This window comes from Cobetia sp. LC6, assembly GCF_030264805.1.
In the GTDB taxonomy this organism is placed as follows: Bacteria; Pseudomonadota; Gammaproteobacteria; order Pseudomonadales; family Halomonadaceae; genus Cobetia.
Genome location: NZ_JASSPL010000009.1, coordinates 57,672 through 173,014 on the forward strand (window position 1 = coordinate 57,672; position 115,343 = coordinate 173,014).

Genomic DNA, 115,343 nt, shown 5'->3' on the forward strand with positions numbered 1-115,343 from the left:
GCGCCTGATTGCCATCACGCAGGTCGACACTCGCCCATAGCGGCGCCTGAGTCACGGTACGCGACGGCCACTGGCGGTCGGTCAGTGCAACAGGGGGCACGGGGCGATATTTGGTGTGGTCGAAGGCAGCACTTGGCGTGGATGCAGCAGTCATGGTCGGTTCCTTGGCGGTCTGGGTACGAAAAACCGGCAATCGAGGCCCGATACGGGAGATCGATGGCACCTTTCGCACTCAACAGTGTCCCAATCGGGGCGCCTGAGTAAATGTGAGATGACGAAGGCGTGAAGGCCTTGCATCCGAAAGCTTGCCGTCAGCAGGGCAAGCAAGCAAGTCGGGGGCAGAGTAACGTCACTGCCCGCCGCAAGCCCTGGGACCGGATCACGGTCTCCAGCGCGGGAAGAAGGACGATGGGATCACCACCAGAGCCCTTTCGGCAGCCTCGCTTCGATCAGAAGCCGACTGCGTACCGCGTTCACCGGTTGCAAGAGGCATGTCGCCAGCGCCGGTGGCTCATCCTGCTCAGGTCTGTCGTTCGCGTCGTGCGTCGTGTCATGCGACAGCCACGACCCGAGCGGACGTCTTCATCGCTGAGCAGTGATTACAGTATATGCCGCATTTCAGGGCGGACGATTGCGAAAATTACATGACATCGCCATCTTAAAAGCAGATTATTTCACCATTCATATCTTCATCGCCAATGGATTGCGAAAATGAGCCAGAATATTTCTCTTCCGACACTGGACCGCTTCGACCGTCGCATTCTTGACGAGCTTCAGCACTCGGGTCGCATCAGCAATCAGGAACTCGCGGAGCGCATCGGCCTGTCCCCGTCGCCTTGCCTGCGCCGTGTTCGTGCGCTGGAAGAAAGCGGCATGATCACCGGCTACCGCGCCCAGATAGATGCCCGCAAGCTGGGACTCAGTCTGATGGCGCTGCTGCATATCTCGATGGACCGTCACACCCCGGAGCGCTTCACCAACTTCGAGGACACCATCGCCTCGCTGCCCCAGGTGATGGAATGCCTGCTGATCACCGGCCAGGAAGCCGACTACCAGCTCAAGGTGGTGGTCAAGGACATGGATGACTATCACGACCTGCTGCTCAAGCAGATCACGCGGATCGAGGGTGTGACCGGCGTGCATTCAAGTTTCGTGCTGCGCCAGGTGATCGATCACCAGCGCGTCCCGACGACCTCCTGAGCCTGACTGTCTGAATCAGGCCCTCATCAACATGAAAGCCCCGTCGGCTATCACCGGCGGGGCTTTCATGTTGATGAAGACACCAGCGTGATCACGCGGTGTTCAGGGCGTGCCGATCGGGAAAGTCACTCGCCACCGATGATGCCGCGGCGAATCTGGTCTTCCTCGATGGATTCGAACAGCGCCTTGAAGTTGCCCTCGCCGAAACCATCGTTGCCCTTGCGCTGGATGATCTCGAAGAAGATCGGTCCAATCACCGTCTCGGTGAAGATCTGCAACAGAATCCCCTCCCCCGGCGCGCCATCGACCAGCAGATTCAATGCCTTGAGGTCCTCGACATTCTCCTCGTGGTTGGGCACCCGCGCATCGACCTTCTCATAATAGGTGGCCGGCGTGGTCAGGAAGGTGACGCCATTGGCCTTGAGCGCCTTGACGGTGGCATGGATATCATCCGTCGCCATCGCCAGGTGCTGAATGCCCTCCCCATTGTATTCGCGGATGAATTCCGCGATCTGGGAGTCATCATCCGCTGACTCGTTGATGGGGATGTGCATCTTGCCGCAGGGTGCCGTCATCGCGCGCGAGAAGAGCCCGGTCATCTTGCCTTCGATATCGAAATATCGGATCTCGCGGAAGTTGGCGATACGCGAATAGAAGTCTGCCCATACATCCATCTGACCGCGCCCGACATTGTGGGTCAGGTGATCCAGCGTATGCAGGCCGACACTGTTGGCATTCTCGATTGCGCCATCAATGGCGACGAAGTCGGTATCGTAGATCGAGCGCTCGCGGTGATGGTCCACGAAGTACAACACCGAACCGCCGATGCCTTGCACCGCGGGGATGCCCACCTCGCCCGGCCCGACCGGATGCTCGACGCTGCGCGCACCGTGCGCCAGTGCGTAACGATGCGCCTGCTCGGCATCCGCCACACGCCAGGCCATCGCACAGGCACTCGGGCCGTGGATCGCCGCGAATTCCGCCGCCGGGCTATTCGGCTCGGCGTTGAGCACCACATTGATACCGTGCTGCTGGAACAGGAACACCTGCTTGGATCGATGGCGGCGGGTCTCGGTAAACCCGAGCTGGTTGAACAACTTGCGCAGGGCATCAATGCCGGCCGCATCCGGGGCCGTGAATTCGACGAACTCGAAACCGTCCGTGCCAATGGGATTGTGCTGTTCGATACGCGCCGGTGCGTTCATGAGAGGCTCCTGAGTCAGGCTGCCGACAGGGCAGGCAAGGTAGAGAAAAGGCGGGCAACATCCTTCACGACAGGTGAATGCGTCACACTGACCACCTGTCGTATCCCGATTCCGTTATCGGAAATCTATGCCTTGCCTGCCGCCCTGCCCATGCGCCTTGCGCCTGCATTGGTGCCGTGCCCTGCCTCCCCTCACGCCAGACATGTAACGAATCTCTGCCATAGCGCAGACGGCCATCTCGACACTGCCCTCTCGGGGCGCTCCCGCTGCGGCGAGCGCCTGACACTGCGTCATGCTTTCTTTACACCCATCGGCGCATCACGCTTGCTGCTGCCTCTTGCCCGTCTTGCGTTGGCTGCTAGAGCCAGGCGCCGCTGCCCAATTGCCAGGCCACCCATAGCAGAATCGTGGCGATGAATGCCTCGATGACCTGCCAGGCGCGCGGGCTGGTCAGGCGTGGCGCCAGCCAACCGGCACATGCCACCAGGCCGAAGAACCAGCCGAAGGAGGCCAGGCTCGCCCCGACGATGAAGCTCTCCGGTGACGGCTGTTGCGCGCCGATCGCGCCCAGCATCACCAGCGTATCCAGATAGACCTGAGGGTTGAGCAGCGTGACGGCCAGAGTCGCCGCCAGCACCTTGCCAAGATTGGCCTTGAGGGCGTTGCTGGCCGTCAGCTGGCCGCCAGTGCGCATGCGCCCCAACGCCTTGAGTGCCTGCCAGAGCAGAAATGCCACGCCGCCCCAGCGGGCAATGCTCATCAACAGCGGTGATTGCTGCATCAGCGCGCCAAGCCCGAGCACGCCGGCGATGATCAGCACGCCATCGCACAGTGCGCAGAGCCCCGCCACCCACCATTGATGCTCGCGCTTGAGCCCCTGCCCCAGGACGAAGGCGTTCTGCGCCCCGATGGCGATGATCAAGCCTGCGCCTACCCCGGCCCCATTGAAGAATGACCACCACATATCGCCTGTCCTTTCGTCGTGTCGTTGCCGTGACTGACAACGCATGCCACGGCTGCCAGTGCTGAGGCAGGCAGAGTACGCTAGGATGAATACATCAAGGAAATTGATTCAGGGAATGGATCATAAGGAATATTGATGCTGGACTATAAATTGCTGGAGGCGCTGGCGGCCGTCATCGATCAGGCGGGCTTTGAACGCGGGGCGAGAGCATTGGGGCTGACGCAGTCAGCGGTCTCGCAGCGCATCAAGTTGCTGGAAGCACGGCTGGGGCAGCCGGTACTGGTACGTACACCGCGACTGGGGCCGACACCGCTCGGGCGGCGCCTGCTCAATCATGTCCAGCAGGTACGCCTGCTGGACATGACCTGCTCGACCAGATTCCCGCCCTCGGCGAGAGCGAGCAGCGACTGCGCATCGCCATCAATGCCGATTCGCTGGCCACCTGGTGGCCGACCGTCACCGGCAGTTTCTGTCGCGAGCGTGACCTGTTGCTGGACATGCTGGTGGAGGATCAGGAAGTGGCGCTCAGGCGCATGCGCGACGGTGAAGTCGCGGGCTGCATCTGTGCCACGCCACGCCCGGTGCAGGGTGCGCGCTCCCATCCGCTGGGCAGCATGCGTTATCGGGCGCTGGCCAGCCCGGACTTCGTGCAGCGCCATATCGCGAAGAAAGGCCACGCCATCCCGCCCATTCTGCCGGCCGAGACCCTGCGCAACATGCCCGCCATCGTCTATGGCCGTGATGACCGCCTGCAACACCGGCTGTTGTCGACCATGGGCTTCGATGAGCCCTTCCCACACCATCTCTGCCCGTCATCGGAAGGTTTCGTGCGTCTGGCCCTGAGCGGCATGGGCTACGGCATGATTCCCGAGCAGCAGGCGGCACATCTGCTGGCCAGTGATGCGCTGGTGGATATCGCGCCAAACCATGCCCTCGATGTACCGCTTTACTGGCATCACTGGCGCCACGGAGGCAGCACGCTGGACAAGCTCACCGACCACCTGTTGCGGGAATGTGCCACGGCATTGCGCCCGATGCCGGAGCAGGAGACACCCCGCCCCGGCACGCTGTGAGAGCACGCTTCAGTCGTGCATCAGGCCCATCAGAAGGGACTCAACACAAGAGCCTCAGCCACCCTGTTGCTCACGCACCAGCTGGGACAGGAAGCGATCACAGGCCGTCAGCTGGCTGAGTTCGATGTACTCATTGGCCTGATGCGCGACCCCGATGGAGCCTGGCCCGCAGACCACCGTCGGCCAGCCTTCACTCTGGAACTGGCCCGCCTCCGTGGTGTACGCCACGGCCTCGCTGGCCCGCTCGTCGCCCAGCAGGCGCTGGCAGAGACGAATGGCCGGGTCTCGATCGCCATGCCCCAGTGAAGGCACCGTTTCCACCGTGCGTTCGCTACGAATCGCCACTTCCGGCGCCCGCTCACGATAGGGAGCGACCAGACGCTCGGCGTGGGCATCGATCTCCGCCAGCATCGCCTCGACATCCTCGCCCGGCAGGTGGCGCAGCTCCCAGTCGAAGATGCACTCCCCGGCGGTGATGTTGACCGCCGTGCCGCCCTCGATGCGCCCGACGTGCAGACTGGCGTGGGGCACATCGAAGCGCTCGTCCAGATGGCCGCAGTCGATGCGCGCCTGCATGCGGTCTTCGATGAAGGTCACCATGCGCGCCGCCAGATGGATGGCACTCACCCCCTGATAGACCAGGCTGGAATGCGACGGCTTGCCGGTCACCGTGGTGCGCAGATCGGTAATGCCCTTGTGGGCATCGACGATCGCCATCATGGTCGGCTCGCCCACCAGCACCGCGGCCGGACGCGGCAGGCGGTCACGCAGGCGCGCGATCATGCGCGGCGCGCCCAGACAGCCGATCTCCTCGTCATAGGAGAAGGCAAGGATCACCGGCTTCTTGAGCGTGCCCGCACGCTGGGCATTCACCAGTGCCGGCACCGCCGCCATGCAACAGGCGATGAAGCCCTTCATGTCGGAGGAACCACGCCCATAAAGGCGACCCTCGGCCTCACGCAGCGTGAAGGGATCACTGTCCCAGGCCTGGCCCTCCACCGGCACCACATCGGTGTGCCCGGAGAGCACCACACCGCCCTCGACCTGTGGCCCGATCACCGCCAGCAGATTGGCCTTGTCGCCGCCATCGTTGTGGATGACCTCGGCACTGACACCAGCCACTTCCAGGGCGTCGCGCAGGCAATGGATCAACGCCAGATTCGACTCGCGCGACACGGTATTGAAGCTGATCAGGTGCGCCAGCCAGTCGCGGCTGTCGGGCCAGTCGGAGAAATCGGCGCGCTGTGGCATCAGGCTGGCGGTATTGGCGATGGGGGACGCTGAAGCGGACATGGGCATTCCTGTGCAGATACATCAGAACGGAGAGCACCACGCGCAGCGCGCTGGCCTCATATGCTCACCGGTATAGCGCAGCGCCTCTTCGACAACAAGGGCCTGACTGCCACAAGCGCCTGGCTACGACAAGCGTCCGGGGGCCCGGGGCTGCGTTCAGCCACAGGTGGCCGGCGCCTTGCGACGCACGGGATACAGTACCAGCGCAATTCCCAGCAGGAAGATGCTGCACGAGACCCACTGCGCCAGCGACAACTGCTCATCGAAGATGACGTAACCACTGAGCAGCGCGAAGACCGAGACCAGCAGCGTCAGCGGCGCCAACTGACTCATCGGATACTTGAGCAGCATCCGGTTCCAGACCCAATAACCGAACAGCGTCGTCGGATAGGCCTGAAACAATACCGAGATCCAAGCATCTTCCCCCCACTGCTGATAGGTGGTGCTCAGCACGCCCCAGCCGTTCATCGCGACGCTCAATGCGATCAAGGGCAGTGGCGCGAACAACATGCCCCAGATGTTGAAGGCGAAAGGCATGCGCGTGCCGGAGCTGCGCAGTATCACGCCCGCCAATGGCCAGCAGGTCGCCGCCAGCAGGATGAAGGCCACGCCAGCCAGTGTCACGTTGCCGTTGGTGGTGAAGATCGCAACCACCAGACCGATGAGCGAGACCAGAATGCCCGCGGCCATGCGTGGCGAGATGATCTCCCTATAGAGCAGCACACCGACCAGCACCGTCGTCAGCACATCGACCTGCAGCAACACTGCAGCCATGCCTGACGACAGCCCGAAGGTGATCGAGCACGACGCCATGCCCCAGATCCCGGTACCGAATACCAGTCCGTAGGCCATCAGATGGCGCCATGGCACTTCCGGCTTGCGAATGAAGAGGATGATCGGGAAGATCGCGCACACGAAGCGCGCTGCAGCGATCAGCAAGGGGTCCATGTCACTGACGCCAAGTTTGATCATCGAGAAGTTGAAGCCCCAGATTGCCATCACGCTGATGATGAGCAGTAGATCCCGTCCCTGCATGGCCGTCCTCCTTATCCCTTGCGATGAACGTGCGCCAAGCGTGCGATCAGGCTTGATCGACGCCGAGAAAGGCTCAGTCTCACTTGTCACATCAGAAGCGTACAGATACAGTTTTCTGATATTCCACCAGTACAATTTCCCATGGCGCTCTATCGACAGCTGGCAGAGAAGTGCATTGAGGATATCCAGAGCGGTAGACTCAGCACTGGTGATCGCATGCTGTCGCTGCGCCAGTTTTCCCGCCAGCACGGCATCAGCGTGTCGACAGCGGTCAGCTGCTACGCGGAGCTGGAATCACAGGGTTGGCTGGTGGCTCGTCCACAGGCCGGCTTCTTCATTGCTGACCAATCCCATGTCGTGCCCACTCCCCGCTGGCAAGCCTTCCAGAGCCGAGTCGCCACTCCGCAACGCAGGTGCATGAGCGGGCACGGCATGGAGGGACACCGCCCGACTGCACACCACACAGACAAGTGTCGTCAGGACAGACTGTGGGGGCCGCTGGGCACGGCGCATCTGGCGCTGGACAAGGTGACTCGGCAGGCACTGGAGCGCAGCCTGCGCCGTGCCATGAAGCGTGCCTCGCATAACCTCACCCGCTATCCGGCTGCCCAGGGAGACCCTGCACTGTTGAGTGCACTGGCGACTCACTTCACCCGGACAGGCTTTGCCCTGAAGGATGAAGAACTGGTGATCACCCACGGCTGCATGGACGCCGTGAAGATCGCGCTCGAGGTCTGCACGCGCCCCGGCGACACCGTGGCGGTCAGCTCGCCGTGCTACAACGGCCTGCTGGATCTGCTCTCGCAGCTATCACTCAACGTCATCGAGATTCCCTCCTGCACTGAGGGCATCGATCTCGATCAGTTCGAGCAGCACCTCGACAACGGCCAGCTGCAGGCCGGTCTGTTCTGCACTACGCACATGAACCCGCAGGGCATCACCCTGACCCCCGCGCAGAAACAGCGCCTGGCATACCTGGCCAATCACTATCGCGTGCCGGTGATCGAGGATGATGTCTATCTCGAACTGACCCATCGCGTAGCGCCGCCACTGCCGGCGGCCTATCACGATACAGAGGGCTTCATTCTGTGGTGTGGCTCGGTTTCCAAGACCCTGACACCGAGCTACCGCCTGGGCTGGTGCCGCCCGGGCCGCTTCCTGGCGGCATATCTCGAGCGCGCACTTGGCGTGCCGACACTGATACAGTGCGCCATCGCGGACTTCATCGATTCCGGTGCCTATGCCAGTCACCTCAAACGCGTTCGTCACCAGCTCACCCAGCTCAGGGCCTTCTATCTCAATTACCTGAGCAAGCACCTCCCCGCTGGCAGCTGGGTGACTCAACCACAGGGCGGCCTGGTACTGTGGGTCGAAGTGCCGGGGCTTGATGCCAGGGCCCTTGGCAAGGCTGCCGTGCAGCAACAGCTCGATATCCGCATCGGCCCCTGGTTCACGGAATCCCCGCGCTACCGCGACTGTCTGAGGCTCAATATCGGGCTTGTCCCGGATGAGGTGATCGAGAAGGAACTCGCCCGCCTGATGAAGCTGATCGAATTGCACTGTTCAGTCTGAGGGTGGCTTCCAACAACCAGAAACGACGATGCCACGCCCCATTCACAGGGCGTGGCATCGTCATCTGTGGTGAAAGACTTCTGCGACAGGAGCGCCTGGCAGAAATCAGCCCTGCTCAGCATCCATCCGATCTGGAATCAGGCGGCACGGCCGTTGCGCACCATGGCGTGGGGGTCGATGACGAATTTCTTGGCAGCGCCGCCATCGAAGTCTGCATAGCCCTGCGGCGCTTCTTCCAGACTGATGACCTGCACATTGACCGCATCGGCGATATTGACGCGCCCGAACAGGATCGCCTGCATCAGCGGGCGGTGATACTTCATCACCGGGCACTGGCCCGTGTGCAGCGAGTGGGACTTGGCCCAGCCCAGCCCGAAGCGCATCGACAGCGCCCCGACCTTGGCGGCTTCATCCTCGGCGCCCGGGTCTTCGGTGACATAGAGACCGGGAATGCCGATCTGGCCGCCGGCACGCGTCAGCGCCATTGCCGAGTTGAGCACCGTGGCCGGCTGCTCACGGCCGTGGTCACACCCGCAGCCATGCGCCTCGAAGCCGACGCAATCGACGAAGCAATCCACTTCGCGCTCGCCAAGAATCAGCTCGACCTTGTCTTCCATCGAGCCTTCCTGACGCAGATCGATGGTCTCGCAGCCGAAGCTCTCGGCCTGCTGCAAGCGCTCGGGGATCATGTCACCGACGATGACACAGGCCGCCCCCAGCAGCTGGGCGGAGACGGCCGCCGCCAGCCCTACCGGCCCGGCGCCCGCGATATACACCGTGGAGCCCGGCCCGACCCCCGCGGTCACACAGCCGTGGAAGCCGGTGGGGAAGATATCGGACAACAGCGTCAGATCACGGATCTTCTCCATCGCCTGGTCGGCATCCGGGAACTTGAGCAGGTTGAAGTCGGCATAGGGCACCATGACGTAATCTGTCTGACCGCCAGTCCAGCCGCCCATGTCGACATAGCCGTAGGCCGCACCGGGACGCGCCGGATTGACGTTCAGACAGATCCCCGTCTTGCCTTCCTTGCAGTTGCGGCAGCGGCCGCAGGCAATGTTGAAGGGTACCGAGACGATGTCACCGACCTTGATGAATTCCACATCGCGCCCGGCCTCGACGACCAGACCGGTGATCTCGTGGCCAAGTACCAGGCCCTGCGGGGCCGTGGTGCGACCACGCACCATGTGCTGATCACTGCCGCAGATATTGGTCGAGACGACCTTGAGAATGACCCCGTGTTCACACTTGCGATTTCCCAGCGCCAGGGTCGGATAGTCCAGTGATTCGACACTCACCTTCCCCGCTCCCTGGTATACGACTCCACGATTGGCATTGGCTGACATGACGTGCTCCTGGCTGGCATGGGATTTGGCACGTGGCCGGCCACAGGCAAACAAGCAGGCTTGCGCCACCCGTCACTTTTCCTGCACCGGCCACCGGCCCCCGGTCGGTGGCGTCCAACCGGTAGGGCTCATGCAGACTAGGTCAGTTGCCACAGGCTGGCTGTCCAGATGAGGCATCGACATGCCTAAATGAGACAGCTCACGACCAAAGTGTCACTTTGGTTACCCGCAGCCCGTTTGCCAGTGCCCCGCGCCTCTGTCGTTGGCGGCAGGCGACAGCCAGCGTCGATGCTTCTCGACACTTGAAGCACGCGCTCATACCCCCCAGTACTGATGTCAGCGTCATCTTGACGACAGGTATCGCGACCCGAGCCCGTTTTGCGGCGGCTCTGGAAGACAGTTCTGAAAGACAGCTCTGAAAGACACTTCAAGGAGAGATCATGACCCTGACATCCAACGCCCTGCGCAATTCCTGCATGACCCTGGCCATCGTCGGTTCCGCCTTCATCGCCGGTTGCGGCAACACCAGCGTGATCGAGAAGCAGGACACGCGCTACGAAGTCAGCGCCGTCGATGAAGACCGCGATGATGCCATCGCACAGGTCAAGGAACGCGCACTCGAGGTGTGTGAAGAGCAGGACCGCGACAAGTACGATGTGCTCGACTCGCGCGTCTTCGGCCCGCACGACGCCACCGCCAAGGCCGCCGACGGCAATGACCAGCTGGAAGGCGGCACCGTCAATGAAGACACCGAAATGGCTGCCGCCACCCATGAGGGCGAAGGCTACAAGGTCGTCTGGACAGTGCGCTGCCGCTGAAGCGCTCCCCCGTCAGGTAGCGTGACCTGACAGCGCGATCGAAAGCACAGCATCCATCGGAAAGCCGCCCTCAGGGGCGGCTTTCTTGTGTTCCGACATCCGAAGCCCCCCGGAAAGCCGACACTGCCAAGCCTGTGTTCCAAGTCCGCAACCATAGGTTGCCCCGGAAATCAGCCTATTGCGTCACCGCATTAGACGACTCTTGACTATGCTGAGACGACAGCTGCCCCAACGCCGCTTCTGATCGCCGCGTATACCTGGTGAAGAACGTTGTTACCAGACACCCGGCTGGCATACCTGCGGCGACTCGGATGCTGAACATGCATGAACCTTGTTGCATGAAGCGTGTGCACTGCCGTGCGAGACATTCGGCAACCCTATCGCCCGGGGACTGTCGATCACTGCCATACACCATGACGAACCCATCAGGACTCTCTGCGCCCGCGCGCCGTCAAGGAGGCTTTTCCATGAGTATCGAACAACGTCTGGCCCCCGTTGCACTCCCCGACACCCGTCATCGACGCACCGTCGAACACCTGCTGGCAGGTTCCGGCGTCAGGCTCAATGGGCCTGATCCCTGGGACATTCGCGTGCGCCATCCGGACCTCTTCCGGCGGGTGCTGCAACAAGGCAGCCTGGGACTGGGCGAGGCTTACATGGAAGGCTGGTGGGACTGTGAGCAGATCGACGAGATGATCTGTCGCCTGTTGCGACATGGCCTGGGCAGCCGCGCCCACACCACCAGCGAGCGAATCGCCTATCGACTGCAGGCCGGAGTGATCAACCTGCAGAGCCGCCGCCGCGCCGGCGTGGTCGGCAAGGTACATTATGACTTCGGCAATGACCTCTTCACGCGCATGCTGGATGACACCCTGTGCTACAGCTGCGGCTACTGGAAAGATCTGGCGGTGAGCGCGGAGAACCTGGGCAAGGCGCAACAGGCCAAGCTGGATCTGGTGTGTCGCAAGCTGGGGCTCACGCCCGGCATGCGCCTGCTGGATATCGGCTGTGGCTGGGGGAGTCTTGCCGCCTACGCCGCGCGCCATTACGGCGTGGAGGTCGTCGGTATCACCATCTCCGCCGAGCAGGCCGCGCTGGCGCGCGAGCATTGCGCAGGGCTACCGGTGGAAATCCTGCTCAAGGACTATCGCGATCCTGACTTCCGGCGCACGGTCGGAAGCTTTGATGCCATCGCCTCGATTGGCATGTTCGAACACGTCGGCCACAAGAACTACGCCACCTACTTTGCGCATGCCGCGCATCTGCTGCGCCCCGGCGGACGCTTCGTGCTGCATACCATCGGCTCCAACCAGAGTGATATCTCGGCCGACCCCTGGGTCAATCGCTATATCTTCCCCAATGGCGTGCTGCCCAGCGCCAGTCAGCTGGTACGCGCCAGCGAAGCGCATCTGGTGATGGAGGACTGGCACAACTTCGGCGCCGACTATGACCCGACATTGATGGCGTGGCGTGCCAATCTCGACCAGCACTGGCATGAGCTGGCCGATACCTACTCACCGCGCGACAAGCGCATGTTCGAGTACTATCTCGGCGCCTGCGCAGGTGCCTTCCGCGCCCGCCAGCTCCAGCTGTGGCAGGTGGTGTTCACCCATGGCACCGCAGGGCGCTACGACGCGCCACGCTGATCGGATGCTACCCCTGGCGACTGCGCTGATATTCAGCCTGGGAGCGCGCGATGCTGGCACTGGCATTGTCTTCGAACTGGAGAAGAGCTCGGGCGAAGGCATTGAGCTCTTCGTCATCGAAGCCGACGTACAGCTCGGCACGCACTCGCTCGATGCGCTCCGTCAACTGGGCCAGGCACTGGCGGCCTTGCTCGGTGAACCACAGACAACGCGCCCGCTTGTCGGTCTCATGCGCCACGCGCGCGATCAGCTGCCGAGCCTCGAGCTGGTTGAGGGTGCGCGTCAGAGACGGCATCTCGATGCCCAGCTCACTGGCCAGCATCTGTTGGGTACACCCCTCGCCGAGCTTTTCCAGATGGACCATGACCGTCCAGCGCGATTCCGTCATGTCCAGGCTACGCACCGCGCTGGTGATGGCGGTGCGCCACAGACGATGGACCCGGCCGACCTGGCCACCCAGCGAGGGCTTGATCTGCTCGTGAAGCGGGATTTCCTGTGTCGAATCCGACCCCGGAGAAGGTGCGCTCATGTTTCATCTCTCGACATGAAGGCTCCCATGACACTTCCCCTCATCGGTACTGAGCGGAAGCCCCACGAGAGCCTGGATTGGTGAGGCGTCAGGGTAACTGTTGCCGCCGACACCAGACGCCACCTACATTAGCTTGCTAACAATATGAGAATCATACCCTTTATTAGCGAGCAAAACAATTCGCCAATCCCGATATCCAGACACGCATTCAAGCCCCTCTCCGCTCCTGCCTTCTTGCCTGCCTTCTCCCCCTTCTTCTCCTTCTCCTTCTCCTTTTCCTGCTCGTCCGCTTTTCTCGCGCCCTGTTGTGCTGACTCTCCCGCCATCAACTGCACCGTGGGTCACTCCTGTGCGATGCCGTGACGCTTGAGCTTGTTGGCGATGGTGGTATGCGAGACCCCCAGACGCTTGGCCAGCAATCGGCTGGACGGATACTCGGGATAGAGATGCGCCAGGATGCGCCGTTCGACTTCGTCATGGATATCGCCCAGGCTGCCGGTCAGGTCGATATTGTCCAGCCCCTCATCACGCGCCTCCCCGGTCAGGCGCAGATGCTGCGCCTCGATCACCTCGCCATCGCACAGCGACACGGCCTGAAACAGCACATTCTCCAGCTGACGCACGTTGCCCGGCCAGTGATAGCCCTGCAGGCGCGCCATGGCCTCGGGCGAGATATCTCGCACACGAGCGCCGATCTGGCGCACTGCCCGCTCGAGAAAATGCCTCGCCAGCTCCTCGAGCCCATCCAGACATTCCCTGAGCGGCGGGATCTGCACACACAGCACATTGAGGCGATGGAAGAGATCGTGACGGAAGCGCCCTTCACTGCACAATGCCGGCAGGTCCTGTTGGGTGGCGCAGATCACGCGCACATCGAGGAAGGTTTCCTCATCGCTGCCGACACGCCGGAAACCGCCGTCCTGCAAAAATCGCAGCAGCTTGACCTGCATGCGCGGGCTCATCTCGCCGACCTCATCCAGGAAGATGGTGCCGCCACTGGTCAGCTCCAGCAGGCCCAGCTTGCCCTCCGGGCGCGCGCCCTCGAAGGCGCCCGGGGCGTAACCGAAAAGCTCCGTTTCAGCCATCGACTCCGGCAGCCCCGCGCAATTGAGCGCCATGAAGGGTGCCTGGCCGCGGGGGCTGGCCAGGTGGCAGGCCCGCGCCAGCAGCTCCTTGCCGGTGCCGGTTTCGCCCTCGATCAAGAGCGGCGCATCCAGCGGAGCCATGCGGCGAGCTTCCTTGACCACCGCCGACAGCTGACGGCTCGCCTGGAATATCGCTTCGAAGCCGCGCACCTCGGTGCGCTGGATCTGATAGATACGCGAGCCCAGGCGGTCTGCACGGTGCAGGGTGACCACGGCACCCGCCAGCGAGGCAACATCCTCGTTCTCGGTGTGCAATGGCGCGATATCGGCGAGAAAGGTCTCCTCCCCCACCCGCAGGCGCAGACCATTGACGCGGGCATTGTTGCGTCGGATCAGCTCCGGCAGATCGACATCCTGGACATGACGCGTCAGCGCCAACCCCGGCACCTCATCGATGCGTACCCCGAGCAACTTGCCCGCCGCGCGATTGGCCGCCACCACGCGTCCATCCATGTCGATGGACATCACCGGGTCTGACAGCGATGACAGCAGCGCATTGAGCTCCAGATGGCGTCGCTCGGTGGGCATCAGGCTGACACGACTGACCTTGAAGACCCCGGGAATCTCCTCGAGAGTCGGCTTCAGGGTGGAGAGCTGCATACGCAGCATGTTGGGCACATGCAGATAGATGGAGTTGTTGGCCTCTCCGCCCACCTCACCGCGCAGCACATTGAGGCCGTAATCGGCAAAGGGAGCCAGGATGTCGCGCAGGATCCCGATTCGATTCTGACAGGTCAGTTTGAGGCGCATGGCGTTCTCGGCATTGTTGTTGGAATTCTTGTCGAAATGATGTCACCGGCTTGACGTCGCCGACCGAGTGACGGCTGAGTGACGTTAACGTAAGCGTTATCAAAAACCTCGTAAAGCATTCCTTACAAAAGACGGCGACACAGAAGTGCATGAGCGCCCGAATGGCACAGGATACGCCCAGTCACCGCTCCAGTGTCAGAATTATGTGACAAGACACGTGCCAACGCGGACTCATCTGCCGCGCAAAGCCACGCCTGACCACTGGTCAACGCCACCCGACAAGGCCTAGCGTTGTCATCGACATGCAAGGATTGGCATGTACGCCATAATGACAACACGGCAGCCTGCTTGGCAGCGCCGCCAACTCGTTGGGGAGGTTGCATGAACGCACCGCAGGGTCGTCATTGGCCACAGACATCCCAGGAAGCTCAGCACGGCTCGCAAACCAGGGCCAAGGGCACCCGCTACATGGCCCATGAGCCTGATGCCCGGGGCCATATCCAATACAGCGATCAGGAAAACGCCACCTGGCAGACACTGATGACGCGCCAGATGGCACTGGTCGAGGGGCGTGTCTGTCGCGAGTATCTGCAAGGGCTCGAGCGCCTTGCCCTGCCAGTGGACCGCATCCCCCAACTTGGCGAGATCGATCGTGTCCTCGAGGCCGCCACCGGCTGGCGAACCGCTCGCGTGCCGGCCTTGATCCCCTTCACGCGCTTCTTCGAGCTGCTCGCCGAGCGGCGCTTCCCGGTCGCCACCTTCATCCGCTCCCCGGAAGAACTCGACTACCTGCAGGAGCCGGACATCTTCCACGAGATTTTCGGCCACTGCCCGATGCTCACGCATCCCGCCTTTGCCGAATTCACCGCCACCTACGGACGACTCGGTCTTGCCGCCAGCAAGGAAGAACGCGTCTATCTGGCCCGCCTCTACTGGATGACGGTGGAATTCGGCATGCTGCGCGAGACTCAACCCGATGGCAGTCGTGCGCTGCGCCTCTACGGCGGCGGCATCATCTCCTCGCCACGCGAGACCCGCTATGCCCTGGGCGAGCTTGCGGACAACCTCGAGCGGCCCGAGCATCTGCCCTTCGATGCCATCGAGGCACTGCGCACTCCGTATCGCATCGACATCCTGCAGCCGCTCTACTATGTCCTTGAGTCACTGGAGGACCTGCATGAACTCGCCAGCCGCGACATCATGGCGCTGGTGCACGAGGCCATGGCACTCGGTCTCAAGACACCGCGCTTCGCACCACGTTGATCGCACCATGCTGATCGCACCAGCACCCTTGCCCCATGGGGTACGCCTTTCCATCAACCCCACCCTTTCCTCAAGCCGGAGATAGCGCCATGACCGAACTCGCCAGACAGTCCTGTGAAGCCTGCAGCTTCGATGCCCCCAAGGTCAGCGATAGCGACATCGAGACGCTCAAGACCGCCATTCCCGAGTGGCAGTTGCTCAATCGCGATGGCATCATGCAACTGGAACGGTGCTTCACGTTCCGCAACTTCAAGCAGGCACTGGCATTCACCAATCGCGTAGGCGAGATTGCCGAGGAAGTCGGGCACCACCCGGCACTTCTCACCGAGTGGGGCAAGGTCACCGTGACCTGGTGGTCCCACGAGATGAAGGGTCTGCACAAGAACGATTTCATCATGGCCGCCAGAACCGACGAGGTAGCGAAATAAGATGTTCGAGCAGATTGCGCGTGTACCCGGGGATGCCATCCTCGGCCTGATCGAAGCCTTCAACAAGGACACCAACCCGCAGAAGGTCGACCTCGGCGTGGGCGTCTATCGCGATGCCAACGGCAATACGCCGGTCATGCGTGCGGTCAAGCAGGCCGAGAGCCGCCTGGTCGAGAATGAAGTCACCAAGACCTACATCGGCTCTCACGGTGACCCGCGCTTCGGCAAGGTCGTGCTGCCGATGGTGCTGGGCGCCGAGTCGCCGGTGCTGGCCGCCAATCGCGCCAGCGCCACCCAGGCGCCCGGTGGTACCGGTGCCCTGCGTCTGGCCGCGGACTTCATCGCCAGCAACCTCAAGGGCCGTGATATCTGGCTGTCGACCCCGACCTGGCCGAACCACCTGGGCATCTTCGACGCCGCTGGCGTCACGCGCCACAACTACCCCTACGTCGACGAGAACAACCGCCTCGACTTCGATGGCATGCTGGCGACGCTCAAGACCATCCCGGAAGGTGACGTGGTGCTGCTGCACGCCTGCTGCCACAACCCGACCGGTTTCGACCTGAGCCGCGAGCAGTGGGACCAGGTGCTGGAAGTCGTCCAGGCACGCAAGCTGCTGCCGCTGATCGACTTCGCCTACCAGGGCTTCGGTGACGGCCTGGAAGAAGACGCCTACGGCGTGCGCCTGCTGGCCGAGAATGTCGATGAAGCCATCATCACCAGCTCATGCTCCAAGAACTTCGGCATCTATTGCGAGCGCACCGGCTGCCTGATCCTGATCGCCAAGGACGAGGAGAGCATGCTCGACGTGCGCTCCCAGGCCGCGATCACCGCGCGCGAGAACTACTCCAATCCGCCGGCCCATGGCGGCGCGGTGGTCATCGATATCCTCGAGGACGACACCCTGCGCGGCGAGTGGCAAAGCGAGCTGACCGAAATGCGTGAGCGCATCAACGGCCTGCGTCGTGACTTCGTCGAGGCGCTCAAGCCGTATGGTCTGGATGAGCAGTTCGCCTTCATCGCCGAGCAGCGTGGCATGTTCTCCTACACCGGCCTTTCGCCGGAACAGGTCGATCGCCTGCGTGACGAGTTCGGCATCTACATGGTGCGCTCCGGGCGTGCCAACGTGGCCGGTTTCTCCACCGAGAACCTGCCCTATGTGGCCAAGGCCATCGCGACCGTCGTCAAGAGCTGAGCCCAGGCCAACGCTTCGTGAAAGATATGAAAAAACCCGCCGATTGGCGGGTTTTTTCATTGCCTGTACAAGGCATCGTCAGGCGTTATCGGCCGCCAGCATTCTGATCATCACTCCTCGCCCTCCTGCGCAAACCCGGCCAGGCTCGCCGCCACCTCCTCTTCGAGCAGACTGATCAACAGGGTCTGCACCGCGTTCAGTGCCTCTCCTTTCCCGGCCATCGGGCACTGCCATGTGAGCTCCAGATAGCGCTCGCTGCGCATCGAGAGCGGCACACCGATCAGGTCTCCACCGGCATCTTCAAGAACTTGATGCGCCGACAGCGCATCAATGATGGTGGCGGCACTGCCCGCGCGCGCCAGGCGCCCAGCGCTTGCCGGCGTGGCGACTTCCAGCAGACTCGCCGGGGTCACACGCTCACGCTTGAGCAGCCCACGAATCAAGCGCCCCTGACTGCTGGTTTCCGGCAGATCGACAAACGGGCGTTCATTGAGGCGAGCAAGGGTCAGCGGCTTGTCCAGCAGCGGCCAGCGCGAGGGCCACAACAGTATCAAGGGCAGCCTCAGCACGGGCGGAGCCTCGGCTTGCGCCTCGTCACTGGCCTCTTCGCTTGCCACGCTCCGGGGAGCGGCCCCCTCGGCATTGTGCGCATCATCCTCGACGTCAAACGGCAGCTCCGGTGTATCCCCCAGTTCTGGCATGGCCGCCTTGGCGGTAGGCTCTGCCTCGTCATCATTGCCCTCGATGAGAGTCGTCTCCTCGCGCGCTCGCTGACGCAGGCTGGCCTTCAGCTCGCGGGCGCGTGCCGCTGCGGTCTTGGCACGCTTGCCACCCTGGGGCTCCGGCGGTGCTTCCAGGCTCACCGCCATCGCGACCCGGCCCTCGTGGATGGCGAGGTCATGCTGTGATACCTCCAGCACTTCCAGGCTTGGCAGCCACTCACTCAAGGCTTCACTGGCCGCGATACGCGTCAGCCAACCGGCACTGAATGCCTCCAGACCGGGCGTCACCGCCAGCACGAGACGCGGACGCTTGCCGCTGCCCGGCCCGAAGGCCAGTCGCCTGAGCTCGGATTGAGCGCTGAACATCCGGGCGAGTGATGGCGTCAGGCGCTCGGCTTCCGGGGTCGGCACCAGCTTGCCGCCCTCACGCAGAAACAACGAATAGCCCAGCGTCTGCTCGAGCTGCGCCAAACCCCGCGAGACCACCGGCACACTGATCCCCAGTTGAGCCGCACCGCCTTTCATCGAGCCACACTCGATCACCGCCCACAGCATTTCCAGCTGACGCAGCCGTATGCCGGGTTCACGGGTGCCTGTGTCTGACTGCGCCATGGTGTTGCTCCTTGAAGGGTTCGTCCGCGATGCTCCGAGAGTCAGCACAGGGCGCTGGCTCATTTAGCCTTACGCTAATCATGCTGGCGCCAAATGTCACGCTTCACTTGCCTACATGGCGTCACGACCCCTGAAACGACACTCCCCCCGCTGAGAAATCAGCGGGGGGAGTGAGAGACAAGGCATCGATTCGCGCCAATCGTTCGTTGAGACCGGCCACTGGTTCAGAGTGGCCGCTCGTTCAGACCGACAATCGACGAGTGATCAGGAGAGTGCCAGTACACCCTCTGCTTCAAACAACACGCCCTTGGGCAGCTCCTTGACGCCGACGGCCGCACGCGCCGGATACGGCTGGCTGAAGTACTGCTCCATCAGCGTATTGACCACGGCGAAGTTGCTGAGATCGGTCAGGAACAGATTGACCTTGACCAGCTGATCCAGGCTGCCACCGGAAGCTTCACACACCGCCTTGAGATTGCGGAACACCTGCTCTGCCTGGGCTTCAAAACCGCCTTCCACCACTTCCATGGTCGCCGGGTCCAACGGGATCTGGCCGGACAGGAACACCAGATTACCCGTGCGCACCGCCTGGGAATACGGGCCGATGGCAGCCGGTGCGGACTCGGTAGAGATAATCTGCTTGGTCATGCGCAATTCCTTGTTCAATCAGTTGACGGAAAGACACTCAAAAAAGACGACGACACGGTAGTATGCACTGCCCGACAGCCCCTGGCGCAGCCACTGACACTGTCACAGATACAGACACTGTCACAGATACAGACACTGCGCCGAGCATCAGGCAGCGTAACGACCAAGACTGAGACCGTTGGGATCGATGGTGGGCTTGCGACCATCCACCAGGTCCGCCAACAGACTCGCACTGCCGCAGCTCATGGTCCAGCCCAGGGTGCCGTGGCCAGTGTTCAACCACAGATTGGCGTACTTGGTGCCACCGATGATCGGCGTGGAATCCGGCGTCATCGGACGCAGGCCGGCCCAGAATTCCGCCCGCGCATAGTCACCGGCTTCCGGGAACACGTCACGCACCACCATGTTGATGGTCGCACGGCGCTTCTCGAGCAGCGACAGATCGAACGAAGCCAGCTCGGCGGTGCCACCCACGCGAATACGGTCATCGAAGCGTGTCAGCGCGACCTTGAAGGTCTCGTCCATCACGGTGGACTGCGGCGCAGCATCGGCATTGATGATCGGCACGGTCAGGCTGTAGCCCTTGACCGGATAGATCGGCAGATCCAGATCCAGATCACGCGCCAGGAACGGCGAGTAGCTGCCCAGACACATCACGTAGCTATCTGCGGTCATCTCGCCACGGTCGGTGATGACCTTCTCGATGCGGCTGCCGCTGCGCTGGATGCGCTGAATGGTGGTATTGAAGACGAAATTGACGCCCAGGGTGTCGCGGCAGTAATCCGCCAGCCGGTTGGTGAACAGGTGACAATCGCCGGTCTGGTCATCCGGCAGGTGCAGGCCGGCGATGAACTTGCCCGGCACGCGGGTCAGTGCAGGCTCCACCGTGGCGCAGGCGTCGGCGTCCAGCAGCTGATGGCGCACGCCACAGCCCGCCAGCACCTTCATGTCGCTCTGCACGGCATCGACCTGGGCCTGGGTACGAAACAGCTGCAACAGCCCCTTCTGGCGGTCTTCGTAGCGCAGCCCGGTCTCTTCGCGCAGGGCGTTGATGCAGGCGCGGCTGTACTCGGAGACACGCACCATGCGCTCCTTGTTGACGGCATAACGGTCGGCGTTGCAATTGGCGAACATCTTGACCATGAACTTGGCCATCTGCGGGTCCATGCGCGGCTGGATCTTGAGCGGCGCATGCTCCTGGAACATCCACTTGACGGCTTTCTGCGGAATGCCCGGCGCTGCCCACGGCGAGGAGAAGCCGAAGGAAACCTGACCGGCGTTGCCGTAGCTGGTTTCCATCGCCGGGCTGGCCTGACGGTCGACGACCGTGACCTCATGCCCCTGACGCGCCAGATAATAGGCACTGGTGACACCGACGACGCCGCTACCGAGTACAAGAATCTTCATGTTGGCCTACCCCATGACTGCAAGCCGCGCCCCACGGCAAATGACAGGCGTATCCGCGCACTCGGCAGCGAATAAAGACGATGAAGGCCAACACCGGTCGACTGGACGACGCGTAGTGGCTTGGCCTGAATGCATCCAGTATAGAGGCGCAAACCACGGTTAATATTCTGTTATGAGCCTCTAAATCAGAAAATAAGCAGGTAAATTTTGTGCCATGGCAGTGATAAAAAACAAAAAAGCGGCCATTTTTGGAATGGCCGCTTTCGGTCTGCTCAACGGGACTGCTGACGGGGCTTCTGACAAGGTCTACTGGCAGGGTCTCCAGCAGGACCTTCTGGCGAGAATCTCATGAAAAGCGCCTGACATCTTGAAGGGGCGCTCGGGCAGGACGTCACGAGGGCCCGGGCGATCAGGTCGTCGCGACATAGGCATGGCGACGCACTGACTTGCCGCGGTCGCCCAGTGCCTGACGATAGACACGCCATGCCACCACACCCGCCAGCAGGTTGCCGATCGCCGAGCCGATGGCGACCCCGCGCAGACCATCCAGATGTGCCCCCAACCATACCGCCGGCAAGAAGCAGACGAAGAGACGTACGAAGGACAGCGCCGTGGCACGCAGCGGCCACCCCAGCGCGTTGGCAGCCGACACGACCAGCATGCAGATGCCGAGGAAGGAGTAGCTGGGCAACATCCACGGCAGCAGGACCGCCAGCGCCGCCGAGACCTCATCACTGCCCACCAGCACATAGGCCAGCGGAGTCGCCAGCACTGCCGCGATGATGCCCAGCACCAGCTGCCAGAGCATCACCACGCGAGCGGCCAGGTTCATCAGGCGGCGAATTTCCTGCCAACGACCGGCACCATAACAGCGCCCCAGCCACGGCGGCAGCGACATGGTCAGGGCCAGCACCACGATCAGCGAGAAGGTTTCCAGGCGTGAGGCGATCCCCCAGGCGGCCACCTCTGTCTGGCCAAGCCCCGCGACGATGGCGGTGACCAGCATCGCGGAGAGCGCCGGCATCATCTGGCACAGAATCGCGGGTATCGCGATTCCCGCCAGCTGACGGCGCGAGGCCTGCCATTCGGCCCACAGGCCGCGATATTCCATCCAGTCGCGGCGCGAGAGCTTGAACGCCGTGATGGCAAGCCCGGCCCCGAAGGAGAGTACGGTCGCCCAGGCAGCCCCCGCCAGACCGAAGCCGGGCAGCGGTCCCACGCCGAAGATCAGCAGCGGGTCCAGCACCAGATTGAAGACACTGGTCAGCAGCATCATCTCACCCGGCAGACGCGTATCGCCGTGGGCGCGGAACAAACTGTAGAGCACATAGGCCATGGCCCCCAGCCAGCTGGCGATCAGTGATGGGCCCCAGTAGACCTCGATCAGCTTCATCTCGGCGGCATTGGCACCCAGCAACTCGAAGGCCGGCCCCCTGATAACCCACAAGAGCAGCATCAGCAGTGCCATCAACACACCGGACCCCAGCAGCACCACACCGCCCAGGCGCCGTGCACGCGCCTCATCCTCGGCACCCAGGGTTCGCGAGACGATCGCGGCGATCGCGATGCCCATGCCGACCTGCACCCCGATGATCAGAAAGGTCAGCGGGAAGGTGAAGGATTGCGCGGCCAGTGGTGCGGTGCCCAGATGCGAGACGAAGGCGGCATCGACCAGGTTGAAGCCCAGCAGTCCCATGATACCGAGTGTCATCGGCAAGGTGCTGCGCCACAGGCGTGACATCAGCTCACGCGTCGTCGGAGTTCCCGACGTTGGCGGGGTCGGTGCAGAGGCGTCGTTGGACATAGAAGAAGACATGAACTCACTCCCAGCATGTCGAGCATGACTGGTTGGATGAAAGTAAAGGCGTCGGAACACTTGCGTGACGCTGGAAGGATGATTCTAGGGATTTCACCGGACCCCAGATAGGCTCAGTGGGACATGTCTTTGATGCATTGTCGGCAACAGGAAGAGCGAGAAACGCGTTGATGCGTGGTATTAGAGGAAACAGTGACCGTGATAAACTCGTCCTGTCAGAGATTTCCGTCACCTGGATTCGTGAAGATGATCCATGCAATGTCACCGGTTATCGACTGCTACCGAAGATGGACCGTCGCTTTATATGCACTGACTGCCTCATGGATGGCTGGCAGAGTGTTCCCCTCCCCATGGCATCACGAGAGGTCAGACCGTGGATAAAGCATCCCGTTTGTTGCTGTTTCTCGATGTGGTAGAAGCACAGAGTTTTTCCAAGGCGGCTGACCATCGTCAGGTCAACCGCTCGGTGGTCTCCAAGCAGATCAGCCGTCTGGAAGAAGAACTGCAGATTCGCCTGTTCAATCGCTCGACTCGCTCGCTGGCCCTGACGGATGCGGGGCGCGAGATCCATCAGCACGCACTGCGTCTGCGTGAAGTGCTGGAAGATACCGATGATGTGGCCGGCGCCTATCAGGATGGCCCGCGCGGTATCCTGAAGATCACCAGCCCGAGCCACTTCGGCCGCACCTACGTCGCCCAGGCCGTGCGTCTGTACATGGAGCGCTACCCGGATACCCAGGTGGAAGTGCGCCTGGAAGATCACCTCACCGACCTGATAGGCGGCGGTTATGACCTGGCCATTCGCATGTCGGAGCTGGAAGACTCCAACCTGATCGCGCGTCCGCTGGCGGCACACCGTCACCTGATCTGTGCCTCGCCGGCCTTCATCGAGCGTCATGGCATGCCCCAGACCCCCGCCGACCTGTCTGGCCTCCCGGCAGCGGTGTATTCCCGCGATGGCTTCATTCTCGATCGCCTGCGCGTCTGCACCGAGAGCGGTGTCGAGGAAAAGGTGGCGCTCGATTCGCGCCTCAAGGTCAATGATGCCGACGTGCTGATCGGTGCCATCAAGTCGGGTGCCTGCTATGGCATGGTGTCCGCGATCAACATCAAGGACGAGATCCTGGATGGAGAACTGGTGCCGCTGTTGACCAACGTGCCGATGAAGCCCTTGCCTTCGATCCACCTGGTCTACCCGCACCGCCAGTACCTGCCGCAGAAGACACGTCGCTTCAGCGATTGCCTGCAGGAGGTCGTCGGCACCCCCCCCGTCTGGGAGCAGCGCATTCCGGGCTTCGAGAACATGTACGGCTACGGTAGCGGTTGCAGCGAATGAGACATCGCCACGACTCCCGAGTCTGAATGCAAGCCGTCCCCTCCCACGGCCACTGCCAGACCCGAACGTCCAGCATGAAAACGCCCGCCATGCAGAATCACTGCGTGGCGGGCGTTTTCATTCAAGGCTCCCTTCTCTTATCCCCTCAGGACAAGGCACTCAGGGGCAGGGATGGATTGACGGCTTGCGCTTGAGCCACTCGACCAGCTCCGGCAGGCGCTTGGGCCGTGCATAACGGAAGCCCTGTACCAGATGACAGCCCATCTCGACCAGCAGGCGCTCCTGCTCTGCGGTCTCGACGCCTTCCGCCAATACTTCCATGCCCAGGCTGTCGGCCAGCGAGATCGCATGAGAGACGATGGCGCGGTCGCGGGCATCATGATCAAGACTACCGACGAAGCGCTGATCGACCTTGAGGCGGCAAGCACGCAGGTCGCGCACGTAGAGCAGTGACGCGAAGCCGGTGCCGAAGTCATCGATCGCCAGGCGCACACCGCGTTCGATCAGGCCGGTGAGACGCTCCACGACGCGATCGAGATCCGGTACGCGTGAAGATTCGGTGATTTCAAGCTCCAGGCGTTCCGGCGCGAAGTCATGACGTGCCAGGGCCTCCGAGACGCGCTCGGGGAAGCCGGGGTCACGAAACTCCTGAGCCGAGACATTGATCGCCACCGACAGCGGCTTGCCGTTCGGCGTCACCAGGTCACGCGTCGCCGAGAGGGCCGTGTCCATCACCCGCGCGCCGACGGTGCCGATCAAGCCGTACTGCTCCGCCAGCGGGATGAAGCGCCCCGGGCCGATGGTGCCAAGCTCGGGATGGTCCCAGCGCACCAGTACCTCGACACCGACGGCCTCGCCACTGGCGAGGTCGAACTGGGGCTGGAAGGCGAGATCCAGCTCTTCGAGATGCTCGCGCAGGTCACTGGTCAGGCGATAGTCGTTGAGGTGCTGCATGTGCGCGCCGGGCGAGAATACATGCAGGGGGCCGCAGACATCGATGTCATCGTATTCCCCATGCAACATGGCGAGTTCGGCCAGATGCATGAGGCGATGGGCGCGCCGCGCGTGCTGCGGTGCCAGACTGATGCCGACCCGCGCCGTGACCGGCAGGGCCTTGCCATCCAGTCGCATCAGCATCACCAGCCGTTCGCACAGCTCGTTGGCACGCGCGATCAGGCTGGCCTCATCCCCGATGAAGAACAGCGCGAAGGCGTTGCCTAGGGGGCGGCAGACCAGAGCGTCGCGATACTGCAGGGACATGGCTTCTGCCACCCGCTCCAGCAACGGATCGATGCGTTCGGCTCCGTGCGCCGAGTTGATGATTTCCAGGTGGGTCAGCGACAGGTAGATGATGCCGCCATCGATGCTACCGTCGACGCTTTCTTCCAGCAGCAGTTCATCGATCTGGGCATTGAAACGATCGCGCGACAGCAGGTTGATGGGCTGCAGCCGGCGCAGGGCGATCAAGACCTTGTCATCCACCCCGGCCGCCCGAGCCTCCGCCAGCCCCGAGAACGGCGCCTTAAGGCGGACTCGCCGCTCGCTGACCGGTTCGAGACGCGGCCGCTCTGTACCGAACAGCTCCTTCCAGCCACAGGTGTTGGCCACCAGACACTCGGCATCGAAGATCGCCATGCGCCACGGCAGATTGGCCTTCTGCACCAGCAGCCATTCTCCCAGCTCTCCGGTAATGCCCATCAACCAGAAGCCGGGCTGGCCGCTGATGCCACAAGGCTCCGGCTGCTTGGGCAGCGGAGATGGCAGCTCCGGCACCCTGTCTTCCTGGCGAGCGCGCGGCGACGTCCAGGCGAGTTGGCCGAAGCGGTCATGAATCCACAACGGCTCTTCGATGGACGACAGCAATTTGATCAAGATATCGAGAGGCACGCTCACTCCACCTGCAGTCATAAGGAAAATGGCTTGATGCCCCGCAATGGCCGCCTGTCGCCAGTGGTGCTGGCCGTAGGCTGCGCAACGCGGGCAACACCACCGGGACATGACACGTCATTCACGCTACCGGCTGTTCTCGCGCTTATCTGCTTACACCTGCTTTCTTTGTCGCCGCTGGCTGCAGCAAGGCCCGGCCAGCATGGCTAGTGCGGCAATGTCCGAGCGTCCATGCGACTCTTCCCATGGCCATGGACAGGCGCCAGAGTGCTGCACCTTGTCTTTTCTGATCGCCCTTTTGAACGCACCATCGAACGCCAGACGCCTCCCCGCTACGCATGTCACTTAGAAGCTGCTCCAGACGGCATTCGATAGCCATTCAACCGGCTCCTCGATCAGTCATCCCGAAGTCCGTGCCGTCAGGGAAGGCACTACATGTACCAGCATGCAGCACGCAGTCGACACTCTCTACGCTTCGCTAATACTCCGAGTCTATGCCAGCCTGTGGTGCGGGTACCAAGGCTATTTTCTCGCCGACTCAACGCTTGGTTGCCATGGCCGCTGCAAAACCTGACGACAGGCGACGTATCCGCGGCCCGCGCCAGTGCACGAGTGGCATCAAGGCGTGTGGAAGAGTAGGATAGGCGCCCGTTTCGCCCGGACCGGATCCCGGGCGCCGAATCCATCGGTCAAAGAAATTCTCCGTCATGACTCTCAACGTCCAGAATTCCGCTGTACCCGCTTCTGCCTCCTCTGCAGAGCGCCCCCGCGCCGTCGTCATCTACTCCGGTGGCATGGACTCCTACACTGTCCTGCACCAGGCGCTGAAGGAAGGCTTCGAGGTACATGCCCTCTCCTTCCATTATGGCCAACGTCACTCGCGTGAGCTCGACGTCGCACGCCAGGTCTGCGAGTCGCTGGGCGTCGCCCACGAAGTCGTCGACATTCGCGCCATCCATGGCCTGATCGACAACTCCGCGCTGACCAACAGTGACCAGGCGATGCCCAGGGCCGACTACGACGAGGCCTCCATGACCTCGACCGTGGTGCCCAACCGCAACATGATCCTGCTGTCACTGGCCATCGCCAAGGCCGTCAACATCGAGGCCGAGGTCTGCTTCTATGGTGCCCACGGTGGCGATCACGTGCTCTACCCGGATTGCCGTCCGGAGTTCGTCGACAAGATGAACGCCGTCGCCGCGATCGCCAACTTCTCGCCGGTGGAGATTCGCGCACCCTTCCTGCACGCGAGCAAGGACGAGATTCTGGCCGCGGGCATCGCCATGCAGCTCGATTACGCCCAGACCTGGACCTGCTACGAAGGCCGTGAACTGGCCTGCGGGGAATGCGGCAGCTGCCGTGAGCGTCTCGAGGCCTTCGCCGCCCATGGGCTGAGCGATCCGCTCGGTTACGAAACGACCGACTCGGCCAAGGGCGCAGGCACTCGCTGATGTATACGGTAAAGGAAGCGTTCTACACCCTGCAGGGCGAAGGTGCTCGCGCAGGGCGCGCCAGCGTGTTCTGCCGCTTTGCCGGCTGCAATCTGTGGAGTGGCCGCGAGCAGGACCGCGACACCTCGGTCTGCCGCTTCTGCGACACCGATTTCGTCGGCACCAACGGCCAGAATGGCGGCAAGTTCCGCACCGCAAACGCGCTGGCGGACTTCCTGGCCAGCCTGTGGCCGGAGCACACCGGCATCGCCACGCCCTATGTGGTCTTCACCGGCGGTGAGCCGCTGTTGCAGCTCGACAGTGAGCTGGTGGACGCGATGCACGCCCGCGGCTTCGAGATCGCGGTGGAGACCAACGGCACCGTCGAGCCGCCTGCCGGCATCGACTGGCTATGTGTCAGTCCCAAGGGCGCCAGCGAGCTGGTCCTCACCGGCGGCGATGAGCTCAAGCTCGTCTACCCGCAGCCGGAGGCCCTGCCGGAGCGCTTCGTCAGCCTGGACTTCGCGCACTTCTATCTGCAGCCACTGGATACCGCCGCCCTCGACGCCCTGCCCGCGCCTGCCGCGGCCCGCGAGCATTACCGCGAGGTGCTGGCGTGTGACACGCCGATGAGCCAGTGCGTCAGCTACTGCATGCGCAATCCCCAGTGGCAGCTCTCGCTGCAGACCCACAAGATCAGTGGTATCGATTGATGACCGCAATGACTCCCAAGACCCTGTTCGTCAGGGCCCTCACCGCGGTGGATGCATCGGTGTGGAGCAATACCCGCGGCCTGTACGGCATCAGCCAGCATCTGGATCTGGAGCTGGACGGTGCCGTCGGCCATGACGGCATGCTGTTCGACTTCGGCGACGTCAAGCCGTGGGCCAAGCGCATGATCGACCAGGATGCCGACCACACCCTGATCGTGCCCAGCCAGGCCGAAGGCGTGAGCGTCACGGACTGTCCAGAGGGACTGTGCCTGCGCTTCACCCAGCCCTATGCCATGGAAGTGCGCGGCCCGCGTCAGGCCTTCTGCCTGCTGCCGGTAGCCGAAGTCACCACCGAGGTGCTGGCCAGCCACTTCGAGAAGCTGCTGACTCGCCGCCTGCCGCCGCGCGTCGAGGCGCTGCGCGTACGTCTGCGCGACGAGACCATCGAGGGTGCCGCCTACACCTACAGTCATGGCCTGCGCCATCACAGCGGCAACTGCCAGCGTATCGCGCATGGGCATCGCTCTCCGCTGATCATCGAACGCAATGGCGTGCGGGACACGGCACTGGAAGCCGAGTGGGCCGAGAAGCTCAACGACCGCTATCTGGCCGAGGAAGGCGATCTGATCGATAGCCCGGGACGTGAGCTGGTATTCAGCTATGAGGCGCCTCAGGGCAGGTTCCGCATCCGCCTGCCGCGCAAGCAGGTCTGGCTGTTGCCGACACCGACCACCATCGAGTGGATCGCCGACTGGCTGGCGCGTCAGATCGCCCTCGACAGCGGTGACAGCATTCGCGTCGAGGCCTACGAGGGCATCAACAAGGGCGCCATCGCGCGGCATACCCCGCAGACGGCGCGCGAGCCTCTCGTCCTCCCCGAGCACGAAGACGCGTCCGCTACCTCATGACGCAGACCCTCTCCCCTTCTGCGGATGCTGCCGCTCCCGGCTGTCGTGCCGGTTGTGGCGGCTGCTGCATCGCCCCTTCGATCTCGAGCCCGATTCCCGGCATGCCCGATGGCAAGCCGGCGGGGGTGCGTTGCGTGCAGCTGGATGACGACAACCTGTGCAAGCTGTTCGGCACGCCGCATCGCCCGGCGGTGTGCGGTGACTTCGATTTCGATCACGAGCTGTGTGGCGATTCCCGCGAAGAAGCTCTGCACCTGATCGGCGAATGGGAGCGCCTGACGTGAAAGGCGCGCCCTGAGGGGCCCGCCTCAGCTCACTCGCCGAAGAAGTTGAAGGGCCTGGCGGCACCGTCGCTGCGACAGGCCAGCAAGGCCGCATTCAGCTGACGGGAATCCTCAAGCGGCAACGCAGCCACCATCCCCTCCTGCTCCTGCCCGTCCAGCGGTGCAATCAGCTCAAGCCGCGAATCCTCGCGCCAACTGGACGGCGCAAGCTCGGCACGCCCATTGGCGCGGTTATAGCTGCGCCAACCATCCTGGGTGTGAAAGACGCCCTTGATACGCCACTCGCGCGGCAGGCCATCCAGCCACTGGGTCAGCTGATCGAGATCGAACACCTCGCTTGCGGCGATTCGCCAGCCCAGACTGGCATGCTCAAGCCCCTCGGCCTGTTCGATCACCGGCGCGCCGGGCAGTGGCATCATGCCTGAGGCGGACGGTTCTTCACTGGCCTGCGCCAAACGCGCCCTATCCCGTGCAGCGCGATGGGCGGCCGGCATGCTGATCTCGGGCTGGTGCGCATCGCTGGCATGCCCGCCGCCCTGGCGCTGAGGCGCGCGTTCTGCTGACAGCAGCCAATCGATCAGTGCGACCTCCTGACCGGCCATGCGGGCCTGCGGCGGCTGGCTTTCGCCGTCGGCTCTGCCCATTTCACCGACCCAGCGCTTGCGCGGCCACATCCCCGCCAGAAACTCATGCGCGGCCGCCAGCTGCTGCTCACTCGCCAGATCACGCTTGCTGAGCACCACGCCGCCCGCCAGCGTCAACTGGTCCTGGAAGGTGCCGTGTTCGCGCGTGCGGGGGTCGTCCAGTGCGCGCGGGTCCAGCAGGGTGATGGCTTCCTCAAGCGCAAGCGCCGAGGCCAACCCTTCACTGCGCAGCACATCGATTAGCCCCGCCGGGTGCCCCAGCCCCGAAGGTTCGATGATCAGACGATCAGGACGCGTCTGATGGATCAGGCTGACCAGCCCCGCCTGCAGCACGAAGGCCAGCTGACAGCACAGACACCCGCCGGGCAGTCCCTTGACGCTGACATCCTCGCGCCCGGCAAACAGTGCCTGATCGATCCCCACCTGCCCGAACTCATTGACCAGGATCGCCCAGTGCTCATCCGCCGGCTTGGCCGCGACCAATGCCTGGATGAAACTGCTCTTGCCCGTTCCCAGAAAGCCGGTGATCAGATGCACCGGAATCGGAGCTGGTTCCGTCGGGGCGTCGCCACTTCTGGCGCCGCGTGAAGCCACAGACATGCTGAAATCTCCGCAAGATGAAGGGCGTGCAAAAGGTTATAGAGTAACAAAAACCGGCCGGCGACGAAGTCTCGTCAAGCGAATCCGGCTTTCTGGCGTGACGCGATCTGGCGGACGGCAAGCTGCAACAAGGGGGGAGACAAGGAGGGAGATACGCAAAACCCCTCGCCACCAGAGGTGACGAGGGGTTTGAGGCTGACACTCGAGCCTAACTATCGTGCGATCAGGCAGCGCGGGTCAGGATACGACGCGCCACGTCCGGCGTGATATCGCCGTGCTCACCGATGGCGGTGAATCCGTGACGGGTCAGATTGTCGACCAGCTGATCGATGCTGTCGGCACTGATACCGGCTTCGCTCAACGACACCGGCGCGCCCAGACGAGTGAAGAACTCACGGGTCTTGTCGATGGCGGCGCGCGCGACGCTCTCTTCATCGCCCTCCAGCGCCCAGACGCGGCGACCGTATTGCGCCAGCTTGGCACGCTTGGCCTCGAACAGTTCCTCCCACAGCGCCGGCATCACGATGGTCAGGGTGCGACCATGATCGACACCGTGCAGTGCGGTGATCTCGTGACCGATCATGTGAGTGGCCCAGTCCTGCGGCACGCCACGCCCGATCAGGCCGTTGAGGCCCAGGTTGGCGGCCCACATGATGTTGGCGCGCACGGCCAGATCATCCGGCTGGCTCAGCACCTTGGGGCCTTCCTCGATCAGCATCATCAGCAGCCCCTCGGAGAAGCGGTCCTGCACCGGCGCATTGACCGGATAGGTCAGGTACTGCTCGCTGACGTGGATGAAGGCATCGACGACGCCATTCACGCTCTGACGCTCCGGCAGGGTCAGGGTGGTGGCCGGGTCCAGCACCGCGAAGCGCGGGTAGGCCAGCTCACTGAACATCGGCAGCTTGTCGTGGGTCTCGTAGTTGGTGACCACGGCGTTGCCATTGGACTCGGAGCCCGTGGCCGGCAGTGTCAGCACCACGCCCAGCGGCAGCGCCGTCTCGGGGTGCTTGCCCTCGGCGAGAATCTCCCACGGATCACCGGCGTGACAGGCGGCGAGCGCGAGGAACTTGCTGCCATCGGCGACGCTGCCACCTCCTACCGCCAGCAGATAATCGATCTTCTCGCGCTTGATGACTTCCAGGGCTTCGAGCAGGGTGTGATAGCTCGGGTTAGGCTCGATGCCGCCGAAGCTCCACCACTGACGGCCTTCCAGCGCGGCTTCGATCTGATCCATCACGCCGTTGCGCTTGATCGACCCGCCACCGTAGGTGACCAGCACGCGGGCATCCGCCGGAATCTCGTCACGCACCTTGGCGATCTGGCCGGCACCGAAGTGCACGCGGGTCGGGTTCTGATAGGTAAAGTCCTGCATGATGCTCTCCTCGCGGAGTCAGGGGCGACACGGCAACATGAGATGACAGAGCCGTGGTCAGGCGCCACCTGACACAGAGTGACATGTGGGCAAATGACAGATAAACGCGACGATGACGCCACCTGCCCACGAACGATGGCCTGCATTCTAGAGCAGTGACCAAGACCAAAGTAGAGCGCAGGCCGCACGTCTTTGGTTCGTGAGAGTCACCAATCCTCACGACCGGTGATATTTGAGGACCAGTAATGCCTGGTGACCAGTAACGTGTGATGAACAGGAATGCGTGATGACCTACGCCGGGCCACCCACGCAAAAGGCCCGCCGCAGCGAGCCTTTCGTAAGTGCCTGAGCAGCGCGCATACGCGCGACGTCAGGTATTCGGGTCTTCAGTAATGCTGTGTCAGTTCTCAGATCAAAGACGCACCAGCATCTTGCCCTTGTTGCCACCCGAGAACAGCTGGAGGAAGGCGTCCGGCGTCTGCTCGAGCCCTTCTTCCACCGTCTCTTCATAGTCGATATCGCCCTTGGCGACCTGCGGCCCTACCTCTTCGAGGAAGCGGCTGTAGTTCTGCCAGTGATCAAAGACGATGAAGCCTTGCATGCGCGCACGACGGATCAGGATCATCGAGATGTTCGAGGGGCCAGGCGCCGCCTCGGTATCGTTGTAGCTGGAGATCATGCCGCAGACGGCGATGCGTGCGCCGACATTCAGGTTGTTCAGCGCCGCCACCAGGCAATCACCGCCGACATTCTCGTAGTAGACATCGAAGCCGTCCGGGCAGGCTTCCTTGAGCGCCTTCGTCAGCTGCTCGGCATCCTTGCCCTTGTAGCTGACCGCCTTGACGCCCCGCGCTTCCAGCCAATCGAGCTTTTCCTGGCTGCCGGCGATGCCGACGACAGTGCCGCCCTTGGCCTTGGCCAGCTGGACGGCGAGCGAGCCGACCGCACCGGAGGCCGCGCTGACCAGCACGTTATCGCCCTCTTTCATCTCGGCGATGATGTTGAGGCCGGTCCAGGCGGTCATGCCCGGCATGCCCAGTACGCCCAGGTAGGCCTGCTCCGGCACCTCGATGCTCGGCAGCGCCTCGACCTGGCCACCCGACAGCTGTGCGATGTCGCGCCAGCCGCCCATGTGACGTACCTTGTCGCCGCGCTTGAAGCGAGAGTCACGTGACTCGATCACTTCACCGACGGCTGCGCCCTGCAGCGGCTCATTGAGCTCGAAGGGGTCGATATAGGTCTTCACGCCGCTCATGCGGCCACGCATGTAGGGATCGACGGACAGCCAGCTGTTGCGAATGCGCACCTCGCCTTCGCCGAGCTCGCTCAGCTCTTCCTCACGCAACTGGAACAGGTCGCGTTCCGGGGTGCCTTTCGGATAGTCGGTGATCGTGTAATAGCGTGTCTGCATGCGATGCTCCTTGCGAATGATCTGGTCAAACGACTTGTGATCAGAATCGTCATCAGGCCGCTGGCCCGAGGCCTCAACCCTGTGACGACTGGCCGCCGCAAGCGTTGCTCGGCGACGAAGTGCCCCCAGATTACGCGCGCTCCCGATATCACACCAATGACAGAAACTGAATCCCGGTATGCATGAGACTGATATCATGTGCGGTTGAAACTGCACACTTTCATCCCAGTGACTGGGTCGCCTCGCTACCGGGAACCGCTTGCCATGCACCTGGCTGAACTTGCCCGCCATGATCTCAATACGCTGGTTGCGCTGCATGCGCTGCTGGAAACCCGCAGCGTGTCGCGGGCCGCTGAGCGCCTCAACCTGAGCCAGCCTGCGGTGTCTCGCACCCTGGGCCGTCTACGCGAGGCCTTCGATGACCCCCTGTTCGTGCGGGCGCAACGCGGTCTGCGTCCCACCGCACGCGCAGAGGCCCTCAGGCAGCCCCTCGCCCGTCTGCTGCAGGAGCTGGGTGCCCTGCTGGCGCCACCCGAGTTCTCGCCTGGAGATAGCCAACGGCGCTTTCAGCTGGCCACCACCGATTACGGCATGCACGCCTTCGTGGCACCCCAGATCGCCCCGCTGCACGAGCAGGCACCCGGCATCCGTCTGGATATCCAGGCCTATGGCGGCAATGTCGAACAGCAGCTGGAAGAAGGCGGGCCGGAGCTTGCGATGTGCGTGCCCACCGCCAGGGTGCCGGCTGGCGTGCATGGTCGCGAAATCGGGGATGACCAGTTCGTCTGCGTGATGCGCCAGGACCATCCGCTGGCAGCGAAGGAGACCTTGAGCCTGGAGGGCTTCCTCGCCGCCAGTCACCAACTGATCAGCATGGGCGGTGATGAGCGAGGCGCGGTGGACCTCAAGCTGGCGGAACTGGGGCTGAGTCGTCAGGTCGTCATGCGCCAGCCCCATTTTCTGGCCGCCTTCAGTGTCAGCTGCCACAGCGATCTGTTGCTGTGCGTGCCGGGCTGTCTGGCCATCAGCATGCTCGATCAGCTGCCGCTAGCCCTGCGTCCGTTGCCCATCCCTCTCAACCGCTTCTCCTACTGGCTGGTGTGGCATGAACGCCTGCACCATGACGCTGGCCACCGCTGGCTACGCCAAACGCTCTCCACGGGCATTCAGGCCCGTCACCGCGAACTCTCCCGGCAGCTGCGTCAGCGGCTGGGCTCGTGACTTGATACATGACTCGTGATCTGACACCAAGCTCGTGACCTGACGCCACCCCCGCACGTAGCCTCGCGGCCTGAGCTTCGATACTTGAGTCTGCGAGGCTTGAACCCAATGGCTTGAACCAAAAAAGACCGCCACCCCCAAGGGGTGACGGTCTCATTGGCAGGCAACGCTGCCCACGCCAGTTGCCTGGCTCATTTGCGCTCGATCAGTTGCGCTCGATCTCGGCACGCTCGCGCAGAGATTCCTGCAGGCCCGTGACAGCGGCCTGAGCACGCAGACGCGTCGCCAGACGCGAGAGGAACCGATCCATCTCGCCCGGCTCAGCCTCGCCGATCTCGGTCAGAGCGATCAGCGCGATGCCACCACTCAGCGACGCCTTGCCGTAGACCGGCTGGCCATCCTGCGGGTGCGCCAGCGTGAAGGCCTGCTTGACCAGACTCTGCGGCAGCTGGGTGCTGGCCTGACGGCTGACGTCATCAGCCTGCTGCCAGTCGATCCCCTCGAGTGATCCACCCTGGCGCAGCGTCTCCAGACGCTTCTCGGCCAGTGCCTCGAGTGCCTTGGCAGTCTTGTCGGCCTTGGCTTCGCGCTGAACCTGCTGCTTGACCTCATCCAATGCCAGCGTTGTGGCCTCACGCTGCTCGAGAACGCGCAGCACCAGACGACGGCTGTCATCCAGTTCGATGACATCACTGTTGTAGCCCTCTTTCAGCACTTCGTCACCGAAGGCTGCCGCCATCACACCCGGCTCGGACAGCAGTTCATCATCGTTTTCCTGCGCGACCCAGTCGGTCTTCTCAAGCGGCAGGTCCAGATCCTCGGCGACGCTGGCCAGATCATCCGCCGCGAAACTCTCATCCTTCAGCTGCTGCGCCTTCTCGTTGAAGGTATCACGGGAAGCGGCCCGACGGGCTTGCGTCAGCAGCTCGTCGCGCATGTCCTCGAAGGGCGCGATGTCCAGACCGGTCACCTTGATCAGGTGCAGGGTGTCGCCGGTATCGACGATATCCGACACCTGGCCTTCATCCAGCGCGAAGGCCGCATCATCGAAGTCTTCGCCGAAGATACCGCGGGTGATCACGCCAAGCTCACCGCCGTCCTCGGCCGTGGAGCTGTCTTCGGAGACCTCGGCCGCCACCTTGGCGAAGTCTTCGCCGTTGGCGAGTGCGTCACGTGCGCCCTCGAGCTTGGCACGTGCTGCCGCATCATCGTCACCCTTCTCGACCATGATGTGCGCGATCTCCCGCGGCGCGTCGGCACGCTTGGCCTCATATTCAGCCTTCAGCGTGTCTTCGCTGATATCGCCACCGCTGGCCAGCTCGTTCTGGTCCAGCAACACGTAGGCCAACTTGACCTGTGCCGGACGACGGTAGTTGTCCTGGTGGCTGTCATACCAGGCCTTGAGCTCGTCTTCGCTGACCGTCACCGGCGCATCGAGGTCCGCGCTGCTCAGCGTGGCATAGCGGAAGGTGCGCGTCTGGCGCTGCAGCTGGCTGAGCTTCTCTTCTTCGCCCGGCAGCACGAAGGCACTGGCGGCAAAGCCGTCGGTCAACTGCTGGCGCAGGGTGTCGCTGCTCAGCTGCTGGCGGAAGGAGGTGGGAGAGTAGCCGGCGCTGGCCAGACGATTGCGGAACAGGTCGGCGTCGAAGCGCCCCTTGTCATCCTGGAAGTCCGGAATGCTCACGATCAGTTGATCGAGCTGCGCATCGGACATGTGCAGGCCGCCTTCCTCGGCGTATTGATCCAGCAGGCGGGAATCGATCATCTGGTTGATGATCTGATTGCGCGCTTCGCGCTCCTGTTCCGGCGCTACCTGGCCAGAACGGATGGCACGCTGGACTTCGGTTTCCACCGCCTGACGGCTGATGGTGTCGCCATTGACCGTGGCCACGTCGTCACTGCTGGCAGTGAAGGCGCCAATGATCGACTCAACACCAAAGAAGGCAAAGGTGACGACAATGAAACCAACGATCGTCTTGGCCACCCAGCCATGCGACCGGTCTCGAATTCGTTGCAGCATGCAGGCCTCGAACTACAGGGATTGGAATGGCCACAAGGGCCGCGACTCAGTGACTGATGATTATACGCATGCCGCAGACAGATGCAGGTGACTTTGCACGACTGACTGACTCGCCAGGGTCATCAAACGCTTGCGCCCTTCCGACATGGCCGGTTTCAGCCACAAAAAAAGCGCATCGCTAGGCGATGCGCTTCGATGTTCTGGTGCCGGTTCGGCAGTCATCAGACCACTCCCGAACCGGTACCGCGCCACCGGGTGCCTGCGAAGCAGGCAGACCTCAGTTGACGGCGTCTTTCAGTGCCTTGCCAGCCTTGAAGCTCGGCACCTTGGCAGCACTGATCTCGATCGGAGCGCCAGTCTGCGGGTTACGGCCAGTACGTGCAGCACGCTCCTTGACAATAAAGGTGCCGAACCCGACCAATGCCACGGTCTCACCCTTCTTCAGGCTATCAGTGACGGTGTCGACCATCGCATCGAGTGCACGGCTAGCTGCTGCTTTCGGAATATCGGCAGATGCAGCAATGGCTTCGATCAGCTCGGATTTATTCACTCTTCACCCCTTGAATTTGCAAAAATTACCAGAAATCAGCGCGAAAATTACGGGTGCTAAACGCGATCGCGACGAAGCGGAGTTTATAGCAACGCCCTCAAACGACTGTCAAGCAACCTCACGCGCAAAACCGCACCACGCCGCCGTTTCGACAGCGGCATGGCCAAAAAAATCCCGTCAATGTGTACTGATCATTGTCTGACGACCACCGGCATCGTCTGAACGAGAATCGTCCTTCTCAGCAGTAGACTTTTCTGCTAGAGCCACCTCAAGCACTTCGTCGATCCAGCGCACCGGCCGAATATCGAGTGCATCCTTGATGGTGTCCGGAACCTCCTTGAGGTCACGGCGATTTTCCTCGGGAATCAGCACAAGCTTTATACCACCGCGTCGCGCCGCCAGCAATTTCTCCTTGAGGCCACCGATCGGCATGACTTCGCCACGCAGGTTGACCTCACCGGTCATTGCCACGTCACAGCGCACGGGGCGTCCACAGTAAGCGGATACCATCGCGGTGACCATGGCAGCGCCCGCACTGGGGCCGTCCTTGGGCGTGGCGCCTTCCGGCACGTGGATGTGCAGGTCTTCCTTCTCGAAGCGCTCAGCCTCGATACCGAAGGCCTCGGCACGCGCACGCACCACGGTGTGGGCCGCACTCACCGACTCCTTCATGACGTCGCCCAGTGACCCGGTCTTGCTAACACGCCCCTTGCCCGGCGTGACGACAGACTCGATGGTGAGCAGCTCACCGCCGACGGAGGTCCAGGCCAGGCCAGTGACACGGCCGATCTGGTCCTCGGCATCGGCGAGGCCGAAGCTGTACTTGCGGACACCAGCGTAGTGCTCGACCTGCTCGACCTCAAGGTGCATGGAAGACAGTGCGCCCTCCTTTGCCTCGGCGACCACACGCTCGCGCACGATCTTGCGGCAGACCTTGGCGAGCTGGCGCTCAAGCTCACGCACACCGGCTTCACGCGTGTAGTAACGGATCAGCTCGAGCACGGAGGCTTCGCTGAAGGTCAGCTCGCCCGGCTTCAGGCCATTGGCCTTAAGCTGCTTGGGCGCCAGGTAGCGCATCGCGATGGCCAGCTTCTCGTCTTCGGTGTAACCCGGCAGACGGATGATTTCCATGCGATCGCGCAGCGGGCCGGGAATGTTCATCGAGTTGGACGTACAGATGAACAGGGTCTCGGACAGATCGTAATCAAGCTCGAGATAGTGATCGGCGAACTTGTCATTCTGCTCCGGATCCAGCACCTCAAGCAACGCCGAGGCAGGATCACCGCGGTGGTCCATGCCCAGCTTGTCGATCTCGTCGAGCAGCACCAGCGGATTCTTCACGCCCGTCTTGGCCATGCGCTGGATGATCTTGCCCGGCAGTGCCCCGATATAGGTGCGGCGGTGACCACGGATCTCGGACTCATCGCGCACGCCGCCCAGCGCCATACGGGTATAGTGGCGGTTGGTGGCACGTGCGATGGACTTGCCCAGCGAAGTCTTGCCGACACCCGGCGGGCCGACCAGACACAGCACCGGCCCCTTGAGCTTCTTGACGCGCTTCTGCACGGCGAGATACTCGAGGATGCGTTCCTTGACCTCATCCAGACCGTAGTGGTCCTCGTCCAGCACCTTGGCGGCGTGGTCGATGTCATGACGCACACGCGTGCGCTTCTTCCACGGCACGTCGCACAGCCAGTCCAGGTAGGTGCGCACCACGGTCGCCTCGGCGGAAGTCGGTCCCATCATCTTGAGCTTGTTGAGCTCTTGGGTCGCCTTCTCCTCTGCCTCCTTCGGCATGCCGGCGTCCTTGATGCGACGCTCGTACTGCTCGACCTCGTTGGGCACGTCATCCAGCTCACCCATTTCCTTCTGGATGGCCTTCATCTGCTCGTTGAGGTAGTACTCGCGCTGCGACTTCTCCATCTGCTCCTTGACGCGGGTACGAATACGCTTCTCGACCTGCAACAGGTCGATCTCCGCTTCGATCAGCGTCATCAGGTGCTCGATGCGGTCACGCACCTTGTCCATCTCGAGCAGCGCCTGCTTGTCATTGATGCCCAGCGACAGATGCGCGCTGATGGTATCCACCAGACGGCTCGGGTCTTCAATGCCCTGCAGGCTGCCCAGCACTTCGTTGGGCACCTTCTTGGAAAGCTTCACATACTGCTCGAACTGGTTGAGCAGCACGCGCACCAGGGTTTCCTGCTCTCGCTCGGACAGCGGCTGGCTGTCACGCAGCGCGACGTCGGCGATGCTGTGGCCGTCGTCGTGCAGGCGAATCGCCTGGATATCGGCGCGCGAGCTGCCCTCGATCAGCACCTTGACAGTGCCATCGGGGAGTTTGAGCAGCTGCATGATGTCGGCAACGGTGCCGATGGCGAACAGGTCTTCCGCCGTCGGGTCGTCCTGGCTGGCTTCACGCTGCGCCGCAAGCAGGATCTTCTTGTCGCCTTCCATGGCCACTTCGAGGGCCTGGATCGACTTTTCCCGGCCGACGAACAGCGGAATCACCATCTGGGGATAGACCACCACATCCCGCAGCGGCAGCAGCGGAAGTGTCAGGGTCTGATCTTCGTTCTGCTCCATGGCAGACGTTCCTCGGTATTCTGTGGGTGGGCCGCCTCACACGGCACTTTGATACTGAGACCATGGGGGCAAGGCCATGATTTTGCAATGATCCCGACACGCCTGGCGGTAACTCAACGCTGAATGAAGCCGTGCGTGACCCGCGAATGCATCACAGTAAGAATGGCTTGCGAGCGCAAACGCAACGGGGGGCCTTGCGGCCCCCCGTTGGTGCGACTCAGGCCCGGACGTTTCAGCCGTCCTTGCCGGCCACCTTGCCCTGACTCTCTTCGTTCTTGGAGTAGATCAGCAGCGGCTTGCTGTCGCCGGCAATCACCGACTCATCCACCACCACCTTGCTGACACTCTCCTCGGACGGGATGTCATACATGGTGTCGAGCAGCACGGACTCGAGGATCGAGCGCAGACCACGTGCGCCGGTACGACGCTCGATGGCCTTGCGAGCCACGGCACGCAGCGCATCCTCACGCAGGTCCAGCTCGACATCTTCCATCTCGAACAGGCGCGAGTACTGCTTGACCAGCGAGTTCTTCGGCTCGGTCAGAATCTGCACCAGGGCATCTTCGTCCAGCTCGGTCAGTGTCGCGATGACCGGCAGGCGGCCAACGAACTCGGGGATGAGACCGAACTTGACCAGATCACCCGGCTCGACGTCTGCCAGCACGCGGCCCACGGTCTTCTCGTCCTGCTTGCTCTTGACCTCGGCATTGAAGCCGATGCCACCCTTCTCGGCGCGTTCGCGGATCACCTTGTCCAGGCCAGCGAAAGCACCGCCGACGATGAACAGGATGTTGCCGGTATTCACCTGCAGGAATTCCTGCTGAGGGTGCTTGCGACCGCCCTGCGGCGGCACCGAGGCAGTGGTGCCCTCGATCAGCTTGAGCAGCGCCTGCTGCACGCCTTCACCCGAGACATCACGCGTGATGGAGGGGTTGTCGGACTTGCGCGAGATCTTGTCGATCTCATCGATGTAGACAATGCCGCGCTCGGCCTTCTCGACATCGTAATCGCATTTCTGCAGCAGCTTCTGGATGATGTTCTCTACGTCCTCACCGACATAACCCGCTTCGGTCAAGGTGGTCGCATCCGCGATGGTGAACGGGACGTTCAACAGGCGCGCCAGCGTCTCGGCCAGCAACGTCTTGCCGCTACCGGTCGGGCCGATGAGCAGAATGTTGGACTTGCCCAGCTCCACTTCATCCGCGGCCTTCTGACCGGCGCGCAGACGCTTGTAGTGGTTGTACACCGCCACGGACAGCACACGCTTGGCGCGGTCCTGGCCGATCACGTAATCGTCGAGAGTGGAACGAATCTCACGCGGCGCCGGCAGGCGATCATCATCACCTTCGGCGTCGGCTTCGAGGACCTCTTCGCGAATGATGTCATTGCACAGATCGACACATTCGTCGCAGATGTAGACGGAAGGTCCCGCGATCAGCTTGCGCACTTCATTCTGGTTCTTGCCACAGAAGGAGCAGTACAGCAGTTTGCCGTTCTCGTCCTTGCCTTTGCCGTCAGCCATTCGCGTACCTCTCAATGGCGGCGACTCCCCGGGGAGCCGCCGGAAATGCATGTTTGCCGACGTCAGGTCAGCCGTTTACGCGGGATCATTCCACGTCGGGACGGCGTTCCAGCACGGCATCGATCAGGCCGTACTCCACTGCCTGATTGGCCGCCATGAAGTTATCACGGTCGGTATCATTGGCAATGGTGTCGAAGTCCTGGCCAGTGTGATGCGCGAGAATGCGATTGAGCTTCTCACGGATGGTCAGGATTTCCTTGGTGTGAATCTCGATATCCGTGGCCTGACCCTGATAGCCGCCCAGCGGCTGGTGGATCATGACGCGGGAGTTCGGCAGCGCGTAGCGCTTGCCGGCGGCACCGCCTGCCAGCAGCAAGGCACCCATGCTGGCTGCCTGGCCGATGCACACGGTGGACACGTCGGGCTTGATGAACTGCATGGTGTCGTAGATCGCCATCCCTGCAGTCACGGAGCCACCCGGCGAGTTGATGTACAGATGGATGTCCTTGTCCGGGTTTTCAGACTCGAGGAACAACAGCTGAGCCACGACCAGATTGGCCATGTAATCCTCAACCGGACCCACAAGGAAGATCACCCGTTCCTTCAGCAGGCGGGAATAGATGTCATAGGCCCGTTCGCCGCGAGCATTCTGCTCGACAACCATCGGAACCAGACCGCCAGCATTCTTGATGTCGAAGTCGTTCATGGGGGCTTCCTTCATCCGATGACATTGATATCCATTGAGCATGCCACTTTACCCCGCCCACCGACCAGAGACCCGGCCGTAGCCGGGTCCTGGTCTAGCAAGCACTAGGGGTCAACCAAGCTTCAGGCTTGCTCGCCTTCGGCTTCAGTAGCCTCTTCTTCTGCTTCTTCCTGCTGCTGTGCAGCCTGCAGGGCTTCCTGGTAGGACATGGCAACGTCCTTAACCTGAGCCTGTGCCAGCAGCTTGTCAACGGCCTTCTCTTCAAGCAGCACGGACTTGAGCTGGTTGCGAGCCTGTTCGTTGGAACCATAGTACTCGGTGACCTGAGCCGGGTCCTGGTACTGCTGAGCCATTTCTTCAACGCGAGCATTCAGCTCTTCGTCGCTGACGTCCATCTCGTTGCTGCTGACGACTTCGCTGAGCAGCAGGCCAGTCTTGACGCGCTGTACCGCCTGGTCCTGGAACAGCTCGCCCGGCAGCTGGGAGACGTCGAAGTCTTCGCCCAGACCGAACTGCTGTGCAGCCTGACGCTTCAGACCGTCGATTTCCTGGTCGGCCAGGGCCTGCGGCACGAGGATGTCGTTGGCCTTGGTCAGTTCGGCCAGCACCTGCTGCTTGACGCGATTCTCGATCGCGTTCTTCAGCTCACGCTGCATGTTCTTCTTCACTTCCACCTTGAAGCTTTCGACATCGGCAGCTTCGAGGCCGAACTGGGCGATGAACTCTTCGTTCACTACCGGCAGTTCCTGAGCCTTGACGGCGTGGACCTTGACCTTGAAGGTCGCTTCCTGACCGGCGAGGTGCTCGGCCTGGTAGTCAGCCGGGAAGGAAACCTTGATTTCCTTGTCGTCGCCGGCAGCAGCGCCGACCAGCTGCTCTTCAAAGCCCGGGATGAAGCTGTTGGAGCCCAGCACCAGCTCGTGACCTTCTGCCTTGCCGCCTTCGAAGGCCTCTTCACCGAGGAAGCCTTCAAAATCGATCTTGACCTGGTCGCCGTCAGCGGCAGCGCGCTCGACGTCGGTCCAGGAAGCGCTCTGCTTGCGCAGGGTCTCAATCATCTCTTCGACGTCGGTGTCGGTCACTTCGGCCTGCGGACGCTCGATTTCAGCGCCTTCGATCGGCTTCAGTTCGATTTCCGGGTAGATTTCCAGAGTCGCGACGAACTCCAGATCCTTGCCGGCTTCATCGACGGTCGCATCGATCTTCGGCCAGCCAGCCGGGTTCAGTTCGTTTTCGGTGACGGCGGTCACGTAATGCTGGCGCATAATCTCGCCAACGATCTCGTTGCGCACGTCCTTGCCGTAACGCTGTTTCACCACTGCCATCGGCACGTGGCCCTTGCGGAAGCCGTTCAGACGAACGGTCTTGGCGGTTTCCAGAAGACGGGCGTTGACGGCCTGGTCGACTTCAGAAGCCGGCACCGTGATGGTGACCGTGCGCTCGATCGGAGAAGTCGTTGCGACAGAAGCTTGCATGAAAGTTCCTCTACCCACTGGTGGCGTTCGAATCATAAAGGCGAAGATTGTAGAAACCCCGCCACGCGCTGGCAAGCGCGGATATGACCCCTTCATATGGTGCCTTGGTCCAAGTTATTCAAGGACCCCGGCCATTTTCTGCTCCACCTACCCGCCAGACAGGCGCCTGGAGCGCCCGGCGACTCGGAATCGTCATGCATGGAGCAGTGCGAAAAAACCAAAAAAAAGGAGGAGAAAGCCATTGGCCTTCTCCCCCTTTTGCGGCATGCCGCCCGCCCAAGTGGGCCAGGCAGCATCCTGATATTCATCGAGACGTGGGGTGGATGATGGGGTTCGAACCCACGACCACCGGAGTCACAATCCGGGGCTCTACCACTGAGCTACACCCACCACTTCTGAAGATTAGGCAGAAAGCCTGCCGTCTCCATCTCGTTGATACTGCTCAAGCTGACATGCAATGGGGTGGATGATGGGGTTCGAACCCACGACCACCGGAGTCACAATCCGGGGCTCTACCACTGAGCTACACCCACCACTGCATGAACATCTTCACATCGTCTGGTCGCAGTCATCAGGCTCAATGAAGAGCATTCCGACATCCACTTCGATGACAAACGTCATCTCGATGGCACGCCCAGCAGGACTCGAACCTGCAACCTACGGCTTAGAAGGCCGTTGCTCTATCCGGTTGAGCTATAGGCGCAGAAACTGATACTGCGAGTCAACCTCCGGACAAAGCCCTGAATACTGTTTCAGAAGACCGAAGCCTTGCGATACGTTGCATTCAAGTGGTCGGGATAGAGGGATTCGAACCCCCGACATCCTGCTCCCAAAGCAGGCGCGCTACCAGACTGCGCTATATCCCGAAACCGTCTTCAACCGACCGTCGAACCCCGTCGATGCGAGGCGTATTCTACCGAACTTTCGTCTGCGGTCAAGCCCTTACGTGAATTCTTTCCAAAAGAATCGTTTGCCCCTCGCGCTGTCATGCCAATGTCATGTCGCGAGCTTTCATCCATGAAACTCCCCCAACTTCTCTGCTTGCTGATACAGGACGCCCTACCTGTCATCGCTTCTGCCACTGACGCAGTGATGACTTGCAACGGCTGAGTACCGCCGGTGGACTGACTATCGTCCTCACGCCTTCTACTTCTCCGCCCTACAACCTCCCCTTCCACCCCACCCTTCTCCTTTCCTTGCTTCTACCTATGCCTCTACCTTTATCTTGGCCTTTTCTTGCACCCCTGAAGATGGAGCGTCAAGGCGACAATCGCATGGCATGCCCCCACTCTCGCCTGCCTCCTGACGCCGTCACCTGGCCTATGGGCGACTGCGGAAGACCTGACGCCCATGACAGCTTTCGACCAAGGTCGTCATTCGGCGTTGACTGGAGGGCGAGGCATGCGAAAATTGGCCATCGTTGTCCCTCCTGCATTTATCGCCCACGAGAAGGAATGATCGCTGATGTCAGCACAACTGATAGATGGCAAGGCCATTGCCGAACGCGTACGCCAACAGGTAGGCCGTCAGGTCGATGCGCGTCGTGATGCCGGTGAACGTATTCCGGGGCTTGCCGTCGTGCTGGTCGGCGAAGACGCGGCGTCCGAGGTCTATGTCCGCAACAAGCACCGCGCCTGCGAGAAGGCTGGCATCCTCTCCACCCAGCACCGGCTGTCCGCTGACACCACTCAGCAGGAGCTGGAAGCCCTGGTCGACCAGCTGAATGACGACACCAGCATCGACGGCATCCTGGTACAGCTGCCGCTGCCGGCGCATCTCGATTCACGCCCGATTCTCGAGCGCATCCGCACCGACAAGGACGTGGACGGCTTCCACCCCTACAACCTCGGCCGTCTGGCGCAGCGCCTGCCGGTGATGCGCCCCTGCACGCCCAAGGGCATCATGACGCTGCTGTCCGAGAGCGGTCTGCAGGTGCGCGGCATGGACGCCACCATCGTGGGAGCTTCCAACATCGTCGGTCGCCCGATGTCACTGGAGCTGATGCTGGCCGGCTGCACCACCACCGTCTGTCACCGCTTCACCAAGGACCTGGAAAGCAAGGTCCGCCAGGCCGACCTCGTCGTGGTCGGCGTCGGCAAGCCGGGCCTGGTCAAGGGTGAATGGATCAAGGAAGGCGCCATCGTCATCGATGTGGGTATCAACCGCCTCGACAACGGCTCACTGGTCGGTGACGTGGAGTTCGCCCCGGCAGCGGAACGTGCAGGCTGGATCACGCCAGTACCGGGCGGCGTCGGCCCGATGACCGTTGCCTCTCTGCTGGAGAACACCCTGTTCGCCGCCGAGCTGCACGATGCCCAGCTGGCCGGCAAGTAAGTACAAGCCCTCTCGCTGACACCTCCCCTGGCCACGGGGCATCGCGTGACAGGATGCCCCGCAGGCCCTGCTTCAGGATTTCACCATGTCCCTCAAGACACTTGGCATCATCGGCGCCATGGCCGAGGAAGTCGCCATCCTCGCCGAACTGCTGGAAGACAGCACCACGACTCGTCATGCCGGCTCCACCTTCCACGTCGGTCAGCTGCATGGCCTCAAGGTCGTGCTGCTGCAGTCCGGGATCGGCAAGGTCAATGCCGCCGTGGGCGCCTGCCAGTTGATCGAGCGCTACCAGCCGGACGCCATCATCAACACCGGTTCCGCCGGGGGCTTCGCCTCTGATCTGGAGATCGGCGATGTGGTCATCTCCAGCGAAGTGCGTCACCACGACGTCGATGCCGTGGTGTTCGGCTACGAATACGGCCAGGTGCCGCAGATGCCGGCCGCCTACCCGTCAGACCCGGCACTGGTGAAGATCGCGCGCGAGTGCGTCGAAGCCCAGGGCGAGATCAAGGCACGTGAAGGCCTGATCTGCACCGGAGACATCTTCATGGCAGACCCGGAACTGGTCGCGCTGACTCGCTCACGCTTCCCGGACATGCTGGCCGCCGAGATGGAAGCCGCCGCCATCGCCCAGACCTGCTTCGTCTATGAGATGCCGTTCGTGGTCATCCGCGCGCTGTCTGACATCGCCGGCAAGGACAACAACAGCCAGTCCTTCGAGGAATTCCTGCACGTCGCCGCACGTCAGTCCTCGCGCATGGTCGAGGCCATGGTCAAGCGCCTCGCCAGCTGATCAGCCGCTGCCTGAGAGCGACCCCGCCCGACCGGCCATGAAAAAACCGCCGCCCCTCTCGGGACGGCGGTTTTTTTCGCGGTGACAATGTGTCATGCCAACCGTGTCAGCCTTCCAGCACCCAGGTCGTCCCCTCGCGGGAATCCTTGAGGATGATGCCCTGAGCGGCCAGCTCGTCACGAATACGGTCAGCACCCGCGAAGTCCTTGGCCTTCTTGGCAGCAGCACGCGCCTCGATCTGCGCCTGGATCTCGTCTTCCGACAACGCCAATGCGGCTGTGTCACCCTTGAGGAAGACCGCCGGGTCCTGCCCGAACAGCCCCAGCAGGCCGCCCAGCGACGTCAGCTCGAAGGCCAGCGCCGGCGCCTGATGCGGCGCCTCCTTCTTGGCACGGTTGAGCTCGCGGGCCAGCTCGAACAGCACCGACAGCGCACCGGCCGTATTGAAGTCGTCATCCATGGCAGCCACGAAGCGTGCCCGCCAGTCACCTGACACCTCACCCTGTTCGGGCGTGACGTTCTCCAGCGCATTGTAGAAACGCTCCAGCGAACGACGCGCCTCATCCAGCGAGTTGGCCTCGTAGCTGATCGCGCTGCGGTAATGACTGGCCACCAGCAGGTAACGCACCACTTCCGGGTTGTGCTGCTCCAGCACATCACGAATCGTGAAGAAATTGCCCAGCGACTTGGACATCTTGTCCTGCCCGACACGCACTGCACCGGCGTGCATCCACACGTTGGCATACTGCTGACCAGTGGCGGCTTCGGACTGGGCGATCTCGTTCTCGTGATGCGGGAAGGTCAGGTCCGGACCGCCGCCGTGGATATCGAAGGTGTTGCCCAGGCAGCAGGTCGACATCGCGGAGCACTCGATATGCCAGCCCGGACGGCCCGCGCCCCAGGGGGATGGCCAGCTGGCCTCGCCCGGCTTGGCGGCCTTCCACAGCACGAAGTCAAGCGGGTCTTCCTTGGCCTCTTCCACTTCCACGCGCGCGCCGGACTGCATATCATCGAGCTGACGGTTGTTGAGCTTGCCATAGCCCTCGAAACGACGCACACGATAGTAGACGTCCCCGTTGCTGGCCGCGTAGGCAAAGCCCTTGTCGATCAGCGTCTCGGTCATCGCGATGATATCGCCGATGTGCGCGGTCGCCCGTGGCTCGCGATCAGGCCGCAGGATACCCAGACGCCCCTCGTCTTCGTGCATCGCCTGGATCATGCGCTCGGTCAGCGCCTCGAAGGCTTCGCCATTCTCATCGGCTCGCTTGAGGATCTTGTCGTCGATATCGGTAATGTTGCGCACATAGGTGACGTCATAGCCACGCGCACGCAGGTAACGCGTGATGATGTCGAAGGCCACCATCACACGCGCATGGCCGATGTGACAGAGGTCATAGACCGTCACGCCACAGACGTACATGCGCACCTTGTTGCCTTCCAATGGCACGAAGGGTGCCTTGGTCCGGCTCAGGGTACTGTAGATGGACAGTGTGCTCGCGGCATCTTCGAGTGAAATCATTCAGTCATCGCCCTTGGCTACTTTGCTGACAGCGCTCTGTCAGCCTTGCGAAATGGAGCGACCCGCAGGCCGATCATGCAACTTCGTCATCGAAGGTACAGGATCCGCCTGCGGGCCGTGAAGCGGGTCAAAAGTCATGCCAGCAGACCTCCCGCAGGAGGCCTGGCTGCCATCAACCCTTCTTCTGGGCCTTGGCCCAACCGTCCTTCAGGCTGACGGTACGGTTGAAGACCAGCGCGCCATCGACGCAGTCATGGCGGTCGGCGACGAAGTAGCCGATACGCTCGAACTGGTAACGCGTTTCCGGCGCGGCATTGCGCAGGCTCGGCTCACCGAAGCCCTTGACGATGCTCAGCGAGTTCGGATTGAGATGCTCAAGGAAGTCGACATCCTTGTCACGGTCCGGCTCGGCTTCCAGGAACAGGTTCTCGTACTGACGCACCTCGACCGGCACCGCGTGCTCGGCGCTGACCCAGTGGATGACACCCTTGACCTTGCGGCCTTCCGGGTTCTTGCCGAGGGTATCGAGGTCGACACTGCAACGCAGCTCGACGATCTCGCCGGCTTCATCCTTGATCACTTCATCACAGCGGATGACGTAACCGTTGCGCAGACGCACTTCCTTCTCGGGCGCGAGACGGAAGAACTTCTTCGGCGCATCTTCCATGAAGTCATCGGCGTCGATCCACAGCTCACGGGTCAGCGGAATCTGGCGCGTGCCCATGTCGTCACGTGCTGGATGGCCGGGCACCTCGAAGACTTCCTCATGGCCTTTCGGCAGGTTGGTCAGCACCACCTTGAGCGGATTGAGCACGCACATGGCACGCAGCGCGTTGTCTTCCAGGTCCGAGCGAATGGCGTGGTGCAGCATGCCGATCTCGACCATGCCACCATCCGCACGGCTCACGCCGATCATGTCGCAGAACTTGCGGATGGAAGCGGCCGTGTAGCCACGACGACGCATGCCCGAGATGGTCGGCATGCGCGGATCATCCCAGCCATCGACGACGCCTTCGTCCACCAGCAACTTCAGCTTGCGCTTGGAAGTGACGGTGTAATCCAGATTCAGACGCGCGAACTCGATCTGACGCGGCGTGCTCGGCACCGGCAGGTTAGCCAGGAACCACTCATACAGCGGACGATGGTCCTCGAATTCCAGCGTACAGATGGAATGCGTCACGCCTTCCAGTGCATCGGACTGACCGTGGGTGAAATCATAGGACGGATAGATCTTCCACTTGTCGCCGGTCTGGTGATGGCTGGCATGACGGATGCGGTAGAGGATCGGGTCGCGCAGATTGATGTTGGGCGCCGCCATGTCGATACGGGCACGCAGCACCTTCTCGCTCTCGCCGAATTCACCCTTCTTCATGCGCTCGAGCAGGTCGAGGTTTTCCTCGGGGCTACGCTCACGGTAAGGGCTCGGGCGACCCGGCTCCTTCAGCGTGCCACGATACTCACGAATCTCGTCCGGCGACAGGTCATCGACATAGGCCTTGCCTTCACGCACCAGGTGCTGGGCCCAGGCATAGAGCTGGTCGAAGTAATCGGAAGCGAAGCGCACCTTGCCGGCCCACTCGAAGCCCAACCATTCGACGTCTTCCTTGATGGCGTCGATATAGGCCTGCTCTTCCTTGGCCGGGTTGGTGTCATCGAAGCGCAGGTGACAATCGCCACCGAGCTGCTGCGCCAGACCGAAGTTCAGACAGATCGACTTGGCGTGCCCGATATGCAGGAAGCCGTTGGGCTCCGGCGGGAAACGCGTGACAACCTTATCGGCACGGCCGGCCTCGAGTTCTTCGCGGATCTGGTTAAGCACGAAGTTCGGGGCGCTCTGGGTCTCGGTACTCATGAAGTTTCGCTGCACCTCTGTGTGGTTCCTGGGCGTCGTATTGCGGGTCGTCATGTGGTTGAACGAACGTGCGCAAGGACAACAAGACGGATGATCGGGGCTGCATCCACGCGCCTGCCGCCCGCTCAGGCTTTCGTGTCTGGATGCAAAGCCGCTATTATAGCGCGACGCCCGCAGGCGATGCCATGAAGCCGCGCCTGCCTGACACTTGAGCAAGACAGATGACCGGGAAGCCCGAATGATCGTTCTTCACACCAACTACGGCGATATCACCCTCGAACTCAACCACGAGAAGGCCCCGAAGACCGCGGCCAACTTCGAGCAGTACGTGCGTGAAGGCCACTACACCAATGTCCTTTTCCACCGCGTCATTCCGGGTTTCATGGTTCAGGGCGGTGGCTTTGACACCGACTTCAACCAGAAGCCGACCAATGGCGTGATCGAGAACGAAGCCGACAACGGCCTCAAGAACGACCGCGGCACCGTGGCCATGGCTCGCACCATGGACCCGCACTCAGCCAGCGCCCAGTTCTTCATCAACGTCAATGACAACGACTTCCTGAACTTCACCAGCAAGACCAGCCAGGGCTGGGGTTACTGCGTGTTCGGCAAGGTCGTCGAAGGCATGGACGTGGTCGAGAAGATCGAAGCGGTCAAGACTACCCGTCGCGACGGCCACGCCGACGTGCCGGCAGAAGACGTGATCATCACCAGCGCCGAAATCACCGAATAAGCGATTTCGCCTGATCACGCCGCAAGGCGTGCCTGCCGCCCGGCCTTGCCTCGTGATCGCGAGTGTCAGGCTGGGCGGTTTGCGTTATGAACCCCAACGGCAGTGCGCCCTTGCGATGCCCTGCTGACCGCCCACCTTCGCGGACCCCGACCATGAACACGACTGCCACCACCCTCTTCATCTCCGACCTGCACCTGCAACCCGACACACCCGAGATCGCCCAGGGCTTTCTCGACTATCTGGCACGCCTGGCATCCTGCCAGCCTGCCGTCGAGCGTCTGTTCCTGCTGGGTGACATCTTCGAGGTCTGGGTCGGCGATGACTATCGCAACGACTTCACCGACAGCATGAGCGCTGCGCTCAAGCGCATCGCCGAGCGCGGCACCGCGACCTTCTTCATGCACGGCAATCGCGACTTCCTGGTCGGCGAGACCTTCGCGGCCGAGGCCGGCGTGACACTGCTGCCCGACCCGAGCGTGATCGAGCTGGACGGCGAGCGTGTGCTGCTGATGCATGGCGACAGCATGTGCACCCGCGACGAAGCCTACATGAAGTTCCGCGCCATGACCCGCGACCCTCAGTGGCAGGCACAGATTCTGGCCATGCCGCTTGAGCAGCGCCTGGCGCTGGCCCAGTCACTGCGCATGCAGTCCGGCGAGACCAACAGCGAGAAGGACGAGGCGATCATGGACGTCACGCCCGAGGAAGTGGTGCGCGAGATGCGTGAGCACGACGTGCGCACGCTGATCCATGGCCATACGCATCGTCCGGCGGTGCATGAACTCGAGATCGATGGCGAGCCGGCGCGCCGGATCGTGCTCGGCGACTGGCGTCCGACCCAGGCCTTCGACATCATCGCTCGTGGCCAGGGGCCGGAGCTGCGCGAATTTGCGCTGCCGCTGGTCGATGCGATCACTCACGACTGATCGCCGCTGAGCACCCAACGCATGTGACAACACCACTGAGCGCTCCGCACACACCAAAAAGCCCCGCTGCCGATCACGGCAACGGGGCTTTTTCTCACGCTCTCACGGCGCCAGACGCTTCGCTCAGGCCGGCGACGACGCCTTGCGGCGCGCACGCCCCTCGGCAACCTCCACCAGCTGATGCCACCCCAGTACCGAGGGGGCATCGGCGCTCGGCAGCTCTTCCAGCAACACCTTCAGACGCTGACACCGCTCGGCATCATGGGCATCGACCAGACGCAGCCAGGTGGCAAGCCCCATGGCTTCATGGTGGGTGTTTTCCTGCTCGATGGAGTAGGACAGCCCCTGCTCGATCAGGGAGCGCACCTTCTCCAACGGCAGTCCCTGAGCACTGCGCAGGCTCGCGACCAGATAGCTGACTTCTGACAGGTAGAAGGAATTGCGCTCCTGGGCGACCAGCAGCACCTTCTCCATGTATTCCTCAGCGGCAGCGTACTCGCCCAGCGCCATCACGGCGTCCATGTACCACAGATTGGGACGCTGATGACGCTCGCGCCCGGTCAGCTCGGCGAACTCGTTCATGCTCGACTGCAGCATGGACAGGCCATCACGGTCGCCATTCATCGCCCGCGCCCAGCCCAGCACACCATGCGCGGCCATGTGCCAAAGGTGAAGGTCCGCTGAACGCGTCACTTCCAGGGCCCGCTCGGCACGCTGGGTCGCCAGATGGGTGTGGCCCAGCTGACGATACAGGGAGGTGGAGAACATCAGCGCCATCGCCAGCGAACCGGGCTGACCGATCTGCTCGGCCATGCGAATCGCCGCTTCGGCCTGCTGCTCGGCCTTCACATAGTCGCAGCGCAGGCACGATGTCCAGCTCTGCAGACAGGACGCCGCCACCTGCGGGTGATCGCTGAACGGCAGCCATTCGAGGACCATCGGATGGTTGACCGGATCGATCTCATCCAGGTGCTCGCCCGCCACACGCACGCGACCGGCCCAGAACTCGCAGTGGGCACGTGCATAATCGGCCAGACGGCGATAGCGATCATCGGAAAGCTCTTCCGCCAGCTCGCTGAGGCCTGAGGCCAGCGCGAAGGCATCGGCGTGGGCATGACGCTCGCTGCAGCCGACCCACAGGCCCCACTTGACGATGAAGGCCTGTTCGAGGTCCGGCTCGTCATCCTCTACCAGCGCAGGACTGCTGAGCAGGTTGCGCGCCTGCACGAAGCTCTCGTGGGCGATGCGTGAGCCATGGCCTTCCAGCGCGAAGCCGGATTGGCCACGTACCGTCAGCAGGCTGACCTCGCGTTCTTCCTGACCATCGACATGCTTGAGGCAGGCCAGGCCGTTGTCCGCCATCTTGAGCGCGGTGCGGTTGGCGCTGATCTTGAGCGCCTCACGCGCCGAGAGCTCAAAGTAACGCGCGGCACGGCTGAAGTTCTGCGACTTGCGCAGGTGAACGGCGAAGTAGCCGGGGTGACGACTGATCCAGGCGGGATACTTGTCCTCGATCAGCGCGACCACCTGATGGTGAATCCGGCGCCGCACGTCCCGCGGGCAGGACAGATAGGCCGCTTCCTGGATCAGCTGATGGGTAAACTGGTAGTCGAATTCACTGTCGCTACTGCAGGCTTCGATGATCTCCAGACGCTGCATGTTCTCGATGGCACGCTTCAGGCGGCCCTCCTCGAACTCACAGCTCTGGCGCACGAAGCTCAGCTTGAAGACACGCCCCAATACCGCGGCGGCGTGGGCGACATCACGCCCTTCTTCCAGTTGATCGATACGGCTGGAGAGCAGGCCGATCAGGCCCTTGGGCAACTCGTCGAGCTGCACCGGACGGCCTTCGCGGCGGTCCATGTCGAGACGACGGCAGATTTCCTGCAGATAGAGCGGCACGCCATCGCAGCGCTCGATGAGCTGGCTGCGCATGCGCGGACTCAGGTGCAGGCGATAACGACGTGACAGGTGCGACAGCAGGCGCGAGACCTGCATCGGGTCGAGACGACCCAGTGCGATATGCTGATCCCAGTTGAGCTTGACTGCCAAGCTGTCGCGACCGTTGTGGCTCGCGGCCAGCATGAAGCCGATATTGATCGGCAGACGTGCCTGCAGGCCAGCCAGCACCTTGAGCGACGGCTCGTCGAGCCACTGCAGGTCATCGATCATCATCACCAGCGGGCGCAGGCTGGCTGACTTCTCGATCACCAGATGCAGCACGCGCACGACGCGCTCGACCGTCTCGCTGGACTGGATCAGCACTTCGTCTTCCGCAGTATCTTCCGCCGTGCCGAGCACCGCATGGAAGGAGCGACGCACTTCCTCGCTGATGCCCTGCAGCGCCTCGGAGGACTCGAACAGCTGCTCGACGCTTTCGCGATCGATATTGCCGTCCAGACGCCAACGAATCAGCGCCGATACGACACTGTAGGGTTCCAGCTGCGAGAGGCGCGTGGTCGGCATCCAGCACAGCCCGACATCCTGGCTCTGCTCCAGCTGACGGAAATTGACCATCAGGGCCGACTTGCCCATGCCGGTGTTGCCACTGACCAGCACGCTCTGACGCAGGCCGATGCTGGCGCGGGCCAGCGCATCGCGCAGACGACGCAGCTCGCCCTCACGCCCGATCAAGGTCGGCAGCGAGGATTCGCGGGTGGCGACGCTGCTGCCCAGCACCAGCGCACGCAGACGCACGCGACCGTCAGCGGCCAACAGGCGCGAGGTCAAGCGGGGCTGCAGGTCCAGTGCCGGCGGCATGTGCTGACTGGCTTCCTGGGAAATCACCAGCTCGCTGCCTTCGGCGGCGGTCATCAACTCGAGGGAATATTGCGTGACCTGACCCAGCGGATCGGCCAGCTGACGCTCCGGCAGGTAGATCACCTGGCCGGAGTGCAGGCCCGCCGACAGCGAGAAGACCGGCGGTTTGCCTTCGCCGTCCCACAGCTTGGCGATCTCATCGGGGATCGCCTTGCTGCAGTGCTCATAGAGCGCGACCAGCTCGGCGAGCTGATGCGCCGGGCCGTGGGTACCGAAACATGCCAGACCCACGCCCCCCGTGGCACCCGGCAGCCAGAAGCCGCCCAGGTGGTGGCACTGCTGCTCCAGCCAGCGCAACAGCTCGATCTGCAGCGTCAGGCAGGCACGCGCCCAGACGCGGTCACGATGGCTGTCCTTGACGCTCAGGCGAATGGCCATGACCGACAGCTGACGGTGATCGATTTCCTCTTCACGCAGCGGCGCACTGTCCAGCGACAGGGTCCGTGAGATGGCGCCCTGCGGCGTCATGGCGCTCATGGTCTCGCTCTTGCCATCGGACCAGTAGCGCGCCAGCTGCAGGAAGCCGGGGTCCGGCTGCTGACCGGAGAGCGCCAGCTGCTGCAGGAAGGCATTGAACTGCTCATGGGCCGCGGCCGACTGGCCGCCTTCGGCCAGCTGACGCACGAGACGCTCATGGAAGGGGCCGTAACCGGAGAAACGGCTGACCAGCGTGCGCAGTACGTCATCGGGCAGCGGCTCGTCCGTGGCCAGCACCCGCTCGGCGAACTGGATGACGCGCTGACGCCACTCGCCACGCACCTTGATCATCCAACGCTGGAAGTCAGGGCACTGGGTCAAGGAAAGCTCCTCGACCAGGTCGCCACGATACAGGGTGAGAATCTCCCCCAGGGTTGCGACGGAGGGCGGCGCCAGCAGCAGGCCGTTGAGCTCGTCGAGATCAAGCTCCCAGTGCTCCGGCAGCGAGAGCGCGATGGTCTGGCGCGACACCGTCAACAGGTTGTCGGCCTCCTCGCCAAGACTCTGACGCAGACAGTGCAAGGCGTGGCGAAGGTTGGTCCGTCCGGAGGACAGCCCCTGATCCGGCCAGAGCAACTCCGCCAACCCGGCACGGGAGACGGCCTGATCATGCAGCAGCAGATGCAGAAGTAGCGCCTTGACCTTGTCGTAGCTGAACTGAGTCAGCGTGTCATCACCCAACGTCAGCTGGAAATGTCCCAGCAGTGCCAGTTGAGCTTGACCAGATGTTTCCTGCGTCATGTGTCATCCATTTCAAAGTCGCGAACGAAACGCCAGCCCTGCCACGGCGCCGGTGATCCCCTGTCCTTTATCCTTGCCTTGGCCTCTCGTGCCTTGCCCCATCGCGTCCCGCCCCATCATGGCCGAGGCGCGCGCTGCCCGTCATGCGCTCGGCTGACCACTGTGGAAGCGGAAGACAGCGTCGGGGGTTTCGATCAGCTCTCGTTCCACTTCACGCAGCACCGCGAGACGGGGCCCCAGTGGTTCATTGGTATATTGCTCTGCCAACATGAGGTAATCCTCATAGTGACGTCCTTCTGACTTAACCAAAGTGCGATAGAACTTTGCAAGCTCTGGTTCCAGATACGGGATCAGGCGCGCGAAGCGCTCACACGACCTTGCCTCTATCAGGGCGCCGATCAGCAGGATGTCCACCAGGCGTTGCGGGTCTTCGCCCCTGACCTGCTGACGCAGGCCTTCGGCATAGCGCGAGGCCTTGATATGCCGATAGACGATGCCCCGCTTCTCCATCAGCCCGACCACCTGCTCGAAGTGCAGCAGCTCCTCGCGCGCCAGCTGTGACATCTTGGTCAACAGCAGTGGCCGGTTCACGTAACGGTACATCAGGCTCATGGCGGTAGAGGCGGCTTTCTTCTCGCACTGCGCATGGTCGATCAGCAACAGCTCCGGGTTCTCAAGCGCCGCCTCAACCCAGCTCAGGGGCGTCCTGCAGGGCAGAAAGGCCAGCAGCGACACCGGCAGCAAGGCATCGGTATCTTCATCGCTTGGCCCATGCGACGCTGCGATCACGCGCGCCCCAGCCTCACTCTCGCCATGCTGCCCAGCATGAACATCATCATGCTGCTTGCTCTGCTCAGGCGCAATAACATTGCGCTCGGTCACGTCGGTCATTGAATTCATCATCACGTCAGTCTTTTGCCTCGTTCGCTTGCGTCTGCTGCTGACTGACAGGAGACACCTCAACGACGGAGTTCATATCATTATCGGCACGCTTTGCCGCTTCCACCATGATTTCATCGTTTATTCGGGCAAAAAGCTGTTCGGGCTCAAGTTCTCGCACATGGGCCAGTGGCGCGATGCCATACGCCGACAGGTCCTTGATGCGGGTGCGCCCGACGCGCAGCAGCTCAACGGCGCGTGACAGCGCCGATTGATCGGCACGAAAACGGATACGATGGCGTGTCAGCTGCTCGGCCAGTCTGGTGTCATCGGCGACACGCAGCCAACGGGCAGCGACCTGGCTGCGCAGCTCGTCCAGTTCCAGCATGCGTTGGGCACGCTGGTCACTGTCATAACCGAACCAGGCAAGGATCTCATGATCATGACGCTGGCAGCCGCGACAGACGCTATCGCCGACCGTAGTGGAGCAGACACCTACGCAAGGAGAAAGAATACGGCTCATGTTGCCCTCGGGGGAGGCGGAAAGTGTGATTCGGGGTAGCCCCATCATACCGTGCGTACCCGAGAGCCGACAGCATCGCGCCATCGGTGCCAAAAGGGCATCTCGTCAGCGCCGCGCTGCGCCACTCCTCACGTCATTCATCGCGCCCTGCCATTGCCCCGGCGCTCCCTCTGAAGCCTCTTCCCTGATTCTCTCCCTCTTATTGCCTCGCTTCCTGCATCATGTCGGCTGCCCTTTACCGGCCGGCTGACTCTCCATGTCCTGCGCGGGTGACTCTTTATCTCGAATGGTGAGCACTCGCTGGGGGTCATCAGGGTAGCCTTATCGTGTTTACTCAACGTGATTTCCTGACAATCAGAAGCAATATCAGAATGTTACGTCGTAATGGGCGACCAAAGTCTCAGCCCCCGTCACTGAGCGCTCCTTAACATTGTCGACAAAGTTGAGTAGACTCGCATTCGCCCCGTAGCGCCTGATTCGCTCGCAATAAGACGCTTGAATTACCCGCAAGAAGCCTCGAGGTGCCCCGCCCTGCGTCTTCAAGACGACTGGCCCGCGCATTTCGACACGATTACAGATGAGGGTCTCCCACGTGCTTGAAGCCTACCGTCAACAGGTTGAAGAACGCGCCCAGCAGGGCATCCCGGCAAAGCCGCTGACTGCCGAGCAGACCGCAGAACTGGTCGAACTGCTCAAGAATCCGCAGGCCGGTGAAGAAGAGTTCATCCTCGATCTGTTCACCAATCGCATTCCCCCGGGCGTTGATGAAGCCGCTTACGTCAAGGCTGGCTTCCTGACCGCCATCGTACGTGGCGAAGCCGCTTCTCCGCTGATCGACAAGACACATGCCGTCAAACTGCTCGGCACCATGCAGGGCGGCTACAACATCGCCACGCTGGTCGAGCTGCTGGACGACGAAAGCCTGGCCAAGGAAGCCGGCGAACAGCTCAAGCACACCCTGCTGATGTTCGACGCCTTCCACGACGTCGCTGACCGCGCCAAGGCCGGCAACGCCGTCGCCCAAGCCGTGCTGCAGTCCTGGGCCGACGCCGAATGGTTCCTGTCCAAGCCGGCGCTGGCCGAGAAGATCTCGCTGGCCGTCTTCAAGGTGCCGGGCGAGACCAACACCGATGACCTGTCTCCGGCGCCTGACGCCTGGTCACGCCCGGACATCCCGCTGCACGCCAACGCGATGCTCAAGAACCCGCGTGAAGGCATCAACCCGCAGGAAGATGGCGTTGTCGGCCCGCTGGCCCAGATCGAGGAAGTGAAGGCCAAGGGCTTCCCGGTCGCCTACGTCGGTGACGTGGTCGGCACCGGTTCCTCACGCAAGTCCGCCACCAACTCCGTGCTGTGGTTCTTCGGCGACGACATCCCGTTCGTGCCCAACAAGCGCGCCGGCGGTTTCTGCATCGGCAGCAAGATTGCCCCGATCTTCTTCAACACCATGGAAGATGCAGGCGCCCTGCCCATCGAGATGGACGTCGAGAAGATGGCCATGGGCGATGTCATCGACATCTACCCGTACGAAGGCAAGGTCTGCCGTCACGACACCGATGAAGTCATCTCCACCTTCTCCCTCAAGACTCAGGTCCTGCTGGATGAAGTGCGTGCTGGCGGCCGTATCCCGCTGATCATCGGTCGCGGTCTGACCGACAAGGCGCGTACCGAGCTGGGCCTGGAGCCGTCTGACGTCTTCCGCCTGCCTGAGCAGCCGAAGGACACCGGCAAGGGCTTCACCCTCGCACAGAAGATGGTCGGCAAGGCCTGCAACCTGGAAGGCGTGCGTCCGGGCATGTACTGCGAGCCGAAGATGACCACCGTCGGCTCCCAGGACACCACTGGCCCGATGACCCGCGACGAGCTGAAGGATCTGGCATGTCTCGGTTTCCAGGCCGACCTGGTGATGCAGTCCTTCTGCCACACCGCTGCCTACCCGAAGCCGGTCGACGTCGAGACTCACCACACACTGCCCGACTTCATCATGAACCGCGGCGGCGTCTCCCTGCGTCCGGGCGACGGCATCATCCACTCGTGGCTGAACCGCATGCTGCTGCCGGACACCGTCGGCACCGGTGGTGATTCCCACACCCGCTTCCCGATGGGTATCTCCTTCCCGGCGGGTTCTGGCCTGGTGGCCTTCGCCGCCGCCACTGGCGTGATGCCGCTGGACATGCCGGAATCCATCCTGGTGCGCTTCAAGGGCGAACGTCGTCCGGGCATCACACTGCGTGACCTGGTCCACGCCATCCCGCTGTACGCCATCAAGCAGGGCCTGCTGACCGTCGACAAGGCCAACAAGAAGAACGCCTTCTCTGGCCGCATTCTGGAAATCGAAGGTCTGGAAGATCTGACGGCCGAACAGGCCTTCGAGCTGTCCGACGCCTCTGCCGAGCGTTCCGCCGCCGGTTGTACCATCACGCTGTCCGACGAGAGCGTGACCGAGTACCTGAAGTCCAACATCACCCTGCTCAAGTGGATGATCGCCAACGGTTACGGCGATGCCCGTACCATCGAGCGTCGTATCGCGGGCATGGAAGAGTGGCTGGCCAATCCGAGCCAGATGCGTGCCGACAAGGACGCGGAATACGCCGAGATCATCGAGATCGACCTCTCCGAGATCGATCAGCCGGTGCTGTGTGCGCCGAACGATCCCGACGATGCCCGCCTGCTGTCCGACGTCGCCGGTCAGAAGATCGACGAAGTCTTCATCGGCTCGTGCATGACCAACATCGGTCACTTCCGTGCCGCAGGCAAGCTGCTCGAGAAGCAGCCGGCCGGTAGCCTGAAGACCAAGCTGTGGCTGGCTCCGCCGACCAAGATGGACCAGCACCAGCTGACCGAAGAAGGCTACTACGGCATCTACGGCCGTGCCGGCGCGCGCATGGAAATGCCGGGCTGCTCACTGTGCATGGGTAACCAGGCACGTGTGGCCGCCAAGTCCACCGTGGTGTCCACCTCCACGCGTAACTTCCCGAACCGTCTGGGCGACGGCGCCAACGTCTTCCTGGCCTCTGCCGAGCTTGCGGCCATCGCGGCCGTGGTCGGTCGTCTGCCGACTGTCGAGGAATATCAGGGCTACATGGGCGAATTCGATGCCATGGCGGGCGAGATCTATCGCTACCTGAACTTCCATGAGATCGAAGAGTTCCAGAACGCCGCTTCCAACGTGATTCCGGTCACCCAGGAAGCCTGATCAGGCGGGGAGTCATGCTGCCCCCCCCTGCATGGCTCCCCTCTGACAGCAGCATTGGCATCATGCAACTGGCGTCATGCCAGACAACGAAACGGGCCGCCCCTCAAGGGACGGCCCGTTTTTTTCATGCCTGCGACAAGCTTAGCGGATGCAAGGGCCCTACCTCAGAACTTGTAGCCGACCGAGGCGGTGAAGGCATCCACCTGATAATCACTGTCGAAGTCATACCGCTCGTACTCGGCACGGATCAGGAACGGGTCCAGATTGACCTGTGCGCCGGCGCCATAGACCGGATCAAAGCCGTCGTTGTCCTTCAGGTCGACGCTGGAATTGCCCAGATTGCCATCGACATCGGTTTCCCACTTGGCCATCCCCGCCTTGGCGAACAGCGAGAAGTACTGACCGATGGGCAGGATACCCACCACGTTCACACCGTAGGCCTTGGACTCGAGCTCGGTATTGCTGAAGTCATTGCCCTTGAGCTGGACGGTGCCCAGGTCGGTATAGAAGGCCTCAGTGGCGAAGTACGGATTGTACTGATATCCCACGAAGGCCTTGTAGACGTTGTCGTCATCATCCACATCGAAGTCATCGCTGCCGGACTCGATGAAGTCACCGGCTTCATCGGAATCATCGTTCTCAAGGCTGGAGAAGCCGGTACCGGCACCGATGTAGAGCCCTTCGCTGGCATTGCCAGCCGCCTGAGCATGACCACTGAGCGCCAGAGCGAGAGCGGCGAAGGAAACGGTAGCCAACGGGGCGGCCAGAAGACGTGACTTGCTCATGTATTGCTCCTTGATCCAATGGGCGGCACAGGCAGCTGCCTGCCAGACACTGATGGCGAGACCGCGCCTGTCATGGGTTGAAGAGGCATCGTGGTAGATATAGAACAGTGTTTCAAGAGTGGCGTTTTGACTACTTGTGACGTCGCAAGCCGGCAACATCCGCCTGCCGCTGCCCTTTTGCGACCAGTTCGGCTGATCACCAGCTCAGTTGATTACCATTTCATCCAGCCGCCAGGCCGCTTGCCTACCAGCTAGCCTGTCGAGGCGCTGGTGTCACTTTGCCGCCAGGCCTTGGTAGAGATGCAAAGCCCTGGCGTATCGGGCATTCTCGGGGTTGTGGCATTGCAGCAATCATAGCGCTCCGTCCCTCAAGCGGCCCGCCTCGGCCGCCCAGCACAAGGAATCTGACATGACGCATCCCATCTCCACCCCCGACCTCTGCGATGAGTTCCCCGACGTGCAGGTGCTCGAGCCACTGTTCATCAATTACGGCGGCGTCGAGTCCTTCGGCGGCGAAGTCGTGACCATCAAGTGCTTCGAGGACAACTCGCTGGTCAAGGAAGCCGTCGCGGAGCCCGGCGCAGGCCGCGTCCTGGTCGTCGATGCCGGCGGCTCGATGCGCTGTGCGATGTTGGGCGACATGCTCGCCGAACAGGCTGCCAAGAGTGGCTGGGCCGGCGTGATCATGTATGGCTGCATCCGCGATGTGGATGAGATCCACGCCACCAACCTCGGCGTGCAGGCCCTGGGCTGCTACCCGCGCCCCAGCATCAAGCGCGGCGAAGGCCAGCGCGATATCCCGGTCACCTTCGCCGGCGTCACCATCGTGCCGGGCGACTACCTCTACGCCGACAACAACGGTGTCATCACCGCCAAGGAAGCGCTGATCCGTACCCAGCCGACTCCCTGAGTCGCCGTCTCGCGCCGCTGTGCGCGCCGCAATGAAAACGCCCCCGCAACCAGGCTGGTTGCGGGGGCGTTTCGCGTCCAGAGTCGCGGACTCAGCGAGTGCTGGCGGGCTCAGCGGCCTGTGAACCAGCTTGAGCACTGGCCTGAGAGGCCGCAGCCGCATCATCGGCACGCGCGAAGCGATCCACCACGGCGGCGCAGGCAGCGTCACCAGTGATGTTGAGCGCGGTACGCGTCATGTCGAAGATACGATCCAGCGCGAACAGCAGCGGCAGGCCTTCGATGGGGATACCGGCGGCCAGCAGCACGGCGACCACCAAGAACGACGGCCCCGGTACACCGGCCTGGCCGATAGCACCCAGAGTCGCGGTGAACACGATGGCGGCGTAGGCGGAGAATCCGAGATCGACATTGAAGACCTGGCCGAAGAACATCGCCACCAGCCCGTAATAGATGGCATTGCCGCTCATGTTGATGGTCGCGCCCAGCGGCAGCACGAAGGCAGAGGTGGCATTCTTGAGGCCCAGTTCCTTCTCGCAGACTTCCATGGTGACCGGCAGGGTCGCCATGGAGGACGCCGTGGACAGCGCGACGGCCTGTGGCTTCTTCATCGCGGACATGAAACGACCCAGCGGCACGTCAGAGCCGAACTTGACCACCAGCGGGTAGAACACGAAGCCGTAGATGAGGATGGCGCCCATATAGACGAGGAACAGCTTCATCACCAGCGTCAGTACATCGAAGCCGAAGGTGCCGACGGCGTCCGCCATCAGGCCGAAGACGCCGATCGGCGCGATCAGCATCACCACGTTGATCATCCACACGAAGGCTTCGATGACGGTGTTCAGGCCTTCGATCAGCGGCTTGCCACGCTCACCGGTCTTGGACAGGCCAATGCCGAGGAACAGGCAGAACACCAGAATCTGCAGGATATTGGCATCGGTGAGTGCACCGAAGATATTGGTCGGCACCATGCCAAGAATGGTGTCCATCACGCCTGGCACGCTGCCCTTGTCAGCGTAGGCATTGGAGAACATGCCCTTGGCGCTTTCCAGGTCCACTCCGCTGCCCGGCTGGAAGACATGCCCCATCACCAGCGCCAGCATCACGGCCACGGCAGAGGTCAGCATGAAGAAGGCGAAGGTGGAGATACCGATCTTGCCGGCGGAAGGGCTGTCACCCAGATTGGCGGCTCCCGACACGATGGAGACCGCGATCAGCGGCACGACCAGCATCTTGATCAGGTGAATGAACAGCTCACCCAGTGGCGCGAACATCGAGGCGTCTTCGCCCATGTAAGCCCCGACACCGGCACCCAGGATCATGGCGATGACGACCTGGACGCCGATGTTTTTCCATAAAGACTGTTTCACGTTACGACTACCTTGGATTGTGTCTGAAAGGTCGGTTGTTGCGTGCCACCGCGCTGCTGGCTACCGGTGAGGCCTGCCGTCATGGTCACCATGGACTCATGGTCACCTTGGACTCATGGTTACCTTGGATTCATAAGCACCATGAATATTGTGGTCAGCAGGGTGGCTGGGATTATAAATGACTGCCTTTTTTACATAAGGCAGAAGGATAATCCTTTAGTCGCGCAATCGAGATCGTTTTGTTGCTATTTGTTACTAACTGACGTCTTTGGGCCGCACTCTCCCCCATTGGTCTAATGTTTGAGCTGACCAATCTTTCAGGTTTCAGGCACGAAACGAAAAGCGCCCACCGCACGTCGAGTGCGATGGGCGCCCTGGGTGACAACGACCGTCTGCGCCTCAGCGTGTCAGGTCACCGTCGTGGAGAGTCTGGGTCATACCAGCTCCTTGTCCGCCAGCATGAACCAGGTTTCCAGCACGGAATCCGGGTTGAGAGAGACGCTGTCGATGCCCTCTTCCATCAGCCATTTGGCCAGCTCCGGATGATCCGACGGCCCCTGACCACAGATGCCGACATACTTGCCCTGCGCCTTGCAGGCACGGATCGCCATCGACATCAGCTGCTTGACCGCCGGGTTACGCTCATCGAAGAGGTGAGCGACGATGCCGGAGTCGCGATCCAGCCCCAGGGTCAGCTGGGTCAGGTCGTTGGAACCGATGGAGAAGCCATCGAAGTGCTCGAGGAACTGATCCGCCAGCAGCGCGTTGGTCGGCAGCTCGCACATCATGATGACGCGCAGGCCGTTCTTACCACGTACCAGACCATTCTCGCCCAGCAGCTTGATGACCTGCTCCGCCTCGCCGGTGGTACGCACGAAGGGCACCATGATCTCGACGTTGGTCAGCCCCATCTCGTCACGCACGCGCTTGAGAGCACGGCACTCCAGATCGAAGCAGTCACGGAAGGTGTCGGACACGTAGCGCGAGGCGCCACGGAAGCCCAGCATCGGGTTCTCTTCGCCCGGCTCGTACATCTTGCCGCCGATCAGATTCTCGTACTCGTTGGACTTGAAGTCCGACATGCGCACGATGACCTTCTGGGGGTGGAAGGCGGCCGCCAGGGTGGAGATGCCCTCGACCAGCTTGTCGACGTAGAAGTCGACCGGACTTGCGTAGCCTGCAGTGCGCGCATCGATGGTCTGCTGCAGATCGATGGGCAGGGTGGCGTAGTCGAGCAGCGCCTTGGGGTGCACGCCGATCATGCGGTTGATGATGAACTCGAGACGCGCCAGGCCCACGCCGGCATTCGGCAGACGCGAGAAGCTGAAGGCGCGGTCCGGGTTGCCGACGTTCATCATGATCTTGAACGGAATCTCCGGCATCTCGTTGACGCTGGTGACGGTGCGATCGAAGTTGAGGATACCGTCATAGACGTGGCCGGTATCGCCTTCGGCGCAGGAGACCGTCACTTCGCGGCCTTCGGCGAGCACCGAGGTCGCGTCGCCACAGCCGACCACGGCCGGGATACCCAGCTCACGCGCGATGATCGCCGCGTGGCAGGTACGTCCACCACGGTTGGTGACGATGGCGGAGGCGCGCTTCATGACCGGCTCCCAGTCCGGATCGGTCATGTCGGTGACCAGCACGTCGCCGACCTGCACCTTGTCCATCTGCTCCGGGTTGTCGATCACGCGCACCGCACCCTGGCCGATACGCTGGCCGATGGCACGTCCGGTGACCAGAGTGCGGCCCTTCTCGCGCAGCTGGAAGCGCTCGAGGTTGCCGCCCTCTTCCTGGCTGACGACCGTTTCCGGGCGCGCCTGAACGATGTAGAGCTTGCCGTCGTCACCATCACGCGCCCATTCGATGTCCATCGGACGCTGGTAGTGCTTCTCGATGATCATGGCCTGGCGCGCCAGTGCCTCGACATCGGCATCGCTGATGCAGAAACGGTGGCGGTCCGGCACCGGCACGTCGACGGTCTCGACGGAACGGCCCGCACTGGTGTCGTCGGTGTAGACCATCTTGATCAGCTTGGAGCCCAGGTTGCGGCGCAGTACCGCCGGGCGGCCGGCGGCCAACGTGCTCTTGTGGACGTAGAACTCGTCAGGATTGACCGCGCCCTGCACCACGGTCTCGCCCAGGCCCCAGGAGCCGGTGACGAAGACGGCGTCGCGGTAGCCGGATTCGGTGTCCAGGGTGAACATCACGCCGGAAGCGGCCGTCTCGGAGCGCACCATCTTCTGTACGCCGGCAGACAGCGCGACCAGTGAGTGATCGAAGCCCTTGTGCACGCGGTAAGAGATGGCGCGGTCGTTGAACAGTGACGCGAACACCTCATGAACCGCACGCTTGATGTTGTCGAAGCCTTCGATGTTGAGGAAGGTTTCCTGCTGACCGGCGAAGGAGGCGTCGGGCAGATCTTCCGCGGTGGCGGAAGAACGCACGGCGACCTTCAGGTTCGGGTGCCTGGCCTGAAGCTCGGCATAGGCACGCTCCATCTCGGTCTCGAAGGCCGGCGGCAGCGGCGTATCGATGATCCACTGACGAATCTCGGCACCGACGCGCGCCAGCTCGACCACGTCATCGACATCGAGGGCATCGAGGGCGGCATTGATACGCTTGTCGAGGCCTTCGTGAGCCAGAAACTCGCGATAGGCATAGGAGGTGGTCGCAAAGCCGCCGGGCACGGTGACACCGGCATCGGCCAGATTGGAGATCATCTCACCGAGCGAGGCGTTCTTGCCGCCAACGCGATCAACATCGTTCATGCCGAGCTGATCGAAATCGACGACGTATTCGGATGTGGCTTGCTGTGACAAGGGAACCCCCTGGTACCAATGGATGGAAACGAGTGACCGATGGAGGACGATGAACCGCCTTCCGTTCAGCAATGACGCCACCCTAACAAGCTCTCTCTAGCATTAGCCATTGGTCTAACCGGCTAGTCAGTGGAGGAGGGCTACAACCCTGAGCCTGTTCCAGACGTTCTGCCCCCATCGTCGGCGAACATGTCGACAAGCCAGAGATGGCCGCTACAGGAATGTAGTCGTGAGGCGCTTTGGTGGAGAACGGGAACACGGGATTTCTCATATCGCGCCACTGGCCCTGTGCCGGTTATTGCAAGCGCGACAGTGAACGCCGACACTTGGGGTCTTCACGGGGCAACAGCCTGAGCAGGCTGGTGTCTTCGATTCGTTCTTCACGAGTGCCCGTCATGACCCGAACCGCCTTCTTCATTTCCGATGGCACCGGCATCACCGCCGAGACACTGGGACGCAGTCTGCTCGCCCAGTTCGAGAATACCGACATCCGCATGGTGACCAAGCCCTACATCGATTCGGCCGAAAAGGCGACGGCACTGGTCAAGGCCATCGAGAGCGCACATGCCAACGACGGCGAGCGCCCAATCATCATCGACACCATCGTCGACCAGAACATCCGCGACATCATCTCCGAGTCCTCCGGTTTCAAGGTCGACATCTTCTCGACCTTCCTCAAGCCGCTGGAAGAGGAACTGGACACCCACTCGTCCTACAGCGTCGGCAAGACCCACTCCATCGGGCAGGACGATGTCTACATGAATCGCATCGATTCGGTGCATTTCGCCCTCGACAACGATGATGGCGCGCGCACGCATCAATACGACAAGGCCGACGTCATCCTCATCGGCGTCTCACGCTGCGGCAAGACGCCAACCTCGCTGTATCTGGCGCTGCAGTTCGGTATCCGCGCGGCCAACTATCCACTGACCGAGGATGACCTGGACGAGTCCGGCACCCTCAAGATGCCCGCCTCACTGGCGCAATATCGTCACAAGCTGTTCGGGCTGACCATCGACCCGCGCCGTCTGGCCGCCATCCGTACCGAGCGTCGCCCCAACAGCCGCTACTGCTCGATCGACCAGTGTCTGCAGGAAGTCGAGCAGACCGAGGCACTCTTCCGCCGCTCCAAGGTGCCCTACATCGATACCACGCGCTTCTCGATCGAAGAGATCTCCACGCGCATGATCGCCGAGACCGGCCTGGCGCGCCGCTTCTCACCGCGCTGACCTCGACGCCAGGTCATCACTAATCGAACAACACGACACACGTCGGCCACGACGACAGACATCGACCACAACAACAGCGCTACTCACCCAGGAAGTCCTCCCATGTTCAACACCAACCACTACTTCGACGGCCAGGTGGCCTCCATCGCCTTCCAGAGCGCAGACCTTCCTGCCACGGTCGGCGTGATGGCCATCGGCGAATTCGTGTTTTCCACCAGTCAACGCGAATACATGACCCTGATCAGCGGCGACATACAGGTACTGCTGCCGGGCGCGGAAGAGTGGTATCAGCTCGCCGCCGGCGAAAGCTTCATCGTCGAAGCCAACCAGAGCTTCGAGGTGCGCACCACGGTCGAGTCCGCCTATCTGTGCAAGTATGAAGACGCTTAAGGCACTGGAAAACAACCGCCTGAGGCACTGGAAAACAGCCGCCTGAGGCGCTGAAAGCCAGGCATGAAAAAGCCGCCGTGACCCGAGAGGGTACGGCGGCTTTTTCGTCACGACAGCGGCTTCTCGATACCAGGCTCAGGCCCGCTGCCTGAGGACCGAACGCAGCGCCAGATAACTGATGCCACCCATCAACAGGTAACTTGTCGCTACCCCGGCAAAGATGCCGATCACGCCATACAGAGCGCCGCCCAGCCAGGCCAGCGGCACCAGCAAGGCGAACAGACGCACCAGCGAGAGCATCATCGCGCGGCGTGGCTTGTGCAGCGCATTGAGGCTGGAATTGGCGAGAATGATCACACCCTGGGCCCCGAGTGCGGCGGGAATCAGCCACAGATAGGTACTGACCAGCCCCGCGACCTCCTGACTCTCGGCGAAACGCGCCGCGATCCACTCGCCGCCCAGCCCGAGTCCCAACCAGACGACCAGCTGCCAGACGAGAATGAAGGCCAGCACGCCATGGATGGCGCGCCACACGCGCTTCTGCTGCCCGGCACCATCGTTCTGGCTGATGAAGGGCGACAGCGTCATGGACAGCGCCAGCACCAGAATCAGGGCCAGCGACTCGATGCGTGAGCCGATACCGTAAGCCGCCACCGCTGCGTGGCCATGCTGACTGACGATACGTGTGACCAACGCGGTGGCAATCGGCGTCATCACGCTGGTCAACGCGGCAGGCAGACCGATCGCCCCGATCTCGCGCCATGACGTCACCAGCCGCATCACGCTCAGGTGACGAAAATCGAGCCGCGCGCGCAGTAGTGGCAATGCCAGCAAGCCCAGCGTCATCGCAAGCCACGACAGCACCGTGGCCAGCGCCGCACCCGCCACGCCCATGCCCTGCCAGCCACCGATACCGAAGATCAGCAGCGGGTCGAGCAGCGCATTGAGTACACCCGCCGCCGCCATCACCAGCGAAGGCACCAGCGTATTGCCCTCGGCGCGCAGCACGCTGCCCAGCACACGCGGCAGCAACACGAAGGGCGCGCCGAAATACCACACCTGCATGTAGTCGCGGATATGCGGCATCAGGGTGTCATCGGCTCCCAGCAGCCCGAACAGCGGCTCGATGCTGGCAAGCCCCGACACCAGCATCACCAGCCCCAGCAGCAGCCCCAGCAGACTGGAATCCGTGGTGCGCGCCTTGACGGTCTCGAGCTCGCCTCGTCCCAACCGACGCCCCACCACTGCGGTGGTGCCGATGGACAGCCCGATGGCGATGCTGATCACGCCGAAGGTGACCGGGAAGGTCATGGTCACCGCCGCCAGCTCCGCGGTGCCCAGCTGGGCGATGAACCAGGCGTCCACCAGGTTGAACAGCATCATGGTGACGATGCCGCCGATCACCGGCCCCGTCATGCGGGCCAGCGTCGAGGCAATCGGGTCACGCAGCAGATCACGCGTACCACGCCGAGACGAGGCATGTTTGGGGGTGACAGGGGTAGCAGGGTCAGGCATACAGGCTCCGGACAGAAAACGACCCCGACCGGCGAGGCGCCAGCGGGGTCGAACAGTGTAAAGCATCAGCGTGTCAGGTGAGGGGCAACGCTGGATCGCGCCGAGCCTCCCCGCGCGGCATCAGTTGCCCTGCATGAAGGGCGAGACGACCTCTCCCCCCGCCTCACGCCAGGCCGCGAAGCCGCCACCCAGATGGGCCACCGGCCCGAAGCCCATGTCCTTGAGCGACTTGGTGGCCAGTGCCGAGCGTAGCCCGCCGGCACAGAACAGCACATAGCGCCCTTCGCGCGCGAAGTCGGCACGGTGATAGGGCGAGGCCGGGTCGACCCAGAATTCCAGCATGCCGCGCGGCGCGTGGATGGCGCCGGGGATGCGCCCTTCCCGCTCCAGCTCACGCACATCGCGGATGTCCACCAGCGCCAGAGGCGTGCCGCCAGCGCGGGCCTTTTCCAGCGCCTCGCGCAGCTCACGGGGCGACAGGGTCTCGATCTCCGTCTCGGCGGCTGCCACCAGCTCACTGACCGGTCGAATCATGGGGTGCTCCTTGCAGATGATGTTGTCCTGGGATGCCTGTCAGCGACTGGCGACGTGACAGTTCACGCCTCCGCCTCGCCACAGCGATAGAAGCGCTGGATGCTCGAGAAATCGAGGCGCCCTGCGCCCTGGGCGGCATGCTGGACGAACAGATTACGCGCCTGGGAGCCCATTGGCACCGCCGATTTCGAGCCCAGCGCCATCTCCCAGGCAAGGCCAAGATCCTTGGCCATCAGGTCGACCAGGAAACCACCCTGATAGTCATTGGAGGCCGGCGCCGCCTCCATCACCCCGGGCCAGGGATTGTAGACGTTGAGCGCCCAGTTGCCGCCGGATGACTGCTTCATCACCTCCGAGAGCACGGCCGGGTCCAGCCCGTTCTTGACCCCCAGCGCCAGCGCCTCGGCGGTTCCGCTCATCAGGATACCCAGCAGCATGTTGTTGCAGATCTTGGCGACCTGACCGCTGCCGGCCGGGCCTGCATGGAACAGATTCTTGCCCATCACTTCCAGCAGCGGCATGGCACGCGCATAGCCGTCGGCCTCGCCGCCGACGATGAAGCTCAGCGTGCCGGCACGCGCACCACCGACCCCGCCGGACACCGGGGCATCCATGAAGGTGATGCCACGCTCGGCGGCGTGGCGCGCGACCAGACGGGCATCATCCGGCGCGATGGTCGAGGCGTCGATCACCAGTACCGAGGCGTCGAGCGTGGCCAGAAGCCCCCCCGCCCCGTCTTCCTTGTCACCCAGATAGAGCTTTCGCACGTGCTGGCCGGCCGGCAGCATGCTGATCAATACCTCGGCCCCCTCAGCGACCTCGCCGGGAGATGCCGCGCGGGTGGCGCCCGCCTCGACCAGTTCGCTCATGGCCGACTCGACCAGATCGAAGACCCTTACCGCATGGCCAGCCTTGACCAGATTGTGCGCCATGGGCCCGCCCATGTTGCCGAGTCCGATGAAACCGATGGATGTCATGGCAATGCTTCCTTGTGAACAGATTCTTGTTGTCATTGGCGTACAGCAGCAAGTCTGCGCCTGCCGCCTTTGCTGAAAAGCGCGCTCAGAGGTCCATCAGCGGATGCTCATCCTCTTCCCATAGCGGTGCGAAGAAGCCATCGATGTATTCCTCGGAGACCTGGGCGATCGAGGCATAGGCCCACTGCGGCTGCTTGTCCTTGTCGATCAGCAGGGCGCGCACCCCTTCGGCAAGCTCGGTGCCCATGCAGCAGCGCACCGACAGGGTCAGCTCGTCGCGGAAGGCTTCCGCCAGCGAGGAGTGGCGATGGCGCCCCAGCATGCGAAATACCAGATGCGGTGAGCTGGGGCAGCCGGCCAGCAGACGCTCGCGGTTGGCGTTCAGCCACGCGTTGCAGTCACTGCGCGCCTGGGGGTCATCGAGGATCCGCTGGCAGGCCTGCAGCACTTCGCGCCCGGCGACCAGCTGCTGAATGTGATCGAAGAGCGGCAGCACGTGCCCCGGCGGTGCCAGTTCGCGGCGCTCGAACTCGCTCAGCACCTGGCTCAGATGACGCGACGGGTGACGACCGAATTCCCCCTCGCACAGCGCCTGCTTGAGCGCCTCGCGTTGCTCATCGGGAATCAGGCGTGTCGCAAGCCCCAGATCCAGCGCATCGCGGGCATTCAGCTGTGCGCCGGTCACGCCGAGATATTCTCCGATGCCACGCGGCAGGCGGTTGAGCAGCCAGCTGGCACCGACATCCGGGTACAGGCCGATGCTGACTTCCGGCATCGCCAGTCGCGAACTCTCGGTGACCACGCGCTCACAGCCGCCGGCGAACAGCCCCATGCCGCCACCCATCACGATGCCGCCCCCCCACACCAGCAGCGGCTTGGGGAAGGTATGCAGCCGGTGATCGAGCCGATATTCGGCAGTGAAATACCGGGTGGCGAAGAAATCATCCAGCGCCTCGAGGGGGTCTTCGCCTTCACTGGCAGGCGCCGTGGTCATCGCCTGATAGAGCGCCACGATATCGCCACCGGCACACAGCGCACGCTCGCCGGCACCTTCCAGCCACACCATGGCGATGCTGCTGTCCAGCTCCCAGACATCCAGCTGCGCCTCGATGCGCTCGATCATGGCCAGCGACAGCGCATTCAGCGAGCGCGGCGCGTTCAGACGCACGATGCCCAGCTGCTTGCCGTCGCGGGCGCGACGCGTCTCGAACACCACAGGCGCCTCGACCTCGGTCGCGGCCCTGGCGGTGACACCTTCTATCTGGCTCATGAGCGCCCTCCTTCCTTCGCCTCTTCCTGACGCGAGACCCATTGCGGGGCGCGCTTCTCGAGGAAGGCACTCACGCCTTCCTTCTGGTTGGGGTCATCGAACAGCTCGACGAACAGCTCGCGCTCCATGCGCAGGCCATCGCTCATGCCGCGATGGCGCGACGACATGATCAACGCCTTGCAACGTGCCACTGCGCTCGGACTCTGGTTGGCGACGCTCTCGGCGATCGCCAGCGCGCGCTCGAGGCTCTCGCCGGTCTCGACCACCTCTTCGGCCAGCCCGATGCGACCGGCGGTCTCGGCGTCCACCTGTTCACCACACAGGATCATGCGCTTGGCCCAACCTTCGCCAACCAGCCACGGCAGGTGCTGGGTGCCGCCCGCGCACGGCAACAGCCCCACCTTGGCCTCCGGCAGCGCCAGCCGGGCCTGACGCTCGACGATACGCATGTCACAGGCCAGCGCGCACTCGAGCCCGCCGCCCATCGCGTAGCCATTGACGGCGGCGATCGTCACGCCCGGGAAGTTGGCGAGCCGCTCGAAGGCCAGCCCGAAGCGGCGCGCCATGGTGGCGGCGACGCCCTTGTCACCATCGGCGAAGGTCTTGAGATCGGCACCGGCAGAGAAGAACTTGTCCCCCTCACCGGTGATCACCACGGCACTTATGCTGCCATCGCCCTCCAGCTCGTCGAGCAGCTGCTCCAGCTCGATCAAGGAAGCTTCCGTCCAGGTGTTGGCCGGCGGGTTGTTGATGGTGACCCGGGCGATATGACGATCCTTCTCGAGAACGAGGCATGGCCCTTGACTGGATGACATCATGTAACTCCCTGAAAGATGGTAACCAATGACAAATGAAGTGGAGGTGGCGTTACGCCAGCGACTCGATCATGCCCGGGGTCAGAAGACGGCGCGCGATGATCAGACGCATGATCTCGTTGGTGCCTTCCAGAATCTGGTGCACACGGGTGTCACGCACCAGCCGCTCCAACGGGTACTCGCGGATATAACCGTAGCCGCCATGCAGCTGGAGTGCCTGATTGCAGACCTCGAAACCCATGTCGGTGGCGAAGCGTTTGGCCATCGCACAGTGAGCGCTGGCCTCGGCGTCGCCCTCATCGAGCTTGAAGGCCGCCAGCCGCACCAGGGTGCGCGCCGCGGTCAGTTCGGTGACCATGTCGGCCAGCTTGAACTGCAGAGCCTGGAACTGGGCCAGCTCGCGCCCGAACTGCTTGCGCTCGCCGAGATAATCCCGCGACAGCTCCAGCGCCTTCTGGGCCGCCCCCAGTGAGCAGGTGGCGATGTTGATGCGACCACCATCCAGCGCCTTCATCGCGAAGCGGAAGCCCTCGCCCTCCTCGCCCAGACGATTGGCCGCCGGGACCCGCACACGATCGAAGCTCACCAGCCGGGTCGGCTGGCTGTTCCAGCCCATCTTGTCTTCTTTCTTGCCGTAGCTGATGCCTTCGGCGTCAGCCGGCACCACGAAGGCCGAGATACCCGCCGCGCCGCTGTCCGGCTCGCCGGTGCGCGCCATCACCACCAGCACGTCCGTGGCGCCGGCACCGGAGATGAACATCTTGGAGCCACTCAGATAGTAGTCATCGCCCTCACGCTCGGCGCGGGTACGCAGGCTGGCGGCATCACTGCCGCTGCCCGGCTCGGTCAGGCAGTAGGAGCCGAGCTTGTCGCCCGCCACCATCGCCGGCACCCACTGCTCGCGGCAGCTCTGTGTGGCGAAACTGGCGATCATCCATCCCACCATGTTGTGGATGGTGATGTAGGCGGTGGTCGAGATGCAGCCAGTCGCCAGCTGCTCGAGAATGATGGAGCTGTCGAGGCGCGGCAGGCCAAGGCCGCCGTGCTCCTCGGGGACGTAAAGCCCCATGAAGCCGGCCTCGCCCGCCTTGCGAAGTGTCTCGATGGGGAAGTGGGCCGTGGCGTCCCACTCGGCGGCATGCGGGGCAAGCTCGGCATCCGCGAAGGCACGCGCCCCCTCCTGGAGGGCACGCTGGTCATCGGTCAGCGAAAAGTTCATGCAGCTGCCTCCTGTTGTCCTTGTTCTGTAGGCCCGGGTCTACCGCCCGGGCCTGTCAAAGCGGCTCAGCGCATTTGAATAGAGAAGTTGGGCTGATTGCCCTCCGCCGGCGCGTCATCAAACCAGCGCGCCGTCACCGTCTTGGTCTCGGTATAGAAGCGCACCGCCTGCTTGCCATAGGCATGCAGGTCGCCGAAGAAGCTGCCGCGCCAGCCGGTGAAGGAGAAGAACGGCAGCGGCACTGGAATCGGCACGTTGATGCCGACCTGACCGACCGCGATCTCGTTCTGGAAGCGCCGCGCCGCGCCGCCGGAGCGCGTGAAGATGGAGGTGCCGTTGCCGTAGGGGTTGTTGTTGATCAGCTCGATGGCCTCGGACAGGTCCGCCGCCTCCATGCAGCACAGCACCGGTCCGAAGATTTCCTCGCGATAGAGCACCATCTCCGGCGTCACCCTGGAGAACAGACACGGCCCCAGCCAGTTGCCGTCGGGGTAGCCCGCCACCGAGACACCGCGGCCATCCAGCAGCAGCTCGGCACCTTCCTGCTCGCCCTGCTGGATCCAGCCGGTCACGCGCTCCAGCGCCTGCGGCGAGATCAGCGGCCCGTAGCTGGCGCCCTTGTCATCCCAGGCGCCCGGGCGCACCTCGGCCAGCGCATCGCGCACCCGCTCGATCAAGGCCTTCGAATCACCGACGAAGACCGCCACCGAAATCGCCATGCAGCGCTGACCCGCCGCGCCGACACTGGCACCGACCAGCGCATTCACTACCTGGTCCGCCGGAGCGTCCGGCATGATCACCATGTGATTCTTGGCTCCGGCGAAGCACTGGGCGCGCTTGAGGTTGTCGGTAGCGGTGCGATAGATGTGCTGCCCCACAGGCACCGAGCCGACGAAGCTGACGGTGCGCGGAATCTCGTGGGCGAGCAGATGATTGACCTGATCGCGCCCGCCCTGCACCACGGTCAATATGCCCTCGGGAGCCCCCGCCTCCATGAACAGCTCCGCCAGCCGTAGCGTGGTCAGCGGCACCTGCTCGGAGGGCTTGAGCACGAAGGCATTGCCACAGGCGATGGACAGCGGGAACATCCACAGCGGTATCATGGCGGGGAAGTTGAACGGCGTGATCCCCAGGCAAACCCCAAGCGATTGGGTCACGGAATAGCTGTCGATGCCGGTGGCGACATTCTCCACCGTCTCGCCCATCAGCAGGCTGGGGATGTTGGCGGCATGCTCGACCACCTCGATGCCGCGCCACACATCACCCTTGGCGTCCTCGAAGGTCTTGCCTAGCTCGTGGGAAATGATCTCGGCCAGCTCGTCATGATGCTGCTTGAGCAGATGCTGATAGCTGAGCATCAGACGGGCGCGGGTCGGCACCGGCGTGTTGCGCCAGCGCTGGAAGGCCTGTTCGGCGTGGTCCAGCGCCTCATCCAGCTCACTCAGCGGTGACAGGGGCACGCGGGCGATCTCGCCGTTGGTGGCCGGGTTGGTGACGCTCAGGTGCTGATCGGCGCGACTTTCGACAAACTGACCATTGATCAGCTGTGGCAGCACCAGCGGCGCGCCGTCACCGGCGACGACGGCGCGCAGGCGTGACAGCAGATCCAGTGAACCGGTAGAGGGCGTGAGAGATGTCGATGACATGGCGTGGCATTCCTGTGGCTGTTGTTATTGGGAGGAAGACAGTGTGTCAACAGAGTCGAAGTCATCAGGCAGACCCGTTTCGCAGAACCGGGCCGTCCTGCAGAACCCGGCAAGCCGAGACTGTGATCTGACTCAACCTAGCATCTGCTTGGTTGGCTGCAAATACTATTCCCCTTTACGTTAACGTAAACAATGCTAGTCTGTAGAAAATTCACGGCCAGACGCCGCTGGCACCCACTGCGCCAGGGAGCACTCCCCTCTCCCTGGCGCGCACAGCATCCGGAGCGGCAGCGCCCATGACAGATACGATGATGACCCCGAGTCCTGACCCCAGATCCCGAGCAACGCCTGATGGCACGAGGCACGACGCCGGTACGGAGTCCCTGCTGAGCACCACCAGCACCAGCGATGCCATCCGTCCGACCCAGCGCACCTGGAGCATCGGCGAGCTGGCACGGCATTTCGACGTGACCACGCGCACCATCCGCTTCTACGAGCAGGAAGGACTGCTGCACCCGGAGCGACGCGGTCAGACACGCGTCTATCGCGACAAGGACCGCGTGCGTCTCAAGCTGACCTTGCGCGGCAAGCGACTGGGCTTCTCGCTGGCCGAGATTCGTGAAGTGGTCGACCTCTACGACGCCGCCGACGGCGGTGGCGAGAAACAGCTCACGCGCCTGCTTGGCATTCTGAGCGAAAAGCGCGAGGGCCTTGAGCGTCAGCTGCGCGATCTCACCGCCATGCAACGCGAGCTGGATGACGTCGAGACACGTGCCCGCGAAGCCCTCGCCCGCCTGGCTGGCGACAGCGAGAGCTGATTGGAGTCCATAACGCCAAGCCCCACTCGCGCCAGCAACAGCTATATAACTGACAGTTATATAAATAACAGCCATACAAGTGACAGCTACTAGACTGTCCATGGAAAACTGCCCATCAGGAGAACATTCACCCCGGGAGAGACCAGCGCCTCGCGAGTGCGGGCGACAGCAGGCTGCCGGAGAGCAGCGCGTCGCCCGCTGACCAAGCGACTCACGACACGACAGCACGACCAGACGACAAAAACGATAAGAACGATAAGAACGACAACACAGCGTCACCGCCTCCCTGAGGCGGCTCCCCCTGACAAGCCTTGCCTCACCAATAACAATCAAGGACACAGGAAAGCATCATGTCACAGGACGCCATCGCCACACGCCAGCCTGCCAGCGAAATGACACGCGCAAGCCGGTCAGTCAGCTATCTCAGCGCCACCTCCGACACGCCACTGATGGGAGAAACCATCGGTGATTGCCTTGATCGCATCTGCGCGCGCTGGCCCGAGCGCGATGCCCTGATCAGTCGCCATCAGGGACTGCGCTACACCTGGGCCGAACTGCACGCAGAGGTCGAGCGCGTGGCGCGCGGCCTGCTGGCGATGGGCATCGAGCGCGGCGACCGCGTCGGTATCTGGGCGCCCAATCGCGCCGAATGGACACTGATCCAGTACGCCACCGCCAAGATCGGCGTGGTGCTGGTCAATCTCAACCCGAGCTATCGTGGCCATGAACTGGCCTACGCCCTCAAGCAATCCGGCGCGGCGACGCTGATCTTCCAGTCTCGCTTCAAGGCGTCCGACTATGTGACGATCCTCGAGGAGCTGTTCCCTGAGGCCAAAGAGGCCCGCGGTCGTGATGGCATCCACAATGGCGCGCTGCCGGACCTCAGGCGCCTGATCTGCTTCGAGGCCGAGGATGCCCTGCCCGGCATGCTCAACTGGCAGGATGTGCTCAGCGGAGCCGATAGCGTCTGCGTCGAGACACTCAAGGAGCTGCAGGCCAGTCTGACCTTCGATGACCCGATCAACATCCAGTACACCTCCGGCACCACCGGCGCCCCCAAGGGCGCGACCCTCTCGCATCACAACATCCTCAACAACGGCTTCTTCGTCGCCGAGCGCATGAATCTCAGCGAGCACGACACGCTGGTGATGCCGGTGCCGCTCTATCACTGCTTCGGCATGGTGATGGGCAATCTGGGCTGCCTGACCCACGGCGCCGCCATCGTCTATCCGGAAGCGGGCTTCGATCCGCTGGCCACCCTGCAGGCGGTCAGCGAGGAAGGCGCCACCGCGATGTTCGGCGTGCCGACGATGTTCATCGCCGAACTCGAACACCCGCGCTTCGCCGAATTCGACCTCACCAGCCTGCGCACCGGCACCATGGCCGGCTCCATCTGCCCCATCGAGGTGATGCGACAGGTCATCGAGCGCATGCACATGCGCGAGGTCACCATCGCCTACGGCATGACAGAGACCAGCCCGGTCAGCTTGCAGACCAAGCGTGAGGCGCCACTGGACAAGCGTGTCTCCACCGTCGGCACCCTGCATCCGCATCTGGAGATCAAGATCATCGACCCTGACAGCGGGCGCGTGGTGCCAGTCGGCGAGAAGGGCGAGCTGTGCACGCGAGGTTACAGCGTGATGCTGGGCTACTGGAACAACCCGGAGGCCACCGCCAAGGCCATCGATGCCGGCCGCTGGATGCATACCGGCGACCTCGCGACGCTGGATGAAGACGGCTACGTGACGATCGTGGGACGTATTAAGGACATGATCATCCGCGGGGGCGAGAACATCTATCCGCGCGAGATCGAGGACTTCCTCTACACCCACCCTGCGGTGTCGGATGTGCAGGTGATCGGCGTGCCCGATGAGCGGTATGGCGAGGAAGTGATGGCATGGGTCAAGCTCAAGGAAGGCGAGCAACTCGATGAACCGACGCTCAAGGCGTTCTGCCAGGGACGTATCGCTCACTTCAAGGTGCCGCGCTACATCAAGTTCGTGGAGGAATTCCCGATGACCGTGACCGGCAAGATCCAGAAGTTCAAGATGCGCGAGGCCGCGACACAAGAGCTGGGGCTGGCCAGGTGAGTACGTCACGTGAGGGGGAGGATGACACTCCCGCCACACGCCACCTGAGCAGCGCTCGTCAGCAGGTCGCCCACTATGCGGCGAGTCATCATCATGCGGCCCTCGACGAGGCGCTCGAGACGCTGATCGATGCCCACCCGAGCGGCGAACTACCGGTCATGGCACTGGCCGGGCTGGACCAACTGCACCTGGGTGGCGTGACGGGCACCCGCGAGCTGCTGGCCCTCGCCCGGCTGGAACCCCAGTCGCGGGGGCTTTCGATGCTCGAACTCGGCGCAGGCCTCGGCGGGCTGGCGCGACATGTTGCCAGCCAGTCGCGTGACACCGGCGCTGACCATCACATCACCACGCTGGATCTCTCGAGCAGCCTCTGCGAGCTGGCAATCGCCCTCAACCGGGCCACCGGACTGCGCGAGTCGATTCGCGTGCTGGAGGGCGACGCCTGCTACCCCGAGTTGCATCCGGCACTGTCGGGTCGCCGCTTTGATCGCCTCTTCAGCCAGCACCTGCTGGTGCATCTGAGCGACAAGGCCAGCACGCTCACGCAATGGCATGACTGTCTCGAGCAGGATGGCTACCTCCTGCTGCACGAGCCGGTGCTCAGCGTGCAGGCGCAGGCGTTTGGCGAGCGTCCTGCCCTGCCACTGCCGTGGGCACTGTCACCGCGCGGCGACCAACTGGCCAGTTGCGAGGAGCTGCATGAGGCAATGGCCAGCAGCGGCTTCGAGGTCGATGCCCATGTCGAGCTGACCGATCAGGTGCTGAGCTGGCAGGCGCGCCGCATGCGCGAGAGTACCGGCGAGCAGCCCATCGCCTACCGCGAGGACGCGCCTGCGCCCTCGCCGGCCATGCTGGCCGCCCGCGGCCTGACGCCGGAACTGGTCTTCGGCCCGGCCTTTTCCCTGATGCAACGCAACCTGATGCTGGCCCTGGAAGCCGGCTGGCTGGAGGTTCACCTGTGGCGCCTGCGCAAGCGTTCTGCCAGGCAGTGAAGGGCGCGATGAATCAGCAGAACTCACCGCAGGGATGTGACGAGAAAAAATTAGGAAACAGCGCTCGCAAATGACTGGCATCCGCCTGCCTCAACCGTTATTCTTGCCAGTACAGTCCCGTTCGGGGGAAAAGCCGTTCGTTACCCGTCAGCATGTGAGGGTAATGTGCCCGACATGATGACCGCATTGCTTCGTGTTTCATCGATACCCACGAGTCAGTGCAACGTTTCCCGATGCTCGCGCAACGTTTCTCCGGGAATCTGTTCATCAAGGGCGTGATCTGATCAATCACTCCCAACAGCATCAAAGATTCCCTCACGGGAAAACCGAAAGGGCCTCCACTTGGAGGCCCTTTTTTTGTCTGCGCGCTTAGATCCAGTGGCTCAGGTCTGTACGTTTTGGCCTGCAGGCGTCGAGCTGAAAGATACGCTGAGGCGCATCAAGACTGCCAGCCGGCCAGCACCTCGAGGTGATCGCGACGCGCCTGGCCCGGCGTCGCGGCCGCCAGTCGCACCCGGGTACCCGGCACACATTGTCCGAGCCGTGCGCAGGCCAGTGGCGTCAGCGCGCCAAGGCGCGGGTAGCCGCCGATGGTCTGGCGATCATTGAGCAATATGATGGGCTGGCCATCGGCCGGCACCTGCACGGCGCCCAGCGGGATACCCTCGGACACCATGCCCGCTCCTTCACGCTCGAGACGCGGGCCGGTCAGGCGCACGCCCATGCGATCGGCTCGCCCATCCACTGCCCATTCGCTGTTGAAGGCGCGATAGAGGCTGTCGCCACTGAACTCGGCGATCTGCGCCCCCACGACCAGCGGCAATTCGAGCGCCTCGCCTTCCTCGGGGGGCAGCGACTGCTGCCATGCCTGTGCCGACGCCGGCAGCTCGCGCAGCGACAGCTCATTGCTGGCAGCCGTCAGCACATCACCGCTGGCCAGGGCTCGCCCTTCGCCATCCAGCCCGCCGAGGCCGTCGCGCACCGTGCTGGCGGCGCTGCCCAGCACCGGGGCGACATCCAGGCCACCGGGGAAGGCCAGATAGGCGCGCAGCCCGGCGACGGGACGCTCGAACTTTAGCTGCTGTCCGCAGGCTACCTCGAAGGCCTGACCCGGCGCGAGCACCTCGCCGTCGAGGGTCGCGGCCAGGTCCGCGCCGCACAGCGCCAGGGTGCCGGCCTGTTCGACCTTGAGCAGCAAGCCGCCGCCCATGGTGATCTCGAGTCCCGGCGCATCATGGGCGTTGCCCAGCAGCCAGTTGGCCCAGCCCAGCGACACCCAGTCCGCCGCGCCACCCTGGGTCACACCCAGATGACGCACGCCCAGACGGCCAGCGTCCTGCACCAGTGCCAGGGCACCGCTGCGCTCGACGCGCAGCGTCGTCTTCGTCTTCACGTCGCTCATGCGCGTTCCTCCAGCGGGGTGACATCGCCGCCCAGGCGAACGAATTCCTCTCGGCTCACGGAGACAAAGCGCACGCGATCACCGGGCATGAAGCGACTGGACGGTTCACCGGCTTCATTGCGCCCGAACAGGGTGATGGGCGTACGGCCCAGGATGTTCCAGCCACCGGGAGAGCGAGACGGGTAGATCGCGGCCTGACGGTCGGCGATGCCGACGCTGCCGGGGGCGATCTTCTGGCGCGGCGTCTTGAGACGCGGCGTGGTCAGCGCCTCTTCCAGCACGCCCATGAAGGCGAAACCGGGCGCGAAACCGAGGGCGAACACGCAGTAGTCATGCGCCCCGTGGCGCTCGATCAGCGCCTCGACACTGATGCCCAGCCGCGCGGCGATCGGCGCCAGCTCCGGCCCGACACTGTCATCATACCAGACGGGCACTTCATGCAGCTGTCCCTGCTGGCCACTGCCCGGCGCGAGATCCGCCAGCGCGGCCTGGATGCGGGCACGCGCCTCGCCTTCTTCCAGCGCGGCCACATCGTAGTGCAGCAGCAGCGTGGTGTAGGACGGCACCAGATCGACCAGCGCCGCGCCGAAGGCCTCACGCAGCGCACTGTCGGCGGCCAGCACCCAGGCCATGTTGGATTCCTCGATGCGATCGAACAGCCGGATGATCAGCGAGTCCATGCCGACGGTCTCGAGGCGCAGTTGCGGTGACGTGCCACGGCCGTGGCTATCAGCCCCCGCCATCAGGCACTCGCCAACGTATCGAAGGCTTCACGGATGGCGCGCACCGCGGCCACGGACTCGGCGTTGTCACCGTGCACGCACAGCGTATCGGCGGACAGCACCAGGTCACCGCCGCTGCTGTCGGTCAGCGCTTCACCACGTGCCAGCGTCACGGACTGGGCGATGATCACCTCGCTGTCATGATGCACGGCGCCCGGCTCACGGCGCGATACCAGGTGGCCGCGTGAATCGTAGGCGCGGTCGGCGAAAGCCTCGAACCACAGCGTGATGCCCATCTCGTCGCCCAGCGCCTGCATCGGCGCGGGGTTGGCGGTCGCCATCACCATCAGCGGCAGGCTGGCGTCATAGCGCACCACGGCCTGCATGACGGCGCGCAGCAGCGTCGGGTCGGCGGCCATGTCGTTGTAGAGCGCACCATGCGGCTTCACGTACTGGACACGAGTGCCCTCGGCGCGACAGATGCCATCCAGCGCGCCAATCTGATAGAGCAGCATGTCCTCGACTTCGGCAGGCGAACACGCCATCGAGCGACGACCGAAGCCTTGCAGATCCGGGTAGGCCGGGTGCGCGCCGATGCGCACGTCATGCTTGACCGCCAGACGCACGGTGCGGCGCATGATGGTGGGGTCGGAAGCGTGGAAACCACAGGCGATGTTGGCGCAGTCGACGAAGGGCATGACCTCTTCATCCAGACCGATCTTCCAGTTGCCGAAGCTTTCGCCCATATCGCAGTTGAGCAGGGGGAGGGAGGGGGCAGAGCGGGACATAGCAAAACCTCACAGGTCAGATCTTGTGTGTTGTTATGCCTCCACTCTATGTAAGGGGCCGCCTTGGTATCCAATCGTATTTTATGATTCGTCATATCGGTGAAATCTTTCATCATCTTGTGCCATGAAAGCACCGGCCGTGTATCGCTTGCCCGACAGAGCGCGTCATGCTTCTGTCTTGGGCGAGCCGAGCGGTGGCGGCAGGGCCTGTCTTCCCGCCCACCGCCTGTCTGAAGTCACGCTTTGCTCAGCCGAATCCCCCTACAACAACAGGAGTTTCACCATGGCCGTCAGCGATCCGTTCCACCTCGCCATCCAGGTCCGCGATATCGCCGAGGCACGCCGCTTCTATGGCGAGTTTCTGGGCTGCCCCGAGGGCCGCTCGTCCGACAGCTGGGTCGATTTCGATCTCTATGGCCATCAGTTCGTCTGTCACCTGAATCCGGCGCTGGCCGACCCGGCAAGCGCCGTCGCTCAGCACCGCAATCCGGTCGATGGCCATGGTGTGCCGGTGCCACACTTCGGTGTGGTGCTGGAGATGGACGCCTGGCAGGCACTGGCGGACCGCCTCATCGCCGAGGGCGTCACCTTCGAGATCGAGCCCCATATCCGCTTCAAGGGCGAACCCGGCGAACAGGCGACGATGTTCTTCCTCGACCCCACCGGCAATGCGCTGGAATTCAAGGCCTTCAAGGACCGCGAGAGCCAGCTGTTTCGCAAATGACCTGAGCGACCCGCGCAGGCGCCCGAGCCCACGCCCGGTCTGACGCGGGCCGGACCCCGTGATGAAAGCTGACGCCCCGCGCTGCATGCGGCAAGATGGACGGTCACAACGATTCATCACGGGGCATCTGCCATGTTCGACTTCAAGGAACTCGAGGCCTTCGTCTGGGTGGTCCGGCTTGGTTCGTTCCGCAAGGGCGCGACCAAGCTTCACCTGACCCAGCCCTCCATCTCGGACCGCATCAACCGCCTGGAAGCCACCGTCGGCGAATCCCTGCTGGAACGCGCCACCCGCCCCATCCAGCCCACCCTGCGCGGGCGTGAGTTCTTCGCCCACGCCGAGCGCCTGCTCAGTGGCCGCGACGAGGCCATGCGCCTGTTTCAGGAAGAAGGCGCCTTCTCGGGCACGCTGCGCCTGGGCGTGATCGAGACCATCGCCAACAGCTGGTTTCCCGCCTTCATGCGCCAGCTGGCCGAACGCTATCCCAAGCTGACGCTGGAAATGACCGTCGATATCTCGCCCTCTCTGCATCAGCGTCTGGCCGACAATGATCTCGACATGCTGTTCGCGATGGACAGCGCCGCCATGGGGCCCTACGCCACCCAGACCCCGCTGTGCACCTTCGAGATGGGCATGTTCGCCTCACCGGCCCTCGCCGAGCAGCTGGCCGAGGATGGCGAACGCTTCGCTTCCACGCCATTCATCTCCTTCAGCAAGCAGGCGCGCCCCTATACCGAGCTGGTCAGCTATCTGTCGGACCAGGGCATCACCCAGCCCAAGGTGCACTGCACCAGCACCCTGATGACCATCCTGCGCATGAGCAGCGAAGGGCTTGGCATCGGCGTACTGCCGGTCGCTACGGTGGAGGATGTCATCAGCCACGGCGAACTGGTGCGCCTGCCACTGAGGATCCCATTGCCGCCAATGGTCTATGAAGCCATCTGGCGCAATGCCAACTACCCCGATTTCTGTGCCAGCGTGGCACGCCTCGGCTGCCAATGTGCCGAGACCTACTCGCAGCAACACGCGCATTCCACTCCCTGATCAGACCGCCTGTCATGCGCTGAGTCAGGGTTGATCGCGCCCCGCTCCGCATCAGGCCAGCATCAGACCAAGGTCTAACAATATCGCCAAAGGCTTTCATGCGACGACACTATGAAAGATTTCATCGATACTGCGAATCAGAATTAACGATTGGACGGGATGGCCCGTCGCTTGAAGAATGAAATTGTCTGCCGACAACATTCAATAATAATGAGGAACAAGACATGCGTAAGCCCAACGATTCCCTCACTCGCAAGACCCCGACAGTCAAGTCCTTCGCCTGGCTGGCGACAGTGGGTGCCCTGGCCTTCAGTGGCTCGGCACTCGCGGCACAGTGGAACCTCGCCACTCCGTATGGCGATGCCAGCTTCCACACCAAGAACACCAAGCAGTTCGCCGAGGAGGTCACCGAGGCCACCGATGGCGAGCTGACCGTGACCGTGCACAGCGGCGGTTCCCTGATCTCCCACGGCGAGATCAAGCCTTCCGTGCGTCGTGGCACCGTCCAGGCCGGTGAAATCTTCCTGTCGATTCTCTCCAACGAATCGCCGGTCTACGAGCTGGACACCCTGCCGGGCGTCGCCTCCAGCTACGAAGAAGCCTTCGCCCTCTGGCAGGCCTCCAAGCCGGACATCACCGAGCTGTTCGCCAAGGAAGGCCTGATGCCGCTGTACGCGGTCGCCTGGCCGGCCCAGGGCATCTACACCGACTTCGACCTGACCGACGTCTCCCAGCTCAAGGGCCTGCGTATCCGCGCGCCCAACATCAACACCCAGCGCTTCGTCGAGAACGTCGGCGGCAAGCCCACCGAGACCGAAGAAGCCGACATCCCCACCGCCTTCAGCACCGGTCGTGTCGACGCGATGATCACCTCCAGCTCCACCGGCAAGTCCATGTCGGCCTGGGATTACGTCAGGCACTACAACGACGCCAAGCTGTGGCTGCCGAAGAACATCGTCTTCGTCAACAAGCGTGCCTTCGATCGCCTCGACGAGAGCACTCAGCAAGCCGTGCTTGATGCCGCCAAGGCCGCCGAGACCCGCGGCTGGGAAGCCAGCAAGGCTGATGCTGCCGAGAGCGCCAAGGTACTGACCGAGAATGGCTTCACCATCACGGAGCCCGACGCCAAGCTGGCGGAAGACTTGAAGGCCGCCGGTGACAAGCTGTTCCAGGACTGGAAGTCGCGTGCCGGTGAAGAAGGCCAGCAGCTGCTCGAGCGCTACCGCGCAGATCTGGATGCCTGAGATCCGCTCCCAAGCCCGACTGCTCGGCGCTGAATGCTGGACATGTGGCCAAGCGCATCGACCGTGCACTGCCTGAGCAACGTCTGAGCATTGCCTGAGCGCTGCGGATGTCCTGACTGACCCCAGCTGCAGCGTTGCTATCCCGCCACGCGGTACGCCACTCGAGACTCCGACACCTGCCGCCCGCCGGCAGGTGACCCACGGACAAGCCTGTGCGCAGCATCGCGTGGCCACCCTCACCTTCCCTGTGAGCGCCCGTCATGACCTATTTCTTCGACAGACTCTATCGCCTCGGCGCGTGGGGTGCGGCGGCCTGCATGCTGCTGATCTGCACCCTCGTCAGCCTGCAAGTCTTCCTGCGCCTGATCGACGCCATCATGGTGATGTTCGGCGCCGAGCGTCTCGGCTTCGAGATCTCCGGCGTGTCGGAAATGGCTGCCTTCCTGCTGGTCGGCGCCACCTTCCTGAGCCTCGCCTACACCTTCACGCATCACGCCCATATCCGCGTGACGCTGGTCATCAACCGCCTGCCGGCCGCCGTGCGCGTGTGGATCGAAAGCCTCGCACTGCTGATCGTACTCGGCCTGAGCGTCTTGATCACCCATGAACTGGTACTGCTGGTCGGCGAGAGCCTCGAGTACCACGACATCTCCTCCGGCCTGCTGGCGCTGCCGCTGTGGATTCCGCAGAGCGTGCTGGTCGCCGGTACCGGCCTGCTGTGCCTGGCGATTCTCGAGACCCTGATCGCCACGCTGCGCACCGCCTTCACCGCGCCCTCAAGCTACGTGGCGCCCGAGCCCGAAGACGGAGCCGAATGACATGCTGACACTCATCCTCGTCACTCTGCTGGCCCTCGCCTTGCTGCTCGGCAGCGGCGTGTGGGTCGCCTTCTCGCTGATCGGCACCGGCTGGATCGTGCTGACCTTCTTCTCCACCTTCGAGACCGGCCCGATACTGGCCTCCGATTTCTGGGGTGCCAGCTACGGCTGGGACCTGACCGCCCTGCCGATGTTCGTGTGGATGGGCGAGATCCTGTTCCGCTCGGGACTGGCCGACAACATGTTCCGCGCCCTGGCGCCGTGGCTCAATCGCCTGCCCGGCCGTCTGCTGCACTCCAACATCATCGGCAGCGGTCTGTTCGCCGCCGTGTGCGGCTCCTCCGCCGCTACCTGCGCCACCGTCGGCAAGATGACGCTGCCGGAACTTGAGCGCCGCGGCTACGACAGCAACCTGGCCATCGGTACCCTCGCCAGCGCCTCGACCCTCGGTCTGCTGATTCCGCCGTCGATCATGATGATCGTCTATGGCGTGGTCACCGAGCAGTCCATCTCGCGTCTGTTCATCGCCGGTGTCCTGCCGGGCATGCTGCTGCTGGCCCTGTTCATGGGCTACCTGGCGATCTGGTCAAAGGTCGTCGGTGAGCCGCAGGGCCGTGCCGGCCATGACGAGCCGCACATGGGCTTCATGGCCAAGCTGCGCAACAGCGCCCAGCTGATTCCGCTGCTGGCCCTGATCGGCGGCATTCTCGGCAGCATCTACGGTGGTCTGGCGTCACCCACCGAAGCGGCCGCGGTCGGCGTGGTACTGTCGCTGATCATCGCGCGCCTCAACGGCCACATGACGGCCGCCACCTTCAAGGCATCGCTGTTCGCGGCGCTGCGCACCTCGTGCATGATCGCCTTCATCATCGCCGGTGCCTCCTTCCTGTCCTCCGCGATGAGCTTCACCCAGATTCCGATGCAGCTGGCCGAAGGCATCGCCACCCTGGGGCTGTCCCCGACCATGCTTCTGGTGGTGCTGACACTGTTCCTGCTGGTTCTGGGCTGCTTCCTCGACGGCATCTCGCTGATCCTGCTGGTGACCTCCATCATCATGCCGGTCATCGAAGCCGCCGGTTTCGACCTGATCTGGTTCGGTATCTACCTGATCATCGTGGTCGAGATGTCGCAGATCACCCCGCCGGTAGGCTTCAACCTGTTCGTGATCCAGAGCCTGACCGGCAAGGACATCATCACCATCACCAAGGCGACGCTGCCGTTCTTCCTGCTGATGATCTTCTCCATCGTGCTGATGCACGTCTTCCCGGAGATCGTGCTCTATCTCCCCCAGGCCATGAACGGCTGATCAGGTGACACAATGCCATGGATGGCAGCTGGTAGCGCTTCCGGACTCGGGAACCGCAGCTGTCGGCACCTCTATCGGTCGACCCTTGTCCCAAGGGCACCGAGCGTCACGGCAGACATACGGTGACGTGCTTGCAGGCCTCCCATAGGGAGGCCTTTTTTATGCCGCCTGCCTGGCACCTGCTGCTCGCCGCTCACAGAGCACCGCTACTCAAAGCATCGCGACGGAAAGCACCGTCCTCGCACACCCAGCCCAGCCCCATACAGCTCAGCTCAGATAGGCACATGGACACGAAACAAGAAAGCCACCCCTTCCTTGCCGTGAGGCAGAAAGGGGCGGCTTTTTCGTCAACCGACAGGCGAGGCTAGATCAGGACAGATGATCTGCCGGTGCGCTGGCCGGGGTGTCGATCATCGCGTGACCTTTGCCACCGCCACCATGCCCACCATGGCCGTGGCCATGATCGAACAGACCACAACCACTCAGGGCCAGAGTCGCCGCGACCAGTGCAATCGGAAACAGATTTTTGATACGCATGAATCTCTCCTTCAAAGGGGGTAGAGGCTGCTGCACGTTCGAGCCGTCCAGGACTGCCCGGCGCTGTCTGCAAGCTCTGTTTGCAAACCCTGTCAGCAAGCCCTGTCTGCAAGCCCATACTTTCCCCTCCACATTACGCTGATCGACGACCAACGTTAAACCTTCACAGCAGCCTTTCCTTTTTTTCTGCACGCCTTGTACAAGAGTTGCGACATGATTGTCGTGTAATGTACCGCGCCGCTTTTTCCCGGCTCAGCGAGCCTTCAGCCCGCGCATGTGGGCAGGTATCACCAGACGCTCGAACAGCTCGAACAGCAGCTCGGCACAGATGGCCAGCAATGCCGCAGGAATCGCCCCGTAGAGCACCAGATCATAGTCATTGAGCGAGAGCCCGGTGACGATCGGTTCGCCCAGACCACCGGCACCAATGAAGGCTGCCAGCGTCGCGGTACCGATGTTGATGATGGCGGCTGTCTTGATGCCGGTGAGCAGGTTGGGCGTCGCCAACGGCAGGATGACATGACGCAGTTGCTCACGACGCGTCAGTCCCATGCCACGTGCCACCTTGACCAGCAGCGGGTCCACCGTCAGCAGCGCGGTGATCGCCGCGCGGATGATCGGCAGCAATGAGTAGACGAACAGCGCGATCACCGCCGGCACCACGCCGATGCCGAACAGCGGAATCATCAGTGCCAGCAGCGCGATGGAAGGGATGGTCTGCAGCAGGCCGGTGACGTAGAGCACCACCCGCGAGACCTTCGGATTGCGATAGACAAGCAAGGACAGCGGCAGGCCGACCAGACACGCCAGCAGCAGCGCGGACAGCGTCAACTGCAGGTGCTCGATCAGATTGGTGCCCAGCTTGTCCCATTTGGCGCCGCTGACTTCCCGCTGCTCGGTGGTGATGCCCTGCTCCTGAATGAAGCGACTGGCGACCTGGGCGAAGCTCTGCTCATCAGTAGAGACGCGGGCATTGAGCGCCTGCATGCTGTCTTCATCGAGGCTTCCCGCCAGCTGGTTGAGCGCCGCGACGGCATCCTCCGGCAAGGCGGCATTCACGAAGGGCGCCGCCAGATACTCAGGGAAGTAGCCCTTGTCGTCCTCAAGCAGCACGAAGTCGAAGCGCTTGATGTCGCCCTCGGTGGAATAGGCATCGGTGGCGTCGATCTTGCTCTCGCGCAGCGCCTGATAGGCGATGCCGTGCTCGATGCCACGCGGCACCTGGGAAAGCCCGTATTCCGCCGCCAGTCCCGGCCAGCCATCCGGCCGCTTGATGAACTCATGCGACATCGCGACGGACAGGTCCGGGTGATCGGCCATATCGCCGATGGTACTGATGCCCAGCGACTCGGCCTGATCGCGGCGCATGCTGACGGCGTAGGTGTTGTTGAAGCCCAGCGGCTCGAGCACGCGCAGGCCCCGCTCGCGACTCAGCTCATCGAGCGTCTCGAGCGGGGGCACATCATCCAGATTGAGAATGGCGTGGGCCAGAGTGCCGGTGTATTCGGGATAGACATCCAGCTCGCCTTCCGCCAACCCCTGATAGGTGATGATGGTCTGCCCCAGTCCCAGACGGCGCTCGACCGTGAAGCCGGCGTCCTCCAGCACCTGTGCGAATATCTCGCCCAGCAGATGGCCTTCACGGTCAGCCTTGGAGCCGACCACGATCGGCTTGTCCTCTGGCCATGCCGCGGCTTCCTCTTCCGCGCTCACAAGCGGACTGCTTGCCAGAGCGGCCAGGCTCGCAAGCGCCAGACCGGCGACCATCAAGGCGCCAGACAGCCCGCGGCGCGAGCGTTGCAGGACGGGAGTCGTCATCAGCGTCTTCATGCGCGTGCCTCCAGCAGTCGGGCCACGCGCTCATCCGCTGGCGCCGTGGTGATGGTGTCGGGGCTGGCGGCCTGCAGCACCACGCCGGGTGCCATCACCACCATGTGATCAGCCAGGCTCAGCGCCTCGTTCATGTCGTGGGTGACCATCACCACGCTGCGCGGCTCCTCCTGCTGCATGCGCTGGAACTGGGCATGCACCTCGATGCGCGTGATCGGATCGACGGCCGAGAAGGCCTCATCGAGCAGCAGCAACGGTGGCTCCAGCATCATGGCGCGACACAGCCCGACGCGCTGAGCCTGACCGCCGGAAATCTCGTGGGGATAGCGGGCCAGCAGCGCCATGTCGAGGTCCATCATCTGGAACAGGCGCGCGATGCGTGCCTTTACGCGTTCGGCGCTCCAACCTTCGCGGTCAGCGAGAATGGCGACGTTGTCGCGCACGCTGAGATGGGGAAAGAGGCCGATCTGCTGAACGGCATAGCCGATGCGGCGACGCATGGCTGGCAGGTTGGCGTAATCGACGGCGGCGCCGAATACCTTCACCTCGCCTTCATCCGGGCGGATCAGGCCGTTGACCAGCTGCAGCAGGGTCGATTTGCCACAGCCGCTGGCACCGACCAGGGCGGTGATGCGATCACGCGGCAGTTCAAGATCAATGCCTTCAAACAGGCGCTGACCGGCAAAGCCCTTGTGCAGGCCGCTGAAGCGGACTGCCGGGGCGGTGTCATCACTCATCGAGTAGGTCCTTCTAGGCAGGTGAGCATGAGTCTGAAATGGCGGAAAGCGCTGGCGAGTCGGCGCACTTGCACACCAAAGAGTGCCGGTGACACCAGGCAGGTGACGGGAATGCTCCCCACTGACGCTCTCACGACTTCCTCAATCAACAGTGACTACAGCGTCTCAGCTTATCAAGTCACCCCGGCGATGCCGGAGCAATTTCGTTTCCTGAACTGACTTTCTCTCCCCTGACGTCATTCAACTGAGCTACTCGACCTGGCGCTCCCCCTCGAGCCCCCTCCAGGCCTTCTGTCACAGGTCCTGCGACCTTGGTCAAAGCGCTGCATAATGACCTTTACGTTAACGTCAACTTTGACCTAGAGTAATCCCATCACACGCCAAGGCGGCCCGTGGCGGGCCTTGCTCATCGCGCCTCACCGATCTACAGGATGCCAGATCATGCACAGCCTCTATTCACCGCTGGATTTCGGACTCGACGAGACACACACCCTGCTGCGTGAGCAGGTCAACGCCTTTGCCCGCGACGAGATCGCCCCGCGCGCCGCCGAGATCGATGCCAGCAATGCCTTCCCCGATGACCTGTGGCAGAAGTTCGGCGAAATGGGCCTGCTCGGCATTACCGTGCCCGACGAGGACGGCGGCAGCGGCATGGGCTACCTGGCGCACTGCATCGCGATGGAGGAGATCTCGCGTGCCAGCGCCTCGGTGGCACTCTCCTACGGCGCGCATTCCAACCTGTGCGTGAATCAGATCAAGCTCAACGGCACCGCCGAGCAGAAGGCACGCTACCTGCCGAAGCTGATGAGCGGCGAGCATGTCGGCGCGCTGGCGATGTCAGAACCCGGCGCCGGCTCTGACGTGGTCTCGATGCAGCTCAAGGCCGAGCTGCGAGGCGATCACTACGTGCTCAACGGCAACAAGATGTGGATCACCAACGGCCCGGATGCCCACACCCTGGTGGTCTACGCGAAGACCGACCCGGACGCCGGTTCCAAGGGCATCACCGCTTTCATCATCGAGCGTGACTTCCCCGGTTTCTCCACCGCCCAGAAGCTCGACAAGCTCGGCATGCGCGGCTCCAACACCTGCGAACTGGTCTTCCAGGATTGTCAGGTGCCGGTCGAGAACGTGCTGGGTGAGGTCAATCGCGGCGTCAAGGTGCTGATGCGCGGGCTCGATTTCGAGCGCACCGTACTGGCCGCCGGCCCCATCGGCATCATGCAGGCCTGCATGGACATCGTGGTGCCCTACCTGCATGAGCGTCGTCAGTTCGGCCAGGCCATCGGTGAATTCCAGCTGGTGCAAGGCAAGGTCGCCGACATGTACACCACCCTCAATGCCTGTCGCGCCTATCTGTATGCGGTCGCCAACGCCTGTGATCGTGGCCAGACCTCACGCAAGGACGCCGCGGGCGTGATTCTCTACTGCGCCGAGAAGGCCACCCAGATGGCGTTGGATGCCATCCAGCTGCTCGGCGGCAATGGCTACATCAACGAGTACGCCACCGGACGCCTGCTGCGCGACGCCAAGCTTTACGAGATCGGCGCCGGCACCAGCGAGATTCGCCGTATGCTGATCGGGCGTGAGCTGTTCAACGAGAGCGCCTGATACCTCTCGTCATCCCCTACTCTTTTCGTATTCCTACGCCACTGGAGCTTGCTCGATGGCCATACTGACCTCCCTGATCAATCCGCGCAGTGACCAGTTCCGCGCCAATGAAGCGGCGATGCAGGCCGAGGTCGATCGCCTGCACCAGCTGCTGGAGACCGTCGCGGCCGGTGGCGGTGACAAGGCGCGCGAGCGTCACGAGTCGCGCGGCAAGCTGTTCGTGCGCGAACGCATCGACCACCTGATCGATGAAGGCTCGCCCTTCCTCGAACTCTCTGCGCTGGCGGCCCACGACGTCTACGACAGTCCCGTCCCCGGTGCGGGCCTGGTTACCGGCATCGGCCGCGTCAGCGGTGTGGAGTGCGTCATCGTCGCCAACGACGCCACCGTCAAGGGCGGCACCTACTTCCCGATGACGGCCAAGAAGCATCTGCGCGCCCAGGAAATCGCCCGCAAGCATCGCCTGCCCTGTCTCTACCTGGTCGATTCCGGCGGCGCGCATCTTCCCCACCAGGACGAGGTCTTCCCGGACCGCGATCACTTCGGCCGCATCTTCTACAACCAGGCCACGCTGTCCGCCGAGGGCATCCCGCAGATCGCCGTGGTGATGGGCTCGTGTACCGCAGGCGGTGCCTACGTGCCGGCGATGGCGGACGAATCCATCATCGTGCGCGAGCAAGGCACCATCTTCCTGGCGGGGCCACCGCTGGTGAAGGCCGCCACCGGTGAGGACATCAGCGCCGAGGCGCTGGGCGGGGCCGAGGTGCACTGCAAGATCAGCGGCGTGGCCGACCACCTGGCCGACAATGACGCCCATGCCCTGCAGCTGGCTCGCCGCGCCGTGTCGCGCCTCAACTGGCAACGCAAGGGCCAGCTCGCGCTGCGTGAATCGCGTCCGCCACGCCTGGACCCGCAGGAGCTCTACGGCATCGTCGGCACCGATCTCAAGAAACCCTACGACGTGCGCGAAGTGATCGGCCGCCTGGTGGATGACTCGGACTTCGACGAATTCAAGCGCGAGTACGGCGAGACGCTGGTCACCGGCTTCGCGCATCTGCATGGCCATCCGGTCGGCATTCTCGCCAACAATGGCGTGCTGTTCTCGGAAAGCGCCCTCAAGGGCGCGCACTTCATCGAGCTGTGCACCCAGCGCCGGATTCCGCTGATCTTTCTGCAGAACATCACCGGCTTCATGGTCGGCTCGCGCTACGAGCACGAAGGCATCGCCAAGCACGGCGCCAAGCTGGTGGCAGCGGTAGCCTGCGCCAGGGTGCCCAAGTTCACGGTACTGATCGGCGGCAGTTTCGGCGCGGGCAACTACGGCATGTGCGGGCGCGCCTATGACCCCAATCTGCTGTTCATGTGGCCCAACTCACGCATCTCGGTGATGGGCGGCGAGCAGGCTGCCAACGTGCTGGCACAGGTCAAGCGCGACCAGCATGCCCGCGAGGGGCGCGAGTGGCCCGCCGAGGAAGAGGAGGCCTTCAAGGCGCCGGTACGCGAGCAGTATGAGCGTCAGGGCCATCCGACCTACGCCAGTGCGCGCCTGTGGGATGACGGCGTGATCGACCCGCTGCAGACCCGCGACATCCTGGGGCTGTCACTGGCCGCGGCCATGAATGCCGAGATCGAGGACAGTCGCTTCGGTGTGCTTCGCATGTAAGCAGGCAAACACCGTGGCAATCCTTGTAGCCCGCACTGAATGCCATCAGTCATCTTGAAGCTAACAGAATGGAAGAAAGCACGATGACAGAGCCTCGCCAATCGAGTCGACTCGAGATAGATCAATACGGCGTCGCCCGCCTCACTCTGCTGCGCCCCGAGGTGCATAACGCCTTCGATGATCTGCTGATCGCAGAGCTGAATCAGCACCTGGAGAGCCTGCACGCCAGGGCGAGCCGCGACGAGGTGCGTGTGGTGGTACTGGCCTCCGAGGGCAAGAGCTTCTCGGCTGGCGCCGACCTCAAGTGGATGCAGCGCATGGTCGAGTATTCGCTGGAAGATAACCTCGCCGACTCACGCGAGCTTGCGCGACTGATGCAGCTGCTCGATGAGCTGCCCTGCCCCAGCGTATGTCGTGTCCAGGGCGCCACCTTCGGCGGAGCCGTCGGTCTGGCTGCCTGCTGCGACATCGTGATTGCTGCAGAGCGTGCGCGCTTCTGTCTTTCCGAAGTGCGCATCGGGCTGGCGCCGGCGGCCATCAGCCCGTACGTGCAGCGCGCCATCGGCTCACGCCAGATGCGCCGTTATGCCCTCAGTGCCGAGGTGATCGACAGTGCCACCGCGCAGCGCATCGGCCTGGTCCACGAGGTCTGCCCCGATGAGCTGCTGGAGGCGCGTGTCGCGGAGATGGTGCAGACCCTGCTGGCCACCTCACCTGCCGCCAGTCGCGCCACCAAGGCGCTGCTCAGCGAGGTGGCTCAGGCACCTGACAGTGCCGCGACCCGTGAACGCTGCTGCGAGGTGATCAGCCAGCTGCGCGTCAGCGAACAGGGCCAGGCCGGTCTGGCCGCCTTCTTCGCCGGCACGCCGGCGCCCTGGGTGCCGACCGAGACTCAGACACCCCAGACGTCGAAATCCTCATGAGCACCAGAGGCCTGAAGCCGCTGACGGCGTGTCGATTCTCTCGGCGCTGGTCATCACTCTCGGCCATCCACCTCGGCCATGCCTGCCGGATTTTTTCATAAGAGCTTTTCTCTTCCTGAATTCCCCTTGCCACCTTCGCCACAGGACGCTTGCCATGAACGCCAACCGCGAGACAGACCAGACCCTCCCCGCCGGTTGCGGCGAGATCCGCAAGCTGCTGGTCGCCAACCGGGGTGAGATCGCCGTGCGCGTGATGCGCACCGCTCGCGCGATGGGTATCCAGACAGTGGCGGTCTACTCCGATGCCGACGCCGATGCCCTGCATGTGCGCGAGGCCGACGAGGCAGTGCGTCTCGGGCCCGCCAGCGCCCGCGAAAGCTATCTGGACATCGACAAGGTGATCGCTGCCGCGCGTAAAAGCGGCGCCGATGCCGTGCACCCCGGCTATGGCTTCCTGTCCGAGAACGCCGCCTTCGTCAGCGCGCTGGCCGAAGCCGGCATCATCTTCGTCGGCCCGCCCCAGAGCGCGATCGCCGACATGGGCGACAAGTCAGCCGCCAAGATGCGCATGCAGGCGGCCAATGTGCCGCTGGTGCCCGGCTACCACGGTGAGGACCAGCAGGATGAGCTGCTGCAGGCCGAAGCGGACCGCATGGGCTATCCGGTACTGATCAAGGCCTGCGCCGGCGGTGGCGGCAAGGGCATGCGCGTGGTCGAGAGTGCGCAGGAATTCGCGGCGGCGCTGGCCAGCTGTCGTCGTGAATCCCGCGCCGCCTTCGGCGATGAGCGCATGCTGATCGAGAAATACCTGACCCAGCCGCGCCATGTCGAAGTCCAGGTGTTCTGCGACAACTACGGCAGCGGTGTCTATCTGTTCGAGCGCGATTGCAGTGTCCAGCGTCGCCACCAGAAGGTGCTGGAAGAGGCCCCCGCGCCGGGCCTGACGCCCTCGCTGCGCCATGAGATGGGCGAGGCCGCCGTGCGGGCAGCGCGCGAGATCGGCTATGTCGGCGCCGGCACCATCGAGTTTCTGCTCGATGCCCCGCAACCGGGCAGCGAAAGCCACGGTGCCTTCTACTTCATGGAAATGAACACGCGCCTGCAGGTCGAGCACCCGGTGACCGAGATGATCACCGGCGAAGACCTCGTCGAATGGCAACTGCGCATCGCGCGGGGTGAACGCCTGCCGCGTCAGCAGGATGAGCTGACGTTGACCGGTCACAGTTTCGAGGCGCGACTCTACGCCGAAGACCCGGACAACGACTTCCTGCCCGCCACCGGTGTGCTGGAACGCTTCCGGCTGGATCTGGCAGGGGGCGGACTGACCGCCCGGCAGGTACGTCTGGACAGCGGCGTCGCCGAGGGCGATGAAGTCTCGATGCATTACGACCCGATGCTGGCCAAGCTGATCAGCTACGGACCGACTCGCGAACAGGCGCTCGAGATACTGCTGCGCGCGCTGGCAGCGCTGGAGGTGCGTGGCGTCACCACCAACCGCGCCTTCCTGTCCCGCCTGGCGGGGCATCCTGACTTCCGCGCCGCCGAGCTGGATACCCGCTTCATCGAGCGCCATCACGACAGCCTGTTCCCCAGCGCGACGCTGGACCACGCAAGCCTGGCGGCCAGCGCCTTGCTGGCGCTCTCACGCCTGGATGAGCAAGCCAATCACGCATCACATTCGATCCGCACATCACATTCACGCCAACCCTGCGCCAGCCCGTGGGAACGCCGTGATGGCTGGCGCAATGGCCTGCCACACCAGGTGCGCCTGGCGCTGTGTCTACCCGCTGACGCCGATGCCGATGAGCGCAGCGACAAGGTGGCGCATATCCTCGCACGCCGCCCCGTAACGCATGCCTCCATGGTGAACACGCACACCTCAAATACGTCATCGGTGAGCGATTCGCGCGGCGACTGGCAACTGGAAGTGACCACTCACTACGGAGATGAAAGACTGACCACACGCCATCTCGGTCGGCTCACTCGCCTTGAAGGCAATGCCATCGCCGTGACGCTGGATGGCCATCGCCGTCGCTTCCAGGCAAGCCACGCGCCGACCCGCGGCGGTGAAGTGCTGATGTTGTCGTCTGCGCAGCAAAGCCAGTCCGGCAGCGCTCCACAGGGGGAATCACGCCTGCTGTGGCGGCGCGCCGACGCCGTGGACCACGCGCGCCACGAGACCCAGGCGACCCTGAATGCGCCGATGAATGGCACCGTGGTCGCGCAGCTGGTCGCACCGGGCAGCCATGTCCCGCAGGGCACGCCCTTGATGGTGATGGAGGCGATGAAGATGGAGCACACCCTCAATGCCCCCGCTGATGGCGAGGTTGCCCAGTTCCACTTCTCGGCCGGTGACAGCGTGGTCCAGGGCGATGTGCTGCTCGAGTTCACGGCCGAACAAGCCGCGACGGACAAGGAGTAAGTCAGCATGCACTTTCCCCGCAAGGTACGCATCGTCGAAGTCGGCGCGCGCGACGGGCTGCAGAACGAGTCCGTGCCCGTCTCGACTTCCACCAAGCTTGAGTTGATCCGGCGTCTGAGCGACAGCGGCCTTGCGCATGTCGAGGCCGCCAGCTTCGTCTCGCCCAGGTGGGTGCCGCAGATGGCTGATCACCGCGAGATCATGCTGGCGCTGCGCGACGGCCACGCCAAGTCAACAACTGCCAAGTCAGCGACCACTTACTCCGTTCTCACGCCCAACATGAAGGGGCTTGAGGCGGCGCTTGAGTGTGGTGTGCGCGAGGTGGCCGTGTTCGGCTCGGCCAGCGAGTCCTTCTCGCAGCGCAACATCAACTGCTCGATCGCCGAGTCGCTAGAGCGCTTTGCGCCGGTGATGGAACACGCCCTCAAGACCGGTGTGCGTGTGCGCGGCTATGTGTCCTGCGTGCTCGGCTGCCCCTATGAAGGCGAAATAGCCCCCGCCGAGGTGGCCGCCGTCGCTCGCGAGCTCAAGGCCATGGGCTGCTACGAGGTCTCGCTTGGCGACACCATCGGCGTCGGCACGCCGCTCAAGGCCAAGCACATGCTGGAGCGGGTCAATCGCGAGGTGCCGATCACGCAGCTCGCCGCGCACTTCCATGACACCTACGGCCAGGCGCTCGCCAATCTCTACGCCGTGCTGGAGGAAGGCATCGCGGTGATCGACAGTTCGGTGGCGGGCCTGGGCGGCTGCCCCTACGCCAAGGGCGCCTCAGGCAATGTCGCCAGTGAAGATGTGCTCTATCTGCTTGAGGGCATGGGCATCGAGACGGGGGTGGACCTGGCAGCACTGGCCCGCACAGGCGACTGGATCAGCCGCACGCTTGGGCGGCCGAATGGCTCACGCGTCGGCCAGGCGCTGATGGCCAGTGACTGATGGCCAGTGGCTGAGGGCGAATGGATTGAGGCGCTGCCAAGCGAGGCCGCAATGGCGCGCACCGATTGCGACCAAGAGCCGCACTGGATGGTCGCTGTCATGGAATCGGTGTAGGCTTGCCGCCGTTCGCGCACCGCTTGAGCCCGATGCGCGCCTTCCAACACCATGTCTCTGCCTGAATCTTCGCCCGCCTTCTGATCGGGTGAAGCACGAGACAGCTTCCAGGACACCGTGATGAGCGCCCTCCCGAACTGCCCGGCCTGCAATTCCGAATACACCTACGACGACGGCATGCAGTACGTCTGCCCTGAATGTGCCCATGAGTGGTCCAAGGAAGCCGCCGTCGAGGAAGCCGGCCCGGTATTCCGCGATGCCAACGGCAACGAGCTGGTCGATGGCGATACCGTCACCGTCATCAAGGACCTGAAGATCAAGGGCACTTCCTCCGTCGTCAAGGTCGGCACCAAGGTCAAGAACATCCGCCTGGTGGATGGCGATCACGATATCGACTGCAAGATCGATGGCGTCGGCCCGATGAAGCTCAAGTCGATCTTCGTCAAGAAAGCCTGATCGGACTGCTTGCCTGACACGACGATGCCCCGCCTGCGCCATGTGCGCGACGGGGCATCGTCGTTTGCAGACTGCCGTTTGCAGACTGCCGTTTTCGGACTATCGTTTCCAGTCCGTCATTTCCGGCTTGCCGAGGCACCTTGTTCAGCCCGGGCTGGCCCGCTCCAGTCCGCTTCAGTCCGCTCTAGCCCACCACCCCAGCAAGTGCTCACTCACTCCTCAGGCGACGGCTTGTCGAGCGGCGTGACCTTGGACAGGCGTATGCGGCGCTGGCCGCCGACCTCGAATTCAAAGCGGCCACTCACCTGGACCTCGCGCCCGATATAGGCGCCGATGCGCTCCGGTGGCAGCAGTTCCAGGCGCTGCTGTCCTTCGCCTTCCAGCCAGTAGCGGTTGGGCACGTCTTCGCTGCGCACCCTGCCCTGCACGGCTACCTGCTCGCCCTGCCAGGCCTCGGAGTGTTCCAGCAGCGTCGCCACGCTGGTAGGGCGTGGGCCATTGACGCCATCGCACCCCGCCCCGGCCATCAGCATCACCGCCACGGCCACCATCGCCAGCCAGTGTTGCATCCCCTTGTTCATCTTCATTCCTCGCGCGACTGATACTTCATCGGGGGCTACCCGCTCGCTCATTCACTCGCTTGCGGTTTGAGGGGACTCGGGCACGGCCCGGCAGTCGAGTTCCTCGCCCCTCACGTCGAATGGCGATCTCTCGTGGTCACCCAGACGCACCTGACGCCTGACGTGGACTCATGCACAGTCTGACAGCTGCCACGCGAGGCGATAACTCCCTGACCAATAGAATCAGCCATCAGGATCAGTCTTCAACGCAGGCCGTGAGGCGCCGCGCCACCCGTCAGTCCCATCACGACTCTGAGGCCTGTCATGCTGAGGCATGGTCGCCGCGTGCGGTGTCTGCGGGCACCGCCCTTGTCTCGCGCGCCAGCCGCACCTATATCATTGCCCGCAGGGACACACCGCGCCATCGACGAGACGTGAATGGAGCGCTTCGTCACATCGCCCTGCCGGCACCTCATCAGGAGAATGACATGAAGACAGCCAAGGTGGCCTATATCACCGGCGGTGCTCAAGGCATCGGCCGCGGCATCAGCGACTACCTGCTCGCCCACGGCTGGCGCGTGGCCGTGGCGGATATCGATGCCGAGGCAGGCCAGCAATATCGGGAGATGAAGAAACGACAGGCGAGCGGGCTCGCAGAAGAGCCCGCAGCGCCGTCGGAGGATCTTGCAGAACGCACGGGAGCGCCGTCTGGTGAGCAGCCCACAGAGGACATCGGCGAGCGCCTGCGCGTCTTCACGCTGGATGTACGTGACGAGAAATCCGTGGCCGCCAGCCTCGCGGCTACCTGCGAGGCCTTCGGGCGGCTGGACGCGGTGATCAACAATGCCGCGATCGCCGACCCCTTCCAGGGCAAGCTTGAGGAGCTGTCACTCGAGCGCTGGCATCAGGTACTCGATACCAGTTTGACCAGCAGCTTCCTGACCGCCAAGCATGCGGCGCGTCATCTGCGCGAGACTGGCGGCAGCATCGTCAATCTGGCCTCCAGCCGCGCCCTGCAGTCCGAACCGCACAGCGAAGCCTACGCCGCCAGCAAGGGCGGTATCGTCGCCCTCACCCATGCCATGGCGATGAGCCTGGGGCCGGAGATTCGCGTCAATGCCATCAGTCCGGGCTGGATAGACGTCAGCGCCCTGCAGAAAAGCGGCGAAGCCGAGTCGCTGAGTGACCAAGACCATGCCCAGCACCCCGTCGGGCGCGTCGGCCATGTCGATGACATCGCCGCGTTGGTGGCCTTTTTGATCTCGGAAAAGGCTGGCTTCATCACCGGCCAGAATCATGTCGTCGATGGCGGCATGACACGCAAGATGGTCTATTCCGACTGAGACCAAAAGGCCGACTGATACGACAACGCCGACTGATATGGCAACGCCTGACGCAAAGTCGCGTCAGGCGTTGTCAGTTCACAGACGGCAATCGGGTTTCCCTGAACGCTCAACTGCGGACTTCTCGCGCGCGGGCCGGGGTCACACTGCGTGCGGGGCCAGCCACTGCTTGAGCTGACCGGCCTGCATCACGCCGGATTCGCGCGCCAGCTCCTTGCCCTGCTTCATCACCAGCAGCGTCGGAATGCTGCGGATGCCGAAACGACCGGCCAGCGCCTGCTGGGCTTCGGTGTCGATCTTGGCAAAGCGCACACGTGTACCCATCTGCGCCGCGACTTCATTGAAGATCGGCCCCATCATCTTGCACGGGCCACACCAGCTGGCCCAGAAGTCGATGACCACCGGCATTTCACTGCGCACCACCAGGGCCTCGAAGTTGTCGCTGGTCAGTTCCAGCGGCTCCTTGGGCAGTACGGCGGCGCTGCACTTGCCGCAGCTGGGGTTGTCATCCAGACGCGCGGTGGCCACACGATTGAGAGCGAGACATTGCGGACAGGCCAGCACGAGGGATTCAGACATGATCGGACTCCAGAGAAATGGGGATGCGGCGCGCCACGTGACGGTCAACCGTCAGACGCGTACCGATAAGCGCAGATCATACGACTCGTGAGCCAGGAAGCAATTGAGCGATCTTATCGCCGTGATTGGCTGACTGCATGAGCCCGCCTGACCTGAATGTCCGCCGGAACCTGAACCTGTCTGCCCTCAACCGAAAAGCCCCGCCAGTCACGGCGGGGCTTTTCGCGCTTGAGCACACCCGGGAGTCGGTCAGATGCTGGCCAGCCCGAACTTGATGCACAGTGTCACCAGCACCAGCAGGAAAAGCGTTTCCACCACCATCAGGATTACCGGCTTCCAACCGACCACCGCCAGCTTCTGGAACGACGTCTTGACGCCCAGCGCGGCAATCGCCGCCACCAGACACCAGCGCGACAGGTCGGTGAAGCCTTCCACGGCGACGCTCGGCACCCAGCCGAGGCTGTTGATCAGCACCAATGCCACGAAGGCGATCAGGAAGGTGGGGAACATCGGCACCTTGCCGCCCTCATCGCCATTGGCCTGGCGCGCACTGCGGAACAGCAGCATGAAGACCATCACCGCCGGCACCAGCATCGCCACCCGCAGCAGCTTGACGAAGGTCGAGACGTCCCCGGTGTGCTCGGAGATGATGTAGCCCGCCCCCACCACCTGCGCCACATCGTGGATGGTGCCGCCGAGGAAGATGCCGGCCTCGGCATCATCCAGCCCCAGCAGCCGCACGATCAGCGGATAGGTGATCATCGCCACGGTCGAGAGTGTGGTCACCCCGACCACGGTCATGATGGTGTGCCGCTCACTGGTGGCGTTGCGCGGCATCACCGCCGACAGTGCCAGTGCCGCCGAGGCGCCACAGATCGCTACCGAGCCACCGGTCAGCAGCCCCATGTCGCGGTCCAGCCCCATCACGCGGGCCAGCAGCGCGCCGAACAGGATGGTCGCCACCACCCCGAGCACCACCGTGATCACCGGGCCGAGGCCGAGACTCGCGACCTGCTCCAGCGTGATGCGCACCCCCAGCAGGGCTACGCCGAGGCGCAGTACAGTCTTGGAGGCGAACTCGATGCCCGCCTTGCACGGGCCCTCCTCGGAAAGAAAGTGCAGTGACATGCCGAACAGCAGCGCATAGAGCAGCGTCGGGCCACCGTAGTGATCGGCGATGAAGGTGGTCGCCAGCGCGATGATGATGCAGATCAGAAGGCCCGGCATGATGGTGCGCACGCGCCCTTCCAGGGACCGCCACAGGCTGGTGGGCGGAGTGGGTGTGTCGTGCAGTGATGAACTGTTGTCAGTGGCCACGCGAATTCCTCAATCAAACCAGCAAGCGGTGACGGGCAAGCTGCCCCGCCGCGATGTGTCGTTCAGGCACATAGGCCTGCTAGCTGACCTGGGCCATGTTCACCTGGGCGGCCTTGATCATGTCGGCGGCCTTCTCGGCGATCATGATGGTCGGCGCATTGGTATTGCCGGACACGATCACCGGCATGATCGAGGCATCCACCACACGCAAGCCGTGCAGGCCATGGACACGCAGCTCGTCATCCACCACCGCCAGCGCATCGTGGCCCATCTTGCAGGTGCCCGCCGGGTGGTAGATGGTCTGGCTGAACTGACGCGCGGCCTCCAGCAGCTCCTCATCACTCTGATATTGCACGCCCGGCACATACTCTTCGCTGATCACCGAGGACAGCGGCTCCGCCTGGGCGATGCGGCGCGCCACCTTGATGGCGTCGACCACCACGCGGCGGTCTTCCTCGGCGCTGAGGTAGTTGGGCTGGATGGAGGGATAGACGCTGGCATCGGCGCTGGTGATGCGCACCTGGCCGCGGCTATGCGGGCGCAGCTGACACACCGAGGACGTGAAGGCCGAGAACGGGTGCACGCCGTCGGCGGGCTTGTCAGCGCTCAGCGGCTGCATGTGGAACTGGATATCCGGACGCGTCAGACCCTCGCGTGACTGGGTGAAGGCACACACCTGACTGGCCGCCAGCGTCAGCGGGCCGGTGCGCGTGAAGAGGTACTGGGTACCGACCGCCAGCTTCTTGAGCGGATGACGCACCTCGTCATTGAGGGTGCGGCATTGGGTCTTGAACACCAGTCGTACCTGCAGGTGGTCCTGGAGGTTTTCCCCGACGCCCGGCAAGGCGTGCAGACATTCCACCCCGACACTGGCCAGGTGCTCAGGGTCGCCGATACCGGAGCACTGCAGAATCTGCGGACTGCCGATGGCACCGCTGGACAGCAGCACCTCGCGCTCGGCGCGCGCCGTATGGACCGTGCCCTTCACCTCGTATTCCACTCCCACTGCGCACTTGCCTTCCAGCAACACACGGCGACAGTGCGCATGCTTGACCAGCGTCAGGTTGCTGCGCGTGAGTGCCGGGCGCAGAAAAGCCTTGGCCGTGCTGCAGCGCAGGCCCTTGTAGGTGGTCTGCTGAAAATAGCCGACCCCTTCCTGGCGCTCGCCATTGACGTCCTTGTTGAGCGGAATTCCCACCTCGACCGCCGCCTTGATGAAGCGCTCGGCGATCTCGCGCTTGAGGCGCAGGTCAGAGACATGCAGCGGCCCATCGGTACCGTGCCACTGATTGGCACCACGCGACTGACATTCCGACTTGCGGAAATACGGCAGCACTGAGTGGAAGTCCCAGCCCTTGTTGCCTGCCGCCGCCCAGTCATCGTAGTCCTCATGCTGCCCGCGGATATACAACAGGCCGTTGAGTGAGCTGGACCCGCCCAGCACCTTGCCGCGCGGCCACTGAAGGCGACGGCCGTTGATGCCCTTGTCAGGGTCGGTGAGATAGCACCAGTCGGTGGCCGGGTTGTGCATCGTCTTGAAATAGCCCACCGGCACATGGATCCACGGGTTCCAGTCCGAGCCACCGGCTTCCAGCAACAGCACCTTGATGGAAGGGTCTTCGGTTAGACGATTGGCTAGCACGCAACCGGCTGAACCCGCACCGATCACGATGTAGTCATAGGCGGCTGATGCGTCGGCATTGGCGTAACGTGTTGTTTTCATTATTTTATATACCATATCGAGACATATTGTCTCATAATAATGGTATCAAAATTGGAATTCGTCAAATACGAAACGTATTGTCTCAATATCTTTGCCAAAGCTGAAAAAGTGCCCTACATTGAGATTTGAAACGCCGGTAACGGTACTTTTCGTCTCGTTATACGACCAACTATGTAAGACGAACTAGCGAGAACGACACAGACCGCCATCAATGGCAGTCACCAGAGAGGCCAGAAGCAGGGCTCATGGGCTCTGCAGACGTGCTTGAGGAGAGCCAGAAAAGGGCTTGAGGAGACTTTGAAGAGAAATTGAAGAGACTTTGGATTGGCTTTGAAGAAATAGCGGTTTGTCTGACAAGCGCTCCAGCACTCTCTGAAGAGACACGCTCTGAACAGGCACTGCGAAAACGCCTGACAAATAAAGACGGGCATATAAGGACAGAAAATAAGAATGGATAAACAAGCACTTGGCTAAAGAAGTGAGCAACGAACGACTTGCCAGACAAGCAGCGGAAGCAAGCCCCGCACCGCAAGATCCATAACAACGCCAACACAGGGCCAGTGATACGACATCACTTCCCGGCCGCCAGGCCTGCATCCCACCACAAAAGCAAACACAATACCGGGAGCACTACCATGCCATCGCCACTCAGCAAGCTGTCACGCCGTGACTTCCTCGACATCTCGGGTCGCTTCGGCCTGACCTCGACCCTGCTGGCCGCCACCGGCCTCGGCGCAGGTCTCACCGCGTCCTCGCTGGCGCGCGCCGCCGACCAAGAGCAGCAGCGACGCTACAAGACAGCGCCCAAGTTCCAGCTGCGCTTCGGTGCCTCGGGCTTCAACGAGCGCAATCTCGACATCCAGAAATCCGGTCAGCTGTTCTTCGCGCGCGATCTCGAGGAGCGCACCAACGGCGCGATTCGCGTCGAATTCATGGGCAGCAACGAGGTCTGCAACCAGCTGGACTGCGTCGGCAAGACCCAGCAGGGCATCGTCGACATCTACTCGGCCTCCACCCAGAACTCCTCGGGCAGCGCGCCGTATCTGAACGTACTCGATTTCGCCTATCTGTTCCCCACCGTCGCCTCGATGTTCCACTTCTTCTATCACAAGAAGAGTGAGCAGCTGCTGCGTGAACCTCTGCGCCAACGCCACAACCTCCAGTTCCTGTTCACCCACTGTGACCTGCGCGGCATCATGCTCGGCCTCAAGTGGCAGGACAAACCGCTGGTCACCAGCATCGATGACCTCAAGGGCACCAAGAACCGTGTCACCGGCACCCAGATGGGCCGTATCGCGATGGAGCAGCTGGGCCTCAACCCAGTGCCGGTCGCCTGGGAAGAAACCCTCGATGGCCTGCGCCAGGGTCTGCTGGATGGCGCCGAGACCTGGATGAGCGCCGTAGCCTACGCCGGTATGGCACCGGTGGTATCCCAGGCCGTCGACCTGCGCTTCTTCGCCGGCACCGAGCACACCGGCATGAGCCTGCCCAAGTTCGACAGCCTAGGCTCCGAACTGCAGGACCAGGTGATGGAGTCCGCCTACTGCGCGCAGATCTTCACCCAGGGCATGAACGAGGCCGGCCGCTTCGAGATCGTCGGTGCCACCGAGCACCCTGCCGCCGGTACCGTCTTCGCCGAGAACAATGTACGCGTGGCACCGCTGTCTGACGCCGAACGCTCACGCGCCGAACAGATGTGCTCGCCGGAATTCAATCCCGAGCCGTGGGAACAGTGGCGCGAACGCCTCAACAAGTGGTCCGGCGGTCTCGACATCTATCAGGAAATCCACACCATCGCGCGCGAGATTCCACGTGATGTCGCCGCCGTCAACGTCAAGCCGCAGCGCTGGTGGAGGGGGTAATGGGCGATACCACCATCTTCAGCCAATCGACGAAGCAACCTGCCATCAAGAAGGCCGCGCCCTGGGCGCGTCCCTTCCTGTGGCTGGACGCCCATCTGGAACAGGTCGTGATCCTGATCGCCTATTCCGGCATGGCCGGCATCATCTTCGTCGAAGTCATCCGCCGCTTCTTCTTCGGCCTGCAGGCGCCCTGGAGTACCAGCATTCCGGTGCTGCTGTTCCTGTGGCTGACCTGGTTCGGCGCCTCGCTCAACGTCAAGAAGCGTACTCACCTGAGTCTCAACGAGATCCGCATGAAGCTGCCGCGCGGTGGCCAGTTTGCCTGCCTGATCCTCGATGCCGTGCTGTGGATCGGCTTCGGCATGATGGTGATCTACTTCACTACCACCCAGGTGACGCTGGCCTACGACAACTACGCCATCGTGCCGGGCACCGACAATGTCATGCAGTGGTGGTTCTACCTCGCCACGCCGCTGGCATGGGTGATGATCATCTATCGCGTACTGCAGAACCTCTACGCCGACTGGGCGCGCTATCGCCGCGGCGATTCCTTCAACCTGCAACCGTCCATCATGGACTGAGGAGGTCAGCATGACAGACGGTATCTGGATCTCCCTGATCACGGCGGGCGTGACCGCCTTCTTCCTGCTCGGCGTGCCCATCTTCCTCGTCATCGGCCTGTGGGTGGTCGGCACCAGTCTGGTGATCGACTTCACGCTGGCCAACGTCGGTGTCACCCTCTTCCAGGGGCTGAGCTTCTTCGGCCTGCTCGCGTTGCCGCTGTTCATCCTCACGGGGGACCTGATCAACGCGGCGGGCATCGCCAAGCGACTCTCCGACTTCGCCTACTCGACGCTGAGCTGGATGCGCGGCGGGATGGGCATGTCGACCCTCGGCGCCTGCGGGTTGTTCGCGGCGATTTCCGGCTCCAACGCCGGTACCACCGCCACCATCGGTTCGATCATGCAGCCCGAGATGGTCAAGAACGGTTACGACGAGCGCTTCGCCGCTGCCACGGCGGCTTCCGGCGGCACCGTGGGCATCATCATTCCGCCCAGCATCATCTTCATCGTCTACGGCTTCATGATGAACCTGTCGATCAGTGACCTGTTCATTGCCGGCATGGTGCCGGGCGCCCTGATGGTGGTCGCGATGATGGTGGCCTGCTATCTGGTGGCACGCAGGAATGGCTGGGGCCAGCTGCAGCCCTTCAAGGCCGGGGTCAGTGCCAGGCTGGCGCGCAAGGCCTATCTGGGCTTCGCGACCATCGGCGTGGTGGTCTACGGCATCTACTCGGGCAAGTTCTCGCCGACCGAAGCCGCCGCCATCACCGTAGGCTTCACCATGATCGCGGGGCTGTTGATCACCCGCGAGATCAGCCTCAAGAAGCTGCCGACCATCATGCTGCGCTCTGGTCAGATCGCCGGCATGCTGGCACCGCTGATCGCCATCTCGGTGGTCATGCAGCAGCTGCTGTCGGTGCTGGGTGCCGGTCAGGCACTGAGCGAGATGCTCAGCGGCATCGACAACTACTACCTGACGCTGGGCACCTGCATGCTGATCATCCTGCTGGCGGGCATGATCCTGGAGAGTCTGCCGGTGACGATCATCCTGGCGCCGATTCTCGCGCCCATCGCCCAGCAGGCCGGGGTCGACCCGATCCACTTCTCGGTCATCTTCCTGGTCGGTGCCGCCATCGGCTTCGTCACGCCACCCTTCGGGCTCAACCTGTACGTGGCCAGCAGCATCACCGGCATCTCCTACGTCAGACTGGTGAAATACGTGATTCCCTATTTCATCGCGTTGATCGCCTGCTGGCTGGCCATCTGCCTGGTGCCTTCCCTTTCCCTGTTCCTGGTAAACCTGTAACACTAGCCTCATCGACAGCCCCGCGAGGGGCTGTCTTCGTCTCATCACGCAAGCCATCAGCGGATGTCGGCCTGCGTGATGAATCGATGCACTGACGCCTTGCCACCCTGCCCCCTGTCGGCCGCGCTGATCGCCCACGACATGCCCCCGACAGTCAGGATGAGGACACTAGATGAGCAAAGACATCACGACGAATTCGACCCTCTTTCGGGCCCTGAGCCTGCTGGAAGACATCGTCACCACCCAGCATGCCGTCAGCGCCGCCGATCTCGAGAAACGCTTCGATATTCCCAAGCCGACCATCCACCGCCTGCTCAAGCAGCTGGAAGAACAGCAGCTGATCAGTCGTGATCTGGATGGCCGCCACCTGCTGCCCGGCCCGCGCTTTCGGCGCATGTCGCTGGGGGCATTGGCCAATGAAGGCCTCAAGGTACCGCGCCGCGTCCTGCTGGAACGGCTGGCCAGGGAAGTCGGTGAGACCTGCAACCTGACGCTGCTCGATGGCCACGAGGTGATGTACTACGACCGCGTGGAAACCAACTGGCCGGTGCGCATCCAGCTGGCGCCCGGCTCACGCCTGCCGCTGCACTGCACCGCGAGTGGCAAGCTGTTTCTGGCACTGATGCCGCTGCATCGTCGCCGTGCCCTGCTGGCCCATCTGGCGCTGGAGGCACACACGCCCTGCACCCTGACCTCGCGGGCCACGCTGGAAGAAGCGCTCGATATCGTGGCGCGCAATCAGCTGAGCACCGACGATGAGGAGTTCATCCAGGGCATGGTCGCCATCGCGGTGCCAGTCTTCGATGAGGTTGGCCAGATCCAGGCGACATTGGCGATCCACGCGCCGCGCCTGCGCCACTCCATCGACTCCCTGCTGGAGTGGGCACCGCTGATGCGCCAGATCGCCACTGAGCTGGAAGGCACGCTGTGAGGCGTGCACCTTGGGCGCACATGACCCATGAGACGGTCCAGCCAAGTCCCGGGTGACACCTGAGCCACGCTGAAGATGGGCCATGACCCAGAAAGCTCGCCCCCGCAGACAGTGACTGTCTGCGGGGGCGAGCTTTATTCTGCGAGCTTGTTTCATCTGCAGTCTTGCTGCGTCCGTCTAGCCTTGAGGCGTTTCTTTCCTGCGACTCAAGGCGTCGGTACCACCACCACCGGAATGCTGGCGCGCTTGATCACCCCCTTGGTGACCTTGCCTGCATAGGAGGCCACGAAGCCGCGCTTGTTGGTGGCCATGATGATCATGTCGCAGTCATGGCGTGTGGCGTAGCGGATGATCTCCGAGGCCGGATAGCCCTCCACCACATTCAGCCCGGCGATCACCGGGCGCGGATCGCCATCGTCATGGGTACTCCAGAAGTCCTCCAGCATCTTTTCCAGGCTCTCCCTGGCCTGATCGAGCCGCTGCTGCATCAGACCCTCCAGCGTCGGCTTGTGTCGGATATTGACCTTGAGGGTATTCATCACATCATCCGACAATGCCTTCACCGCATGCAGCACATGCAGCTCGGCACCCGTCGCCCCCGCCAACCACACCGAGCGCGCCAGTACCCGCTCACAGTCTCCGCGCAGACCTACACAACACAGAATTCGTTTGACTGCCGGCATCGTCCTTCTCCTCGTTCATTGCAGGGCTAGCGTACGGATGGCACTTCAGTACCCCATCACCCTGGGTAGCCACAGCGAGATTTCAGGCACATAGGCGATCAGGAAGATGGCCGCCACCGAGCCCGCCGCGAACGGCAATGCCTTCAGGGAAATCTCCTCGATCGAGGCGCCGCCTATCCCCGAGGCCACGAAGAGGTTCTCCCCCAATGGCGGCGTCTGGAATCCGATGGCCAGCGCGCAGACCACCACGATACCGACGTGCACCGGGTCCATTCCCAGCATGTACATGATCGGCAGCAGCACCGGGGTGAGAATCATGATCGCGGCCAGCGTCTCCATGAACATGCCGACGAACAGCAGGAAGAAGATGATCATCGCCCAGATGAGGTAGAGGTTGTCGGTCATCGCCAGCATGCCCTCGGCGATATGGGCCGGCACGCGTTGCTCGACCAGCAGCCGCCCGAAGACCGTCGCCGTGAACAGGATCAGCAGCACGCGACCGGTGATCCAGGTGGTGGTTTCCAGGGTGCGCAGCGTCGGCTTCCACTTGAGCTCCTTGTGCAGGAAGATGCCGACGATCAGGGTATAGACGATGGCAACGATGGCGGACTCGGTCGGCGTGAACAGACCGCTGTAGATCCCGCCAAGGATGATGAAGGGTGCCAGCATCGACCAGATACCCTTCCTCAAGGTGGCGCGAATATGTGTCCATGACCAGCTGTTGGTCAGCCCGCGATAGCCGCGTTTCTTCGAGATCACGTAGTTGATCAACAGCAGGAACCCGGCGATCACCACGCCTGGCATGACGCCGGCGATGAACAGTTTCGGGATGGACAGTGTCTGGAAATCACCGTGCATGGCCACCGCTTCAGGTGGCGGTTGCAGGCCCATGCCGGAAATCCCGAAGATCACCATCGGGATCGATGGCGGAATCACCACCCCCAACCCACCGGAAGAGGCCGTGATCGCCGAGGCATAGCCACGGTCATAGCCGCGCTTGGCCATCGCCGGAATCATCAGCATGCCAACCGCCGCCGTGGTGGCAGGCCCTGAGCCGGAAATCGCGCCGAAGAACATGCAGGCAAATACCGTGGCGGCGGCCAGCCCGCCCGTCACCGGCCCGGCGAAGGCCTCGGCGATATCGACAAGACGCCGCGAGATGCCGGCGGCCTCCATCAACGCCCCGGCCAGTATGAAGGCCGGCAAGGCCATCAGCGGGAAGGAGCCCACCGAGGTAAAGGCGATCTGCACGAACGCCATCGGGTTTTCATCGATGCTCAGATAGGTTGCAAGCGCCGCGACGCCCAGCGAGACGGTGATCGGTGCGCCCAGCACCAGCAGCAGGAAGAAGACGCCAAACAGGATGTAGATGATGGTGGAATCGATCATGACTTGCCGCCCTCCTGTCTTTCACTGGCCTGTCCATCACCACCCTGCTTCAATTCCTCCATTGCCTGGGAATCCGGGTCCACGATGTCTTCCTTGCGCACGAACTTGAGATAATTGGTCTGGATGATGCGCACCGTCATGGCAGTAAAGGCCAGCGGCAGAATCAGATAGAAGTACTTCATCGGCACACCCAATGTCTGTGACTTCCAGAACAGATTCATCTTGTTGAACACGAAGTCGTAGCTGTAATAGATGAACACCGCATTGAAGGCGATCCAGATGATATCGGTCAGCACGCCGCAGACGGTTTCCACCCATCGCGGCAGGAATCGAAACTGGAAGGTCACACGGTTATGCGCCGACATGCGTGTGGCGTAGACGGCGCCTAGATAGGCAAACCACACGAAGGCATAGGTCGCCAACTCGTCTCCCCAGGGAATCGAGTAGCTGAAAAGGTTACGCAGCATGATCTGCGTGAAGAGAATGATGACGAACACCACCAGCAGAAACTGGCAGAGATAGTTCTCGAGATTATCCAGAAACTTCAACAATACCCGCATGGAAATACATCCCCCGACATCGCCAGCGATGACCACTCGACGCCACGCTTCCCCTGCCAGGGGACATATCGATGACATGCTTCTGTCATGCGACTTGCAGGTGCAGGCAGGGGAATACGGGCGGGCCTGGAGCCTCAGCAGTTCAGCGAATCATCAGGGCGCGGTGGACGGATCGCGTCCGAGGGTCTCGAGCACTTCGACCAGCTTGTCGCGGCCGCCGATGCTGTCGTAGAAATCCGGCCAGATGCTGGAGGCCTTGACGATCCATTCCTTCTCATCATTGGCGGGCTGGGTGATGGTCATGCCGTGCTCTTCCACCAGTGATTTCTTGATGGAATCCTCGGTGGCCAGCAGGTAGTCGTAGCTATGGGCCGTCGCCTCTTCACCAGCGGCCAGCACCAGCTTCTGCTGCTCTTCGCTGAGACTCTGGAAGGTGCCTTCGCCCATGATCAAGGGTTCCATCGAGAACACGTAACAGCTGTCGGTCACGTATTTCTGCACTTCATAGAACTTCATCGCATCGATGGTGATGTAGGGGTTGTCCTGACCATCGACGACTCCCTGTTGCAGGGCGGTGAAGGTCTCGGACCACGCCAGCGGGTTGGGATTGACGCCCCAGGACTGATACGAGGAGATCATGATCTCGTTCTTGGGCACGCGGATGACCATGCCTTGCAGGTCTTCCGGGGAGGCGACCTCCTGCTTGGAGTTGGTCAGACGGCGGCAGCCGGAATAGGCCCAGCCCAGAATGCGGATACCGGAATCACGTAGCGTATTGTCGCGCAGCTCATCGCCGATCTTGCCGTGGGTCAGCGCCTTGGCATCCTCGGGGCCGTGAATCACATACGGCAGGGTCAGCACGCCGACGGTCGGTGAGAAGGGCGTCAGGTTGTTGATCGCCACCACGGACAGGTCGACGAGGCCCATGCTGGCATTGTTGACGGTGTCCTGCTCGCTGCCCAGCTGGCCGTTGGGGAACAGATCCACCTTGATGTCGCCGCCGGATTTCTCTTCCACCAGACTTGCGAAGGTCTTGCCCAGTTCATACTGGGTGCCGCCGGCGGCATCGCCGAGGGCCATCTTCCAGGTCGCGGCATTTGCGCCGGTGGCCATGGCCAGACTCGCGGCAGTCACCGCGATGGCCAGCGTGGACTTGAAGCCGCCGGTGCGAGACACGCCAGTGCGACCAAGGGAGCGGAGGTTTGAAAGGGTCTGTGTCGAGTCGATCATCTTGTCTGTCCCGTCGTTATTGTTGTTGCGGGCTCCTGACGGCTGCGCGTGATAGCGAGCGGGGTACTGCACTTCATATCGTCAATGACCTGGCGTCTGCACCGTTGTCTTGCAGCGCGTCATGTCATCCACGATTGCCATCACCTGCTCATCTACAGCCCCAGGAAAGGGAGTGTGAAATCGCGTCGTGCTAGAACTGTGCTTTCGTTGTACCTGCCAGATCACTTTCCCCCCGTGCGCCATTCCTCGATAGAACCAGTCCGTCGGCATCGATGGGGCCAGTCCCGGCTGACTATTGCTCTCCCGACGGGGGTCTGCCTCAATGATGTCAGGCTGGGCCCGGCGGTCGGGTCGCCCGCGCCGACCTGTGCCTCTCCTCCAGGCGCTTTATGCCAACAAGAAAGCTATGAAAAATGCATATAAAACGAGAACTTGTGATATGAAGTCCTCGTGACGACACTCTCGCGACAACAATAGAGAACATGCATGAGTCATCCGCTGTTTCACCTCGATTCCTCACGCAAGGAAAGTCTGCAATTCCAGATTCGTGAGCAGATCTCCCAGGCGATTCTCGAGGGCCACCTACCGCCCGATGTGGCGCTGCCTTCCAGTCGCAAGCTGGCCCGTGAGCTGAATGTCGCGCGCAATACCGTGATGCTGGCCTATGAGCAGCTGCTGGAAGATGGCTTTCTGATCGCGCGCGAGCGTAGCGGTTATTTCATCAATCCCGAGATTCTCAAGGGCCGCGCCGACACGCCGGTGCGCCTCAATGACATCGATGCCGACAGTCTCGACTGGGATGAACGGCTGACCTTCAAGCCGTCTGGGCAGCGCGCCATCGAGAAACCCGGTGACTGGCACCAGTACGACTACCCCTTCCTCTATGGTCAGCTGGACCCGGAATTCTTCCCCACCCAGCACTGGCGCGAATGCAGCCGTGATTCGATGAGCGTGCCGTCGATCCGCAGCTGGTCGGTGGACCACCTCAACAACGACGACCCGCTGCTGATCGAGCAGATCCATCAGCGGTTGCTGCCGCGCCGCGGAGTCTGGGCAAGCCCGGAGGAAATCCTGATCACGGTGGGCACCCAGCAGGCGCTGTGGATCAGCTGCATGCTGCTGCTCAAGCAGGGTCAGCGCTTCGCGATGGAGAACCCCGGCTACGTCGACATGTACAACATCGCCAGCACTTTCACGGACGATATCCAGCTGCTGCCCATCGACGACAAGGGCATGCAGCCGCTGGAATCGCTCAAGGACTGCCGCCTGGTATATGTCACGCCCAGCCACCAGTCGCCGACCACCGTCACCCTGCCGCTGGAGCGCCGCCGCCAGCTGCTGGACCTGGCCGAGACCGGCAACTTCCTGATCATCGAGGACGACTACGAGAGCGAAAGCAACTATGCCGACAACCCGACACCGGCGCTCAAGAGCCTCGATCGCCACAAGCGCGTCATCTATGTCGGCAGTCTGTCCAAGACCCTGGCCCCCGGCCTGCGACTGGGCTACATGGTGGCGCACCCGACCCTGATCCGAGAGGCCCGCGCCCTGCGCCGTCTGATGCTGCGCCATCCGCCGACCAACAATCAGCGTGCGGTAGGGCTGTTCATCGCGCGCGGCTATCACGACAGCCTGATCAATCAGATGCATCAGGTGATGCAGCGGCGCTTCCTGCTGATGCGCGACGCCATCCAGCGCCATCTGCCGATGATGAGCACGCCCGCGATCTACGGCGGCTCGTGCTTCTGGATGCAAGGCCCGAAAGCTCTGGATGCCCACCGCCTGGCCGTCCTCGCCCGTGATCGCAGCATCCTGATCGAGGTCGGTGACCTGCACTTCTTCCACGATCGCGACAACCATCGCCACTTCTTCCGGCTTGGCTTCTCGGCGATTCCGGAAGCGCGCATCGAGACCGGCATTCTCAAGCTGGCCGAGCTGGTACCACTGGCGATGCAGGAGACGATGGAAGACTCACCGCCCGAGGCAGAGACAGCCGCGTTGTCCGTCCTGCCCACGGCACATGGCAAGTCAGCCCATCAGCGCGCCAGCTAGCTCCTGGATACGCCCTGACGTACGCCCTGACGCCCCCCCCTGACATAGGCCCTGACACTCCCGCCTGTAGCCGCCAGTGATGACAGACGGATGCATCTCCGCTTGATTATCTTTTCGATAACAAAAATGCTCCCGCATTGATCGAATCATCGATCAGTACGGGAGCATCGTGTTCATCGTGATATCAGTGCCGAGTCGCGCCCTGCTTCGCATCGCACCCTGTATTTAATCGCCCCCTACCTGGCCTCATCCTTGAAGGCGTACCAGCGATACAGACAGCGCTGGCCGGTGCGGCGGAACGGCGCGAACAGCGGCGACTCGACCTTGTTGAGCACATTTGGGTACGGCAGACGCGACTGGAAGATCGGCAGCACCAGGTCCGCCGCGTCCCTGGCGATCCACTGGGCGAGGCGCTTGCCCGCCTGGGCGGAATACATCACGCCGTTGCCGCCATAG

At 62.8% G+C, this 115,343-nt stretch carries 94 protein-coding genes, 4 tRNA genes and 1 pseudogene (2 of these 99 cut by a window edge); 42 read left to right on the top strand and 57 right to left on the bottom strand.

Annotated elements, in window-relative coordinates; all coding sequences use genetic code 11:
* Window positions 1-154, bottom strand: the 5' portion of a protein-coding gene (locus tag QQF40_RS11655) for a 2-isopropylmalate synthase (RefSeq protein WP_285461430.1). The gene continues 1,571 nt to the left of window position 1, outside the view; the window shows 154 of its 1,725 coding nt (coding positions 1-154); the start codon lies at window positions 152-154; the stop codon falls past the left edge of the window.
* A 557-nt stretch (window positions 155-711) separates the two neighbouring features.
* Here QQF40_RS11655 and QQF40_RS11660 point away from each other — a divergent pair.
* A complete protein-coding gene (locus tag QQF40_RS11660; RefSeq protein WP_175088644.1) occupies window positions 712-1,200 on the top strand; it encodes an Lrp/AsnC family transcriptional regulator in 489 nt (162 codons plus the stop codon).
* Between the two features lie 125 nt (window positions 1,201-1,325).
* Here the strand turns inward: QQF40_RS11660 and hppD are convergent, their stop codons facing one another.
* Window positions 1,326-2,405, bottom strand: a complete 1,080-nt coding sequence (hppD, locus tag QQF40_RS11665; RefSeq protein ID WP_285461431.1) for a 4-hydroxyphenylpyruvate dioxygenase — start codon at window positions 2,403-2,405, stop codon at window positions 1,326-1,328.
* A gap of 358 nt (window positions 2,406-2,763) precedes the next feature.
* Window positions 2,764-3,369 (bottom strand): LysE/ArgO family amino acid transporter, encoded by a 606-nt coding sequence (locus QQF40_RS11670; protein ID WP_175088642.1) that lies wholly within the window; start codon window positions 3,367-3,369, stop codon window positions 2,764-2,766.
* A gap of 135 nt (window positions 3,370-3,504) precedes the next feature.
* Here QQF40_RS11670 and QQF40_RS11675 point away from each other — a divergent pair.
* Window positions 3,505-4,442: pseudogene (locus QQF40_RS11675) on the top strand (LysR family transcriptional regulator ArgP).
* Window positions 4,443-4,496: 54 nt separating this feature from the next.
* Here QQF40_RS11675 and argE read toward each other — a convergent pair.
* Together argE and QQF40_RS11685 are read right to left on the bottom strand one after the other, a co-directional pair.
* Entirely contained in the window at window positions 4,497-5,735 is a 1,239-nt protein-coding gene (gene argE, locus QQF40_RS11680; protein WP_285461432.1) for an acetylornithine deacetylase, read from the bottom strand.
* 156 nt (window positions 5,736-5,891) lie between these two features.
* Window positions 5,892-6,770, bottom strand: a complete 879-nt coding sequence (locus QQF40_RS11685) for an EamA family transporter (RefSeq protein ID WP_175088640.1) — start codon at window positions 6,768-6,770, stop codon at window positions 5,892-5,894.
* Between the two features lie 141 nt (window positions 6,771-6,911).
* Between QQF40_RS11685 and QQF40_RS11690 the strand changes: the two genes are divergently transcribed.
* Window positions 6,912-8,342 (top strand): aminotransferase-like domain-containing protein, encoded by a 1,431-nt coding sequence (locus tag QQF40_RS11690; RefSeq protein ID WP_285461433.1) that lies wholly within the window; start codon window positions 6,912-6,914, stop codon window positions 8,340-8,342.
* 137 nt (window positions 8,343-8,479) lie between these two features.
* Here QQF40_RS11690 and fdhA read toward each other — a convergent pair whose 3' ends face one another.
* On the bottom strand, window positions 8,480-9,688 hold the full coding sequence (fdhA, locus tag QQF40_RS11695; protein WP_175088638.1) for a formaldehyde dehydrogenase, glutathione-independent: 1,209 nt from the start codon (window positions 9,686-9,688) through the stop codon (window positions 8,480-8,482).
* A 440-nt stretch (window positions 9,689-10,128) separates the two neighbouring features.
* Here fdhA and QQF40_RS11700 point away from each other — a divergent pair, with 440 nt between their 5' ends.
* Both QQF40_RS11700 and cfa read left to right on the top strand, forming a co-directional pair.
* Window positions 10,129-10,506: a hypothetical protein gene (locus QQF40_RS11700; RefSeq protein WP_175088637.1), complete on the top strand. Its 378-nt coding sequence runs from the start codon at window positions 10,129-10,131 to the stop codon at window positions 10,504-10,506.
* 467 nt (window positions 10,507-10,973) lie between these two features.
* A complete protein-coding gene (gene cfa, locus QQF40_RS11705; protein ID WP_285461434.1) occupies window positions 10,974-12,152 on the top strand; it encodes a cyclopropane fatty acyl phospholipid synthase in 1,179 nt (392 codons plus the stop codon).
* Window positions 12,153-12,159: 7 nt separating this feature from the next.
* Here the strand turns inward: cfa and QQF40_RS11710 are convergent, their stop codons facing one another.
* From QQF40_RS11710 to QQF40_RS11720, 3 genes are all read right to left on the bottom strand, one after another.
* Window positions 12,160-12,681, bottom strand: a complete 522-nt coding sequence (locus QQF40_RS11710) for a MarR family winged helix-turn-helix transcriptional regulator (protein WP_175088635.1) — start codon at window positions 12,679-12,681, stop codon at window positions 12,160-12,162.
* Between the two features lie 128 nt (window positions 12,682-12,809).
* On the bottom strand, window positions 12,810-13,016 hold the full coding sequence (locus QQF40_RS11715) for a hypothetical protein (protein WP_285461435.1): 207 nt from the start codon (window positions 13,014-13,016) through the stop codon (window positions 12,810-12,812).
* Window positions 13,017-13,022: 6 nt separating this feature from the next.
* A complete protein-coding gene (locus QQF40_RS11720; RefSeq protein WP_043331281.1) occupies window positions 13,023-14,576 on the bottom strand; it encodes a sigma-54-dependent transcriptional regulator in 1,554 nt (517 codons plus the stop codon).
* Between the two features lie 468 nt (window positions 14,577-15,044).
* On the opposite strand from QQF40_RS11720, the gene phhA reads away from it, so the two are divergent.
* From phhA to QQF40_RS11735, 3 genes are all read left to right on the top strand, one after another.
* The gene (gene phhA / locus QQF40_RS11725) at window positions 15,045-15,839 is read left to right on the top strand and encodes a phenylalanine 4-monooxygenase (protein ID WP_285461482.1); all 795 of its coding nucleotides are present in this window, start codon (window positions 15,045-15,047) and stop codon (window positions 15,837-15,839) included.
* 89 nt (window positions 15,840-15,928) lie between these two features.
* Window positions 15,929-16,267, top strand: a complete 339-nt coding sequence (locus tag QQF40_RS11730) for a 4a-hydroxytetrahydrobiopterin dehydratase (RefSeq protein WP_054555480.1) — start codon at window positions 15,929-15,931, stop codon at window positions 16,265-16,267.
* A 1-nt stretch (window position 16,268) separates the two neighbouring features.
* Complete coding sequence (locus tag QQF40_RS11735) at window positions 16,269-17,462, top strand: amino acid aminotransferase (protein WP_285461436.1); 1,194 nt, start codon at window positions 16,269-16,271, stop codon at window positions 17,460-17,462.
* A gap of 110 nt (window positions 17,463-17,572) precedes the next feature.
* Here the strand turns inward: QQF40_RS11735 and QQF40_RS11740 are convergent, their stop codons facing one another.
* The 4 genes from QQF40_RS11740 to QQF40_RS11755 form a co-directional block, all read right to left on the bottom strand.
* Entirely contained in the window at window positions 17,573-18,796 is a 1,224-nt protein-coding gene (locus tag QQF40_RS11740; protein ID WP_285461437.1) for a LysR family transcriptional regulator, read from the bottom strand.
* 264 nt (window positions 18,797-19,060) lie between these two features.
* Window positions 19,061-19,444, bottom strand: coding sequence for a RidA family protein (locus QQF40_RS11745; RefSeq protein ID WP_285461438.1), 384 nt, complete (start codon window positions 19,442-19,444; stop codon window positions 19,061-19,063).
* A gap of 147 nt (window positions 19,445-19,591) precedes the next feature.
* The gene (locus tag QQF40_RS11750) at window positions 19,592-20,851 is read right to left on the bottom strand and encodes a D-amino acid dehydrogenase (protein WP_285461439.1); all 1,260 of its coding nucleotides are present in this window, start codon (window positions 20,849-20,851) and stop codon (window positions 19,592-19,594) included.
* Window positions 20,852-21,260: 409 nt separating this feature from the next.
* Entirely contained in the window at window positions 21,261-22,592 is a 1,332-nt protein-coding gene (locus QQF40_RS11755) for an MATE family efflux transporter (protein WP_285461483.1), read from the bottom strand.
* Window positions 22,593-23,040: 448 nt separating this feature from the next.
* Between QQF40_RS11755 and QQF40_RS11760 the strand changes: the two genes are divergently transcribed.
* Complete coding sequence (locus QQF40_RS11760; protein ID WP_175088627.1) at window positions 23,041-24,003, top strand: LysR family transcriptional regulator; 963 nt, start codon at window positions 23,041-23,043, stop codon at window positions 24,001-24,003.
* A gap of 159 nt (window positions 24,004-24,162) precedes the next feature.
* Here the strand turns inward: QQF40_RS11760 and QQF40_RS11765 are convergent, their stop codons facing one another.
* Window positions 24,163-25,890: a putative bifunctional diguanylate cyclase/phosphodiesterase gene (locus QQF40_RS11765; protein ID WP_175088626.1), complete on the bottom strand. Its 1,728-nt coding sequence runs from the start codon at window positions 25,888-25,890 to the stop codon at window positions 24,163-24,165.
* A gap of 707 nt (window positions 25,891-26,597) precedes the next feature.
* Between QQF40_RS11765 and queC the strand changes: the two genes are divergently transcribed.
* Genes queC through QQF40_RS11785 form a run of 4 tightly spaced genes read left to right on the top strand, consistent with a single transcriptional unit; the run spans window position 26,598 to window position 29,225 of the window.
* Window positions 26,598-27,341, top strand: a complete 744-nt coding sequence (gene queC / locus QQF40_RS11770; RefSeq protein ID WP_285461440.1) for a 7-cyano-7-deazaguanine synthase QueC — start codon at window positions 26,598-26,600, stop codon at window positions 27,339-27,341.
* Complete coding sequence (gene queE, locus QQF40_RS11775; protein ID WP_175088624.1) at window positions 27,341-28,033, top strand: 7-carboxy-7-deazaguanine synthase; 693 nt, start codon at window positions 27,341-27,343, stop codon at window positions 28,031-28,033. Before queC ends, queE begins: the two co-directional genes overlap by 1 nt.
* 8 nt (window positions 28,034-28,041) lie before the next feature.
* Window positions 28,042-28,941: a 6-carboxytetrahydropterin synthase gene (locus QQF40_RS11780; protein ID WP_285461441.1), complete on the top strand. Its 900-nt coding sequence runs from the start codon at window positions 28,042-28,044 to the stop codon at window positions 28,939-28,941.
* The gene (locus QQF40_RS11785; protein WP_285461442.1) at window positions 28,938-29,225 is read left to right on the top strand and encodes a YkgJ family cysteine cluster protein; all 288 of its coding nucleotides are present in this window, start codon (window positions 28,938-28,940) and stop codon (window positions 29,223-29,225) included. Before QQF40_RS11780 ends, QQF40_RS11785 begins: the two co-directional genes overlap by 4 nt.
* Before the next feature lie 29 nt (window positions 29,226-29,254).
* Here QQF40_RS11785 and QQF40_RS11790 read toward each other — a convergent pair whose 3' ends face one another.
* The 3 genes from QQF40_RS11790 to QQF40_RS11800 all read right to left on the bottom strand — a co-directional run bounded on the left by QQF40_RS11790 (window position 29,255) and on the right by QQF40_RS11800 (window position 33,255).
* Entirely contained in the window at window positions 29,255-30,469 is a 1,215-nt protein-coding gene (locus tag QQF40_RS11790; protein WP_285461443.1) for a CobW family GTP-binding protein, read from the bottom strand.
* Between the two features lie 223 nt (window positions 30,470-30,692).
* A complete protein-coding gene (locus tag QQF40_RS11795) occupies window positions 30,693-31,844 on the bottom strand; it encodes an iron-containing alcohol dehydrogenase (RefSeq protein WP_285461444.1) in 1,152 nt (383 codons plus the stop codon).
* A 412-nt stretch (window positions 31,845-32,256) separates the two neighbouring features.
* The gene (locus QQF40_RS11800; protein ID WP_285461445.1) at window positions 32,257-33,255 is read right to left on the bottom strand and encodes an NADP-dependent oxidoreductase; all 999 of its coding nucleotides are present in this window, start codon (window positions 33,253-33,255) and stop codon (window positions 32,257-32,259) included.
* A gap of 264 nt (window positions 33,256-33,519) precedes the next feature.
* Between QQF40_RS11800 and QQF40_RS11805 the strand changes: the two genes are divergently transcribed.
* Entirely contained in the window at window positions 33,520-34,476 is a 957-nt protein-coding gene (locus QQF40_RS11805) for a LysR family transcriptional regulator (protein WP_285461446.1), read from the top strand.
* A 205-nt stretch (window positions 34,477-34,681) separates the two neighbouring features.
* Here QQF40_RS11805 and QQF40_RS11810 read toward each other — a convergent pair whose 3' ends face one another.
* From QQF40_RS11810 to QQF40_RS11855, 10 genes are all read right to left on the bottom strand, one after another.
* Window positions 34,682-36,496, bottom strand: coding sequence for a SurA N-terminal domain-containing protein (locus QQF40_RS11810; RefSeq protein ID WP_175088617.1), 1,815 nt, complete (start codon window positions 36,494-36,496; stop codon window positions 34,682-34,684).
* 277 nt (window positions 36,497-36,773) lie between these two features.
* Window positions 36,774-37,046: a non-specific DNA-binding protein Hbs gene (hbs, locus tag QQF40_RS11815; protein WP_043331296.1), complete on the bottom strand. Its 273-nt coding sequence runs from the start codon at window positions 37,044-37,046 to the stop codon at window positions 36,774-36,776.
* Window positions 37,047-37,223: 177 nt separating this feature from the next.
* Window positions 37,224-39,632, bottom strand: a complete 2,409-nt coding sequence (gene lon / locus QQF40_RS11820) for an endopeptidase La (RefSeq protein WP_285461447.1) — start codon at window positions 39,630-39,632, stop codon at window positions 37,224-37,226.
* 232 nt (window positions 39,633-39,864) lie between these two features.
* Window positions 39,865-41,154, bottom strand: coding sequence for an ATP-dependent Clp protease ATP-binding subunit ClpX (gene clpX, locus QQF40_RS11825; protein ID WP_043331299.1), 1,290 nt, complete (start codon window positions 41,152-41,154; stop codon window positions 39,865-39,867).
* Window positions 41,155-41,239: 85 nt separating this feature from the next.
* Window positions 41,240-41,860, bottom strand: a complete 621-nt coding sequence (clpP, locus tag QQF40_RS11830; protein WP_043331300.1) for an ATP-dependent Clp endopeptidase proteolytic subunit ClpP — start codon at window positions 41,858-41,860, stop codon at window positions 41,240-41,242.
* Between the two features lie 122 nt (window positions 41,861-41,982).
* A complete protein-coding gene (gene tig, locus QQF40_RS11835; protein ID WP_285461448.1) occupies window positions 41,983-43,335 on the bottom strand; it encodes a trigger factor in 1,353 nt (450 codons plus the stop codon).
* Between the two features lie 315 nt (window positions 43,336-43,650).
* Window positions 43,651-43,725 (bottom strand) — tRNA-His (locus QQF40_RS11840).
* Between the two features lie 68 nt (window positions 43,726-43,793).
* Window positions 43,794-43,868, bottom strand: a tRNA-His gene (locus tag QQF40_RS11845).
* 93 nt (window positions 43,869-43,961) lie between these two features.
* Window positions 43,962-44,038 (bottom strand) — tRNA-Arg (locus tag QQF40_RS11850).
* Window positions 44,039-44,124: 86 nt separating this feature from the next.
* Window positions 44,125-44,201 (bottom strand) — tRNA-Pro (locus QQF40_RS11855).
* A gap of 598 nt (window positions 44,202-44,799) precedes the next feature.
* Between QQF40_RS11855 and folD the strand changes: the two genes are divergently transcribed.
* Together folD and mtnN are read left to right on the top strand one after the other, a co-directional pair.
* Window positions 44,800-45,669, top strand: a complete 870-nt coding sequence (gene folD, locus QQF40_RS11860; protein WP_175088614.1) for a bifunctional methylenetetrahydrofolate dehydrogenase/methenyltetrahydrofolate cyclohydrolase FolD — start codon at window positions 44,800-44,802, stop codon at window positions 45,667-45,669.
* An 85-nt stretch (window positions 45,670-45,754) separates the two neighbouring features.
* Window positions 45,755-46,465 (top strand): 5'-methylthioadenosine/S-adenosylhomocysteine nucleosidase, encoded by a 711-nt coding sequence (mtnN, locus tag QQF40_RS11865; RefSeq protein ID WP_176677555.1) that lies wholly within the window; start codon window positions 45,755-45,757, stop codon window positions 46,463-46,465.
* Window positions 46,466-46,571: 106 nt separating this feature from the next.
* Here the strand turns inward: mtnN and cysS are convergent, their stop codons facing one another.
* Together cysS and QQF40_RS11875 are read right to left on the bottom strand one after the other, a co-directional pair.
* The gene (gene cysS / locus QQF40_RS11870) at window positions 46,572-47,954 is read right to left on the bottom strand and encodes a cysteine--tRNA ligase (RefSeq protein WP_285461484.1); all 1,383 of its coding nucleotides are present in this window, start codon (window positions 47,952-47,954) and stop codon (window positions 46,572-46,574) included.
* Between the two features lie 202 nt (window positions 47,955-48,156).
* Window positions 48,157-49,836, bottom strand: a complete 1,680-nt coding sequence (locus QQF40_RS11875) for a glutamine--tRNA ligase/YqeY domain fusion protein (RefSeq protein WP_285461449.1) — start codon at window positions 49,834-49,836, stop codon at window positions 48,157-48,159.
* 238 nt (window positions 49,837-50,074) lie between these two features.
* Between QQF40_RS11875 and QQF40_RS11880 the strand changes: the two genes are divergently transcribed.
* Both QQF40_RS11880 and QQF40_RS11885 read left to right on the top strand, forming a co-directional pair.
* Window positions 50,075-50,569 carry a peptidylprolyl isomerase gene (locus QQF40_RS11880; protein ID WP_175088611.1) on the top strand — a complete coding sequence of 165 codons (495 nt, stop codon included), beginning with the start codon at window positions 50,075-50,077 and terminating at the stop codon, window positions 50,567-50,569.
* Between the two features lie 152 nt (window positions 50,570-50,721).
* Window positions 50,722-51,495: a UDP-2,3-diacylglucosamine diphosphatase gene (locus tag QQF40_RS11885; RefSeq protein ID WP_285461450.1), complete on the top strand. Its 774-nt coding sequence runs from the start codon at window positions 50,722-50,724 to the stop codon at window positions 51,493-51,495.
* Window positions 51,496-51,618: 123 nt separating this feature from the next.
* On the opposite strand, the gene QQF40_RS11890 is transcribed toward QQF40_RS11885, so the two are convergent.
* The 3 genes from QQF40_RS11890 to QQF40_RS11900 all read right to left on the bottom strand — a co-directional run bounded on the left by QQF40_RS11890 (window position 51,619) and on the right by QQF40_RS11900 (window position 57,019).
* Window positions 51,619-55,533 (bottom strand): ATP-binding protein, encoded by a 3,915-nt coding sequence (locus tag QQF40_RS11890; RefSeq protein WP_285461451.1) that lies wholly within the window; start codon window positions 55,531-55,533, stop codon window positions 51,619-51,621.
* 141 nt (window positions 55,534-55,674) lie between these two features.
* Window positions 55,675-56,436: a MiaE family protein gene (locus tag QQF40_RS11895; RefSeq protein ID WP_285461452.1), complete on the bottom strand. Its 762-nt coding sequence runs from the start codon at window positions 56,434-56,436 to the stop codon at window positions 55,675-55,677.
* A 4-nt stretch (window positions 56,437-56,440) separates the two neighbouring features.
* The gene (locus QQF40_RS11900) at window positions 56,441-57,019 is read right to left on the bottom strand and encodes a DUF1289 domain-containing protein (RefSeq protein ID WP_352230736.1); all 579 of its coding nucleotides are present in this window, start codon (window positions 57,017-57,019) and stop codon (window positions 56,441-56,443) included.
* Window positions 57,020-57,527: 508 nt separating this feature from the next.
* On the opposite strand from QQF40_RS11900, the gene acnB reads away from it, so the two are divergent.
* Window positions 57,528-60,131, top strand: a complete 2,604-nt coding sequence (gene acnB, locus QQF40_RS11905) for a bifunctional aconitate hydratase 2/2-methylisocitrate dehydratase (protein WP_285461485.1) — start codon at window positions 57,528-57,530, stop codon at window positions 60,129-60,131.
* Between the two features lie 164 nt (window positions 60,132-60,295).
* On the opposite strand, the gene QQF40_RS11910 is transcribed toward acnB, so the two are convergent.
* Window positions 60,296-60,916, bottom strand: coding sequence for a porin family protein (locus tag QQF40_RS11910; protein WP_284892873.1), 621 nt, complete (start codon window positions 60,914-60,916; stop codon window positions 60,296-60,298).
* A 409-nt stretch (window positions 60,917-61,325) separates the two neighbouring features.
* Here QQF40_RS11910 and rraA point away from each other — a divergent pair, with 409 nt between their 5' ends.
* Complete coding sequence (rraA, locus tag QQF40_RS11915; RefSeq protein ID WP_043331314.1) at window positions 61,326-61,826, top strand: ribonuclease E activity regulator RraA; 501 nt, start codon at window positions 61,326-61,328, stop codon at window positions 61,824-61,826.
* 91 nt (window positions 61,827-61,917) lie between these two features.
* Here rraA and QQF40_RS11920 read toward each other — a convergent pair whose 3' ends face one another.
* Entirely contained in the window at window positions 61,918-63,198 is a 1,281-nt protein-coding gene (locus QQF40_RS11920; RefSeq protein WP_285461453.1) for a dicarboxylate/amino acid:cation symporter, read from the bottom strand.
* A 434-nt stretch (window positions 63,199-63,632) separates the two neighbouring features.
* Window positions 63,633-66,020 (bottom strand): phosphoenolpyruvate synthase, encoded by a 2,388-nt coding sequence (gene ppsA, locus QQF40_RS11925; RefSeq protein WP_285461454.1) that lies wholly within the window; start codon window positions 66,018-66,020, stop codon window positions 63,633-63,635.
* A 395-nt stretch (window positions 66,021-66,415) separates the two neighbouring features.
* Here ppsA and ppsR point away from each other — a divergent pair, with 395 nt between their 5' ends.
* Window positions 66,416-67,249, top strand: coding sequence for a posphoenolpyruvate synthetase regulatory kinase/phosphorylase PpsR (gene ppsR / locus QQF40_RS11930; RefSeq protein ID WP_043331317.1), 834 nt, complete (start codon window positions 66,416-66,418; stop codon window positions 67,247-67,249).
* A 102-nt stretch (window positions 67,250-67,351) separates the two neighbouring features.
* Entirely contained in the window at window positions 67,352-67,639 is a 288-nt protein-coding gene (gene ppnP, locus QQF40_RS11935; RefSeq protein ID WP_285461455.1) for a pyrimidine/purine nucleoside phosphorylase, read from the top strand.
* 135 nt (window positions 67,640-67,774) lie between these two features.
* Here ppnP and QQF40_RS11940 read toward each other — a convergent pair whose 3' ends face one another.
* From QQF40_RS11940 to QQF40_RS11970, 7 genes are all read right to left on the bottom strand, one after another.
* Window positions 67,775-69,154 (bottom strand): MATE family efflux transporter, encoded by a 1,380-nt coding sequence (locus QQF40_RS11940; protein WP_285461456.1) that lies wholly within the window; start codon window positions 69,152-69,154, stop codon window positions 67,775-67,777.
* Window positions 69,155-69,274: 120 nt separating this feature from the next.
* Window positions 69,275-69,688: a rhodanese-like domain-containing protein gene (locus tag QQF40_RS11945; protein WP_285461457.1), complete on the bottom strand. Its 414-nt coding sequence runs from the start codon at window positions 69,686-69,688 to the stop codon at window positions 69,275-69,277.
* Between the two features lie 62 nt (window positions 69,689-69,750).
* On the bottom strand, window positions 69,751-70,665 hold the full coding sequence (mmsB, locus tag QQF40_RS11950; protein ID WP_285461458.1) for a 3-hydroxyisobutyrate dehydrogenase: 915 nt from the start codon (window positions 70,663-70,665) through the stop codon (window positions 69,751-69,753).
* A gap of 85 nt (window positions 70,666-70,750) precedes the next feature.
* A complete protein-coding gene (locus tag QQF40_RS11955) occupies window positions 70,751-71,935 on the bottom strand; it encodes an enoyl-CoA hydratase/isomerase family protein (RefSeq protein WP_285461459.1) in 1,185 nt (394 codons plus the stop codon).
* Window positions 71,932-72,750: an enoyl-CoA hydratase gene (locus tag QQF40_RS11960; protein WP_285461460.1), complete on the bottom strand. Its 819-nt coding sequence runs from the start codon at window positions 72,748-72,750 to the stop codon at window positions 71,932-71,934. Before QQF40_RS11960 ends, QQF40_RS11955 begins: the two co-directional genes overlap by 4 nt.
* 52 nt (window positions 72,751-72,802) lie before the next feature.
* Complete coding sequence (locus tag QQF40_RS11965; protein ID WP_285461461.1) at window positions 72,803-73,969, bottom strand: acyl-CoA dehydrogenase family protein; 1,167 nt, start codon at window positions 73,967-73,969, stop codon at window positions 72,803-72,805.
* 65 nt (window positions 73,970-74,034) lie between these two features.
* A complete protein-coding gene (locus tag QQF40_RS11970; protein ID WP_285461462.1) occupies window positions 74,035-75,615 on the bottom strand; it encodes a CoA-acylating methylmalonate-semialdehyde dehydrogenase in 1,581 nt (526 codons plus the stop codon).
* A gap of 296 nt (window positions 75,616-75,911) precedes the next feature.
* Between QQF40_RS11970 and QQF40_RS11975 the strand changes: the two genes are divergently transcribed.
* The 3 genes from QQF40_RS11975 (at window position 75,912) to QQF40_RS11985 (ending at window position 79,515) form a co-directional block, all read left to right on the top strand.
* Window positions 75,912-76,433: a MerR family transcriptional regulator gene (locus QQF40_RS11975; RefSeq protein ID WP_348994677.1), complete on the top strand. Its 522-nt coding sequence runs from the start codon at window positions 75,912-75,914 to the stop codon at window positions 76,431-76,433.
* Window positions 76,434-76,825: 392 nt separating this feature from the next.
* Window positions 76,826-78,523, top strand: coding sequence for an AMP-binding protein (locus QQF40_RS11980; RefSeq protein ID WP_285461486.1), 1,698 nt, complete (start codon window positions 76,826-76,828; stop codon window positions 78,521-78,523).
* Window positions 78,520-79,515 (top strand): SAM-dependent methyltransferase, encoded by a 996-nt coding sequence (locus tag QQF40_RS11985; RefSeq protein WP_175088599.1) that lies wholly within the window; start codon window positions 78,520-78,522, stop codon window positions 79,513-79,515. Before QQF40_RS11980 ends, QQF40_RS11985 begins: the two co-directional genes overlap by 4 nt.
* Before the next feature lie 439 nt (window positions 79,516-79,954).
* On the opposite strand, the gene QQF40_RS11990 is transcribed toward QQF40_RS11985, so the two are convergent.
* From QQF40_RS11990 to QQF40_RS12000, 3 genes are read right to left on the bottom strand one after another with little or no spacing between them, the layout of a single operon-like run.
* Window positions 79,955-80,917 carry a 5-oxoprolinase subunit C family protein gene (locus QQF40_RS11990; RefSeq protein ID WP_285461463.1) on the bottom strand — a complete coding sequence of 321 codons (963 nt, stop codon included), beginning with the start codon at window positions 80,915-80,917 and terminating at the stop codon, window positions 79,955-79,957.
* Window positions 80,914-81,660, bottom strand: a complete 747-nt coding sequence (locus QQF40_RS11995) for a 5-oxoprolinase subunit B family protein (protein WP_054555508.1) — start codon at window positions 81,658-81,660, stop codon at window positions 80,914-80,916. The genes QQF40_RS11990 and QQF40_RS11995 overlap by 4 nt, the downstream gene beginning before the upstream one ends.
* The gene (locus QQF40_RS12000; RefSeq protein ID WP_285461464.1) at window positions 81,660-82,427 is read right to left on the bottom strand and encodes a 5-oxoprolinase subunit PxpA; all 768 of its coding nucleotides are present in this window, start codon (window positions 82,425-82,427) and stop codon (window positions 81,660-81,662) included. Before QQF40_RS12000 ends, QQF40_RS11995 begins: the two co-directional genes overlap by 1 nt.
* Window positions 82,428-82,710: 283 nt before the next feature.
* Here QQF40_RS12000 and QQF40_RS12005 point away from each other — a divergent pair, with 283 nt between their 5' ends.
* From QQF40_RS12005 to QQF40_RS12025, 5 genes are all read left to right on the top strand, one after another.
* A complete protein-coding gene (locus QQF40_RS12005; protein ID WP_054555510.1) occupies window positions 82,711-83,151 on the top strand; it encodes a VOC family protein in 441 nt (146 codons plus the stop codon).
* A gap of 132 nt (window positions 83,152-83,283) precedes the next feature.
* Window positions 83,284-84,195 (top strand): LysR family transcriptional regulator, encoded by a 912-nt coding sequence (locus QQF40_RS12010; RefSeq protein WP_285461465.1) that lies wholly within the window; start codon window positions 83,284-83,286, stop codon window positions 84,193-84,195.
* A 224-nt stretch (window positions 84,196-84,419) separates the two neighbouring features.
* Window positions 84,420-85,439 (top strand): TRAP transporter substrate-binding protein, encoded by a 1,020-nt coding sequence (locus tag QQF40_RS12015; protein ID WP_285461466.1) that lies wholly within the window; start codon window positions 84,420-84,422, stop codon window positions 85,437-85,439.
* A gap of 260 nt (window positions 85,440-85,699) precedes the next feature.
* Window positions 85,700-86,257, top strand: a complete 558-nt coding sequence (locus QQF40_RS12020) for a TRAP transporter small permease (protein WP_285461467.1) — start codon at window positions 85,700-85,702, stop codon at window positions 86,255-86,257.
* 1 nt (window position 86,258) lies between these two features.
* A complete protein-coding gene (locus QQF40_RS12025) occupies window positions 86,259-87,563 on the top strand; it encodes a TRAP transporter large permease (protein WP_175088593.1) in 1,305 nt (434 codons plus the stop codon).
* A gap of 369 nt (window positions 87,564-87,932) precedes the next feature.
* Here the strand turns inward: QQF40_RS12025 and QQF40_RS12030 are convergent, their stop codons facing one another.
* The 3 genes from QQF40_RS12030 to QQF40_RS12040 form a co-directional block, all read right to left on the bottom strand.
* Window positions 87,933-88,100, bottom strand: coding sequence for a hypothetical protein (locus tag QQF40_RS12030; protein WP_175088592.1), 168 nt, complete (start codon window positions 88,098-88,100; stop codon window positions 87,933-87,935).
* Window positions 88,101-88,352: 252 nt separating this feature from the next.
* Window positions 88,353-89,918 (bottom strand): glycine betaine ABC transporter substrate-binding protein, encoded by a 1,566-nt coding sequence (locus QQF40_RS12035; RefSeq protein ID WP_285461468.1) that lies wholly within the window; start codon window positions 89,916-89,918, stop codon window positions 88,353-88,355.
* An 8-nt stretch (window positions 89,919-89,926) separates the two neighbouring features.
* Complete coding sequence (locus QQF40_RS12040) at window positions 89,927-90,667, bottom strand: ATP-binding cassette domain-containing protein (protein ID WP_285461469.1); 741 nt, start codon at window positions 90,665-90,667, stop codon at window positions 89,927-89,929.
* A 441-nt stretch (window positions 90,668-91,108) separates the two neighbouring features.
* On the opposite strand from QQF40_RS12040, the gene QQF40_RS12045 reads away from it, so the two are divergent.
* The 6 genes from QQF40_RS12045 to QQF40_RS12070 all read left to right on the top strand — a co-directional run bounded on the left by QQF40_RS12045 (window position 91,109) and on the right by QQF40_RS12070 (window position 98,789).
* Window positions 91,109-92,278: an isovaleryl-CoA dehydrogenase gene (locus QQF40_RS12045; RefSeq protein ID WP_285461470.1), complete on the top strand. Its 1,170-nt coding sequence runs from the start codon at window positions 91,109-91,111 to the stop codon at window positions 92,276-92,278.
* A gap of 55 nt (window positions 92,279-92,333) precedes the next feature.
* Complete coding sequence (locus QQF40_RS12050) at window positions 92,334-93,941, top strand: carboxyl transferase domain-containing protein (RefSeq protein WP_054555514.1); 1,608 nt, start codon at window positions 92,334-92,336, stop codon at window positions 93,939-93,941.
* Window positions 93,942-94,024: 83 nt separating this feature from the next.
* On the top strand, window positions 94,025-94,864 hold the full coding sequence (locus tag QQF40_RS12055) for an enoyl-CoA hydratase-related protein (protein ID WP_285461471.1): 840 nt from the start codon (window positions 94,025-94,027) through the stop codon (window positions 94,862-94,864).
* A gap of 154 nt (window positions 94,865-95,018) precedes the next feature.
* Window positions 95,019-97,286, top strand: a complete 2,268-nt coding sequence (locus QQF40_RS12060; RefSeq protein WP_285461472.1) for an acetyl/propionyl/methylcrotonyl-CoA carboxylase subunit alpha — start codon at window positions 95,019-95,021, stop codon at window positions 97,284-97,286.
* Window positions 97,287-97,292: 6 nt separating this feature from the next.
* On the top strand, window positions 97,293-98,219 hold the full coding sequence (locus tag QQF40_RS12065) for a hydroxymethylglutaryl-CoA lyase (RefSeq protein WP_285461473.1): 927 nt from the start codon (window positions 97,293-97,295) through the stop codon (window positions 98,217-98,219).
* A 234-nt stretch (window positions 98,220-98,453) separates the two neighbouring features.
* Window positions 98,454-98,789: a zinc ribbon domain-containing protein YjdM gene (locus tag QQF40_RS12070; protein ID WP_175088585.1), complete on the top strand. Its 336-nt coding sequence runs from the start codon at window positions 98,454-98,456 to the stop codon at window positions 98,787-98,789.
* Window positions 98,790-99,001: 212 nt separating this feature from the next.
* Here QQF40_RS12070 and QQF40_RS12075 read toward each other — a convergent pair whose 3' ends face one another.
* On the bottom strand, window positions 99,002-99,370 hold the full coding sequence (locus QQF40_RS12075; RefSeq protein WP_285461474.1) for a hypothetical protein: 369 nt from the start codon (window positions 99,368-99,370) through the stop codon (window positions 99,002-99,004).
* 467 nt (window positions 99,371-99,837) lie between these two features.
* On the opposite strand from QQF40_RS12075, the gene QQF40_RS12080 reads away from it, so the two are divergent.
* The gene (locus QQF40_RS12080) at window positions 99,838-100,692 is read left to right on the top strand and encodes an SDR family oxidoreductase (RefSeq protein ID WP_175088583.1); all 855 of its coding nucleotides are present in this window, start codon (window positions 99,838-99,840) and stop codon (window positions 100,690-100,692) included.
* 141 nt (window positions 100,693-100,833) lie between these two features.
* Here the strand turns inward: QQF40_RS12080 and trxC are convergent, their stop codons facing one another.
* The 3 genes from trxC to QQF40_RS12095 form a co-directional block, all read right to left on the bottom strand.
* Window positions 100,834-101,271 (bottom strand): thioredoxin TrxC, encoded by a 438-nt coding sequence (gene trxC, locus QQF40_RS12085; protein ID WP_043331344.1) that lies wholly within the window; start codon window positions 101,269-101,271, stop codon window positions 100,834-100,836.
* Window positions 101,272-101,520: 249 nt separating this feature from the next.
* The gene (locus QQF40_RS12090) at window positions 101,521-102,588 is read right to left on the bottom strand and encodes a YeiH family protein (protein ID WP_282627777.1); all 1,068 of its coding nucleotides are present in this window, start codon (window positions 102,586-102,588) and stop codon (window positions 101,521-101,523) included.
* 79 nt (window positions 102,589-102,667) lie between these two features.
* Window positions 102,668-104,311: a GMC family oxidoreductase gene (locus QQF40_RS12095; protein ID WP_285461475.1), complete on the bottom strand. Its 1,644-nt coding sequence runs from the start codon at window positions 104,309-104,311 to the stop codon at window positions 102,668-102,670.
* A gap of 635 nt (window positions 104,312-104,946) precedes the next feature.
* On the opposite strand from QQF40_RS12095, the gene QQF40_RS12100 reads away from it, so the two are divergent.
* From QQF40_RS12100 to QQF40_RS12115, 4 genes are all read left to right on the top strand, one after another.
* A complete protein-coding gene (locus QQF40_RS12100; protein WP_175088581.1) occupies window positions 104,947-106,173 on the top strand; it encodes a TRAP transporter substrate-binding protein in 1,227 nt (408 codons plus the stop codon).
* On the top strand, window positions 106,173-106,754 hold the full coding sequence (locus QQF40_RS12105) for a TRAP transporter small permease (RefSeq protein WP_176677587.1): 582 nt from the start codon (window positions 106,173-106,175) through the stop codon (window positions 106,752-106,754). Before QQF40_RS12100 ends, QQF40_RS12105 begins: the two co-directional genes overlap by 1 nt.
* Before the next feature lie 10 nt (window positions 106,755-106,764).
* The gene (locus QQF40_RS12110; protein ID WP_166018783.1) at window positions 106,765-108,042 is read left to right on the top strand and encodes a TRAP transporter large permease; all 1,278 of its coding nucleotides are present in this window, start codon (window positions 106,765-106,767) and stop codon (window positions 108,040-108,042) included.
* Between the two features lie 172 nt (window positions 108,043-108,214).
* Complete coding sequence (locus QQF40_RS12115) at window positions 108,215-108,973, top strand: IclR family transcriptional regulator (RefSeq protein ID WP_175088578.1); 759 nt, start codon at window positions 108,215-108,217, stop codon at window positions 108,971-108,973.
* 206 nt (window positions 108,974-109,179) lie between these two features.
* Here QQF40_RS12115 and QQF40_RS12120 read toward each other — a convergent pair whose 3' ends face one another.
* From QQF40_RS12120 to QQF40_RS12135, 4 genes are all read right to left on the bottom strand, one after another.
* A complete protein-coding gene (locus tag QQF40_RS12120) occupies window positions 109,180-109,656 on the bottom strand; it encodes a universal stress protein (RefSeq protein ID WP_175088577.1) in 477 nt (158 codons plus the stop codon).
* A gap of 45 nt (window positions 109,657-109,701) precedes the next feature.
* The gene (locus QQF40_RS12125) at window positions 109,702-111,045 is read right to left on the bottom strand and encodes a TRAP transporter large permease (RefSeq protein WP_217485790.1); all 1,344 of its coding nucleotides are present in this window, start codon (window positions 111,043-111,045) and stop codon (window positions 109,702-109,704) included.
* Window positions 111,042-111,605 carry a TRAP transporter small permease gene (locus QQF40_RS12130; protein WP_217485789.1) on the bottom strand — a complete coding sequence of 188 codons (564 nt, stop codon included), beginning with the start codon at window positions 111,603-111,605 and terminating at the stop codon, window positions 111,042-111,044. Before QQF40_RS12130 ends, QQF40_RS12125 begins: the two co-directional genes overlap by 4 nt.
* Window positions 111,606-111,758: 153 nt before the next feature.
* Window positions 111,759-112,835: a TRAP transporter substrate-binding protein gene (locus tag QQF40_RS12135; RefSeq protein WP_285461476.1), complete on the bottom strand. Its 1,077-nt coding sequence runs from the start codon at window positions 112,833-112,835 to the stop codon at window positions 111,759-111,761.
* A 486-nt stretch (window positions 112,836-113,321) separates the two neighbouring features.
* On the opposite strand from QQF40_RS12135, the gene pdxR reads away from it, so the two are divergent.
* Complete coding sequence (gene pdxR, locus QQF40_RS12140; protein ID WP_175088576.1) at window positions 113,322-114,887, top strand: MocR-like pyridoxine biosynthesis transcription factor PdxR; 1,566 nt, start codon at window positions 113,322-113,324, stop codon at window positions 114,885-114,887.
* A 236-nt stretch (window positions 114,888-115,123) separates the two neighbouring features.
* On the opposite strand, the gene QQF40_RS12145 is transcribed toward pdxR, so the two are convergent.
* A protein-coding gene (locus QQF40_RS12145) for an NAD(P)/FAD-dependent oxidoreductase (protein ID WP_285461477.1) crosses the window boundary here: on the bottom strand, window positions 115,124-115,343 show its end. 1,244 nt of this gene lie beyond the right edge of the window; the window shows 220 of its 1,464 coding nt (coding positions 1,245-1,464); its start codon lies off the right edge, out of view; its stop codon occupies window positions 115,124-115,126.

Excerpts from the sequence above, each read along its gene's own strand:
- QQF40_RS11660 (WP_175088644.1), top strand. The coding sequence starts at position 712 with ATGAGCCAGAATATTTCTCTTCCGACACTGGACCGCTTCGACCGTCGC.
- hppD (WP_285461431.1), bottom strand. The coding sequence starts at position 2,405 with ATGAACGCACCGGCGCGTATCGAACAGCACAATCCCATTGGCACGGAC.
- QQF40_RS11670 (WP_175088642.1), bottom strand. The coding sequence starts at position 3,369 with ATGTGGTGGTCATTCTTCAATGGGGCCGGGGTAGGCGCAGGCTTGATC.
- argE (WP_285461432.1), bottom strand. The coding sequence starts at position 5,735 with ATGTCCGCTTCAGCGTCCCCCATCGCCAATACCGCCAGCCTGATGCCA.
- QQF40_RS11685 (WP_175088640.1), bottom strand. The coding sequence starts at position 6,770 with ATGCAGGGACGGGATCTACTGCTCATCATCAGCGTGATGGCAATCTGG.
- QQF40_RS11690 (WP_285461433.1), top strand. The coding sequence starts at position 6,912 with ATGGCGCTCTATCGACAGCTGGCAGAGAAGTGCATTGAGGATATCCAG.
- fdhA (WP_175088638.1), bottom strand. The coding sequence starts at position 9,688 with ATGTCAGCCAATGCCAATCGTGGAGTCGTATACCAGGGAGCGGGGAAG.
- QQF40_RS11700 (WP_175088637.1), top strand. The coding sequence starts at position 10,129 with ATGACCCTGACATCCAACGCCCTGCGCAATTCCTGCATGACCCTGGCC.
- cfa (WP_285461434.1), top strand. The coding sequence starts at position 10,974 with ATGAGTATCGAACAACGTCTGGCCCCCGTTGCACTCCCCGACACCCGT.
- QQF40_RS11710 (WP_175088635.1), bottom strand. The coding sequence starts at position 12,681 with ATGAGCGCACCTTCTCCGGGGTCGGATTCGACACAGGAAATCCCGCTT.
- QQF40_RS11720 (WP_043331281.1), bottom strand. The coding sequence starts at position 14,576 with ATGCGCCTCAAACTGACCTGTCAGAATCGAATCGGGATCCTGCGCGAC.
- phhA (WP_285461482.1), top strand. The coding sequence starts at position 15,045 with ATGGCCCATGAGCCTGATGCCCGGGGCCATATCCAATACAGCGATCAG.
- QQF40_RS11730 (WP_054555480.1), top strand. The coding sequence starts at position 15,929 with ATGACCGAACTCGCCAGACAGTCCTGTGAAGCCTGCAGCTTCGATGCC.
- QQF40_RS11735 (WP_285461436.1), top strand. The coding sequence starts at position 16,269 with ATGTTCGAGCAGATTGCGCGTGTACCCGGGGATGCCATCCTCGGCCTG.
- QQF40_RS11740 (WP_285461437.1), bottom strand. The coding sequence starts at position 18,796 with ATGGCGCAGTCAGACACAGGCACCCGTGAACCCGGCATACGGCTGCGT.
- QQF40_RS11745 (WP_285461438.1), bottom strand. The coding sequence starts at position 19,444 with ATGACCAAGCAGATTATCTCTACCGAGTCCGCACCGGCTGCCATCGGC.
- QQF40_RS11750 (WP_285461439.1), bottom strand. The coding sequence starts at position 20,851 with ATGAAGATTCTTGTACTCGGTAGCGGCGTCGTCGGTGTCACCAGTGCC.
- QQF40_RS11755 (WP_285461483.1), bottom strand. The coding sequence starts at position 22,592 with ATGTCACGCCTGTGGCGCAGCACCTTGCCGATGACACTCGGTATCATG.
- queC (WP_285461440.1), top strand. The coding sequence starts at position 26,598 with ATGACTCTCAACGTCCAGAATTCCGCTGTACCCGCTTCTGCCTCCTCT.
- queE (WP_175088624.1), top strand. The coding sequence starts at position 27,341 with ATGTATACGGTAAAGGAAGCGTTCTACACCCTGCAGGGCGAAGGTGCT.
- QQF40_RS11780 (WP_285461441.1), top strand. The coding sequence starts at position 28,042 with ATGACTCCCAAGACCCTGTTCGTCAGGGCCCTCACCGCGGTGGATGCA.
- QQF40_RS11785 (WP_285461442.1), top strand. The coding sequence starts at position 28,938 with ATGACGCAGACCCTCTCCCCTTCTGCGGATGCTGCCGCTCCCGGCTGT.
- QQF40_RS11790 (WP_285461443.1), bottom strand. The coding sequence starts at position 30,469 with ATGTCTGTGGCTTCACGCGGCGCCAGAAGTGGCGACGCCCCGACGGAA.
- QQF40_RS11795 (WP_285461444.1), bottom strand. The coding sequence starts at position 31,844 with ATGCAGGACTTTACCTATCAGAACCCGACCCGCGTGCACTTCGGTGCC.
- QQF40_RS11800 (WP_285461445.1), bottom strand. The coding sequence starts at position 33,255 with ATGCAGACACGCTATTACACGATCACCGACTATCCGAAAGGCACCCCG.
- QQF40_RS11805 (WP_285461446.1), top strand. The coding sequence starts at position 33,520 with ATGCACCTGGCTGAACTTGCCCGCCATGATCTCAATACGCTGGTTGCG.
- QQF40_RS11810 (WP_175088617.1), bottom strand. The coding sequence starts at position 36,496 with ATGCTGCAACGAATTCGAGACCGGTCGCATGGCTGGGTGGCCAAGACG.
- lon (WP_285461447.1), bottom strand. The coding sequence starts at position 39,632 with ATGGAGCAGAACGAAGATCAGACCCTGACACTTCCGCTGCTGCCGCTG.
- clpX (WP_043331299.1), bottom strand. The coding sequence starts at position 41,154 with ATGGCTGACGGCAAAGGCAAGGACGAGAACGGCAAACTGCTGTACTGC.
- clpP (WP_043331300.1), bottom strand. The coding sequence starts at position 41,860 with ATGAACGACTTCGACATCAAGAATGCTGGCGGTCTGGTTCCGATGGTT.
- tig (WP_285461448.1), bottom strand. The coding sequence starts at position 43,335 with ATGCAAGCTTCTGTCGCAACGACTTCTCCGATCGAGCGCACGGTCACC.
- folD (WP_175088614.1), top strand. The coding sequence starts at position 44,800 with ATGTCAGCACAACTGATAGATGGCAAGGCCATTGCCGAACGCGTACGC.
- mtnN (WP_176677555.1), top strand. The coding sequence starts at position 45,755 with ATGTCCCTCAAGACACTTGGCATCATCGGCGCCATGGCCGAGGAAGTC.
- QQF40_RS11875 (WP_285461449.1), bottom strand. The coding sequence starts at position 49,836 with ATGAGTACCGAGACCCAGAGCGCCCCGAACTTCGTGCTTAACCAGATC.
- QQF40_RS11880 (WP_175088611.1), top strand. The coding sequence starts at position 50,075 with ATGATCGTTCTTCACACCAACTACGGCGATATCACCCTCGAACTCAAC.
- QQF40_RS11885 (WP_285461450.1), top strand. The coding sequence starts at position 50,722 with ATGAACACGACTGCCACCACCCTCTTCATCTCCGACCTGCACCTGCAA.
- QQF40_RS11890 (WP_285461451.1), bottom strand. The coding sequence starts at position 55,533 with ATGACGCAGGAAACATCTGGTCAAGCTCAACTGGCACTGCTGGGACAT.
- QQF40_RS11895 (WP_285461452.1), bottom strand. The coding sequence starts at position 56,436 with ATGATGAATTCAATGACCGACGTGACCGAGCGCAATGTTATTGCGCCT.
- QQF40_RS11900 (WP_352230736.1), bottom strand. The coding sequence starts at position 57,019 with ATGGCGCGATGCTGTCGGCTCTCGGGTACGCACGGTATGATGGGGCTA.
- QQF40_RS11910 (WP_284892873.1), bottom strand. The coding sequence starts at position 60,916 with ATGAGCAAGTCACGTCTTCTGGCCGCCCCGTTGGCTACCGTTTCCTTC.
- rraA (WP_043331314.1), top strand. The coding sequence starts at position 61,326 with ATGACGCATCCCATCTCCACCCCCGACCTCTGCGATGAGTTCCCCGAC.
- ppsR (WP_043331317.1), top strand. The coding sequence starts at position 66,416 with ATGACCCGAACCGCCTTCTTCATTTCCGATGGCACCGGCATCACCGCC.
- ppnP (WP_285461455.1), top strand. The coding sequence starts at position 67,352 with ATGTTCAACACCAACCACTACTTCGACGGCCAGGTGGCCTCCATCGCC.
- QQF40_RS11940 (WP_285461456.1), bottom strand. The coding sequence starts at position 69,154 with ATGCCTGACCCTGCTACCCCTGTCACCCCCAAACATGCCTCGTCTCGG.
- QQF40_RS11945 (WP_285461457.1), bottom strand. The coding sequence starts at position 69,688 with ATGATTCGACCGGTCAGTGAGCTGGTGGCAGCCGCCGAGACGGAGATC.
- mmsB (WP_285461458.1), bottom strand. The coding sequence starts at position 70,665 with ATGACATCCATCGGTTTCATCGGACTCGGCAACATGGGCGGGCCCATG.
- QQF40_RS11955 (WP_285461459.1), bottom strand. The coding sequence starts at position 71,935 with ATGAGCCAGATAGAAGGTGTCACCGCCAGGGCCGCGACCGAGGTCGAG.
- QQF40_RS11960 (WP_285461460.1), bottom strand. The coding sequence starts at position 72,750 with ATGTCATCCAGTCAAGGGCCATGCCTCGTTCTCGAGAAGGATCGTCAT.
- QQF40_RS11965 (WP_285461461.1), bottom strand. The coding sequence starts at position 73,969 with ATGAACTTTTCGCTGACCGATGACCAGCGTGCCCTCCAGGAGGGGGCG.
- QQF40_RS11970 (WP_285461462.1), bottom strand. The coding sequence starts at position 75,615 with ATGTCATCGACATCTCTCACGCCCTCTACCGGTTCACTGGATCTGCTG.
- QQF40_RS11975 (WP_348994677.1), top strand. The coding sequence starts at position 75,912 with ATGACAGATACGATGATGACCCCGAGTCCTGACCCCAGATCCCGAGCA.
- QQF40_RS11980 (WP_285461486.1), top strand. The coding sequence starts at position 76,826 with ATGACACGCGCAAGCCGGTCAGTCAGCTATCTCAGCGCCACCTCCGAC.
- QQF40_RS11990 (WP_285461463.1), bottom strand. The coding sequence starts at position 80,917 with ATGAGCGACGTGAAGACGAAGACGACGCTGCGCGTCGAGCGCAGCGGT.
- QQF40_RS11995 (WP_054555508.1), bottom strand. The coding sequence starts at position 81,660 with ATGGCGGGGGCTGATAGCCACGGCCGTGGCACGTCACCGCAACTGCGC.
- QQF40_RS12000 (WP_285461464.1), bottom strand. The coding sequence starts at position 82,427 with ATGTCCCGCTCTGCCCCCTCCCTCCCCCTGCTCAACTGCGATATGGGC.
- QQF40_RS12005 (WP_054555510.1), top strand. The coding sequence starts at position 82,711 with ATGGCCGTCAGCGATCCGTTCCACCTCGCCATCCAGGTCCGCGATATC.
- QQF40_RS12010 (WP_285461465.1), top strand. The coding sequence starts at position 83,284 with ATGTTCGACTTCAAGGAACTCGAGGCCTTCGTCTGGGTGGTCCGGCTT.
- QQF40_RS12015 (WP_285461466.1), top strand. The coding sequence starts at position 84,420 with ATGCGTAAGCCCAACGATTCCCTCACTCGCAAGACCCCGACAGTCAAG.
- QQF40_RS12020 (WP_285461467.1), top strand. The coding sequence starts at position 85,700 with ATGACCTATTTCTTCGACAGACTCTATCGCCTCGGCGCGTGGGGTGCG.
- QQF40_RS12025 (WP_175088593.1), top strand. The coding sequence starts at position 86,259 with ATGCTGACACTCATCCTCGTCACTCTGCTGGCCCTCGCCTTGCTGCTC.
- QQF40_RS12030 (WP_175088592.1), bottom strand. The coding sequence starts at position 88,100 with ATGCGTATCAAAAATCTGTTTCCGATTGCACTGGTCGCGGCGACTCTG.
- QQF40_RS12035 (WP_285461468.1), bottom strand. The coding sequence starts at position 89,918 with ATGACGACTCCCGTCCTGCAACGCTCGCGCCGCGGGCTGTCTGGCGCC.
- QQF40_RS12040 (WP_285461469.1), bottom strand. The coding sequence starts at position 90,667 with ATGAGTGATGACACCGCCCCGGCAGTCCGCTTCAGCGGCCTGCACAAG.
- QQF40_RS12045 (WP_285461470.1), top strand. The coding sequence starts at position 91,109 with ATGCACAGCCTCTATTCACCGCTGGATTTCGGACTCGACGAGACACAC.
- QQF40_RS12050 (WP_054555514.1), top strand. The coding sequence starts at position 92,334 with ATGGCCATACTGACCTCCCTGATCAATCCGCGCAGTGACCAGTTCCGC.
- QQF40_RS12055 (WP_285461471.1), top strand. The coding sequence starts at position 94,025 with ATGACAGAGCCTCGCCAATCGAGTCGACTCGAGATAGATCAATACGGC.
- QQF40_RS12060 (WP_285461472.1), top strand. The coding sequence starts at position 95,019 with ATGAACGCCAACCGCGAGACAGACCAGACCCTCCCCGCCGGTTGCGGC.
- QQF40_RS12065 (WP_285461473.1), top strand. The coding sequence starts at position 97,293 with ATGCACTTTCCCCGCAAGGTACGCATCGTCGAAGTCGGCGCGCGCGAC.
- QQF40_RS12070 (WP_175088585.1), top strand. The coding sequence starts at position 98,454 with ATGAGCGCCCTCCCGAACTGCCCGGCCTGCAATTCCGAATACACCTAC.
- QQF40_RS12075 (WP_285461474.1), bottom strand. The coding sequence starts at position 99,370 with ATGAACAAGGGGATGCAACACTGGCTGGCGATGGTGGCCGTGGCGGTG.
- QQF40_RS12080 (WP_175088583.1), top strand. The coding sequence starts at position 99,838 with ATGAAGACAGCCAAGGTGGCCTATATCACCGGCGGTGCTCAAGGCATC.
- trxC (WP_043331344.1), bottom strand. The coding sequence starts at position 101,271 with ATGTCTGAATCCCTCGTGCTGGCCTGTCCGCAATGTCTCGCTCTCAAT.
- QQF40_RS12095 (WP_285461475.1), bottom strand. The coding sequence starts at position 104,311 with ATGAAAACAACACGTTACGCCAATGCCGACGCATCAGCCGCCTATGAC.
- QQF40_RS12100 (WP_175088581.1), top strand. The coding sequence starts at position 104,947 with ATGCCATCGCCACTCAGCAAGCTGTCACGCCGTGACTTCCTCGACATC.
- QQF40_RS12105 (WP_176677587.1), top strand. The coding sequence starts at position 106,173 with ATGGGCGATACCACCATCTTCAGCCAATCGACGAAGCAACCTGCCATC.
- QQF40_RS12110 (WP_166018783.1), top strand. The coding sequence starts at position 106,765 with ATGACAGACGGTATCTGGATCTCCCTGATCACGGCGGGCGTGACCGCC.
- QQF40_RS12115 (WP_175088578.1), top strand. The coding sequence starts at position 108,215 with ATGAGCAAAGACATCACGACGAATTCGACCCTCTTTCGGGCCCTGAGC.
- QQF40_RS12120 (WP_175088577.1), bottom strand. The coding sequence starts at position 109,656 with ATGCCGGCAGTCAAACGAATTCTGTGTTGTGTAGGTCTGCGCGGAGAC.
- QQF40_RS12125 (WP_217485790.1), bottom strand. The coding sequence starts at position 111,045 with ATGATCGATTCCACCATCATCTACATCCTGTTTGGCGTCTTCTTCCTG.
- QQF40_RS12130 (WP_217485789.1), bottom strand. The coding sequence starts at position 111,605 with ATGCGGGTATTGTTGAAGTTTCTGGATAATCTCGAGAACTATCTCTGC.
- QQF40_RS12135 (WP_285461476.1), bottom strand. The coding sequence starts at position 112,835 with ATGATCGACTCGACACAGACCCTTTCAAACCTCCGCTCCCTTGGTCGC.
- pdxR (WP_175088576.1), top strand. The coding sequence starts at position 113,322 with ATGAGTCATCCGCTGTTTCACCTCGATTCCTCACGCAAGGAAAGTCTG.